Below are 114,008 nucleotides of genomic sequence, written 5' to 3'. Positions count from 1 at the left end.
TGATCGCGGATGGTGTCCGCACTGTTCAGCGGCCGGGATCGGGAACCTGAGCATGATCACGCACCGGGAAGGGGCAGGTCGGGATGGGTGATCGGGAACTTGTGCATGATCACGCCGAGGGGGCGGGGCTGCTGGAGCTGGCGGTGGCCATCGCGGAGGAGGCGGGCCAGATGCTCCTCGCCAAGCGCCCCGCCCGTCCCGAGGTCCTGGCGACCAAGTCCAGCCCGACCGACGTCGTGACCGCCCTCGACCGGGCCGCCGAGCAGCTGATCCGCACCCGCATCGCCGAGGCCAGGCCGTACGACGCGATCCTGGGCGAGGAGGGCGGCGCCACGCCCGGCGAGGGAGGCGCCCGCTGGGTGGTCGACCCGATCGACGGCACGGTGAACTTCCTGTACGGCGTGCCCGACTGGGCCGTCAGCATCGCCGTCGAGGTGGACGGCGAGATCGTCGCGGGCGTGGTGAACAACGTCCCGCGCGGCGAGCTGTTCACCGCGTCCAAGGGCGGGGGAGCGTGGCTTGCCGGAGAGCGGCTGCGCTGCAACACCGGGGTTCCGCTCGACCGGGCGCTGGTCGCCACCGGCTTCGGCTACGCGGCGGAACGGCGCCGCGTCCAGGCCGAGGTGCTGTCCCAGGTGCTGCCGAGGGTCCGTGACATCAGGCGCGGCGGCTCCTGCGCGATCGATCTCTGCTCGGTCGCCTCGGGTCGGGTGGACGCCTACTACGAGCGCGGCACCAACTACTGGGACCACGCCGCCGGAGGGCTCATCGCGGCCGAGGCGGGCGCCCGCATCGCGGGTCTGAACGGCAGGCCGCCGAGCGTCGAGATGGCGGTGTGCGCGGCCCCCGGGCTCTTCGAGGATCTCCACGACCTGCTCGTGTCCCTCGACCCCGAACACGACTGATCATGAGCCTCTCGCCGGGGGATCGGCCGCAAACACGACGCGGGGGCCCGCCCTGAGGCGAGCCCCCGCGTCCCTGGTCGTCGTTAACGCTGGATCGGCACGCCGTGATCGTCTGCGAGGCGCCGCAGGTCTTCGATCTCGGCGGTGAGGGTGTCGGCGAGGAAATCGTCCCCGTTCGACGTGGCCTCCTCTAGACCTTTGTAGGCCTGGTCGAGCCGGGTTTCGATCGTGGTCGTGAACTCGCCCATCTCACCTTCTTTCTCAGGGGGCGAAAGCGTCGTGCACAGACCCCGCAGCGGATCCTGGGGAGAGCGCGCCTTCCCCGGCACACGACAATTGGGGTGTAGCCGAGCCCTTACCCATGCGCGGCACAGCCTCAAACCATCGAATTCCTGTGCTCTACCTCACGTAGAGCCAGGGAACCGCTTACCGTGCGCTTACGTCGAATACGGCCACAATGATGGCGTCGTTCCAGCTGAGGAGGATCTTGATGCGGGTGCTTGTGGTGGAGGACGAACGGGTGCTCGCTGACGCGATCGCCACGGGGCTCCGCCGTGAGGCGATGGCCGTGGACGTCGCGTACGACGGCGCGGCCGCGCTGGAGAAGACCGGATACATCGACTACGACGTGATCGTGCTCGACCGCGACCTTCCCAAGGTCCACGGTGACGAGGTGGCCCGGCGGCTCGTCGCGCAGCGGTCGGCGTCGCGGATCATCATGCTGACGGCCGCCGGGGACGTGGACGACAAGGTCGAGGGGCTGGAGCTGGGTGCCGACGACTACCTCGCCAAGCCGTTCGTCTTCATGGAGCTGATCGCCCGGGTGCGCGCCCTCGGCAGGCGCTCCGCTCCTCCGCTGCCGCCCGTGCTGGAGCGCGCCGGGATCCGTTTGGACCCGGGCAAGCGCCTGGTCACCAGGGACAGCAAGGAGATCGCGCTGACCAAGAAGGAGTTCGCCGTCCTGGAGGAGCTGATGCGCGCCGAGGGCGCCGTCGTCAGCCAGGAGGACCTGCTCGACAAGGCGTGGGACGAGCACATCGACCCGTTCACCAACGTCGTACGAGTGACCATGATGACGCTCCGCAAGAAGCTCGGTGAGCCGCAGGCCATCGAGACCGTCCCCGGAGTGGGATACCGGCTGTGATCGGGCGGGGCGATCTTTCCGATGACGTCCCGGGAGGTGAGAGGTCATGACCCCACCGCGTGAGCCCGGCACCGGGCCCGGAAACAAGACGGGGGACAAGGCGGGGGACAAGGCGGGGGACAGGCGGCCGACGGGGGACAGGGCGGCGAGCCCGCAAATCCTCCCCCCGGCCGGTGACGCCGAGGCGGGATGGCGTGCCGAGCCCCTTAGCGGCGGCCCGATAGCGCGCATGTCGTCCCCGATGGGCACGGGCCCGTACCGGAGCCAGGTAGCGCGCCCGCCCAGCGGCCCGCCTGCCTGGGACGGCCCGCCGCCCTTGAACGCCCAGCCGGTCAAGCCCACTCTGATCGATGAGATCAAGGCTCTCCAGGGGCGCGTGAGCATCCGCTGGCGGCTGACGCTCACCTACGGCGCCTTGTTCTTCGTCGCCGGAGCCCTGCTCCTCTTCGTGATGTACACGCTGGTGGGTCTGTCGATCAGCGCGGCATGGCCGGACATCGGTGTGCCCCAGGACGCGCCCGCTGGGGCTGCCGAGTGGGTCCAGGGCTGGTGGACCCAGGCGCAGAACGAGGCCATCCAGTCCGCGCGTGCCCACCTGCTCACCAGATCGCTCATGGCGCTGCTGGGGGTGGGCATTCTCGCGCTCATTCTTGGATACGTCGTGGCGGACAGGGCGTTGCGGCCGATCAAGACGATGACGGCGACGGCGCGGAAGCTGTCGGAGACCTCGCTGGCCCACGAGCGGATCGACCTGACCGGGCCCGACGACGAGCTCAAGGAGCTCGCGGACACCTTCGACGCGATGCTGACCCGGCTCAACACGGCGTTCGACGCGCAGAGACGGTTCGTGGACAACGCCTCACACGAGCTCAGGACCCCGCTCGCGATCAACCGGACCGTCCTGGAGGTCGCCCTCTCCGACCCCGAGGCGTCCGAAGACCTCAAGGTGCTCGGCCGCACCCTCCTGGGCACCACCGCCCGCAACGAGCGGCTGATCGAGGGGCTGCTGCTCCTGGCCCGCAGCGAGCGGGCGCTGTCGGTCCGCAAGCCCGTGGACGTCCAGGAGGTGGCCAGGACGGCCGTCGAGCAACTGGCGCCGTTCGCGGCCGAGGAGAACGTCACGGTCGAATACGACCTGCACCCCGCTCCCACGACAGGTGATCCGGTTCTCCTGGAACGTTGCGTGTCGAACCTGGTGGAGAACGGCATCAAGCACAACTCTGGCCCCTCAGGAAAAGTCTGGGTCCGAACGGGAATTGTGGACGGGGGTGCCGTTGTTCAGGTCGCGAACACGGGACCGCACGTTCCCGCGTATGAGGTGGAGAGCCTGTTCGAGCCGTTCCGGAGACTGAACGCCGACCGGGTCCAATCCGCCAAAGGCGCGGGGCTGGGCTTGTCCATCGTGCGCGCGATCATTCGGGCGCACGGCGGATCGGTCGCCGCCGTCCCCCGTGACGGCGGAGGGCTCGTGATGACGGTACGTCTCTCGGGGACCGGGGCCACCTCCGGAATGCCGCAGTCGGCGCGCTGATGGAGCGAGCGCGCCGTACATGTGGTTGGATGTGCCGTCGAAACGCGGTGGGTCATACCGTCGATACTGTGGTTTTCGCCATATTTGGCTAACCGGAGCCTTGTACGGCATACCCCCCGCGTGTCGGGAGGTTCAGTGTTCGTCGAAGCGGGGTACCGATTGCAAAATCTCCCGGATCCCGCGGGCACAACACCGGCCTTCCGAGCGTTGAATACGCGCGACACGGCGCAGACAGATAGATGAGGGGGATGGAGTACGCAAATGGCTACCGACTACGACAGCCCGCGCAAGACTGACGATGACCTGAATGAGGACAGTCTTCAGGAACTCCAGGCACGGCGCAGCGACAAGTCGTCGGGCAGCATCGACATCGACGAGACGGACCTTGCCGAGTCGCTTGAGCTGCCAGGGGCTGACCTGTCGAACGAGGAGCTCTCTCTTCGGGTGATTCCTCGGCAGGCCGACGAGTTCACCTGCTCGCGTTGCTTCCTGGTGCACCACCGCAGCCAGCTGGCCTCCGAGAAGAACGGCCAGCAGGTCTGCCGCGAGTGCGCGGCCTAGGAGACTCTTAGGAGGGTCCGTGACTTCCGAAGCGGATCGATCACACGAAGAGGTTGCCGACCTCGTCGGTAAACTCGTGGCCCCTGAGGAGACGGACGGGGCCGAGCGGCGTCGCCTGCTCGGCCGCCTCAGCAGGGCGCTCACGCAATCCGCCAGGAAGGCCGGCAAGTCAGGCACAGGCCGCGGCCGGTGGCTCGCCGACGTGTTCATGAGCATCGCGCCGCGCTTACCCATCAGGGACTACGCGACCCTTCAGGAACACCACTACGGGCTCACCGGAGAGCAGCTCGCCGACGATCTCGTCCGTACGGCGACCAAGGCCACCATGGCCGTCGGCGCGGTCGGGGGAGCGCTCGCCGCCGCCGAGTTCGCCGCTCCGCCCCTCCTCCTGTCCGCCCCCGCCCAGCTCGTGGCCGAGACGCTCGTCGTCGCCGCCATCGAGGTGAAGCTCCTCGCCGAGCTGCACGAGGTGTACGGCGTGCAGATCCCCGGCAACGGGTCGCAGCGCGCCGCGGCCTACACCGCCGCCTGGTCCAGGCAACGTGGCATCAACCCCCTCGCCCCGGGATCGGCCACCCTCGCCCTCGGCGCCGCGGCGAAGACCGCGCTGCGAAACCGCCTGATGCGGACGCTGGGGAGGCATCTCACCACGCTCGGCCCCTTCCTCACCGGCGCGGTCGCCGGTGGCGCGCTCAACAGGCTGGCCACCAAGAGGCTCGCGGAAGCCGTACGGGCCGATCTGCGCCGCCAGCGCGCCCTGCCTGAGTCGCCCCCACGTCCGCTTGAGGGACCCACACGCCCCTGAGTCGCCCGTACGCCCGCTCGATCACCGTCGGGATCTCGCCCTGCCGCCTGGTATGGAAATGTCACCGATTGGTCTAAACCTCTTCGCCACCCGCCGTGAGCTGGGTGAGATCATTCTCACACCCCTTTTCAGGAATTGTGCACGTCATTACGGGTATGGGCGATCGCACTGGCCTTTCGTATGGTGGGCTCAGGCGACCCTGGAGGGGCTTCATGCGTGGCACCAGCTCGTTTCTGATCGTCGCTAACCGGCTTCCGGTGGACCGGGTGGGCGAGAATGAGTGGCGTCGCAGCCCTGGCGGACTGGTCACCGCCATCGCGCCCGTCATGCAGCGGCGTCACGGAGCCTGGCTCGGCTGGACGGGAGCGGCGGGAGAGGAGCTCAAGCCGTTCGAGGACGACGGCATGCACCTGATCCCGGTGCCGCTCTCGGCCCTTGAGATGGAGCTCTACTACGAGGGGTTCTCCAACGCCACCCTGTGGCCGCTCTACCACGACGTCGTCGCGACTCCGGTCTACTCCCGCGTGCTGTGGGACGCCTACCGGGCCGTGAACGACCGGTTCGCCCGCGCCGCCGCCGACGCCGCCGCGCCGGGCGCGGTGGTGTGGGTGCAGGACTACCAGCTCCAGCTCGTGCCCGCCATGCTGCGCAAGCTCCGGCCCGACCTGAAGATCGGGTTCTTCCTGCACATCCCCTTCCCGCCCGTGGAGCTGTTCTGGCAGCTCCCGTGGCGCAACGAGATCATCGAGGGGCTGCTCGGCGCCGACCTCGTCGGGTTCCAGCGGCCGGGCGGCGCCTCGAACTTCATCCGGCTCTGCCGCCGCCTGCTTGGTCTGCAGAACTACCGCAACGAGATCCTGGTCGACGGCCGCACCGTACGCGCCGAGGCGTTCCCGATCTCGGTCGACTTCGGCGAGCTGGACCAGCTCGTCCGCGAGCCGAGGATCCTGGCCAGGGCCAAGGAGATCCGGGCCGAGCTCGGCGACCCGGAGCACGTGCTGCTCGGCGTCGACCGGCTCGACTACACCAAGGGGATCGGCCAGCGGCTCAAGGCGTTCGGCGAGCTGCTCGGCGACGGCGCGATCAAGCCGGGCGAGGCGGCGTTCGTGCAGGTCGCCACGCCCACCCGGGAGCGCGTCGCGGAGTACATCCGGCTGCGCAACGACATCGAGCTCAAGGTGGGCCGGATCAACGGCGAGCACGGCATGCTCGGCCGGCAGCCGATCAGCTACCTCCACCAGTCGTACACCAAGGACGAGCTGGCGGCGCTCTACTGCGCGGCGGACGTCATGGTCGTCACGCCGCTGCGTGACGGCATGAACCTGGTGGCCAAGGAGTACGTCGCGTGCCGGCACGACCTGCGTGGCGCGCTCGTGCTCAGCGAGTTCGCCGGGGCCGCCGACGAGCTCCGGCAGGCATTCCTGGTCAATCCGTACGACATCGACGGCATGAAGAGGGCGATGCTGGCGGCGATGCGGGCGACCCCGCACGAGCTGTCACGCAGGATGCGCTCGCTCAGGCGGCGGGTCGCCACCCACGACGTCGACAAGTGGGCCAGCGACTTCCTTACCGCCCTGGAGTCCAGATAGATCCCCACACCTGGGAGCGAATCGGGCCGTTCCCGGGCATGCCGGGCGTTCCCGGCATGCCAGACGGGTCGGTCCAGCCATAGGGGGCTCTAGGTCGTGATGTCCTTGGCCGCGTCCTTCCAGGACCGCCACTTCTTCGCGGCGGCACGGGTGGTCACGATCCGGGTGATCTCCATGCCCAACCCCATCACGACGGCATAGGCGATCGCCTCGCCGAGGCCGATCTCCAGCGAGTCGGCACTCGCCGGGGGCTTCTTGCCGGTGGCCTTCTCCCAGGCGAAGGAGAGCACCTTGCGCGAGGCGAACCCCACGGCGAGGCCCACGAGGCCGCCCACGATCCGCCACTGCATGTCCGGCTTCTCGGGCACGCCCAATTCACGCCGCGCATCCCGCGTGATATCCGCCATGATTCCTCCTCGATAACGACCTTAGTGTCTCCCCGCCGCGGTGTTGCGCACGCCATAACATTGGGAGGCATGACCGAACAGCGACCGCGCCTTTCCGCCATGCCCGAGAAACCGGCTCTCGACGGCCTGGAGACGGTATGGGCAGCCCGCTGGGAAGCCGACGGGACCTACCGGTTCGACCGGTCCCGGAGCAGGGACGAGGTCTACTCGATCGACACCCCGCCGCCGACCGTGTCCGGCTCTCTTCACGTCGGACACGTCTTCTCCTACACGCACACGGACACGGTCGCCCGCTTCCAGCGCATGCGCGGGCGCGAGGTCTTCTACCCGATGGGTTGGGACGATAACGGCCTGCCCACCGAGCGTCGCGTGCAGAACCACTTCGGCGTGCGCTGCGACCCGTCGATGCCGTACGACCCGTCGTTCGAGCCGCCGGGAAAGCCCGATCCCAAGCGGCAGGTGCCGATCTCCCGCAGGAACTTCATCGAGCTGTGCGAGCGGCTGACGGCCGAGGACGAGAAGGCGTTCGAGGAGCTGTGGCGCCGCCTCGGCCTGTCCGTCGACTGGTCGATGACCTACGCCACGATCGACGCCGGCTCCCGGGCCGCCTCGCAGCGCGCCTTCCTGCGCAACCTCGCCCGCGGCGAGGCATACGTCTCCGAGGCGCCGACGCTCTGGGACGTGACGTTCCGTACGGCGGTCGCCCAGGCCGAGCTGGAGGACCGGGAGTGGCCCGGGGCCTTCCACCGCATCGGCTTCGACCTGTCGCAGGCCCAGCGGGACCAGGGGTTCGGCGACCGGGTGTGGATCGAGACCACCCGGCCCGAGCTGATCCCGGCCTGCGTGGCGCTGGTGGCCCACCCGGACGACGAGCGCTATCGGCCGCTGTTCGGCACGACGGTCCACACGCCGATCTTCGGGGTCGAGGTCCCCGTCGTGGGACATCACCTCGCCGAGCCGGGCAAGGGCTCTGGCATCGCCATGATCTGCACCTTCGGCGACATCACCGACGTCACCTGGTGGCGCGAGCTCGACCTCCCCACCCGGCCCGTCATCGGCTGGGACGGCCGCCTCCTTCCCGAGTCTCCCCACGGCGTGGCGGCCGAGCCGTACAAGGAGCTGGCGGGGAAGACCGTGCACAGCGCGCGGGAGCGCGTCGTGGAGATGCTGCGGGAGTCGGGCCATCTGGACGGCGAGCCGCGGAAGATCCAGCGGCCGGTGAAGTTCTACGAGAAGGGCGACCGGCCACTCGAGATCGTCACCACCCGGCAGTGGTACGTCCGCAACGGCGGCCGTGACGCGGGGCTGCGCCGGGACCTGCTCGATCGCGGCCGGGAGCTGACCTGGCACCCGCCGCACATGCGGGTCCGCTACGACAACTGGGTCGAGGGCCTCGCGGGCGACTGGCTGATCTCCCGCCAGCGGTTCTTCGGCGTGCCGATCCCGGTCTGGTACCCGCTCGACTCCGGGGGCGAGCCGATCTACGAGGCCCCGATCACGCCGCCGGAGTCGGCCCTTCCGGTCGACCCGTCCAGCGACGTGCCGCCCGGATTCACCGCCGACATGCGCGGCAAGCCGCTGGGCTTCGTCGCCGACCCGGACGTGATGGACACCTGGGCGACGTCGTCCCTCACGCCGCAGATCGCCGGAGGCTGGGAGCGCGACGACGACCTGTTCCGCCGGGTCTTCCCGATGGATCTGCGGCCCCAGGCGCACGAGATCATCCGCACCTGGCTGTTCTCGACGGTCGTCCGGTCGCACCTGGAGCACGGCGGGCTGCCCTGGAAGCACGCCGCGATCTCGGGCTGGATCCTCGACCCGGACCGCAAGAAGATGTCGAAGTCTAAGGGCAACGTGGTCACCCCCATGGGCCTGCTCGAAGAGTACGGCTCGGACGCGGTCCGCTACTGGGCGGCCGGCGGGCGGCCCGGCACCGACACCGCCTTCGACACGGGCCAGATCAAGATCGGCCGCCGCCTGGCCATCAAGATCTTGAATGCCTCCAAGTTCGTGCTCGGCTTCGAGTCCACCGGCTCGGCGGACGTCAGCGAGCCGGTCGACCTGTCGATGCTGGCGGCCCTCCGGGCCGTTGTGGCGGAGGCCACGGAGGCGTTCGAGGCCTACGACTACGCGCGGGCGCTGGAGCGGACCGAGCGGTTCTTCTGGGAGTTCTGCGACGACTACCTGGAGCTGGTGAAGGCCAGGGCCTACACCGGGGACGCCTCGGCCGTCGCGGCCCTGCGCCGGGCGCTCGACGTGCTGCTCCGCCTCTTCGCGCCGTTCCTGCCCTTCGTGACCGAGGAGGTCTGGTCGTGGTGGCGGCCGGGCTCGGTGCACCGAGCTTCCTGGCCGTCGGCGGACGGGGTGGGCTCGGCGGGCGATCCGGCGGTGCTGGAGGCCGTGGCCGAGGTGCTCCGCATGGTCCGCCGGGCGAAGTCGGAGGCCCGCGTGTCCATGCGGGCGGAGGTCTCCCGCCTGGTCGTCTCCGGCCACCGGGCCGATCTCGTACGGCACGCCCAGGACGACCTGTGCGCGGCCGGCAACGTGGAGGAGTTCGTCCTCGACGCCGCCGGCGCGGACTCCGCCGACGTCCCGCTCACGGCGGTCACCACGCTGTCTTCCCGGCTGTCTGACTGAGCCAAGTACAGGGCCGGGTAAAACCCGTGCGCGTTCGGCCTAGGAACGTGACAGGCTGGACACGTGATCTCGCACAACAAGCGTGACAGCGAGGGTGTGCCCCAGGTTCTGGTCACCCTGGCCGCATGGAGCTGGCGGGTGCTGCTGCTCGGCGCGATGATCTATGTCTTCTCGTCGATAGTCGCCCGGCTCAGCTTCGTCGTCGTGCCGGTGGCCGTCGCCTTCCTGCTCACCGCGCTGCTGTTGCCGTTGACCAGGCGGCTCCGCAGGGCGGGGCTGCGGCCCATATACGCCACCTGGCTCACCATGCTGCTCGGCCTGGCGGTCATCGTCGGCATCGGCTTCCTGATCGGTGTGCGCGCCAACGAGGAGTTCCCGCGGCTGGTCGAGCAGATCCGGCTCACCGCCCGCAACGCCCAGGACTGGCTGCTCCACGGGCCGCTCCACATCAAGGAGGCCCAGCTGGCCGGCATGGTCGACCAGCTGAGCCAGCAGATCAACCAGCAGCGCAGCCAGCTCACGCAGACGTTGCTCACCGGGGCCACGGCGGTCGTCGAGGTGCTGGCCTCCATCGTCCTGCTGCTGTTCGTCACGTTCTTCCTGCTCAAGGACGGCGAACGCATCTGGGCGTGGTTCCTGCGCGCCTTCGGGGGCGCCGCGCCGCGCGTGGACCGCGCCGGGCGGGCGGCCTGGGTGACGATCTCCCACTACGTCCACGGGACCGTGGTCGTCGCGGCGATCCACGGGGTCGTCATCGGCATCGTCCTGGCCGGAATGCGGGTGCCCCTGTGGGCGCCCTTGGCGGTGCTGGTGTTCTTCGCCAGCTTCATCCCGATCGTCGGCATCTTTTTCGCGGGCACCATCGCGACTCTCGTGACCTTCGGGTCGCAGGGCTGGGTGTACGCGCTGATCTTCGTCGGAGTGCTCGTCGTCGAGCAGCAACTGGAGAACCACGTCCTGCAGCCGCTCATCGTCGGCCGGGCCCTGGCGTTCCATCCCTTGGCGATCATCCTGGCCCTCGCCGTGGGCGGCGTGCTGGGCGGGATCACAGGGGCCGCGGTGGCGGTGCCGGTGGTCGCGGTGATCTACCGGGCGCTGCCCGAGCTCCGCCGGGACCAGCCCGCGCTCCCGCCAGCCGGCGAGGCCGGCGCCGAAGCAGCCGAGGGAGCAGAGAAAGCCGAAGCGGCCGAGACAGCCGCGCGGGCCCCCGCCAGCGTCACCGCGCCCGAGCCCCGGCCGGGGGAGGGGCGGCTCTTGCCCGGTCCCGCGGCTCCGGAACCGCGCCCGGCCGGTAACCCGGGAGAGGCCGTGTCTCCGCAGCGCAAGGGGTAGGGTCTTGCCTCATGAGCGTTGAGGTGCTGATCCACCGGCTCGACAGCGAGCTGCCGCTGCCGTCGTACGCCCATCCCGGTGACGCGGGCGCGGACCTGTACGCGTCGGAGGACGTGGAGTTGCTGCCCGGAGAGCGGGCCGTGGTCGGCACCGGAGTCGCCATCGCGCTTCCCGACGGCTACGCCGCGTTCGTGCATCCCCGTTCGGGACTGGCCGCGAGGTTCGGCGTGACCCTGGTGAACGCGCCGGGCACCGTCGACGCCGGCTACCGCGGCGAGATCAAGGTCACAGTGATCAACACCGACGGCAAGGACGCGGTCCGGCTCAAGCGCGGCGACCGCATCGCCCAGCTGGTCATCCAGCGGGTGGAGAAGGCGGCTTTCTACGAGGTGGACCGGCTGCCTGGCTCGATCCGGGGCGCCAACGGCTTCGGGTCTACCGGCAGCTGAGACAGACAGAAGAGGGTGAAAGACGTGTTCCGACGCCGGCGACGCGCGGAGGAGGAGACGGCACCGGTCGTCGCGGAGGAGGGGCCCTCCGCTCCCACGCGCACAACAGGCCCCTGGGACGTCCAGGAGAGCTATCCGGAGGCCGAGAGGGTCGATCTGGGCGGTCTTCACCTGCCCATCGGCCCGGGCTTCGAGGTGCAGCTCAGCCTGGCGGGTGAGCACATCGACGGCGCCGTCGTCCTCGTGGACGAGAGCGCCCTGCAGGTGCACGCGTTCGCCGCGCCCAAGCGCAGCGGCATCTGGGACGAGGTCCGCGCCGAGCTCGCCCGTGAGGTGACCGCCGCGGGTGGCACGGTCCAGGAGCAGGAGGGGCCGTTCGGCGTCGAGCTGGCGGCCAAGGTCCCGAGCCAGGGCCAGTCCGGATCCGCGGGCCCGCAGCCCGTCCGCTACATCGGGATCGACGGGCCCCGCTGGTTCCTGCGGGCGGTCATCAGCGGCCGCGCGGCCATCGACGCCGCCGCCGCCGAGACCCTGGAGAGCGTCGTGCGCGGCGTCGTGGTGGTCAGGGGCGACGAGCCGATGGCGCCCAAGGAGCCGATCCAGCTCCGGCTTCCGGCCGAGGCGCGGCAGGCGATGGAGCAGCAGGCGGCCCAGCAGGAGGAGTTCAAGCCCTTCGAGCGCGGTCCGGAGATCACCGAAACCCGTTGACGGGAAAGTGCTGTTGACGATCTCCGGTGCAACCCCTGCCCATTTGCGTCCTTCAGGCATGGCGTGCGCTCAAGTAGGCTGCGGAGAGACCGTCCTCTACCCTTGGGAAGTCATGCCGAGGGAACCTCGGGACTGTGAGCGAGGAAGCTGGTGACCGACCGATGAGCACGCCGGAGCCTGCCAAACGCGGCGGACTGCGGGGCTTCTTTCAGCGGCTGACCTCAAGCCAGGCCGAGCTGGAGGCCGCCGAGCTTCGCGAGGATCTCGGACGCGAGGGCGCCACGCCCATCGCCTCGTGCGGGATGCGGCAGCGGTTCTGCGTGGCGGGCACGCTTCGCACCGTGACGCTGCGGCCCCGTGGCGGCGCGCCCGCGCTCGAAGCCGAGCTGTACGACGGGTCGGACGTGATCGACCTGGTCTGGCTGGGCCGCCGGAAGATCGTCGGCATCGAGCCCGGCCGTGTCGTGCGGGCAGAAGGCTTGGTGAGCTTCCAGGACGGCCGTAAGGTCATGTTCAATCCCCGCTACGAGCTTCGCCCGGCGGGTGGCCCTTGATCTCCCAGGAGACCGAATGAGCACAGCGGACATGACGGCCGCGCCCGCGGCGGCGCACGCAACCGTGGAGGCGGCCGTTCGTGCCCAGCTGTCCAAGGCGCTGGGCGGCAAACGGGGGATCGTCGAGGCGGCGGTCCCCACGATCGTCTTCACCGGCATGTGGGTCGCGACCAGCGAGCTCAAGCTCTCGCTGATCGTCAGCATCGCCGCCGCGGTGGCCCTCCTGCTCGTACGGCTCGCGCAGCGGTCCACGCCGCAGTTCGTGCTGAACAGCCTCGTCGGCATCGGCATCGGCGCCTTCTTCGCCGCGCGCACCGGTGACGCGAAGGACGTCTTCCTGCCGGGCATCCTCTACAACGGCGCCTACGCCGCCGGGATGCTGCTGTCGATCATCGTCCGCTGGCCGATCGTGGGGTTCCTCATCGGCTCGGTGACCGGCGATCCGACGGCCTGGCACAACGACTCCGGCCTGGTCCGGCTCTGCTCGCGGCTGACGTGGCTGCTGATGCTGCCGTGCCTGATCCGCGTGGTGGTGCAGCTGCCGTTCTACTGGGCGGGACAGGTGACCGCGCTCGGAATCGCCAAGATCGCCCTCGGCTGGCCGCTCCAGGTGGCCGGCCTGGCCGCGATGGTCTGGGTCCTCGCCCGCGGCCGGACGCCGCTCCAGCCCGCCGCCTGAACTTCAGCCCGACTGAATCTTCCCGGTACGGCTGCCGCCCGCGGGCGGCAGCCGTACCGGCGTGAAGGGGTCGGCGTGACGGGTTCAGTGCGAGGAGAGCAGGTGGGCCAGCTCGTGCTCGACCTCCTGGTTGGCGACGAACAGCAGCTCGTCACCGGCCTCCAGTGGGTCGTCGGCCGAGGGGACCAGCACCCGGCCCTCGCGCAGGATCGCGACCAGGGCGGCGTCCACCGGCCAGGGGACCGACCCGGCCCGCTGGCCGACCACGGGGGCGTCCTCGGCCAGGGTCAGCTCGACCAGGTTGGCCTGGCCCTGCCGGAAGGTCATCAGCCGCACGAGGTCGCCCACGCTGACCGCCTCCTCGACCAGTGCCGACAGCAGGCGCGGCGTCGACACGGCGACGTCGACCCCCCAGGACTCGTTGAACAGCCACTCGTTCTTGGGGTGGTTGGTCCGGGCGACCACGCGCGGCACGCCGTACTCCGTCTTGGCGAGCAGCGAGACGACCAGGTTGACCTTGTCGTCGCCGGTGGCGGCGATGACGACCTGGCAGCCGTTCAGCCCGGCCTCGTCGAGCGAGGAGATCTCGCAGGCGTCGGCGAGCAGCCACTCGGCCCTCGGGACGCTGTCGATCTTGATGGCGCGCGGGTCGATGTCGATGAGGAGGACCTCGTGGCCGTTCTCCAGGAGCTCGGCGGCGATGGAACGGCCGACGGCGCCCGCGCCGGCGATGGTGACGCGCATCAGTGCTCCTCGTCGGACGGCGGGCTTGACAGCACCTTGTTGATCCGGTCCATGTCGTTCTCGGCCGCGACCAGATGGATGATGTCGCCCTCCTGGATCACGGTGTCGTCCTTGGGCACCAGGGCCTCGCCCATCCGGTTGATGAAGGCGAGGCGGGCGCTCGCGGCTTCCTCGACGGCCTTGGCCCGGATGCCGATCCAGCCCTGGTTGAAGGCCACCTCCGCCAGGATCACCGTCCCGGTCGGGTCGCGCCAGAACGGCTCGGCCCCCTCGGGGAGCACCCGGCGCAGGATCTGGTCGGCGGTCCACCGTACGGTGGCGACCGTGGGAATGCCGAGCCGCTGGTAGACCTCGGCCCGGCGGGGGTCGTATATGCGGGCGACGACGTTGTCCACGCCGAACATCTCGCGCGCCACCCGGGCGGAGATGATGTTGGAGTTGTCGCCGCTGCTGACGGCGACGAAGGCGGCGGCCGATCCGATGCCCGCCTCCTCCAGGACGTCGCGGTCGAAGCCGATCCCGGTCACCCGCCGTCCGCGGAATCCGGCGCGGAGGCGGCGGAACGCCTGCGGATCCCGGTCGATGATGGCGACCGAGTGTCCGTTGTCCTCCAAAATATGGGCTAGGGTCGAGCCGACCCGCCCACATCCCATGATCACAATATGCATGCTTCCCCGCCGTGGGTTGGTGGCGGACTCCTATTCCAGACAGTATGTCGCGCTTGGTCCGGGACCGCGTCAGCCGGGCGTGGCGCAGAAGGACTAGGCTCAACAGACGTGTCCAAGGTGACGGATCTTGTCAAGCGGCTTCTCGTGGGGCGCGCTCTCCGCAGCACGCAGCTCCACGACCAGTTGCTGCCCAAACGCGTGGCTCTGCCGGTCTTCGCCAGCGACGCGCTGTCGTCCGTCGCTTACGCGCCGCAGGAGATTCTGGTCATCCTGTCGCTGGCCGGGGCCACCTTCTACAGCTACAGCCCCTGGGTCGCGGCGGCGGTCGTCCTCGTCATGCTGGTCGTCGTCGCGTCCTACCGGCAGAACGTGCACGCCTACCCCAGCGGCGGCGGCGACTACGAGGTCGCGACCACCAACTTAGGGCCGAACGCCGGGCTGACCGTCGCGAGCGCGCTGCTCGTCGACTACGTGCTGACCGTCGCGGTCTCGGTGGCCAACGGCGCCGACTACGTGGGCGCCACCATCCCCTTCGTCGCCGAGCACCGGCCACTGGTGGCGATCGGGATCGTCGTCCTGCTCACCGTCATGAACCTGCGCGGCATCCGCGAGTCCGGCGCGGCGTTCGCCGTGCCCACCTATGCCTTCATGGCGGCGGTGATCCTCATGATCCTTTGGGGCATGTTCCGGCTTCTCGTGCTGGGCGAGCCCCTGCGCGCCCCCACGGCCGACTACACGATCGTCACCGAGAAGACCGACCTGGCCGGGTTCGCGCTGGCGTTCCTCGTCCTGCGCGCGTTCTCGTCCGGGTGCGCCGCTCTGACCGGCGTCGAGGCGATCAGCAACGGCGTCCCGGCCTTCCGTAAGCCCAAGAGCCGCAACGCCGCGACGACACTGCTCATGATGGGCGTCATCGCCGTCACGATGTTCAGCGGGATCATCTTCCTCGGCCTGAAGTCCGGGGTGAGGGTGACCGACCCGGCCAACGTCGCCAGGGACATCCTGATCAACGGCCATCCCGCCGGTCCGGGCTACTACCAGCAGCCGATCATCGCCCAGGTCGCCTCGGCCGTCTTCGGGGACGGCTCCATCCCGTTCGTCGTGATCGCCGCCGTCACCGCGCTGATCCTGTTCCTCGCCGCGAACACCGCGTTCAACGGCTTCCCGGTGCTCGGCTCGATCCTCGCCCAGGACCGGTACCTGCCGCGCCAGCTCCACACCCGGGGCGACCGCCTGGCGTTCAGCAACGGCATCGTCATCCTCGCCGCCGGGGCCGGCCTCCTGATCTGGGCGTTCAACGCCGACGTGAGCAAGCTGCTCAACCTCTACATCGTCGGCGTGTTCGTCTCCTTCACGCTGAGCCAGACCGGCATGGTCCTGCACTGGACCCGCCACCTGAAGACCGAGACCGACCCCAAGGTCCGCTTCCGGATGATGCGCTCCCGGATCATCAACGGCTTCGGCGGCATCATGACCGGTCTCGTCCTCGTCGTCGTCCTTCTCACCAAGTTCAGCCACGGCGCGTACATCGTCTGCATCGCCATCCCCGTGCTGTTCCTGATGATGAAGGGCATCCGGCACCACTACGACCGGGTGGCCGACGAACTGGCCGCGCCCGAGGAGGGCGAGATCGACGAGTCGCTGCTGCCCGCGCGCAACCACGCCATCGTGCTCGTCTCCAAGATTCACAAGCCCACGCTGCGCGCCCTGGCGTACGCCAAGGCGACCCGGCCCTCGACCCTGGAGGCGGTTACGGTCAGCGTGGACGCCGACGAGGCGGCCAAGCTCCATGAGGAGTGGGACCGCCGGGGCATCCCGGTGCCGTTGAAGATCCTCGACTCGCCCTACCGCGAGATCACCGGGCCGATCCTGGACTACGTGAAGTCGCTGCGCCGCCGGTCGCCGCGCGACGTGGTGACGGTCTATATCCCGGAATACGTCGTGGGCCGCTGGTGGGAGCACCTGCTGCACAATCAGAGCGCGCTGCGGCTCAAGGGCCGGCTGCTGTTCAAGCCCGGCGTCATGGTGACGAGCGTGCCGTGGCAGCTCGCCTCGTCGGACCGCCTGAAGGGCCGCCGCGAGCCGGTGGCGCCAGGCGCGTCCCGCCGCCCCTATCAGCAGCCCGCGGCCAAGGACGACCAGGTCAAGGCATGATTGACCCAGCGAGAGCCCGGAAGGGAAGGGGGCGGTCGTGCCGATTGAGCTGACCGTGGGAGGCGTCGCCAACGGCGGCTGGTGCGTGGCCAGGCACGAGGGCCGCGTCGTGTTCGTACGGCACGCGCTGCCGGGGGAACGGGTCCTCGCCGAGATCACCGAGGAGACCGCGCGCTTCCTGCGGGCGGACGCCGTGGAGATCCTGGAGCCCTCGCCCGACCGGGTCACCCCGCCGTGCCCGTTCAGCGGCCCAGGCCGGTGCGGTGGCTGCGACTGGCAGCACGCCTCGCTGGACGCCCAGCGGCGGCTGAAGGCCGACGTCGTCGCCGAGCAACTCCAACGGCTGGCGGGGATCGACTGGAAGGTCCTCGTGGAGGAGGTGCCGGGCGCTCCGGACGGCCTCGGCTGGCGGACCCGGGTGCGGTTCGCCGCCGACCGGGACGGCTCCGCCGGTCTGCGCCGCCACCGCTCCCACGCCATCGAGCACATCGGCCACTGCCCGATCGCCCATCCCGCCGTCGAGGAGATCGGCGTCGAGGCGCTGGCATGGCGTGGCGCCGCCTCCGTCGAGGCGGTCGCGTCATCCGGCGGCGACCGGGCGGTCATCATCGAGCCCCGGCCCCACCGGGCGGTAGCCGTACCGGACGTGGACGCGTCGGTCCTGCTCGACGAGGGCAAGCGGGGGACCCGGGCGCTCAGCGGTCAGGCGTCGCTCGTGGAGCGGGTCGGCGGCCGGGACTTCCGGGTGACCGCGAGCGGGTTCTGGCAGGTCCATCCGGGCGCGGCGGCCACGCTGCTCGACGCGGTGCTCGACTTCGGGCAGCCGGAGGAGAGCGAGTGGGCGCTCGACCTCTACTGCGGCGCGGGGCTGTTCGCCGCCGGGCTCGCCGAGGCCGTGGGCCCCGACGGGGCCGTGCTGGGGATCGAATCCGAACCGCAGGCCGTACAGGACGCGCGGTGGAACCTGCGCGACCTGCCGCAGGCGAGAGTCGAGCGGGGGAGGGTCGAGGAGGCGCTCGATCGCCTGGAGATCGAGCGGGCCGACCTGGTCGTCGCCGACCCGCCCAGAGCGGGCCTTGGCCGCCCGGTCGTCGACCGCGTGGCCACGCTGGACGCGCCTCGCATCGTCTACGTGTCCTGCGACCCGGCCACGATGGCCCGCGACATCGCCTGGTTTGCCCCGTACGGCTACCGCCTCGCCGGTTTGCGGGCTTTTGATCAATATCCGATGACGCACCATGTCGAGTGCGTGGCGCTGCTGGTCAAGGAGCCGATCTGAAATCCCGCATGAGGTCCCGCATCTGAGGTCCCGCATGAGGTCCCGCATTTGAGGTCGGGGCCACACGGTGACAATTGAGCTGTGGACCTACGCCACTTGGAGTATTTCGTGGCGGTCGCGGAGGAGCTGAACTTCACCAAGGCGGCCCGTCGGCTTCATGTGGTGCAGTCGGCGGTGTCGGCGGCGATCCGGTCGCTTGAGCGGGAGCTGGGGGTGACGCTGTTCGAGCGCAGCGCCCAGCGGGTGGCGTTGTCGGATGCGGGGGCGGCGCTGCTGCCCGAGGCCCGTGGCCTTCTGGAGGCGGCCCGAGCCGTTCGCCAGTCGGTCCAGGGGGTTGACCGCCAACTGGGCGGGACGGTCAGTATCGGCATGCTGCCCGCCATCTCGATCGTGGACCTCCCCGAGTTGCTCGGGCGCTTCCACGCGCAACATCCCGAGGTGATCGTGCGCCTTCGCATCCCCGGCACCGGCTCCGCCGGGCTGGCGGAGGCAGTGGCCTCCGGGGACCTCGATGTCGCGATCCTGGCGGTGTCCGGCCGGCTGCCCGCGACCCTCGCCGCACGCCGGCTCGCCGACCCTCCGCTGGTGCCGGTGACGCGCTCGGACCATCCGCTCGCCGGTCGGAAAAGCGTGGGGCTGGCCCGGCTGGCGGAGGAGGATTTCATCGACTTCCCACCGGGTTACAGCAACCGGGCCATCGTGGACCGCGCCTTCGTCGCGGCGGGACTGGATCGTCGTATCACCCTCGAGGTCCCTGACCTCACCACCTGCTGCGCCCTCATACGGCAGGGCCTCGGCGTCGCCTTCCTCCCGGAGTTCGCTGTCGTCGATGAACCCGGCTTGTCCATGGTGAACCTGGCGGACGCGACCCTCATCTGGCCGCTGGTCTTGGCGACCTCGGCCACCCGGCGGCCGAGTGCGGCAGTCCGCGCACTGCTCGACCTCATCGACGGCTACGTGCTCGTGCCGGTCACCGGCGCTTGAGCAGTGAATTCGTAGGAATGGGTAGGGTGATCGAACATGAGCCTGATCTGGGAGCAAGTGGTGATCGACGCGGCCGATCCCGTGGCGCTGGGCGAGTGGTGGGCCAAGGCGCTCGGCTGGGTGGTCGTCAACGACGCCGACGACGAGTACGAGATCCGAATCGCCCCCGACGTTCTGCCCGGACTGATCTTCGTGCCCGTGCCTGAGGGCAAGACAGTGAAGAACCGCCTCCATCTCGACTTCCGTCCGAAGGACCAGCAGGCGGAGGTCGATCGGCTCCTCGCCCTCGGAGCCCGCCCGGCCGACGTGGGCCAAGACGACCAGCCGTGGGTTGTCCTGACCGACCCGGAAGGCAACGAGTTCTGCGTCCTGAGCGCCCGCAGCTGACCTTCGCCCGCCCCGTATGCCCGACCCGGTGTCCGAGGGACGTGTCGGCGTGCGTTGAAGGGTGTGCATTGGAGGGCGTCGGGGCCAGGCGGTGACAATTGGGCTGTGGACCTACGCCACTTGGAGTATTTCGTGGCGGTCGCGGAGGAGCTGAACTTCACCAAGGCGGCCCGTCGGCTTCATGTGGTGCAGTCGGCGGTGTCGGCGGCGATCCGGTCGCTTGAGCGGGAGCTGGGGGTGACGCTCTTTGAGCGCAGCGCCCAGCGGGTGGCGTTGTCGGATGCGGGGGCGGCGCTGCTGCCCGAGGCCCGTGGCCTTCTGGAGGCGGCCCGAGCCGTTCGCCAGTCGGTCCAGGGGGTTGACCGCCAACTGGGCGGGACGGTCAGTATCGGCATGCTGCCCGCCATGCCGATCGTGGACCTCCCCGCGCTGCTCGGGCGCTTCCACCGAGAGCATCCCGAGGTCACCGTACGTCTGCGCATGACCGGCACCGGCTCCAGTGGCCTGGCGGAGGCGGTGGCCTCCGGCGAGGTGGATATCGCGATCCTCGCAATGCCCGCCCGCCCGCCATCGGCCCTTGCCGCGCACCGGCTCGCCGACGCACGACTGGTGCTGGTGATGCACCCCGATCACCCGCTCGCCGGCGAGCAGAGCGTGGCCCTCGCCCGGTTGGCCCAGGAGAACTTCGTCGACTTCCCACCGGGTTACAGCACCCGCGCCATGGTGGACCGCGTTTTCGCCGCAGCAGGCTTGGAGCGCCGTATCCCTCTGGAGGTCCCTGACCTCACCACCTGCTGCGCGTTCGTCCGGGAGGGGCTTGGCATCGCCGTCGTCCCCGAGTTCGCCGTCGTCAACGAACCTGGCCTGTCCATCGTGTACCTGGCGGATACGGTCCTCATCTGGCCGCTGGTCTTGGCGACCTCCGCCGCCCGGCGGCCGAGCGCGGCCGTCCGGGCACTCCTCGACCTGGTCGACAGCTACCTGCTCGTGCCAGTTTCCCCGGCGCTTTCGTCGGATGGCCCTTCGTAGTCGTGCGGGTCGCGAGCCGCTGGCGATGGCGTTCCAGCGTCACCCGGGGCTGGCGTGGCGGTAGCTGTCGACCCGGCTCTCTGACCTGGCAACCGGGTGGTCCCATCCCCGTGGCAGAAAACCGGTCCGAACGGTCCCATGAAGGTGGCAGGCGACACTCACCCACCTCGGCAGAAAAGGCCGCTACGCCGGGAGGTTCCGAACCTGAACCGAAGAGCGCCGCGATGCATGGGACGGGGCGCCATCTCGGGAAGGGGAGCGTCGCTTGACTGCGCCGTTGCCTTGAGCTGCTTGCAGCGCGGTGCCGTATGTGTGAGTGCCGCCCGCCCGCACGTTCGGGAACCGGGGAGTCCGCGGCGGCGCTGCCCGTAGGCGATGAGAGTTGCTTGCGGCGGTGCCTCGTGGGTGAAGGCCGCCTGCCCGCGCCGTCTCGGGACGGGAGTGCGTAACGCCGTGACGTATGGGCGGATGCCGCGTCGGAGCGGCGACGAGAAGCCTCTGAGGCAGGGCTGCGCGCTGGCGACCTGAGTTGCGTCCGCAGAGGCATTAGGGCGGGCAGGGCGGAGTCAGGAGATGGGAGACGCGGTGAGGAGTTGGATCACGGCGTCGGGCGGTCGGGCCCCCCGGACTGAGAGCCAGGCGAGGTCGGTCTTCAACCGGAAGCCGACCAGGCGCTGAGCCTCGGCCACGGTCAGGTCCTCCGGGTTCATGATCACCGGAGTCAGGGCCATCCGCTGCCAGCCTGGCTGGCCGGCTAGGCCGAGGGTCTCCCCGACCTGGCCGTGCGCCGACTTGGCTGCGGCGAGCAGACGGCGCATGTTGTCGGGGGAGCCTGGCACGAACGATACGAGCACGTTGACCGTGTCGATCTCGGCTCCCGCTGCGCGGGTGGCCCGCAGCATGTCGGTGTCGGCGGGCGCCAGGCCGTACTCGGTGGCGGGAAGGGTGAAGGTGACCTCCAGCGGGCGGCCCCTGTCCCGGGCCTCCCGCTGGAGTTGCGCGATGGCCGCCGCGCGGCGCCCGGTGGCAGCCGTGTCGGCGGAGTCGCGGACCTCGAAGTCGATCCCGGCCGGGTCGAAGGCGCCGATCACCCGCCGGTAGGACGACATCAGGCGGGTCTGGCTCGTGCACGTGGACGACAGTTCTGGGCCTGTCGGCCCGCCGAACGAGAGTCCGGCGTCCCCGCCCTGGGCCCGGAGACGGCCGAGCCGATTGGCGACCGGGTTGCGGCCCTGCTCCATCACGCCGCCCCATTTCGGCGTGCAGCCGTCCGGGCCCGCGGTGAGGTGGCCAATGGTGTACCAGTGGACGCCGGTGCGCCGGGCGCTCGTGGACAGATCGAACTGAGGATTGCCCATGGCGTCGACGAACCCCATGTAGCCCGTGGGGCGGCTCGTCCGCACGCGCTCGGGTGACCCGAAGCGGCCCGCCGGGGGCTCGGCGGAGGCGTTTGCCGTGGATGTGGCAGCGGATGTGGCTGTGACTGCGGTCGGGGGTCTGGCCGCGGCGGACTGACGGGCGGCCGAGCCGGTGGAGGGCCTCGCCGTACGGACCGCGACCACGGGGTGGGCGGCCACCAGGGACTCGGCGGGCTCGGGCCCGGCGGGGGAGCCCCAGTCGGCGCGAATCGTGGCCGGAAGCAGCCAGAGGGCGACGCCGGTGCCCGTGACAAGCGTCAGAGCGCCCAGCAGCACGAGGGATCGGGGCGGGGTTCCCGCTTCGCGGGCGTGCCGTGCCGATTCCACCGTTCACCACCCTCCGCTATCTTGCGACTACGTTGCGCACACGAGGCTTGAACTTTAGCAATCGTCCGCGACGGCAGAGGCGATAATGGCCAGATGAAGTTAAGGATCTTCACGGAACCGCAGCAGGGCTCGACGTACGACGACCTGCTCGCGGTGGCCCAGGCGACCGAGCGACTCGGGTTCGACGCGTTCTTCCGCTCCGACCACTACATGCGGATCGGGGCGGGCGACCCGGGTCCGGGTTCGAGTGACGCGTGGGTGACGCTGGCCGGCCTCGCGCGGGAGACCTCGCGCATCCGCCTCGGGACGCTGGTGACCCCCGCGACCTTCCGGCTCCCCGGACCGCTCGCGATCAGCGTGGCGGGCGTCGACCAGATGAGCGGCGGGCGGGTCGAGCTCGGCCTGGGCACCGGCTGGTTCGACGACGAGCACCTGGCGTACGGCATCCCGTTCCCGCCGGTCGGCGAGCGGTTCGAGCGCCTTGAGGAGCAGTTGGAGATCGTGACCGGCCTCTGGGCGGCGACCGAACCGTTCTCGTTCGAGGGCAGGCACTACCGCCTGGTGGATTCCCCGGCGCTGCCCAAGCCGGTGCAGCGGCCCCGCCCGCCCATCATCATGGGCGGCACCGGCGCGAAGCGGACGCCCAGGCTCGTCGCCCGGTTCGCGGACGAGTACAACGTCCCGTTCCGCGGCCTGGAGGACACCGGGACCGCCTACGACCGGGTGCGGGAGGCCTGCGGGGAGGCGGGACGCGGCTCGATCGTGCTGTCGGCCGCCCAGACGGTCTGCGTGGGAAGGGACGACGCGGAGATCGCCAGGCGTGCTGAGGCCATCGGGCAGGACCCGGCGCTGCTGCGGCCGGCCAGCCTCACGGGAACCCCCGCGGAGGTCGTGGACAAGATCGGCAAGTTCGCCGAGCTCGGCGCCGAGCGGATCTACCTCCAGGTGCTCGACCTCGCCGACCTCGACCACCTGGAGCTGATCGCGGCCGAGGTCCTGCCGCACGTCTGAGCGCCCCGAAAACGCGCGGCGGGCTCGTCCGCTCCGGCCGCTTATTTCGCTGGCGGGCAAATTAGGCGTCCGTCACACTTTCGGGGTGCTCCTCACCATTTCGACCACCGTCCGGCCTGCCACGGACCTCGGCTTCCTCCTGCACAAGCATCCCGACCGGGTGCGGGAGTTCGGCCAGTCGTTCGGCACTGCCACGGTCTTCTATCCGGAGGCTGGGGAGGACCGGTGCACGGCCGCCCTGCTGCTGGAGGTCGATCCGGTCCGGCTCGTGCGCTCGCGCGGGAAGTCGTCCCCCGACTTCTCGCTCGGGCAGTACGTCAACGACCGGCCGTACGCCGCGTCCTCGCTGCTCGCGGTGACCCTCGCTGACGTGTTCCGTACGGCACGGGCCGGGCGGTGCGTCTCCCGGCAGGAGCTCGCCGACCGTCCGATTCCGCTGGAGCTCTGCCTGCCCGCTCTGCCGTGCCGGGGTGGCGCCGACCTCGCGCACCGGCTGTTCGAGCCCCTCGGCTGGCAGGTGGAGGCGTCAGCCGTACCCCTCGATGAGGCGTTCCCCGAGTGGGGAGACTCCCGCTATGTACGGCTGACGCTGCGGGGAGAGGTGCGGCTGGCCGACGCGCTCAACCACCTCTACGTGCTGCTGCCGGTGCTGGACGACGCCAAGCACTACTGGGTCGCCGATGACGAGGTCGACAAGCTCATCCGCGCGGGGGAGGGCTGGCTGGCCGCCCACCCGGAGAAGCCGCTGATCGCCCGCCGCTACCTCGGCCGCCGATGGGCACTGGCCCGTACGGCTTTCGCCCGCCTGGCCGAGGTGGGGGACGACGTCGAGGAGGCCCTGGAGCCGCCCGTCGAGGAAGAGCCGCTGGAGCCGCCGGCGGGCGAGAAGCCCGTGGACCCGCCCGCCGACGCCGACGCCGACGTAGCCGCGGAGCCGATCGGGGGCGACGCGGCCGATCATCAGTCGATGGGGGACGACGCTGCGGCCGCCGAGGACGAGCGGAGGGTTCCGCTGAACGTCCTGCGCCGCGAGGCGGTCGTGTCGATCCTGGAGGAGATCGGCGCCCGCACCGTGATCGACCTCGGGTGCGGCTCGGGGCAACTGGTGTCCGCGCTGTTGAACGGGCCCGCGTTGGCCAAGGTCACAGGAGTGGACGTGTCGGCGCACGCGCTCGCTCTGGCGGCGCGCAGGCTCAAGCTCGACCGGATGCCGGAGGCCAAGCGGGCACGGTTGGAGCTGTTCCAGGGGTCACTGACCTACACCGATGCCCGGTTCGCCGGATATGACGCCGCCGTGCTGATGGAGGTCATCGAGCACGTCGACGCGCCGAGGTTGCCCGCGCTGGAGCGGGTGGTGTTCGGCGTGGCCAGGCCGGCCCACGTGATCGTCACTACGCCCAACGTGGAACACAACGTCAGGTACGAGTTCCTGGCGCCGGAGGAGGGCGGCCCAGCGGGGCGACGGCACCCGGACCACCGGTTCGAGTGGACTCGGGCCGAGTTCGCGGAGTGGGCCGCGGGGGTCGGCGAGACGTACGGATACGAGGTGGGCTTCCGGCCGGTGGGCGAGAACGACCCCGAGGTCGGCCCGCCGACCCAGATGGCCGTATTCACCCTCCATGGCGCGCGCAGTGCGTGATCATGCACAGGTTCCGGAGCTGGGCGATGACCGGAGCCTTCGTGGCGCGTGATCATGCACGGGTTCCCACGTACGGCCCTCTGCCTGCGGAGACTCTCTTCGTGATCTGGCAGTGGGCACCTAAGTGCATGATCACGAGTGACGTCTTTCGAGGTGAACGGGGATGGCGGGGAGGGTGTGCATGATCACCAAATCGATGTGGGCAGGTAGCGGGTCATCTGGAGGAACTTGTGCATGATCACGCGGGGCGGGCGGTGGCGGTGAGCGTGCCGGAGATGTCGCTCGTGGTGCTCGTCGGCATCTCCGGCAGCGGGAAGTCGACCTTCGCCGCGAAGCACTTCCTGCCGACCCAAGTCATCTCCTCGGACTTCTGCCGGGGTCTGGTGTCCGACGACGAGACCGACCAGGCCGCCACGCCGGACGCCTTCGACCTGCTCCACCACATCGTCGCCACCCGGCTCCGGCGCGGCCTGCTCACGGTCGTGGACGCCACCAACGTCCAGTGGGAGGCCCGTAAGAAGCTGATCGAGCTGGCCCGGAGCCATGACGTGCTGGCCGACGCGATCGTGCTCGACGTGCCCGAGGAGGTGGCGATCGCCCGAAACGCCGCCAGGCCGGACCGGCCCTTCGGCGCGCACGTCATCACGCGCCAGCGCAAGGACCTGCGGCGCTCCCTCGGCAAGATCAGCAAGGACGGTTTCCGCCGGGTCCACGTGCTGCGCGGCGACGACATCGCCAACGCCCTCATCACGTACGAGAAGGCCTGGACGGACCGGACCGAGCTCACCGGGCCCTTCGACATCATCGGCGACGTCCACGGGTGCCGATCCGAGCTGGAGACCCTGCTGCGCGAACTCGGCTGGGAGGTGACGCCCACGGGGGCGGTCCATCCCGAGGGCCGGACGGCGGTGTTCGTCGGCGACCTCGTCGACCGCGGCCCCGACACACCGGGCGTGCTCCGGCTGGTCATGGGGATGGTCGCGGCCGGCACCGCGCTGTGCGTCTCCGGCAACCACGAGCAGAAGCTCGTCCGGGCGCTCGACGGCCGCAAGGTCAGGGTCGCCCACGGCCTCGAGCGGTCGCTGGAGCAACTCGCCGCCGAGCCGGAGGAGTTCCGGACCGCCGCGAGGGCGTTCATGGACGGCCTCATCAGCCACTACCGGCTCGACGGCGGCAGGCTCGTCGTCGCCCACGCGGGGCTCAAGGAGGCATACCACGGGCGGGCGTCCGGCCGGGTCCGGGCCTTCGCCTTGTACGGCGACACCACGGGCGAGACCGACGAGTACGGTCTGCCGGTCAGGTACCCGTGGGCCAACGAGTACCGGGGCCGCGCCATGGTCGTCTACGGCCACACGCCGATTCCCGAGCCGGAGTGGGTCAACAACACGATCTGCCTGGACACCGGAGTGGTCTTCGGGGGGAGGCTGACCGCGCTCCGCTACCCCGAGCGCCGGCTCGTCTCCGTCCCGGCGGAGAAGGTGTGGTACGAGCCGGTCCGGCCGCTCACCTCTTCGGCGGCCCGGGATCCCGGCGTCCTCGACATCGGCGACGTGGACGGCACCCGATACGTCGAGACGAGGTACGGCGGACGCATCAAGATCGCAGAGGAGAACTCGCGAGCGGCTTTGGAGATCATGAGCCGGTTCGCCGTGGACCCCCGCTGGCTGGTCTACCTCCCGCCGACGATGGCCCCGCCGGAGACGTCCTCGCTCGACGGCTACCTGGAGCACCCGGCCGAGGCGTTCGAAGAGTTCGCCAGGGCCGGGGTGTCCCGGGTCGTGTGCGAGGAGAAGCACATGGGCTCGCGGGCGATAGCCGTACTGGCCAGGACTCCCGAGGCGGCGGCCAGGAGGTTCGGGGTCACGGACGGCTCGGCGGGGACCGTCTACACGCGCACCGGGCGCCCCTTCTTCGACGACCTCACCGCGGAACTGGTCGACCGGCTACGCGACGCGGTGAGCCCGCTCTGGGACGAGCTGCGATCGGACTGGGTGGTGCTCGACTGCGAGCTGCTGCCCTGGTCGGCGAAGGCGGAGGGGCTGATCCGCGACCAGTACGCCTCGGTGGGGGCGGCGGCCGGGGCGGCGCTGCCCGAGGTGATCCGGGCGCTGGAGACGGCGGCCGGGCGCGGCCTGGATGTAGGCGGTCAGCTGGTCCACGCCCGACGCCGTGCGGACAATGCTGCCCGCTTCCGCGACGCCTATGCGCGGTACTGCTGGCCGGTTTCCGGTCTCGACGGCGTACGGCTCGCGCCGTTCCAGATCCTCGCCTGCGAGGGCCGCGCGACGGCCGTGGAGGAGCCGCACGCGTGGCACCTGGACCTGCTCGGCCGCCTGGAGTCGGACATTGTCCCTCAAACCAGGCACGTCTTCGTCTCCCTCGACTCGGAGGAGGAGCGGGCCGCGGCCGTGGAGTGGTGGTCGGCCCTGACGGCGGAGGGAGGCGAGGGCATGGTCGTCAAGCCCGCCGACCCGCCGCACTCGGGAGACTCCGTACCCCTGGGTGATCCGATGGCGGCAGGGACGCCAGGGGCGAGGAGAAACCGGGTGCAGCCCGGGATCAAGGTGCGCGGGCGGGAGTACCTGAGGATCATCTACGGCCCTGACTACACCGAATCCCTCGACGTGCTGCGGCGGCGGTTCCCCGGCAAGAAACGCTCTCTGGCGCTGCGGGAGCATGCTCTGGGCCTCGAGGCGCTCACGCGGCTGGCCGAGGGAGACCCGCTCTGGCGGATCCACGAGGCGGTCTTCGCCGTCCTCGCGCTGGAGTCCGAGCCCGTGGACCCCCGGCTGTGAGCCCTTATCCCATCTCCTCCACGGCGCGGCCCTTCGTCTCGCGGATGAACGCGACGACGAAAGCGCCGGAGAGGACGGCGAAGCAGGCGTAGGCCGGTGCCCCGCCCCGAGTGACGCGACGGGGCGAGGGCGGACAAGGGGGCATTAGCATCTGGCCATGAATCCGACCAGGGCCGACCTCGAGGCGGCCAGAGGCGCGACGATCGACGACGTGCTCGGCCCCGGCCTCGACGTGCTGTTCTGCGGGATCAACCCCGGCCTCTACTCCGCGGCCACCGGCCACCATTTCGCCCGGCCCGGCAACCGGTTCTGGCCCGCGCTGCACCTGTCGGGCTTCGTGCCCCGCAGGCTCGCGCCGGGCGAACAGCACCTGCTCCCGTCGTACGGCCTCGGCATCACCAACATCGTCCCCCGGGCGACCGCGCGGGCCGACGAGCTGTCTGCGGAGGAGATCCGCGCGGGCGGTGTACGGCTGGCGCGGCTCGTCGAGGAGACGGGGCCCCGGACGCTGGCCGTAGCGGGGGTGTCGGCCTACCGGGTCGCCTTCGGCCGCCCACGGGCCAAGATCGGCCCACAGGACGACATGATCGGCGACGTGGCCCTGTGGGTCCTCCCCAACCCCAGCGGCCTCAACGCCTCATACCAGCTCGACCGGCTCGCGGAGGACTTCGCCTCGCTGCGCCGGGCGATCGAGTCGTTACCGTGCCGCCGGCGATGACCCCGTGGCGCGGTAGAGATCGCGCAGGAGGGCCGCTCAGGTGGAGATCCGGCTGATCTCCGGCGGCGGGAGCGGGGCGACATCCCGCTCGTAGTAGCCGATCATCCCTTCCGCCCTGGCGTACAGGTCGGCCAGGACGCGGACGCAGGGCTCGATGACGCGTGGGTCGGTGATCCGCCGCCCTCCGATGTGAGCGCCGATCTGGTCGTAGAGGATTTCGTACATCAGGTCGGGGCCGAGGATGAGCAGTTCGGGAAGCGGGGCCGCCCGCTCCAGATGTCGTACGGCGGGCGCGTGCAGCGCCCGCGCCCGCTCGCCCGCGCGGGTGCGCGCCGCCAGGAGGACGATCTCCCACTGCATGTACGGCGTGAGCGGCGTGTCGACGATTCGCAGGCGCCGGAGCTCGACATGGGGCGGCAGGTCGTCGGCGAACCGCATCTCCTCGATCAGGGCGAGGGCGCGGTTCCAGTCGCCCTCCATCATCGCGGCCCAGCTCGGCACGTCCGGCTCGTGGAAGTGCTGGGCGCGTTCCAGCTTCCACACCACGCCTTCCACGCGCTGGAAGCGCTCGTAGAATTCCGTTCGGTAATCTTCCGCGGCCAGGGTCTCTCCCGCGGCCTGCCTGACGTGTTCGATCGCCTCTCCGGGCATGAGGGCCTCCTCCGGCGCACGCCGAAATCGTTGGTCGGACCCGCACGTCAAAGGTCCAGCCCGGATCGTGGAACCTCGCGCGCCTTCGTCTTTCGCGAACGTCGTGCTGTCAGTTCCCAGTTGAGTTACTGCACACCGTCGTCTCCGTCGTGTCCAGCCTTCTGATCAGGATCTTCACCGTGGCCGGTCGTTCGGCCTCGTCCTGCGCCTCGAGCTCCGCTTCGGCTGGGTCCATCTCACCCTCCGTTGTCGGATGCGTTGTGGCCCCGTCATGGGCCCCGTTCTCCGCACGGCCGCACGCGTTCCCCCCGAGGGCGACAGGTCGATGGTTGGCCGCCGCCGATCTCCGGTCAAGACCCAAATCCCGTACGGCCAGGCAGAAGGTGCTCCGGTGGCCGGAGCGGGGCCACCTCGCGGTCGAAGAACGGCAGCAGGTCCTCCGCCTCGCCGTACAGGGAGATCACCGCGGCGCGGCAGGGGGTGACGACGCGGGCGTCGGTGATCCGGCGGGCGCCCGAGGCGGCGCCGACCTCGTCGTAGCAGACCTGGTACATCAGGTCGGGGCCGAATATCACGAGCTCGGGGAGCGTCGTCATCTGCTCCAGGCGCGCGACGGCGGACGCCGGGAGCACCCTGATGGCCTCCCCGGCCGACACGCGGATCGCGAAGACGTGTGCTTCCCACTGGAGGTAGGGAGTGAGGGGCAGCTCCACGACACGCAGGCGCAGGAACCTCGGAAGCCCGCGGTACATCTCGGTCAGCGGGCCGCGCATCTCCTCGATGAGCGCGAGCGAGCGGGGCCAGTCACCCTCGGCGGCCGCCCGCCAGCTCGCCACGTCGGACTCGTGGAAGTGCTGCGCCCGCTCAAGCTTCCAGACCTCCTCCTCGGCGCCGCCGTAGACCTCGTCGAACTCGGCCTGGTAGTCGGCCAGCGGCAGAACCGTCCCCTCGGCCCGCCATACGTGATCGAAGACGTCGGCCCGCATCACGGCTTCTCCTCGGTGATCCGGTCAGTGATCCGGCCCGTGCCGGTGAGCTTGCCGCTGTGTCCGCCGGCGAAGACTCCGGTGAGCGTCTTCGCCGCCGTCTTCTTCACGGTCCGGGCGGCCTGGCGTGCCCGCGGCCCGTGGCGGCGCCACCACGCTCCGGCCCACAGGAGCTGGAAGGCGCCGACGACCGCCACGACCACGACCGCGTCCATCGCCGCGAACGGATCGACCGGACCGGACCGGCCGGCCACCAGACCGGTCAGCACGTCCGTCGCGTGGGCGAGCAGGCCGGCCGCGGCCGGATACGTGACCGTCGCCGCCACGGCCAGGCACACCCCCGTCCCGGCGACGAGCAGCGCCGTGTAGGCCCGCACCCAGCGGCCCTCCCCCCGCGGCAGCCGCGCCAGCGGATCCTCGGACGGGTGCAGGAGAGCCCGCTTGCCGATGTGCCCCGCATACGCCAGGGCGTCGCCGTACAGGTCGTGGCAACGGGTGAGGTCCTGCAGGACGAAGTAGAGGTCGGTACGCATGAACACGAGGAGCTGCGTGGACAGCATGGTCAGCGTCGTCAGCGCGACGACCGACAGCGCGGGACGCGGCCCGAGGAGCACGCCCAGCACCACGCAGGCCGCGCACAGACCGGCATCGAGAGCCATGCCGGCGAGGTAGACCGTCAGCCGCACGCGGCGCTCGGCCAGCCAGATGCCCGACACCTCCGTCTGGGCCGTCAGGAACTGCAGGCGCGTCCCGAGCGTGATGCGTCCCGGCACTCCGGCGGCGCGCGCCGTGCAGAGATGCGCCAGCTCATGCAGGAAGATCAGCGACCACCCCGCCCAGACCTGTGTGAGCAGCACGGGCGTGCCTCGCTCACTCCAGAGCAGCTCCCGCCATCCCGGCACGGCGCCCGGCCGCAGGACGGCGGCGACGATCCCGGTCACGACCACGGCGCCGACGACGACGTGCAGCACCGGGCTCAGCGTCCACCGGACGTGCGCCGGCCGCAGCCACGGAAAGGTCGGCGGCGGGGGAGCGGCGGCCCAAAGGGGCCGTCCGTCCAGCGCGGCCACCAGGCCCGCCCCGGCGAGGCCCTCGACGAAGCCGTCCACGTCCAGGCGTGTCCCCGTCTCCTCGCGGAGACGTCGCTCGGCCTCCTGGACCGTCGCGCCCTCCTGGAGGAGCCGGACGACCCGCATTCCCTCGTACGGCACGGCCACGAAGTCGCCGGTGCTCCTCCGGCCGACGATCCACTCCTCGCGATCCCGCCGGAACTCGAGCTCGTGCAACTCGACCCGGATGAGCGTCATGGAGAACCTCCCGCCTCCCGCCGGCCGAGACCCGAGCAGCGGGATCAGGCCGAAGTGGATCGCGTTGATCAGCGCGAGCCCGGGTGAGCGGTCGCGTCCACGCGGGAAGGCCCACTCACCCGGCCCGGGCCGTCGGTGTCAGGCGGAGTTCCCCTGGCTGAAGGCCGTCGTCTCGATCTTGTCGAGCCTGCGGATCACGATTTCGGCGGGGGAGTCCGGCTCGTCAGCGCGCTCGGGGAGCGCTGTGTCTTGCTCGGGTGGGTTCATCGAACACCTTCCGCCGGTCGGCTGGGTCGGACCTCGCGCGAGAAAACAGGCCGATCATCATGCGGCTGACTTGACCGGTCAAGGCCCAAAATCGCTGAACCGCTCCTCCTGGGGCCGTGCACCGCCGGGGCCCCCGCAGACCGGGCATTCCGGACGGGGCGGATGGCGGACCCAGACGTGATGGTCGGGGGCGATGAGGTTGAGCCCGGCGACCGTTCCCGTGGCCGGTTCCGGCACTCCGGTGATCAGGGAGATCACCGCGTGGGCGACCAGATGGCCGGAGATGCCGGCCGAGGTGGCGACCACGCCGGGTCCTCCCAGGTCCACGGGCAGGCCGGGCCGGCGGCGGCGCGCCTCCCCCTCGGAGAGGCACTCGTAGCAGGCTCCCTGTCCGCGGGCGAACGTCCCCACGGTGACCAGTGGGCCGTTGTAGCCGCCGCCGACCCACGGGACGCCGGCGGCGGCGCAGGCCCGGTTCGCCCAGATCCGGATGCCCTGCCCGCGCGGCTCGTCGGCGCACAGCGCGAGCACGTCGCAGCCCTCCAGGAGGGCGGCCAGCTCGGCCTCGCTCCTGATCATGCGACGCTCGCCGGTGACCTCGATCTCGCTGTTCACGCGCCGCAACGCGGCCACCGCGGTCTCGACCTTCGGGCCGCCGATGTCGGCCTCGGTGTAGAGCACCTGGCGGTTGAGGTTCGACAGCTCCACCACGTCCGCGTCGACGCAGTGCAGGCGGCCCACGCCGGACGCCGCCAGCGCCCAGGCGGCATGGCTGCCGGTGCCGCCGAGGCCGATCACCACGACGCGGGCCCGCTTGAGCCGGAGCTGCGCCTCCCAGCAATGGGCGCGCGGCGTCAGATCGACCTGGTGGAAGAAGGCCTGGCTCCTGCCGTACCTTTCCCGCTCGGGCTCGCTCAGCTCCTCGGGGACCTGGGCCGACGCGTCCTCCACATGGCCCGAGGCGATCAGCGCGCGCACGATGTCCCGCGCCTCGGCCACCGAGACGCCGGGAAGGGAGCGGCACATGACCTCGGCGATGTCGTCGGGCGTGCGCGTGCCGTCCATGAGCGTCAGCGCCGCCCACGCGCCGCCCAGCGGGTCGGTGATCTCGGTGGCCAGTCCGTAGATCTCGCCTCCGATCCGCACCGTGCCGTCCTCGAACCTGAACGGCTCGTGCTTCTGCTTGACCCGTGGCAACTGCACCTGTCCCGGTCCCCTCGCGAAACGGCCGGCGGGACGGGGATTCCGTCCCGCCGTCTGCTCGTAGTCACGCGTTCAGAACCGTGGCCGCGCCGGTCGAGAGTAAGTGCCGGGCTGCGGACCGTGACCGGTTCCGCACGACACATCTCATCTGTCGCCGCGTTGTTCAAGACCCAATTCCGCGGCGATGGTGGTGGTGCCACCCGCCACGCCGGCGACCGTGCCCGTGGCGGTGGCGGACCAGGCCCACCAGGGCCATGATCAGCGCGCCGAAGAACAGCAGCTTGACCGCGGCGAACAGCGGCCAGGCCGCGCCGGAAACGAGGGCGGCGACCACCAGCGCCGCCAGGACGAGCGGCACCACCCGGGGCCCGCCCCCGCGAGCACGGCGCCGGTAGGCCCGCCGACGCGACTCGGCCACGCTCCACCCGGCTGGGGGCCCGCTCCGCATCGCCAGATCACCCCGGCCCCCGGGCCACTGCCACTCACCGGGCCCGTACGCCATGCCGTACGGAGCTCCGGACAGCCCCGGGCCGCCGAACGGGCGCCCGGAGGCGTGCGCTCCCGGAAAGCCGTACGCCTGGGGCAGGTCGTGCGGGCCGTACGCCTCGGGCAGGTCGGCCGTGACCCGTCGCAGGTCGCCGGCGGTGCGTGCGGAGAAGACCGCGTCGAGGCGGTCGTCGAGCTCGTCACGGGTGATCCGGCCCTGCGCGAACGCGTCATGCAGGACCCGGGTCACCTCGTCACGCTCTTGGTCGCCGATCCGCAGATCGTCCCGGGAGACCATGTCCGTCACTCCTCGTCCCCTACTCTTCGGAGGGGTCGCCGTCGGCGAGAATCTGGTAGAGCTTCCGCCGGGTCTCGGTCAGCACCTGCTTGGCCTGCTTGATCTGGCCGTCGGTGCCGGCCTGCGCGATCTGGAACAGCGCGGACGCCGCCTGGCGGGACAGGGCGAACAGCTCGTGGACGTTGTCCCCGATGTCGGGCGTCATGTCCTCCCACGGCGCGCGGACCTCGTCCGGGTGCTCCGCGACGTACGCCCGGCCGGCCTCGGTGAGCTGGAAGGTCTTGCGGCCGTCCATCTCCTCGGCACGGACCAGGCCCTCGTCGGTGAGCTGCTGCAGGGCGGGGTAGACCGCGCCGGGGCTCGGCTTCCACCCTCCCTCGCTGCGCGCCGCGATCTCCTGAATGATCTGGTAGCCGTTGCGCGGCTCCTCGGCCAGCAGCGCGAGGATGGCGGCGCGGACGTCGCCGCGCTTGGCCTTGCGGCCCATCCGGAAGCCCCGGCCTCCGAAGGGGAAGCCTCCCGGACCGAACGGCCCGCCGGGCCCGAAGCCGCCTCCGCCCGGGCCGCCCCATGGGCCGCGCCCCCGAGGGCCGCCCCTGTGCCGGCGGTCGTGCGGCCCCTCTTGCTGGCCGTGGATGCCGTGGTGGTCCCCGTGGCCGTGGTGGTCGTGTCCTTCATCCGAGTGGTGCTGCCACATCGCGGCCCCCTTGAGAAAGCTGGCGTGCAGTGCTCGCCGCATCTGGCGGCGGATGTCGGCGGGAGGGCGCCTGTCTGAGGAGAAGCCCCAGGGTCCTCCCATGGCGTAGATCGTCATGTCATCCCCCTTGCTGAACGTTCTTGATGGCTCAAAGATATATCGAGAACATTCTAATAACAAGCCCGCCGACGAGAGTGACACACATCACGTGAAACTTTTCCGAGGCGGGAACATGGCCCGAGACCTCCGCGTTATCACCAGCGAGACGGGAGCGTTCTGCTCTGAGAGGGCTGGGGGGTGCTCTCGGAGCGGAACGGTCCCGTCTTTTGCGTTCCCGGCTCCCGGGGTCCCAGCGACACGCCGCATGGTTCGAGCATTTTGTCGGTGCTTTGCCGTACAGTCTCCGGCGTGATCTTGTCATGATGGGGCATTCGCACGCTCTCAGCGGGGCCGCGGTGTGGCTCGCGGTCACGCCGGCCCTGATGGCCCTCCCGGGGATCCTGGAGCACCCGGAGCTCGCGACCGTGACCGGGACCGTGCTGACCCCGCCCGAGCTGGTCGCGGGGGCGGTCGTCTGCGCCGGCGCCGCCATGCTGCCCGATCTCGACCATCCGAGCGCCACCATCGCGCAGGCCTTCGGCCCGGCGACATGGCTGCTCAGCAGGGGCGTCAACTTCGTCAGCGGCGGGCACAGGCACGCCACCCACTCACTGCTGTTCGCGGTGTTCGCGGGCGTCGGCGCCCATCTGCTGGCCCAGCGTTACCCGGTCGGGCGCGACATCATGATCGTCTTGATGATCGGGCTGGCGCTGCGCGCCGTCGGGATCGGGGTGCCGGGACACACGATCACCTCCGCGCTGGTCAACGTGGCGCTGACCGCCGGCCTGTTCGTCACCTTCCACATGATGGGCGTGACCTACTCCTGGCTCGGGTTCGCCATAGGTGTCGGCTGCCTGGTGCACGTCATCGGCGACTGCCTGACCGAGCGCGGCTGCCCGGTGCTGTGGCCGATCAAGGGGCGGTGGCTGCTGCCGTTCGACATCGGGATCAAGACGGGGAAGACGTTCGAGAAGAAGATCCTCGGGCCCGTCTTGTCGGTCGCCGTGCTCGCCTTACTGTGCCTGCGGCTCATGCCCGCCTGAGCGGCGGGGGCCGGACCCGGACGGTGCGGGTCTGGACGACGGTACGGGTTCGGCGTCGGTCCGGCGTCGGTCCGGCGTCGGTCCGGCGTCGGTCCGGTGTGGACTCCGGGCGCGGAAACGCCGGCCCGAAAGCATGAACGCGGAAAAATCCGCCTTTTCCTGGTCGGGATGTGCCACGCCGGAGGCGTACTCATCAGTAACTTGATGTCGAGATAACCATCGGGATATCTTGATGTCGAGACATCCGCCGACTTAGGTCAGCCTAACTGCCTTGAGTGTTCCGAAGGTGCGGCAGGATGCATACGCGAACTTTTGACAAGCCCGGAAAGTTGGGGAGGCGAACTTCGTGTCCGCGAACAGCTTCGGCAGCCGTGACACGCTGCGCGTCGGTGAGGCGTCGTACGAGATCTACCGGCTGGACGCCGTCGAGGGGTCCGCGCGCCTCCCGTACAGCTTGAAGATCCTGCTGGAGAACCTGCTCCGCACCGAGGACGGCGCGAACATCACCGCCGACCACATCCGCGCGGTCGGCGACTGGGACCCGAACGCGGCGCCGAGCGTGGAGATCCAGTTCACCCCGGCGCGCGTGATCATGCAGGACTTCACCGGCGTGCCCTGCGTCGTCGACCTCGCCACCATGCGCGAGGCGGTCCGCGACCTCGGCGGCGACCCCGCCAGGATCAACCCGCTCGCCCCCGCCGAGATGGTCATCGACCACTCCGTCATCGTCGACTACTTCGGCCACCCGGACTCCTTCGCCCGCAACGTCGAGAGGGAGTACGAGCGCAACCGCGAGCGGTACCAGTTCCTGCGCTGGGGCCAGACGGCGTTCGACGAGTTCAAGGTCGTCCCGCCGGGCACCGGCATCGTGCACCAGGTCAACATCGAGCACCTGGCCCGCGTGGTGATGACCCGCGAGGGGAAGGCGTACCCCGACACCTGCGTCGGGACCGACTCGCACACCACCATGGAGAACGGCATCGGCGTCCTCGGCTGGGGCGTCGGCGGCATCGAGGCCGAGGCCGCGATGCTCGGCCAGCCGATCTCCATGCTGATTCCGCGTGTGGTCGGCTTCAGGCTGACCGGGAAGCTGCCCGCCGGCGCGACGGCCACCGACCTCGTGCTCACGATCACCGAGATGCTGCGCAAGCACGGCGTCGTCGGGAAGTTCGTCGAGTTCTACGGCGAGGGCGTGTCCAGCGTGCCGCTGGCCAACCGCGCCACGATCGGCAACATGAGCCCCGAGTTCGGCTCGACCTGCGCCATCTTCCCGATCGACGGGCAGACGATCGACTACCTCACGCTCACCGGCCGCCCGGCGGAGCAGGTCGCGCTCGTCGAGGCGTACGCCAAGGAGCAGGGCCTCTGGCTCGACCCGTCGGCGCCCGAGCCGGTCTTCTCCGAGTACATCGAGCTCGACCTGGCCACGGTCGTCCCGTCGATCGCCGGTCCGAAGCGGCCGCAGGACCGCATCGCGCTCGCCGACGCCAAGCAGGCCTGGCGCGCGGCCGTCCGCGACTACACTCCGGGCGACAGCATCCAGGGCCCGGCCGACGAGGCGTCCGCCGAGTCGTTCCCCGCGTCCGACTCCCCGGCGATCTCGCACAGCGGCAACGGCGACGTCCCGCACGCCGCCCATCTGAACGGCCGCCGGCCGCACAGGCCGACCCCGGTCACGCTGGCGGACGGCACGTCGTTCGAGATCGACCACGGCGTCGTGACGATCGCCGCGATCACCTCGTGCACCAACACCTCGAACCCGTACGTGATGCTCGGCGCGGCCCTGCTCGCCAAGAACGCCGTGGACAAGGGCCTGACCCGCAAGCCGTGGGTCAAGACCTCGCTCGCTCCGGGATCGCAGGTCGTCACCGGCTACTTCGAGCGTTCCGGGCTCACGCCCTACCTCGACAAGCTCGGCTTCAACCTGGTCGGCTACGGCTGCACGACCTGCATCGGCAACTCCGGCCCGCTGGAGCCGGAGATCTCCGAGGCCATCCAGTCCGCCGACCTCGCGGTGACCGCGGTGCTGTCCGGCAACCGCAACTTCGAGGGCCGGATCAACCCGGACGTCAAGATGAACTACCTCGCCTCGCCGCCGCTCGTCGTGGCCTACGCGCTGGCCGGGACGATGGACATCGACCTCAACAACGAGCCGCTCGGCACGGGCGCCGACGGGCAGCCGGTGTTCCTCAAGGACATCTGGCCCTCGCCGGAGGAGGTCGCCTCGGTGGTCGCCGACTCGATCGGCCAGGACATGTTCCTGCGGGACTACGCCGACGTGTTCAAGGGCGACGAGAACTGGCAGTCGCTGCCGATCCCGACCGGCAACACCTTCGAGTGGGACCCCGCCTCGACCTACGTGCGCAAGGCGCCGTACTTCGACGGGATGCCCGCCACGCCGGAGCCGGTGTCGGACATCTCCGGCGCCCGGGTGCTGGCCCTGCTCGGCGACTCGGTCACGACCGACCACATCTCGCCCGCCGGTTCGATCAAGCCGGACTCCCCGGCCGGTCGCTACCTGCGCGAGAACGGCGTCGAGGTCAAGGACTTCAACTCCTACGGCTCCCGCCGGGGCAACCACGAGGTCATGATCCGCGGCACCTTCGCCAACATCCGGCTGAAGAACCTGCTGCTCGACGGCGTGGAGGGCGGGTTCACCCGGGACTTCACCGAGGGCGGGGAGCAGTCGTTCATCTACGACGCGTCGCAGAACTACCAGGCGGCCGGCATCCCGCTCGTCGTCCTGGCGGGCAAGGAGTACGGCTCGGGGTCGTCCCGTGACTGGGCCGCCAAGGGCACCGCGCTGCTCGGCGTCCGCGCCGTCATCGCCGAGTCCTACGAGCGCATCCACCGGTCGAACCTGATCGGCATGGGCGTGCTGCCGCTCCAGTTCCCCGAGGGGCAGACGGCGGCCTCGCTGGGCCTCACCGGCGAGGAGACCTTCGACATCATCGGGATCGAGGAGCTCAACAAGGGCACGACGCCCGCCACCGTGACCGTGCGGGCCGGTGACGTCGAGTTCCAGGCCGTCGTCCGGATCGACACCCCGGGAGAGGCCGACTACTACCGCCACGGCGGCATCATGCAGTACGTCCTGCGCTCCCTGCTCGCCAAGAGCTGACGCCCGAAGCCCTAAGCCGCTCCGGGACCCTCCGTCCCCGGGGCGGCTTTGGCGCTCCTACGGCCGCAGCAGACGGTTGAAAACCACGTTCATCCGGTCGAGCAACGCGTCATCGACGTGGCCGATCCGGCGCTGCAGCCGCCGGACGGAGATGCTTCCCAGCTGCTCCATCATGGCCCAACTGGGCTTGTCCAGGCCTGTGCCGCTCGCGCTCACCTCGACGTGATAAGGCCAGTCGCGTCGTGTGGTGGTGAGGGGCGCCGCGAACAGGAGGCCGAGCGGGACGCTGTTGACGGCTGCGCCGCTCATCACCACGGCGGGGCGGATGCCGCCCTGCTCGCGGCCGACTGAGCCGGTGAAGTCAGTCAGCCAAATGTCTCCGCGGGTGATTCTCATCGTGCTCCTGAGGGGTGAGATAGGAGGAGAAGTCCTCCGGTTCGAGGCCGTCTCCGGTGGCGTTGTCGAAGATCGCCGTCTCGGCCAGGTAGTCGGCCCAGGCCTCCGGGTCTGCCTGAGTCCGAGCTACAGCCGCCGCGCACTCCTCGACGAACTTCTTGTGCTCGTAGTCCGCGACGGCGTCGTCGATCACTGCGGTCATGGGCCTGCCTTCCTGCTTGGCGATTTCCGCGATCTTGTCGCGAGTAACGGTGCTGACCCGGATCGTCGTGTGCTTCGGCTCGTGCTTCGGCTCGGTGCTCATACAGGCGAAGCTACATTCGGGTCTACAAGTCGGTCTATGGCCATGTCGTCATCTGGAAGTTTAGGGACGTTCGATTACTCTCGCAACAACTTTCCGTTACTGTCGGTGATTGTCTGGCTTTCTCGCTCCAGAGGCCGCGGCGGATAACCGGTTGCGGTGCGGGGATGGCGGGCCGTTAGGGTCTGCGGCCATGACCCATGACGCGTTGTCGCTGCTCATAGCGGGATTGGCCGTCTTCACCGGGGCGGTGGTGCAGGGTGGGGTGGGGTTCGGGCTCGGGCTGGTCGCCTCGCCCCTGCTCACGCTGCTCGACCCCACCGTCATGCCCGGCGCCGTGCAGGTCGTCAACGCGACGCTCCCGTTGTTCACGCTGGCGGCCGAATGGCGCCGGGTGGACTGGCGCGGCCTCGGCTTCGCCGTACTGGGCAGGGTGCCGGGCAGCGTCATCGGCGGGTTCGTCGTGGTCTACGTGAGCACGCGTGTGCTGGGCGTGCTCATCGGCGTCATGGTCGTGATCGCGGTCGTGCTGACCGCCAGGGCGGTGTCGCTGCCGCGGAACGGCCGCACCCTCACGGCTGCCGGGTTCATCTCCGGGATCACCGGTACAGCGACGGGCATCGGTGGGCCGCCCATGGGTCTCGTCTACCAGAGCGCCAAGGGCCCGCAGATCCGGGCCACCCTGGCGATGTTCTTCTTCCTGAGCGCCGTGCAGTCGCTCGGCATCCTGGCCTTCGTCGGGAAACTGCCCGTCAGGACCCTCGGGACCGGGGCGGCGCTGATCCCCTTCGTGATCCTCGGGTACGCCGTCTCCGGTCCGGTGCGCCGCTACCTCGACGGCGGCCGGGTCCGCGCCGCCGTGCTGGGTATCGCCGCTCTGTCCGCGTGCGTGCTCATCGGCCAGAGCCTCGCCCGTTGAGGGAAAGACCCATTGAGCCGTCGTTTCGTCATTGTTACTGCGGACAACAAACGTTACCTTCCTGTGTCTATCACCACCATGACTTCTGGCTTACGTTGTCTCAAACAACATTCCCTGGAGCGGTGATGGCCGTGACCCGGCTCTGCCGTACCGGACGGCCACGTCACCCGCGATCGCATGCCGGCTTCTGAGATCGCGACGAGCTCGGCCGTGCTTCCCTCACAGACCCCCAGCCAGAGAAAGGACCCACGCCAAATGCGCAAGGGGATCCTCAGCATCGGTGCCGCCGCCGCGGCGCTTTCCTTCGGTCTCACCGCCTGCGGGGGCGAGAGCGGTGACACCTCCGCTCAGAGCAGCGGCGCGCCGTCGTCCGCGGCCGGCGCCAAGGTCGGCAAGATCGGCGTCATCCTCCCGGACAGCAAGTCGTCGGCCCGGTGGGAGACCGCTGACCGGAAGTACCTCAAGGAGGCCTTCGACGCGGCCGGCGTGCAGTCGGACATCCAGAACGCCCAGGGCGACAAGACCGCCTTCCAGACCATCGCCGACCAGATGATCACGAACGGCGCGACCGTGCTGGTGATCGTGAACCTGGACAGCGGCACCGGCAAGGCCGTCCTGGACAAGGCCAAGTCGCAGGGCGTCGCGACGATCGACTACGACCGCCTGACGCTGGGCGGCAGCGCCTCCTACTACGTGTCGTTCGACAACACCAAGGTCGGCACGCTGCAGGGCGAGGGCCTGGCCAAGTGCCTGACCGACAACAAGGCCGACAAGCCGATCATCGCCGAGCTGAACGGCTCGCCGACCGACAACAACGCCACGCTGTTCAAGAACGGCTACGACGGCGTGCTCAAGCCGAAGTACGACTCCGGCGAGTACAAGAAGGGCCCGGACCAGTCGGTCCCGGACTGGGACAACGCCCAGGCCGGCACGATCTTCGAGCAGATGCTGACCCAGGAGCCGAAGATCGGTGGCGTGCTCGCCGCGAACGACGGCCTCGGCAACGCCGCCATCGCCGTGCTGAAGAAGCAGAAGCTCAACGGCAAGGTCCCGGTCACCGGCCAGGACGCCACCGTGCAGGGCCTGCAGAACATCCTCGCCGGCGACCAGTGCATGACGGTCTACAAGGCGATCAAGAAGGAGGCCGACGCCACGTCGCAGCTCGCCATCGCCCTGGCCAAGGGTGAGAAGCCGGCGGCGACCGCGACGGTCAAGGACACCCAGAGCGGCCGGGACGTGCCCGCGGTCCTGCTCGACCCGCAGCCCATCTACTTCGACAACGTGAAGGATGTCGTGGCCGACGGGTTCGTCTCCAAGGACGAGCTGTGCACCGGCGAGTTCGCCGACAAGTGCGCCAAGGCCGGCGTCAGCTAAGCCCCCTTCCCCTACGGGCCGGTACGGCGCGGCAAGCCGTACCGGCCCCTTCATCAACGCCCCTTCATCAACGGAGTAGCCCATCGTGTCCCAGGGACCGGTCCTGGAACTGCGCGGCATCGACAAGAGCTTCGGTCCCGTGCAGGTCCTTCACGACGTCGCCTTCTCGGTGTACCCCGGAGAGGTGACAGCACTGGTCGGCGACAACGGCGCCGGCAAGTCCACGCTCGTCAAGTGCATCGGCGGGATCTACCCGATCGACGCCGGCGAGTACTTCTTCGACGGCGAGAAGGTCCAGGTGAGCGGGCCGAGGGACGCGGCGGCGCTGGGCGTCGAGATCGTCTATCAGGACCTCGCGCTCTGCGACAACCTCGACATCGTGCAGAACATGTTCCTCGGACGGGAGCGCACAAGCGGCCTGGTCCTGGACGAGGCCACGATGGAGGAGATGGCGGCCAAGACGCTGGCCGGCCTGTCGGTCCGGACGGTGAAGTCGCTCCGCCAGCAGGTCTCCAGCCTCTCCGGCGGCCAGCGGCAGACCGTGGCGATCGCCAAGGCCGTCCTGTGGAACAGCAAGGTCGTCATCCTCGACGAGCCGACGGCCGCGCTCGGCGTCGCGCAGACCGCCCAGGTGCTCGAGCTCGTCCGCCGGCTGGCCGACAACGGCCTCGCCGTGGTACTCATCTCGCACAACATGAACGACGTCTTCGCCGTGTCCGACCGGATCGCGGCCCTCTATCTCGGGCGGATGGCCGCCCAGGTCAGGACCTCCGACGTGACTCACTCGCAGGTCGTGGAACTCATCACCTCCGGGCGCAGCGGGGAGCTCGGCCTCAGGAACGGCAACGGAGCGGCATCATGACGACGGAAACGCTCCCGGAGCGGAGCACCTCCGGCTCCGCGATCGGCGTCCACGTGAAGGGCTACGTCGAGCGGGTGCGGGGCGGCGAGCTCGGGGCCCTCCCCGCGGTCTTCGGCCTCGTCGTGCTGTGCGTGGTCTTCTCGGTCCTGCGCCCGGCCTTCCTGTCGCCGGTGAACTTCGCGAACCTGTTCACGCAGGGCGCCGCGGTCACCGTCATCGCGATGGGCCTCATCTTCGTGCTGCTGCTGGGCGAGATCGACCTGTCGGCGGGCTTCGCCAGCGGCGTCTGCGCGGCGGTGCTCGCGGTCCTCCTCACCAACGAGGGCTGGCCCTGGTACGCCGCGGTCGGGGCCTCCATGCTGACCGGCGCCATCATCGGCACGGTCCTCGGCACGCTGGTCGCCAAGCTCGGGATCCCGTCGTTCGTCGTCACGCTGGCGGCGTTTCTCGCCTTCCAGGGCGTCCTGCTGCTCCTGGTCAAGGGCGGAACGAACATCTCGATCCGCGACGAGACGATCCTGGCCGTCGCGAACAGCAACGTGCCGCCGGTGGTCAGCTGGGTCGCGGTGATCGTGGGTGTGGCCGCCTACGCCGTCATCCAGCTGGTGAAGGCCCGCCGCCGCAGCGGCCGCGGCCTCGTCGCCGACCCGCTCATCCTGATCGTCTTCCGCGTGGCGGCGCTCGCGGTGATCGCGGGCGTAGCGGTCTACGTGCTCAACCTGGAGCGCAGCCGCAACGAGCTGATCGTGTCGCTCAAGGGCGTGCCGATCGTGGTCCCGGTGATCGTCGTCCTGCTGCTCGTGTGGACGTTCGTCCTCCACCGCACGCCGTACGGCCGGCACGTGTACGCGGTGGGCGGCAACGCCGAGGCGTCGCGCCGGGCCGGCATCAACGTCGACGGGATCCGCATCTCCGCGTTCGTGATCTGCTCCTTCATGGCGTCGATCGGCGGCATCATCGCCGCGTCCCGCGCGAACTCGGTCGACCCCAACACCGGCGGCAGCGACGTGCTGCTGTTCGCCGTGGGCGCGGCCGTCATCGGCGGCACCAGTTTGTTCGGCGGCAAGGGACGCGCGCTCGACGCCGTGCTCGGCGGCGCGGTCGTGGCCGTCATCCAGAACGGCATGGGCCTGATGGGCTACAGCGCGGGCGTGAAGTATGTCGTCACCGGTTCGGTGCTGCTGCTGGCCGCGGGCGTGGACGCCCTGTCCAGGAAGCGGGCGGCCGCGACCGGAAGACGATGATCTCCCACATCACAGTAGGGTGATCCCCGACCCCTGACCCCCTAGGAAAGCCGAGGCTGGCTCCATGATGCGCGCAGGTCCCTCACAGGAGGAGATCCGCAAGCACAACCTCGGCACCCTGCTCCGCCACGTCCACCTGGGAGGGCCCACCTCCCGGGCGGAGCTGACCACCCTCATGGGGCTGAACCGCAGCACCATCATGGCGCTGACCGCCGACCTGACGGCCGCGGGCCTCGTCAGGGAGGAGCTCCCCAGGGACACCGGGCGGGCGGGTCGCCCGTCCCTGGTGGTGCGGCCCGAGTCCGCCCGGGTCTACGTCCTCGCCTTCGACGTGGGCGTGGACCGGGTGGCCGCCGCGCGCATCGGCCTCGGCGGCGTGATCCTCGACCGCCGCGAGGCCGTACGGCAGCGCGGGCCGTTCGACATGGCCGGGGTCGTCGGCATGCTGGCCGGGTTCGCCCGGCAGATGCACCGCAAGACCCGGGCCGACACGGTGTGCGTGGGGGCGGCGGCGGCGTTCTGCGGCGCGGTGCGCAAATCGGACGGCGTCGTCAGGATCGGGCCCAACATCGGCCTGGAAGAGGGGCCCTTCGGCGACGAGCTGTCCAGGAAGCTCGCGCTCGGCCTGCCCGTCGCGGTCGGTAACGACGCCAACCTGGGCGCCCTCGCGGAGCACACGCGGGGGATCGGCATGGGCTGCCGCGACCTCATCTACCTGCACGGAGACGTCGGCATCGGCGGCGGCATCGTGGTGAACGGCCAACTGCTCGGCGGGTTCGCCGGATACGGCGGCGAGGTCGGCCACATGGTGGTCAACCCCGGCGGGCGGCCCTGCGGCTGCGGGTCGCGCGGCTGCCTGGAGGCCGAGGTGGGGGAGCGGGCCCTGATGGAGCACGCGGGCCGGTACGGCGAGGCCATCGGAAGGGACGGCGTGCGGGCCGTCGTGGACGCCGCCGACCGGGGCGACGTGGTGACCCAGGAGGCCCTTCAGCGCGTCGGCGACTGGCTCGGCCTGGGCGTCGCCAACCTGGTCAACGTCTTCAACCCCGAGATGGTCATCTTCGGCGGCATGCTGAGAGAGCTGTACCTGGGGTCGGCCGCCCAGGTGCGCAGCCGGATCAACACCGTGACGCTCGCCGCGTCACGGGAGCGCCTCCGGCTGCGCACGTCCGTGCTAGGAGACGACGCGACCCTGATGGGGGCCGCCGAGCTGGCCTTCGCCCAGGTGCTCGCCGACCCCCTGGAGGTCCTGGCGCGTCTCGCGCCCTGAACGCCGGGCTGAGACGTCAGGCGACCTTGGACGCCGGGGCGGTGAAGGTGTCGCACACGCTTGGGCCGTTGCCGTTCCAGCCGCGCTTGAGCCAGTAGACGATGCTCTTGCGCGTGCCGTGCCACTTGTCGCCGTACTTGTAGTCGAGCAGGTCGTCCCAGTCGAACTGGTCGCGGCCGAGGGAGTGCCAGATGCTGCCGATGAACGCGCCGGAGAAGCACTCGGCCTGGAGCTCGACCCGCCGGTTCAGGGAGTAGAACTTGGCCGTGCCGAAGTGGGGCGCCAGCTTATCCGTGGCTCGGAGGATGCCGACGCGGTCCTGGACGTAGTGTCCGTACTCGTGGGCGATCACCTGGAACAGCTCGAACTCCGACGGGTCGGCGAGCTGCTGCTTGTAGATGAGGATCCACATCGTCTTGTCGGCCTGGCAGTAGATCCCCGCGGCGTACGGCGCCGGGTACTTGCCGCAGCCCGTCTTGACGGCGCTGGTGATGAAGCGGACCTTCGGCTTGGCGAACGACAGCCCGGCCTGCCGGAACTCCTCCGCCCAGGAGAGGTTGAGGCAGTCGAGCAGGTGGTCCAGATAGATCTTGTAGGACTCGACGTCGTCCGGGCGGCGGTCCAGCTCCTTGCACTCGGTGAAGTCGAACTGGCCGGTCTTGTAAATGGGGTTCCGGGTGAGCGCGGCCTTGCCCGTCGGAACCGGCGTGGCCGCCCGAGCGGAGGTCGCCCCGGAGACCTCGGAGGCGGTGGTGGCGCCCGAGGCGGCAGCCGTACCGGACAGGGAAAGGACGGTGGCGGCCGCGGCGATCGCGACGGCGATCGGGCGGAACCTGGTGCGGATCATGAGTAAGCGTCCCCAACGCAAAGAGAGTCAGGCAGGAAGCGTGGCAAACGTGACGAAATATCCGGACACAGCGCGATATGGCATGACATCGGTCTCGGCACGAGATCACGAGCGTAGGGGAGAAGTGAGCTGTGGGTAAAGCGGAATCAAAGGGAATCCAAGGGGGGTACGTCAAGGTTCAGTGCAGCCCATGGAAGGACGCGCCTCGCCGCGAACTAGACTCGATCTGTTCAACGGCGAGCGGGAAGGGATGACCTCGGTGGGGATTCTGGAGACGATAAGGGACCCGCTCGATGTGAAGAACCTGGCGGCCGGGCAACTGCCGCGCCTCGCCGCCGAGATCCGCGACCTGCTGATCACCTCCGTCGCCAGGGCCGGCGGCCACCTCGGCCCCAACCTCGGCGTCGTCGAGCTGACCATCGCCCTGCACCGCGTCTTCGACTCCCCACGGGACCGCATCCTCTTCGACACCGGCCACCAGGCGTACGTGCACAAGATGCTGACCGGCCGCGCGGGCGACTTCGGCACGCTCCGGCAGGAGGGCGGGCTGTCCGGCTACCCCAGCCAGGCGGAGTCCGAGCACGACGTCATCGAGAACTCGCACGCCTCGACCGCGCTGTCCTACGCGGACGGCCTGGCCAAGGCCTTCCGGCTCCGCCAGGAGTCCGACCGCACGGTCGTGGCCGTGATCGGCGACGGCGCGCTGACGGGCGGCATGGCCTGGGAGGCGCTGAACAACATCGCGGGGCACAAGGACCTGCCGCTGATCGTCGTGGTGAACGACAACGGCCGCTCCTACTCCCCGACGATCGGCGGTCTCGCGTCGCACCTGTCGTCGCTGCGGATGACCCAGGGCTACGAGCACGCGCTGGAGCTCGTCAAGAACAACCTCGGCAGGGTGCCGGTCGTCGGCGGGCCCCTCTACGAGACCCTGCACGGCGTCAAGAAGGGGCTCAAGGACATCTTCTCGCCGCAGGTCATGTTCGAGGACCTGGGGCTGAAGTACGTCGGTCCGATCGACGGCCACGACGAGGAGGCCGTGGAGGCGGCGCTGCGCCGCGCCAGGGCGTTCCGCGGGCCGGTCATCGTGCACGTGCTCACCCGCAAGGGCAACGGCTACTCGCACGCGGAGAACCACGACGAGGACTGCTTCCACAGCCCCCAGCCGTTCGACGTCGAGACCGGCGAGGAGCGCCCCAGGCCGCACAGCTGGACCAACGTGTTCAGCGAGGAGATGGTCAAGATCGGCGCGGAGCGGCAGGACGTGGTCGCGATCACCGCGGCGATGCTCCACCCGACGGGGCTGGCCGCGTTCGCGGACGCCTACCCGGACCGGATCTACGACGTGGGCATCGCCGAGCAGCACGCGCTGACGAGCGCGGCCGGGCTGGCGCTCGGCGGCCTGCACCCGGTCGTGGCCGTCTACGCGACCTTTCTCAACCGCGCTTTCGACCAGCTCCTGATGGACGTCGCCCTGCACCGGCTGCCCGTCACGGTGGTGCTCGACCGGGCCGGCGTCACGGGCGACGACGGGGCCAGCCACAACGGCATGTGGGACCTGTCGATCCTCCAGGTGGTCCCCGGCCTGTCCATCGCCGTCCCGCGCGACGCCGTACGGCTCCGCGAACTGCTGGCCGAGTCGCTCGGCGTCGAGGGCGGCCCGTCGGTGGTCCGCTTCCCCAAGGGCGCGGTGCCCAAGGAGATCGAGGCCGTCGGGAAGCTCGGCGAGATGGACGTGCTGCGCGCGGGCGACCCGGACGTGCTGCGCGCGGGCGACCCGGACGTGCTGCTGGTCGCGGTGGGCCCGATGGCGGAGATCTGCATGGAGGCGGCGACCCTGCTCGACGCCCAGGGCATCTCCGCCACCGTGGTGGACCCGCGCTGGGTCAAGCCGCTGGACGAGGCCCTGGTGCTGGCCGCCTCCGCCCACAAGCTCGTCGTGGTGGTGGAGGACAACGGCAGGGTCGGCGGTGTCGGCGACGCCGTGGCGCGCCTGCTGCGCGACGCCGACGTGGACGTGCCGGTGCGGACCTACGGCATCCCGCAGCGGTTCCTCGACCCCGCCAAGCGGGCGAAGATCCTCGCGGACATCGGCCTCACCGGGCAGGACCTCGCCCGGGAGATCACCGAGGCGGTCGCCAAGCGGTCGCCCGTGCTGGAGGGCCACCCCGCCCGCCAGGTCTAGCGCCTGCTCGGTAACTGTCCGGGCAACTACTCTGTCAACCGCGAGTAAGGATCGCTTTTCCGGGAAGTCTGCAGGTCATCGGCGTGATGAGGAGCCTGCGGATGAGCGTTTTCCGGACAAAGTCCGTTGAGCAGTCAATAGCAGACGCCGAGGGCGGCGAGCATCGCCTCAAACGAAGCCTGACCGCCCTCGACCTGACCGTCTTCGGCATCGGCGTCATCGTCGGCACGGGCATCTTCGTGCTGACCGGCGTGGCGGCGCGCGACACGGCGGGGCCGGCCGTGGCGCTCTCCTTCGTGGTCGCCGCCGTCGCCTGCGGCCTGGCGGCCCTCTGCTATGCCGAGTTCGCCGCCGCCGTCCCAGTGGCGGGATCGGCCTACACGTTCGCGTACGCCACGATCGGCGAGTTCCCCGCGTGGATCATAGGGTGGGACCTCATGCTGGAGCTCGCGCTCGGAGCGGCCGTGGTGGCGTCGGGGTGGTCGGGCTACTTCGCCTCACTGCTGAAGAACTTCGGCGTCTACCTGCCGGAGTCGATCGCCGGTGACAAGGCGGTCTTCAACGTGCCGGCCGCGCTGATCGTGCTGCTGCTGACGGCCGTCCTGGTGGCCGGGATCAAGCTGTCGGCCCGGTTCAACGCGACGATGGTGGCGATCAAGGTCGCGGTCGTGCTGCTCGTCATCGTCGCCGGGCTGTTCTTCGTGAAGGGCGCCAACTACCAGCCGTTCATCCCGCCGTCCCACGAGATCGTGGGCAAGAGCGGGCTCGGCGCGCCGCTCATCCAGGTGCTGTTCGGGGTGAAGCCCGTCGTCTACGGCGTCTTCGGGATCTTCACCGGCGCCGCGCTCGTCTTCTTCGCCTACATCGGGTTCGACGTGGTGGCGACGGCGGCCGAGGAGACCCGCCGCCCGCAGCGCGACCTCCCGATCGGCATCATCGCCTCACTCGTCATCTGCACGATCCTCTACGTCGCGGTCTCGCTCGTCGTCGTGGGTATGCAGCACTACAGTCAGCTCAGCGTCTCGGCCCCGCTCGCCGACGCCTTCCGCGCCGTGGGGCAGCCGTGGCTGGCGACGCTGATCAGCTTCGGCGGAATCGCGGGTCTGACCACGGTCGTCATGATCCTCATGCTCGGCCAGAGCCGGGTGCTGTTCGCGATGTGCCGGGACAACCTGCTGCCGCGCCGGCTGGCCCGCGTCCACCCCCGGTTCCGCACGCCGTACGTCATCACGATCATCATCGGAGTCGTCACCGCGCTGCTGGCGGCTCTCATCCCGCTCAGCGCGATCGCGGAGCTCGTCAACATCGGCACGCTCTTCGCGTTCGTCATCGTCTCGATCGCGGTCGTCCTGCTGCGGAGGACCCGTCCCGATCTGCCGCGGTCGTTCCGCACGCCGTGGGTTCCGGTGCTGCCGATCCTGTCGGTGCTCGCCTGTGTCTATTTGATGCTCAACCTGCCGGTGGAGACGTGGCTCCGGTTCCTCATCTGGATGATCGTCGGCACCGGCGTCTACTTCGCGTACGGCCACCGCCGCAGCCGGGTCTCGGTCAGCGGGGAGCGGCCATCACTCCTTGAAACATGAGCACGGCCCCGGCCGCGGTCAGCAGGACTCCGGCGGCGCCCAGCAGGATCCGGTAGCCCCCCGGCGTGAGGCGGTGCCGTCCCGCCCCGATCGCCCAGGCCAGCACCACCTTGGATCCGCACAGGACGAGGTAGAAGCCGAAGACGAAGGCGAGCGCCGACGCGGGGACCCTGCCCCACGCGGCGGTGAAGACGGGCGCGCCGACCGCGATCCAGAACAGCCAGGGATGCGGGTTGAGGAGGTTGACCACGACCCCGTGCAGCACCGCCCTCCGCGCGGACGGCTCGACGGCCCCGGGCTCGGGCGGCTTCGCCGTACGGGCCTCGCGGATCGTGGAGACGCCGAGGTAGACGACGTAGAGGCCGCCCACGACCGACAGGACCCGCACCATCAGGCCGGGCAGCGCGCCGACGGCCGTGATCGACAGCAGCACGACCGGGAGGTCCGACAGCAGCGGCACGCAGGCCAGGCGCAGCCCGGCCCGGAAGCCCCCGCGCAGGCTGGCGGTGATCACCAGGCTCAGCAGGGCCCCCGGCGTCACCCCGGCGCCCAGCCCGAGGCTGAGCCCGAGCAGCAACTCGCGCACGCCGCCGCCCTCCCGATATCCCTTTCGAGATGTTCACGTGAGGCTATCGAGAGGGCGGCGGCGCGTCTAACCCGCTATGCGGGAACCGAGGCGACCCCCGGCGGCAGGAACCGGCCGCCGGTGACCTCCTCGGAGATGCCGGTCCGGTCGAGGTACGGCGTGACGCCGCCGGTGTGGAACGGCCAGCCCGCCCCGAGGATCATGCACAGGTCGATATCCTCGGGAGCGGCCACCACGCCCTCGTCGAGCATGAGCCGGATCTCCTGGGCCAGCGCCCGGAGCGCGCGGAGCCGCACGTCCTCGGCGGACGAGGGGTGGGAGCCGCCCTCGAACAGCGCCCGCACCTCGGGATCGATCTGGAAGTCCGCGCCGTAGACGCCGGGCTTGCCCGCCGCGACGAGCCTGGCCAGGTTCTCCGAGACGCCGTAGCGGTCGGGGAAGGCCGCGTGCATGGTCTCCGCCACGTGCAGCGCGACGGCGGGGCCGACGAGCTGGAGCAGCGTGAACGGCGTCATCGGCAGGCCGAGGCCGTCCAGCGCGTGGTCGGCCACCTCCAGCGGGGTGCCCTCGTCGGCGGCCGCGGTGACCTCGCCCATGAAGCGGGTCAGCAGCCGGTTGACGACGAACGCGGGGGCGTCCTTCACCAGGACGGACGACTTCTTCAGCGACTTGCCGACGGCGAAGGCCGTGGCGAGCGTCGCGTCGTCGGTCGCCGCGCCCCGGACGATCTCCAACAGCGGCAGCACGGCGACCGGGTTGAAGAAGTGGAAGCCCACCACCCGCTCCGGATGCCGCAGCTCGGACGCCATCTCGGTGATCGACAGCGAGGAGGTGTTGGTGGCCAGCACGCACGTCTCGGAGACGACCTCCTCGACCTCGGCGAAGACCCGCTGCTTGACCTTCAGGTCCTCGAAGACGGCCTCGATGACGAAATCGGCGTCCGCGAACGCGTCCTTCGTCAGCGAGCCGGTCACCAGGGCCTTGAGCCGGTTGGCCTGGTCGCCGGAGATCCGTCCCTTGCCCAGCAGCTTGTCCACCTCGGCGTGCACGTAGCCGACGCCCTTGTCCAGGCGGGCCTGGTCGAGGTCGGTCAGCACGACCGGCACCTCCAGCCGGCGCGCGAACAGCAGCGCGAGCTGCGAGGCCATCAGCCCGGCGCCCACGACGCCGACCTTGGTGACCTTGCGGGCCAGCGACTTGTCCGGCGCGCCCGCGGGCCGCTTGGCCCGGCGCTGCACGAGGTCGAACGCGTACAGCCCGGCGCGCAGTTCGTCGCTCATCAGCAGGTCGGCGAGCGCCTCGTCCTCGGCCGCGAAACCCTCGTCCCGCGACGCGGTGCGGGCCAGCGCCACCAGGTCGAGCGCACGGTAGGGCGCGGGGGAGGCGCCGCGGAGCTTCAGGTCGACCAGCGTCCGCGCCTGCTCGATCACCGGGGTCCAGTCGTCCTCGGTGTGCGGCCGCCGCTCCACGGCCACGTCGCCGCGAAGGATCTCGGCGGCCCAGCGGAGCGACTCCTCCAGGAAGTCGGCCGGCTGGAACATCGCGTCGGCGATCCCGAGCGCGAACGCGTCGCGCCCCTTGATCATCCGGTTCTGGGACAGCGGGTTCTCGATGATCAGCTTGATGGCCTTCTCGGGGCCGATCAGGCGGGGGAGGAGCTGCGTGCCGCCCCAGCCGGGGACGAGGCCGAGGAAGCACTCCGGGAGCGCGATGGCCGGGACGCCGGAGGACACGGTGCGATACGTGCAGTGCAGCGCGATCTCCAGGCCGCCGCCCATCGCCGCGCCGTTGACGAAGGCGAACGACGGGACGGCGAGCTCGCCCAGGCGGCGGAAGACGTGGTGTCCCAGCGCCCCGATGGCCTTGGCCTCCTCATGCGAGCTCACGGTCGCGGCGCCCTTGAGGTCGGCGCCGACCGCGAAGATGAACGGCTTGCCGACGACTCCGACGGCCGCGACGTCGCTCCGGGCGGCGATGCCGTCGAGGGCCTCGTTCAGCGCGAGCAGGCCGTGCGGGCCGAACGTGTTGGGCTTGGTGTGGTCGAACCCGTTGTCCAGGGTGATCAGCGCCATGGTGCCCGCGCCGTACGGCAGCTCGACGTCGCGGACGAGCGCCTTCGTGACGACCTCGCCGGCGGTCTTCTCGCTGAGGAGGGACTTCCAGTTCTCGACGTTGCTCATGCCGGATTCCCTCCGATGTTCTCCCAGATGACCGTGCCGCCCATGCCCATGCCGACGCACATCGTGGTGATGCCGTACCGGACGTCGGGCCGCTCGGCGAACTCGCGGGCGAGCTGGGTCATCAGCCGGACGCCCGACGACGCCAGCGGATGGCCGAACGCGATCGCGCCGCCGTACGGGTTCACGCGGGGGTCGTCGTCGGCGATGCCGAAGTGCTCCAGGAAGGCCAGCACCTGTACGGCGAAGGCCTCGTTGATCTCGAAGAGGCCGATGTCACCGATGGACAGCCCGGCGAGGCGCAGCGCCCGCTCGGTCGACGGGATCGGGCCGACGCCCATGACCTCGGGGTCCACGCCGGCGAAGGCGTAGGAGACCAGCCGCATGCGCGGGGTCAGCCCGAGCTCCTCGGCGACCTCCTCGGCGGCCACGATGCAGCCCGTCGCGCCGTCGTTGATGCCGGACGCGTTGCCCGCCGTGACCCTGCCGTGCGCGCGGAAGGGGGTCTTCAGGCTCCGCAGGCCCTCCAGGCTGGTGCCGGGCCGGGGAGCCTCGTCGGCCGTGGCCAGCCCCCAGCCCTCGGCCGCCTTGCGGGTCGCCATCGGCACCAGGTCATGCTGGATCCTGCCGTCGGCGTACGCCTTGGCCACCTTCTCCTGCGAGGCCACGGCGTAGGCGTCGGCGCGGTCCTTGGTGATGGACGGGTAGCGGTCGTGCAGGTTCTCCGCGGTCATGCCCATGATCAGGGCCGAGCCGTCCACGAGCTGCTCGGACAGGAACCGCGGGTTGGGGTCGACGCCCTCGCCCATCGGGTGGCGGCCCATGTGCTCGACGCCGCCGGCGATGGCCACGTCGTATGCTCCGAAGGAGATGCCGCCCGCCACCGTCGTGACGGCGGTCATCGCCCCGGCGCACATGCGGTCGATGGCGTAGCCGGGGACCGACTTCGGCAGCCCGGCCAGCACCGCGGCCGACCGGCCGATGGTGAGACCCTGGTCGCCGATCTGGGTGGTGGCCGCGATGGCGACCTCGTCCACCCGCTCGGGCGGGAGGTTGGGGTTGCGCCGCATCAGCTCGCGGATGACGCGGACAACCAGGTCGTCGGCACGCGTCTCGGCGTACAGGCCCTTGGGGCCCGACTTGCCGAAAGGCGTCCGAACGCCGTCGACGAAGACGACTTCACGGGACGCAGGCACGGGGTTGGCTCCTACTTGTCGGTAGCTTCACTCCACATGCTACTGGCCGGTAACCGTTGTCGGGGTCAGGGGTGCGGCCATGGAAGCATGGCCTCGTGACAGCGGTGCTTTGGCATACTGGAAACCGCTTTCCACTGGAGGTTGCGTGGTCACTCTGGAAGACGTCGCGCGGCACGCGGGGGTGTCGCTCGCGACGGCGTCGCGCGTGCTCAACGGCAGCTCCCGCAACGTGGGGCGGGCGATGCGCGAGCGGGTCGAGAAGTCGGCCGCCGTGCTCGGCTACCGGACCAACGTGGCGGCCCAGACGCTGGCCCGCGGCGCGAGCAACGTCATCGGGCTGGTCGTCCACGACCTCGTCGACCCCTACTTCGCCGCGCTCGCCGACGGCGCGATGCGGGCGGCCGAGGCGCACGGCCACATGGTGATGGTCGGCACCACCCACCGCGATCCCGAGCGGGAGATCGCCTACGTCTCCACCCTGAACGCCCAGCGCGTCCGCGCGGTGCTGATCTCGGGCTCCCGGGTCACCGACCCGGACGTGACCTCCCGGCTGCGGGCGGAGCTGGACCGCTACCGCGAGTCCGGCGGCCGCGTCGCCTGCGTCGGTCAGGACCTGCTCGGCGTCGGCACGATCGCGCCGGCCAACCGCGAGGGGGCGGCCGAGCTGGCCCGCGCGCTGGCCGCTCTGGGGCACACCAGGTTCGCCGTGCTGGCCGGGCCGCCTCATCTCATCACGGCCGCCGACCGCTCCGCCGGGTTCGCGGAGGCGCTCGCCGGGCTCGGCCTCCCCGAGCCGCAGGTGATCCACGGCCCCTTCGACCGGGACGGCGGCTACGAGGCGGTCCAGGAGGTCACCGGGGCGACCTGCGTCTTCGCGGTCAACGACGTGATGGCGGTCGGCGCGCTCGCCGCCCTCAGGAGCCGGGGTGTGCGGGTGCCGGACGACATCTCGGTGGCCGGGTTCGACGACATAAAGCCCCTGCGCGACCTCACCCCGAGCCTCACGACGGTGCGGCTGCCGCTCACGGAGATGGGCGCCCAGGCGGTCGAGCTGGCCCTCTCGGGCGAGGAGGGCGGCGAGCCGCGCCTGGTCCACGTCGAGTGCGAGGTCGTTCTCCGCGAGAGCGTCCGGCCCCTGGTCTGAGCGCCGGGAAGCCTCAAGGGGCTTCCGGCCGCCTCAGACCAGGGGACGTCGCGTCCGATCAGAGGGTCCGATCAGAGGGTCCGATGAGGGGTCCGATCAGAGCGGCTGGACGAGCGCGGCGAAGCGGGTCTTCATCGTCGCCATGACCTCGTCGGGGTCGGCGGCCCAGACGTCGGCGTTGAAGATCTCGACCTCGATGTCCCCCGTGTACCCGGCGGCCGTCACGGCCTCGGTCAGCGGCCCGAAGTCGATCACGCCGTCGCCCATCATGCCGCGGCCCAGCAGGACGTCGGCGGGCAGCGGGCTCAGGAAGTCGCACACCTGGTAGGACGCGATCCGCCCCTCCCGCCCCGCCCGCTCGATCTGCTCGAACACCTGCGGATCCCACCACACGTGGAAGGTGTCCACGACGACCCCGACCGTCTCCGGCGCGTACGGCGCGGCGAGGTCGAGCGCCTGGCCCAGGGTGGACAGGACGGCCCGGTCGGCGCAGTACATCGGGTGCAGCGGCTCCAGGCCCAGCCGGACGCCCCGCTCGGCGGCGTAGGGGGCCAGCACGGCCAGGGCGTCGGCGACCCTCCTCCGGGCCTCCGGCAGGTCGCGGGAGATCTCCCCGAGCGGCTCGCCCGGCACGACGCCGGGCAGCCCTCCGACGACCATGACCAGGCACGCCGCGCCGAGCGCGGCCGCCTCGTCGATCGCCCGCCGGTTGTCCTCCTCGTAGGAGTCCCCGGTGAGGAAGCCGCCCCGGCAGAGTGACGAGACCCGCAGCCCCGCGTCGCGGACCAGTGTGATGGACTCATCGAGCCCCTGCTCGGCGACGTTCTGCCGCCACAGCCCGATGGCCCCGACGCCGTGCCGTACGCACCCGTCCACGGCCTCCTTGACCGACCACCGCCTGGTGGTCCACTGGTTCAGCGAAACCCGATTCCTATCCCTGCCCAACCCCATCCCTCTCCTCTCACTGGGTGTGATCATGCACGGCCTCCCGGACATGGTCCCGACCTGCCCCCACATCCGGCGTGATCATGCACGGATTCCCTGACACGCCGCCTGACGTGGGGGTATGCGATTCGTGATCATGCGCGCGTTGTTGAGTGCATGATCACCGTTGGCGTCCCTGCAGATGAAAGCCCCGGGCGGGAACTCGTGCATGATCACGTTCAAGGTGAGCTGCCCCACCAGGAACTCGTGCATGATCACGCGGGTAGGCCGTGGGTGGTGAGGAGGGCCTTCATCCGGTGGACGGCCAGCTCGGGGTCGGGAAGCAGGCCCGCCTGGTCGGCCAGGCGGAAGACCTCGGCCAGGTGGGTGATCGAGCGCGCCGACTGGGCGCCGTTGACCATGACGAACCCGTCCTGGTGACCGGCGAGCCACGCGAGGAAGACGATGCCCGTCTTGTAGTGGTACGTCGGGGTTTCGAAGATCTTCCGGGACAGCGGCACCGTCGGGCCGAAGATCTCGTCGTAGGCCGTCAGGTGCCGCGCCCGGGTGGGCTCGTCGCCGGCCCACTCCGCCTCGTCGAGGGCCTGGAGCGCGGCCGCCGCCGCCGGGGCGATCGCGTCGAAGATGCCCAGCAGCGCGTGCGAGCCCGACTTGATCAGCGACGGGTAGTTGAAGTCGTCCCCGGTGTACAGCCGGACGCCCTCGGGGAGCGCCGCGCGGAGCCGCACCTCGTGGTCCTCGTCCAGCAGCGACACCTTGACGCCCTCCACCATGGGCGCGTGGTCGCGGATGAGCGCGAGGAACGACTCGGTGGCCGCCTCCACGTCGCGTGACCCCCAGTATCCGGCGAGCTGGGGGTCGAACATCTCGCCCAGCCAGTGCAGGATCACCGGCCGGTCGGCCTGCCCGAGCAGCTTGCCGTACACCGCGTGGTAGTCGTCCGGGCCCCTCGCGACGCGGGCGAGCTGGCGGCTGGCCATGAGGATCACCCCGGCCTCGGCCGTCCGCACGGTCTCGACCTGCTCGGTGTACGCGGCGATGATCTCGTCGAGGGTCCCGGCGTCCGGCGCGTGGTCGGTGCCCGCGCCGCAGGCCACCAGCTCCGCCGGGTCGCCGAGGGAGCGGGCCTCGGCGGCGCTGCGCCGGATCAGCTCCCGCGTGGCGGCCCAGTCGAGGCCCATGTTCCGCTGGGCCGTGTCCATGGCGTCCGCGACGCGCAGGCCGTACGACCACAGGTGCCGCCGGAAGCGCAGCGTGGCGTCCCAGTCGACGTCGGCGGGCAGGCCGGGGCAGTTCTCGCCGTGGACGCCGGCGACCACGTGGGCCGCCGCGTAGACCACGCGCGAGGACGGCGCGCCGGCCGGCCGCGCCCAGGTGACGGGCTCACGCAGCCGGTACGGCTCGGGCGCCCCCGGCAGCGAGATCTCGATGGGGACGCCGGTCACAGCGCCTCCACCGGGAGGCGGCGCCCCTCGGCGTGGGAGCGCAGGCCCAGCTCGGCGATCCGCACGTTGCGGGCGCCCGCGGCGAACGTGTGCGGGAAGGGGGCGTCCTCCAGGACGTGGCGGATGAACATCTCCCACTGGAGCTTGAAGGCGTTCTCGAACTCCACATTGTCGGGCACCTCCTGCCACTGGTCGCGGAACGACTCGGTGACCGGGATGTCCGGGTTCCAGATCGGCCTCGGCGTGCTGCCGCGATGCTGGATCCGGCAGTTGCGCAGGCCGGCGACGGCGCTGCCGTGCGTGCCGTCCACCTGGAACTCCACCAGCTCGTCACGGTTCACGCGGACCGTCCAGGAGGAGTTGATCTGCGCCACGGCGCCGCCCTCGAGCTCGAAGACGCCGTAGGCCGCGTCGTCGGCGGTCGCCTTGTAGACCTGGCCGCGCTCGTCCCAGCGCTCGGGGATGTGGGTCGTGACGTGTGCGTACACCGACTCGATCCGGCCGAAGAGGTTCTCCAGGACGTATCCCCAGTGCGGGAACATGTCGAGCACGATGCCGCCGCCGTCCTCGGTCCGGTAGTTCCACGACGGGCGCTGCGCCGGCTGCCAGTCGCCCTCGAACACCCAGTAGCCGAACTCCCCGCGCACCGACAGGATCCGGCCGAAGAACCCGCCGTCGATGAGGCGCTTCAGCTTGAGCAGCCCCGGCAGGAACAGCTTGTCCTGCACGACGCCGTTCTTCACCCCGGCCTCCGCGGCGGCGTCGGCCAGCCGTACGGCGTCGGCGACCGTCTCCGCGGTCGGCTTCTCCGTGTAGACGTGCTTGCCCAGGGCGATGGCCTTGAGGGTCGCCGCGACCCGGGCTTGGGTCACCTGGGCGTCGAAGTAGATCGTGTTCGCCGGGTCCGCCAGGGCGTCGTCCAGGTCGGTGGTGTAGTCGGAGATGCCGTGCCTGTCGGCGACGTCGCCGATCCTGCGGAGATCCCGGCCGACGAGGAGGGGCCTGAGGCTGACGCGACTGCCGTCGGAGAGCGTCACCCCGCCCTGCTCGTTGATGGCCAGAACGGAACGGACGAGGTGCTGGCGATACCCCATCCGGCCGGTGACGCCGTTCATCACGACGCCGACAACGCGGTCGCTCATCCGGAGCACTCCTCATCGCTATATGGAAAGCGCTTTCCCGAAAGGATAGCCATGCCGCGATCGCCATGACAAGGCAGGAGGAGGTCAGACCTCGCCCTTGATCTCCAGCCGTTCGAGCGCCCTGGCCATCGGGTGCGCGGTCAGCGCGATCTGCCACTCCCGCGCCCCGAGCTCGCGCAGCCGTACGGCTATCGCCTCCTCCGAGAGATCGGCGGGCGGCTCCCAGGTGAGCCTCCGGACCGCGTCGGGCTGGAGCAGGTTCTCCGTCGGCATGCGGTGCTCGTCGGCGAGGGCGGCCACCACCGCCCGCGCGGCGGCGAGCCGTTTCGCGGCGACGGGGTCGCGGTCGGCCCACCGGTTGGCCGGGGGCGGGCCGTCGCCGGGGCCGACCGGCTGCGGCAGCTCCGCGTCGGGCATGCTCCGCGCCCGCGTCACCGCGGCGAGCCATTCCCGCAGGTGGCGGCGGGCGCTGCGGCCGGTGAACGGCGCGATGTCGGTGAGCGCCTTGGTGGTGCGCGGCTGGTCCAAAGCGGCCTGCACGATCGCCGAGTCGGGCAGCACCCGGCCCGGCGCCAGGTCGGCGGCCTGGGCGATCTCGTCGCGCAGCGTCCACAGCTCCCGCACGACGGCGAGGCCGCGCAGCGTCCGGACGCGGTGGATGCCCGAGGTGCGCCGCCACGGGTCGCTCCTCGGCGGCGCGGTCGGGGCCGCCAGGATCGCGGTGAACTCCTCCAGTGCCCACTCCAGCTTGCCGGTGGTCTCCAGCTCCGCGTGGAGGACGTCGCGGAGCTCGATCAGCACCTCCACGTCGAGCGCGGCGTAGCGCAGCCAGGCCTCGGGCAGCGGCCGGGTCGACCAGTCGGCGGCCGAGTGGCCCTTCTCCAGCCGGAGCCCGAGGACGACCTCCACCATCGTCCCGAGCCCGACCCGCTCATAGCCGAGAAGCCGCCCCGCCAGCTCGGTGTCGAACAGCCGCCGGGGCCGGAAGCCCAGCTCGGCGAGGCACGGCAGGTCCTGGGTCGCCGCGTGGAGGACGATCTCGGCGGTCCCCAGGGCGTCGTTCAGGGCGGTGAGGTCGCGGCAGGGCACCGGGTCGATGAGCGCGCTCCCCGCTCCCGCGCGGCGGAGCTGCACCAGGTAGGCGCGCCCGCTGTAGCGGTAGCCGGAGGCGCGCTCGGCGTCGACCGCGACCGGCCCGGCCCCCCGGGCGAAGGCCTGCACGGCAGCCGCCAGCGCTGCCGGGTCCTCGATGACGGGCGGAATTCCTTCGCGTGGCTCCAACAGGGGCTGGACTTCAGGTTCGGTCACTTGTCAAGGGACTTTCGGATCTTCACGGCGAGCCGGGCGCGGATGCAGCGCCGCGACGTCGGGGGGCAGGGGCGGGATGCCCGCCGCGATGCACATCAGGTCGCACCAGGCGGCGACGTGCGGCGACAGGTCCTCGTCCAGCGGAGACCAGGACGCCCGCAGCTCCAGCTCGGTGGTGACGGGATCCTCGGCCTTGTTGCCGAAGCCCTCCGACACCGCCCGGGTGACCGTGCCGCCGGCGGCGGCGTACGTGGCGCCGTGCGCGTCGAGCGCCTCGGTGAGCCAGCTCCAGGCGACCGGTCCGAGCAGCGGGTCGGAGGTGATCTCCGGCTCCATGTCGGCGCGGACGTAGGCGACCAGGCGGAACGGCCCCTCCCAGCCCCGCTGGCCGTCCGGGTCGAACAGCATGATCAGGCGGCCGACGGCGAGCTCGTCGTCGTCGCGGTAGACAGAGGCTCCGACCGCCCCGGAATAGGGCGCGAGCCGCTGGGGCGCCGGGATGTCCTCCAGCTCGATCTCCGGCCTGACCTCGGCAGGGCGCAACGTCTCCAGCGCGCGCCGGAAGGCGGCGGGAGGCGCCGGCGGTTCACCGAGGGTCATGACCGAAGAGTAGGTCGGATTCGGCATAGCGCGAAGCAGGGGGGTGGCTGTGGGGGGCATAAGTAGTCGTCAAGCCGTAACCATCGCAAGGACCATCGCAATTAGCGGGGCGCTCGAATGAACGCGCCCGCCGACCGTGAACACCGGTTCCGGACGCCCGCCGTGGCCGGCCATGCCGCGCGGCTGCCCGAACAAGCGTTCGGAGTCGCGGGCGGCACAGTGCTCAGTGCGGCGTTCGGGGGAACTCCACATCGAAGTCATCGCTCCGGGCCTCTCGTCGGATCCACGGTCGTGTCGGTCGCTCGGGACTGATCCGACGTTGGCACGTCCCGCCGACATTTCCCCGCAACGCACTCGGCGTGTCTCGAAAGTGGTATTGGAATGGATGCCGGATGGCCGCATAACGAACACTTTGCCGAGTTGTGAAATGACTCACACGACGGGGTGGGAATCACCATACCGATCATTGACACCATCCGTGCCGCACGACACGGGCGGCGTGGCGCGCCCTCTCCCCGTCGTCCGTCCCGATGGCCGCCGAGAGCGGCGGGTTGGGGGACCGGCCGGTGTGCTGACGTGGGACGCTTGGAGGGTGAATCCCCAGCTGGCCGACTCCGCCTTTCTCCGCGCCTGCCGGCGCGAGCCTGTCCCGCACACGCCCGTCTGGTACATGCGCCAGGCCGGCCGGTCGCTGCCCGAGTACCGCAGGGTGCGCGAGGGCATCCCCATGCTCACCGCCTGCGCCACGCCGGACCTCGTGGTGGAGGTCACCATGCAGCCGGTCCGCCGGTACGGCACGGACGCGGCGATCTTCTTCAGCGACATCGTCGTCCCGCTGAAGGCCATCGGGGTCGACCTGGACATCAAGCCGGGCGTAGGGCCGGTCGTGGGGTCGCCGATCCGGGACCACGCCGCCGTCGCCGCCCTGCGCCCCCTTGAGCCGGTCGACGTGCCGTACGTCACGGAGGCCGTGCAGGCGCTCGTCAAGGAGCTCGACGGGATCCCGCTCATCGGCTTCGCGGGCGGCCCCTTCACGCTGGCGTCGTACCTCATCGAGGGCGGCCCCTCGAAGAACCACGACCGCACCAAGGCCATGATGTACGGCGAGCCCGACCTGTGGCACGAGCTCATGGAGCGGCTGACCGCCATCACCCTGGCCTTCCTCCGCGTGCAGGCCACCGCGGGCGCGTCGGCCGTCCAGCTCTTCGACTCCTGGGTCGGCGCGGTCGCCCCCGCCGACTACCGGACCTACGTGCTGCCGCACACCAGCGCGATCTTCGCCGGCCTGGCGGACCTCGGCGTGCCGCGCATCCACTTCGGGGTCGGAACGGGCGAGTTGCTCGGCGTCATGGGAGAGGCCGGGGCCGACGTGGTCGGCGTCGACTGGCGCGTGCCGCTCGACGAGGCGGCGCTGCGGGTGGGGGCGGCCAAGGCCCTCCAGGGCAACCTCGACCCCGCGATCCTGCTCGCCCCCTGGGAGGTCGTCGACGAGCGGGCCCGCGACGTCGTGGAGCGCGGCCGGGTGGCGGAGGGCCACGTGTTCAACCTCGGACACGGCGTGCTCCCGTCCACCGACCCGGACCAGCTCGCCCGGCTCACCGACCTCGTCCACGAGATCTCGGTCCGCTGAACCTCGGTCCCCTGAGCGGCTGAGCGGTCACCGCTCAGCGCGGCCCGGCGCGCGGCGTCTGGTCGGCGCGCGGCGCGGCCGGCTGCCGCGGCAGCGCGTTGATCTGCGGTCACCGCTCAGCCGGGCGGCGCCTTTGAGGTTCCGGGCCCGCCCGCCTACTCCTGCTCCTGCTCGTGCTCGCGCTGCCCGGGCGTGGGGGAGCCGGGCTCCCGCCCCGGCGAGTGGGCCACCCCCGCGTGAGCCGGCTCCGCCGTACGGGATTCGAGGCCGGGTGACGGCGGGACGGGGGCCGGCGCGGGGGACGCTCCCGCCGTACGGCGAGGCCTTCCGCGGCGCAGCACCAGCACGACGACCAGCCAGACGACGGCGACTATCAGGAGCCAGGGGAGCAGTGCGCCGAGCACGGTCAGCGCGACCTCGGTCGATCTCACCAGGGCCTTCCACCCGCCCTTGAGACCGGAGACGAAGCCCGACTCCTTCTCCTTCGGCTTGGCGGGCGCGGGCGCCGGACCGGTGAGGGTGAGGGTGACGGTCGCCATGCCGGTCTGCGCGGCGAGAGTCTTCTGCCTGGCCTGGAGCGCCTCCAGGTCGGCCTCGCGGCTGGAGATCTCCCGCTCGATCTCCAGGATCTCGCCGATCTTGTTCGCCTTGGAGAGCAGCGTGCGGAACTGGTCGAGCGTGGACTTGGCCGACCGCACCCGGCTGTCCACGTCGGCCACCTCCTCGGTGACGTCCTGCGCGCCCTGGTGCAGCGACTCGCGCTTGCCGAGGTCGCGGCCGAGCTGTGCCAGGACCTCCTGGTAGCGGGCCGGCGGGATCTTGAAGGTGATGACCGCCTCGTCGCGCCGGGAGTAGGAGTCGCTCTTCTCCTCCGCGACGTAGCCCCCGGCGGCTGTCACGAGTTGCTTGGCCTTGTCCGCCGCGGCCGCCACGTCCGTGGCCCGGACCGTCAGCTCGGCCGTGTAGACGATCGACCGATCGACCGGCTCCATCTTCAGCGGGGCCTGGTCACGCGTGGTGTCCGCCCCCGCCCGCGCGTCCTCGGCCAGGGCCGGCTCCCGCTTGGCGTAGGACCCCTCCGCGGCCCCGTCTGCGCCCCCCGCCGTGGGCGCCACGGGAGCGGCCGCGCTCCGGGCCGTCCCGCCACTGTCGGCCACGCTGCTGAGGGACTCGCCGCTGCCGCACCCGGAAATCATGAACGCCGCCGCGGCCAGGGCCGCCATTCCGTACCGGAATCGTGTCATGCCCTTAAGACGGCGCGCCGGGGACGCCGGTTTGGCGGCGGCCGTCACGATGACGTCACGGGTCCGTCGCGGTCGTGCGGCGCCGCCGGACGCGCGGGCGGAGTCTGTGGCGCGTGTGCCGGCAGAGGTACGGCGGGTGTGCCGGCAGAGGTGCAGGCGGGCGGTGCCGATGTGGTGCCGGTGTGGCGCAGGTGTGGTGCCGGTGCGTCGCGCAACACGTCCACGGCGGTGAGAGGCCCGGCGCTCGGGGCCGGTAGCTTTTGCGTATGGACGGGACTCCTGGTCGTCATGTGGTGGTCGTGGGGGCCGGCATCGCCGGTGTGACCGCCGCCTTCCACCTCAGCCGCGGCGACGCTCGCCTGAGGATCACCGTGCTCGACGGCGCCCCGCGGATCGGCGGCAAGCTGCACGCCTCCGAGGTCGCCGGCGTCGAGGTCGACGCGGGCGCCGAGGCCATGCTGGCGCGGCGGCCCGAGGGCAAGGAGCTGGCGCGGCTGGCCGGGCTGGGCGACACGCTGGTGGATCCGGGCACGACCCAGGCCGCGATCCTGTCCAGGGGCTCGCTCCGCGGCCTGCCCAAGGGGCAGGTCATGGGCGTCCCCTCGGACCTGCTCGCGCTCGCGAGGTCGGGGATCCTGTCACCGGGCGGCCTCGCCCGGGTGCCGCTCGACGAGATCCTGCCGCCGACGCTCGTGACCACGGACGTGTCGGTGGCGGCCTACATCCGCGCCCGGATGGGCGGCGAGGTCGTGGACCGGATGATCGAGCCGCTGCTGGGCGGGGTCTACGCGGGCCGTTCCGACATGCTCTCCCTCGAGGCCACCATGCCGCGGGTCGCCGCCGCCGCGCGCACCGAGCGGTCGCTGCTGCGGGCCGCCAGGACGATCGTCGAGGAGGCGCCCAAGGACGCCGGGCCGGTCTTCACGACCCTGAGGAACGGCCTGGGCGGCCTGCCACAGGCTGTGGCGAAGGCCTCGGGCGCGGAGGTCCGCACCGGCGTGATGGCCCGCGAGCTCGCCCGTACGGCCGACGGCTGGCGGCTGGTCACCGGCCCGACCCGGGATGAGGAGGTCATCGAGGCCGACGCCGTCGTCCTCGCGGTCCCGGCCGCCGCCGCGTCGCGGCTGCTGGCGCGCGAGGTGCCGAAGGCGGCGGCCGAGCTGGCCCGGATCGAGTACGCCAGCATGGCCATCGTCACGCTGGCCTACCCCAAGTCGGCCTTCCCCGAGCCCCCGTCCGGCAGCGGCTACCTGGTCCCGCCCGTCGAGGGCAGACCGGTGAAGGCCGTGACCTTCAGCACCACCAAGTGGCCGCACCTCGCCGAGGCCGACCGCAACCTCGTCATCCTCCGGTGCTCGCTCGGCCGCCTCGGGGAGGAGGCCGTGCTCCAGCGCGACGACGCGGAGCTGGTGGCTCTGGCGATGAACGAGATGGCCGAGATCATGGGGGTGCGGGGGCTGCCGATCGACACCCGTGTCACGCGGTGGGGCGGGTCGCTCCCGCAGTACGACGTGGGCCACCTCGACCGCGTGGCCCGCGTCCGCGCCGCGATAGCCGTACAGCCGGGCCTTGCCGTGTGCGGTGCGGCCTACGACGGGCTCGGCATCCCGGCGTGCGCGGCCACGGCCCGTACGGCCGCCGCCCGCGTCCTGGAGCATCTGAAGTCCCGGACGCCGGCCGGGGCGGGAGAGGAAGCGGACCGGTGACGCGGCAGAATGGCGGTATGACGGACGGCACCCCGCGGCCCAAGGCGCGTGATCTGAACCAGGTAATCCGCTACACGATGTGGTCGGTCTTCCGGCTGCGCGACCACCTCCCCCCCAACCGCGACGGCCTCGCCGAGGAGCTCGACGAGCTGCTGGCGCAGTCGGCGGGCAAGGACGTGGTGACCCGGGGCTGCTACGACGTCTCGGGGTTCCGCGCCGATGCGGACTTCATGTTCTGGTGGCACGCACCGTCGGCGGAGGACCTGCAGGAGGTCTACACGCGGTTCCGCCGCACCGCGCTCGGCCGCGCGAGCGAGCCGGTCTGGTCGGCCATGGCGCTGCACCGGCCCGCCGAGTTCAACAAGTCGCACATCCCGGCCTTCCTCGCCGAGGAGGAGCCGAGGGGCTTCGTGTGCGTCTACCCGTTCGTACGGTCCCTGGAGTGGTACCTGCTGGACGACTCCGAGCGCAGGGCGATGCTGGCCGAGCACGGCAAGATGGCCCGCGACTACCCCGACGTGCGGGCCAACACGGTCGCCTGCTTCGCGCTCAACGACTTCGAGTGGATGCTGGCGTTCGAGGCCGACGAGCTGCACCGCATCGTTGACCTCATGCGCCACCTCCGGGGGGCCGAGGCGAGGCGGCACACCCGGATCGAGATCCCGTTCTACACGGGGACCCGCAAGCCCGTCACCGAGCTCATCGCCGCCCTTCCCTGACGGCGACTCCGGCCCCCGCCCGCCGCCAGGCCCTACCAGGCATGAAAGGGGGAGCGCCCGTGGAAGAGCACGTCTGGTTTCCGGCCGGTGCCCGTCCCTTGAGTGAAGGCGCCACGGTCCGCCTGCTCGACGGTCGCCGATGCCGGACCAAGGAGTCTCTGTTCGACCATTGGGCCGAGCGGCTGGCGTTCCCGAGCTACTTCGGCGGGAACTGGGATGCGTTCGAGGAATGCCTGACCGACTTCCTGCACGCGGGCGTCCCGGGAGCGGGGTCAGGAGCGGGACTGGTTCTTCGCGTCGAGCACGCCGGTGACCTGCTGATCGAAGGATCCGACGACGATTTGAGGGTTCTCGCCGACATCCTCCGGACCGTTGTCGCCGAATACCGCCGGCCTGGCCGGCCGGACGCCGTCGTCGAGCTGACCGACGACGAGGCCCGGATCGTGGCCCTGAGGCGGCAGCTGGAAAGCAGGGGCTCCGGCGGCGTCACCGGGTGAGACCCCCGAGGGTCTGTCCACGACCTACCCGCCGGCGGAGGCTCCGCAGGCCATCGCGCATTTCGCGGGCGGCACACTGGGCAAGGTCGGCATCGCGGTGTAAAGCGGCCCGGGCGTGGGCGGGAACACGTTCGTAATAATCTCCACGAGCCTCTACCACGGGTGGCCCTTCTCGCCCACGTCACCGTCGCCTCGGGTTCCCGGAATGCGGTCGGATGACCGTACGGGGCCGGGGCGTCGTCCTGCAGCGCGGTCCCTCCCGGTAGCCGGACGAAAGGAACGGAATGCGGCGTACGCGAAGCGTCCTCGCGCGGAATCTCGCTCTCGTGCTGAGCCTCGCGACGGCCCTCGTCGTTGCCCTCGTCGTTGCCCTCGTCATGGGGACGCTCGCCGGGCCGGCGTCCGCGAGCCTTTCCCGGAACGACCCGCGGACGACGGCCACGCCCGCCACCGTCTCCGTGGCGATCATCCGGAGCGACGGCCGCGATGACGCGATCCGGGCGTACGGCTGGGCGGCCGCCCTCGGATTTCCGAGGTACCGGCATGTGTGGGCGGTGGGACACGGCTACTGGAACTCCGGTGGCGCGTTCCGGAACCGTGAAGGGCTGCTCCCCTCGGGAGGGGGTCACGATCGCCCGTCTTACTACGAGTACGACATGCACAGCCGCCCGCGGAACACCCACAGGGACGCCTACCGGATCGTGGTCGATCTCAACCACCGCGACTGGGCCGGGAACTTCACCACCTGGTACACCACCGACCATTACGGGACCTTCCGCCGGCTGTACTGAGAAGGGCGGGGCCGATGTCCCGGCGGCCGGGGATTCAGCGCGAGCGCGGCGTCCAGCGGATCGCCCTCCCGATGGCGCCGGCCGCCGCCACGAGCGCGCAGGCCAGCCCGAACACCGCCCAGGCCATGACGGTCCGCGGCGTCACGGCACCCTCCTCAGATCGCGACCGGCCCCTGTTGAGCCCCTATTGGCTCATGGCGGCCATCCCGGGAGCACGGGAGAATTCCCCCCTCTGACGGGACATCGATGAGGAAGCTTGCGCGAAATGTCGGAAACGGTCGTCTGATCGCCATGTCTTTGCCATACTGTGACGGGATCTCCGCGTTCGAGTGAGGCATGGTGTCGACTGGTCTGGCACGTTCCAGGGGGCGCCGCCGGAAAAGGCGGGCCAGGGCACGAGTGGTTGAGGTTTCTCTGGGGGTCGCGGCCTTCACGGCGGGGGCGCTCGTGGTCGCCGGTCAGGTGACCCATCCGGGCTCCTCGGCCCCGGCGGGTACGGCTTTCGCGCCCGTGCCGTCGAGCAGCCCGGCGGGCGAGCTGACCGTGGCCAGCGTGGACACCGGAGAGAAGACGGAGAAGGCCGCGAAGAAGGCATCGGGCCCGTCGAAGTACACCGACAAGAAGGCGGTCGCCTACTTCCGCGGCAAGTGGAAGGACGGGCCGGCCGCCAAGGTGCGGGACATCCGGACGACGGGCCGATACCTGCGGATCTACACGAGCCTGCCGGAGGACGCGGGCAACTCCAAGTCCGCCATCACGCTGTGCAGGCGCGGGCTGGAGTACCTGTCCGAGCAGGGGGAGCCGAACCCCGTGGTCTTCGTCCAGGCCGAGTTCGGCGAGAACGGGAACCCGGTGCTCGCGAACATCCTCGGCCCGGACGACACCGACTGCCGGGTCAGCGCGCCCAAGCCGAAGTGATCACTCCCGGGAGCCCGTCCTACTCGGCGGGCTCCAGGGTCAGGGAGACGGAGTTGATGCAGTAGCGGTCGTCGGTGGGGGTGGGGTAGCCCTCACCATGGAAGACGTGCCCGAGGTGCGAGTCGCACCGGGCGCAGCGGACCTCCACCCGCCGCATGCCGAGCGAGTCGTCCTCCAGGAGCGTGACGGCCTCCGACTTCGACGGCTCGAAGAACGACGGCCATCCGCAGTGCGAGTCGAACTTGGTGTCCGAGCGGAACAGCTCGGCGCCGCAGGCGCGACAGGAGTAGACGCCCACCGTCTTGGTGTCGACGTACTCGCCGCTGAAGGGACGCTCGGTTCCCGCCTGCCGGAGGACGCGGAACTCCTCGGGCGACAGTTGCGCCCGCCACTCGGCGTCGCTCTTGATGACCTTGTCCATGGTTCACCAGCCTAAGCGTGGCGGCCCCTCTCGGGGATTACGTACTGAGAACCACATGGACCCGGGGGATCTTCCCGCAAGAGTTCTTTCGGGCGAAGCATCCTTTCGCCCTTCTTTTGGCGTCTTCACTGATGAGGGGGCTGATCGTCCTCCCTGAGGGGGAAGGCAGCCCGTCCCGCCGTCATGGCGGCGACGCGCCCTACCCGTGCTGGGCGCCGCCGGGCGGCAAGAGGATGCCGCCCCACGGGTGGCCCGTTGTGGTCCGTCCCGTCGCGATCGCAGCGAGCGCGTCACGCGCGCCGCGCGTTCCGCGACCCGAGCTCTACGCCACAAAAGCGGGAGAGCTCGCGGGAGCTCCCGGTCCGGCCGCCGTTGGCAGCCCGGGACGGACCCCCTCTTCCCGGGTAGTGTCCGAACCATGGCTTCGCCGTACATCGAACTCGACGTCAACGGGCGCACCGTCAAGGTCACCAACCCGGACAAGATCTACTTCCCCGCCATCGGGGCCGCCAAGCGCGACCTGGTGGAGTACTACGTGAGCGTCGGGGAGGGCGCGCTCCACGCCGTCAGGGACCGGCCGACCTACCTCAAACGGCACCCGGACGGCGTCGAGTCGGAGGCGATCTACCAGAAGCGGATGCCCAAGCACCCCGACTGGATCGAGACCGTCACCGTGACGTTCCCCAGCGGGCGCTCGGCCGACGCCTTCTGTCCGACGGAGGTCGCCGCGCTCGCCTGGTGCGCCAACCTCGGCACGATCGACTTCCACCCCTGGCCCGCGCGCCGGCCCGACCTCGACCACCCCGACGAGCTGCGCATCGACATCGACCCGCAGCCGGGCACCGGGTTCGACGAGGCCAGGAAGGTGGCCTTCGCCGCCCGGGAGGTGCTCGCCGAGCTGGGCATGGAGGGCTTCCCGAAGACCTCAGGCAACCGCGGCATCCACGTCAACATCCGCATCGCGCCCCGCTGGACCTTCACCGAGGTGCGGTACGCCGCGATCGCCTTCGCCCGTGAGGTGGAGCGGCGCCTGCCCGATCTCGCGACGACGGCCTGGTGGAAGGAGGAGCGGGGCGAGAAGGTCTTCATCGACTACAACCAGAACGCCAGGGACCGCACGGTCGTCGCCGCCTACTCGGTCCGCGCCCGGCCGGAGGCCACCGTCTCCGCGCCGGTGACCTGGGACGAGCTCGCCGGTTGCGACCCCCGCGACTTCGACATCAGGACCATGCCGGAGCGGTTCGCCAAGCTGGGCGACGTCCACCAGGCGATCGACGACCAGGCGTTCTCCATCGACACGCTGCTGGAGTGGTACGCGGCGGACGGCCGGGGCGACATGCCCTACCCGCCGAACTACCCCAAGATGCCCGGCGAGCCCAAGCGCGTCCAGCCGTCCAAGGCCCGGGAGTAAGCGGCCGGTTCGCTACCTCCTCCCACTTCACCGTCCGTCATCGTCCAACGGCAGCGGGGCCCAGGGTGAATGGAACCGTTACGCGGCCTGCCGTGCTTCCCCCGTGCTTGCCCGCGCTGCCGTTTCGTCGGGCCGGTGTGCCACTGTAGAGGGCGTGCGCCGCATACATCCCGACGTCCAGGACGAACCCGCCCTCGTCGCCGCCTACGCCTCACCGCGCGAGGAGTGGCTGCGGCTCAACATGGTGACCAGCGCCGACGGCGCGGCGTGGCTCAAGGGGCTGTCCGGCGGCCTTTCCAGCAAGGCGGACAAGCGGATCTTCGGCGTCCTGCGCGGCCTCGCGGACGTGGTGGTCGCCGGCGCGGCCACCGTCCGCACCGAGGGGTACGGCCCGGCCCGCCCGCGCGAGTCCTGGCTCGCCATGCGGGCGGGGCGGACGCCCGCGCCGCCGATCGCCGTCATCACCCGGCGGCTCGACCTCGACCTCGCGAGTCCGCTGTTCACCGAGGCCGAGCCGTACGCGCGGACGATCGTCATCACGACGGAGTCGGCGCCGAAGGACCGGCGCGAGGAGGCGGCCAGGAACGCCAAGGTCATCATCGCGGGGGACGACCGGGTCGACATGGCGACAGCCGTGCGGGAGCTGCGCGAACGCGGGCTGGGCAGGATCCTGTGCGAGGGCGGCCCGCGGATCAACGCCCAGCTCGCCGCCGCCGGGCTGGTCGACGAGCTCTGCCTAACGATCAGCCCGCAACTCGTCGGCGGCGACGCCGCCCGCATCCTGAACGGCGTGGCGTCGCCGAGCCCGATGGTCCTCGCACAGGTCCTCGAAGAGGAAGGCTTCCTCTTCTGCAGATATGTCAGAGAGGTGGGCGATGAACCTTCCGCTTGATGCCCTCCCGGCCGACCGGATGAACCTGCCGGTCCAGCCGCCCGTCGCGCCTATGCTCGCCAAGGCGGTCAAAGGCATGCCGCCCCAGGACGGCACGCTGTACTACGAGCCCAAGTGGGACGGCTTCCGCTGCATCGTGTTCCGCGACGGCGACGAGGTCTACCTGGGCAGCCGCAACGAGCGGCCGTTCACGCGCTACTTCCCCGAGCTGGTGGAGGCGGTCAAGAACGAGCTGCCGCCGCGGTGCGTCGTGGACGGCGAGATCGTCGTCATCGGCGGGCAGTCGCTCAACTTCGACGTCCTCCAGCAGCGCATCCACCCGGCGGCCTCGCGGGTGAAGCTGCTCTCCGAGCAGACCCCCGCGTCCTTCGTGGCCTTCGACCTGCTCGCGCTCGGGGACGAGGACCTGATGGAGGCACCGTTCTCCGAGCGGCGGGCGCGCCTGGAGGAGATCGTCGTCAAGGCGGGCGGCTCCGTCCGGCTCACGCCCGTCACCCAGGACGAGCGGCAGGCGGCCGAATGGTTCGACATGTTCGAGGGCGCCGGGCTCGACGGGATCATCGTCAAGCCGGGGGAACTTCCGTACACGCCGGACAAGCGGGTGATGTTCAAGGTCAAGCACGAGCGGACGGCCGACTGCGTCGTCGCGGGCTACCGCGAGCACAAGACCGGCCCGATCGTGGGCTCGCTGCTGCTCGGGCTGTACTCGGACGACGGCCGGCTGCACCACGTGGGCGTGGCCGCGTCGTTCCCGATGAAGCGCCGGGAGGAGCTCGTGGAGGAGCTCGCGCCGTACCGGATGGAGGACCTGAGCGAGCACCCCTGGGGCTCGTGGGCCGAGTTCGCGGCGGGCGGGTCGGACGGCCAGCGCCTGCCGGGGGCGGTGTCGCGGTGGAACGCCAAGAAGGACCTGTCGTTCATCCCGCTCCGGCCCGAGCGGGTCATCGAGGTAGCCTACGACCACATGGAGGGCGACCGGTTCCGGCACACCGCCCAGTTCCGGCGCTGGCGGCCGGACCGCACCCCGGAGTCCTGCACCTACGAGCAGCTCGAAAGGCCCGTCGTCTTCGAGATCGACGACATCCTGCGGCGATAGGTGCGGATGGCCTCGCGGGCCGAGCAAGCGTACGCTTGGTCCCCGTAACGGTCTCGTTCCGTACGGCTGACGCGGGAGTGCAGGCATGTCCGAAGGCATCACCGGCAGCATCGCGGAGTCGCGTGAAGAGTTCCGCAATCTCATCGGCGGCGAGCTGGTGGCCGCCGCGGACGGGCGCACGCTCGACTCGGTCAACCCGGCGACCGGCGAGGTGTGGGCCCGCGTCCCGGCGAGCGGCGCTCCCGACGCCGACGCGGCGGTGCTCGCCGCCCGAGAGGCCCTCCCGGGATGGGCGGGGATGCCCGCCCTCGGCCGCGGCCACTTCCTGCGCGCGGTGGCCGACGTCTTCACCCGGCACGCGGAGGAGCTGGCTCGGATCGAGACCCGTGACAACGGGCGGATCATCCGCGACACCCTGAGGAGGGACCTCCCGGGGATGACCTATCTGTGGCAGATCGCCGCGGGCGAGGTCATCGACGCCGTCAAGGGGGAGAGCGTCATCCTCGGCCCCGACTCGTGGGGCTTCACCCGGCGGGAGCCGTACGGCGTGGTGCTGGGGATCATCCCGTGGAACTCGCCGATCTCGACGTTCTCCGCCAAGGCGGCGTACGCGCTGGCGGCGGGGAACACGGTAATCATCAAGCCGGCCGAGCAGGCGTCCGCGTCCGTGCTGCGGCTGGGCGAATTGCTGGCCGGTGTGCTGCCGCCGGGCGTCCTCAACATCGTCAGCGGCCTCGGCGAGGAGGTGGGCGACGCGCTCGTGCGGCACCGCGGCGTCAACAAGATCAGCCTCACCGGCTCGACCCAGACAGGCCAGGTCATCACCCGGGCCTCGGCGGACGCGCTCAAGCCGCTGACGTTCGAGCTCGGCGGCAAGTCGCCCAACATCGTCTTTCCGGACGCCGACCTGGACGCCGCCGCGCAGGGCGTCACGGTCAACTCGATCTTCACCGGCAACGCGGGACAGGTCTGCGTCGCCGGATCTCGCATCCTGATCCACCGCTCGGTCTGGGACGAGATGATCGGCCGGATCACCGCCATCGCCGGCGGCATGACGCTCGCCGACCCGCTCGACATGGCCACCACGATGGGCCCGATCGTCTCGGAGGGACAGTTCGAGCGGGTCACCGGCTACCTGGAGATCGCCGAGAAGGAGGGCGCCGAGCGGGTCTTCGGCGGCCGGTCGGGGGCCGAGGTCGTGCCCTCGATGCCCGGCGGCTACTGGGTCGAGCCGACGCTCCTCACGACGGCCGACAACTCGCTGCGCGTCTGCCAGGAGGAGATCTTCGGGCCGGTAGCCGTGGCCCTGCCGTTCGAGACCGACGACGAGGCGCTCGCCATCGCCAACGACTCGCCGTACGGCCTGGCCGCCGGGCTGTGGACCCGCGACCTGGGGCGGGCGCAGCGGTTCGTCCGCGACCTGCAGAGCGGCACGGTGTGGGTGAACACCTTCCGCCAGATGCCTCCCGGGCTGCCCTTCGGGGGCGTGAAGGACAGCGGCTACGGCCACGACGCCGTCCTGGCCTACACACGCGAGAAGGCGGCCATCATCCAAACCTGAACCCCGGCGTGATCATGCACAGGTTCACGGCGTGCCTGGTCCCCGGCAGCGTGATCATGCACGGATTCCCGGCGACCCTCCCAGGCTGCGCATATTCGTACGTGATCATGCGCGGACGATTCACGTGCATGATCACGTGCGGTTGTCGCGCAGGTCACGGTGCCGACCTGGGAACCTGTGCATGATCACACCCCAGGAGGCGGGGTGATCACACCACAGGGGGCGGGGTGGAGTCGCAGCGGAGGATCTGGAGGGACCGGTCGGTCACCGAGACCTTGGCGCCCGCCGTCCACGTGTCCTCGGAGTACGGATCGTCGCGCGGCCCCTCGTCGGCCGTGTCGAGGACGAGCCGCCAGCTCGGCCCGAACTCCGGCCCGGGGAGGGTGAACGCCAGGTTCTCGTGGTGGGCGTTGATCAGTAGCAGGAACGAGTCGTCCGTGATCTTCTCCCCGCGCTGGCCGGGCTCGCTGATGGCGTCGCCGTTCACGAAGACCGCGAGCGACTTGGCGTAGCCCGCGTGCCAGTCGGCGTCGCCCATCTCCTGGCCCGACGGGGTCAGCCAGACGATGTCGCGGGTGCCGTCCTGGATCTTGCGGCCGTGGAAGAACCGGCGCCTGCGGAACACCGGGTGCTCGCGCCGCAGGGCGGCCAGCGTCCGGACGAAATCCAGCAGTTCGCCCTCCTGCCTGACCACCGACCAGTCGACCCAGGAGACGTCGTTGTCCTGGCAGTAGGCGTTGTTGTTGCCGTGCTGGGTCCGGCCGAACTCGTCTCCGGCGAGCATCATCGGGACGCCCTGGGAGACGAAGAGGGTGGCGAGGAAGTTGCGGCGCTGCCGCCTGCGGAGCCGTACGATGCCGGGATCCTCGACGGGCCCTTCGGCGCCGCAGTTCCACGACCGGTTGTCGTCGCTGCCGTCGCGGTTGCCCTCGCCGTTGGCCTCGTTGTGCTTGCGGTTGTAGGACACGAGGTCGGTGAGCGTGAAGCCGTCGTGGCAGGTGACGAAGTTGATGGACGCCACCGGCCGGCGGCCGCTCGTGGCGTAGAGGTCGCTCGACCCGGTCAGCCGCGAGGCGAACTCGGGCATGGTCCGGGAGCTGCCCCGCCAGAAGTCCCGCACCGCGTCGCGGTATTTCCCGTTCCACTCCGTCCACAATGGCGGGAAATTTCCGACCTGGTAGCCGCCGGGGCCGACGTCCCACGGCTCGGCGATCAGCTTGACCTGAGAGATGATCGGGTCCTGCTGGATGAGGTCGAAGAACGCGCTCAACCGGTCCACGTCGTGCAGCTCCCGGGCCAGCGCCGCGGCGAGGTCGAAGCGGAACCCGTCAACGTGCATGTCGAGGACCCAGTAGCGCAGCGAGTCCATGATGAGCTGCAGCGCGTGCGGCGAGCGGACGTTGAGCGAGTTGCCGCAGCCGGTGTAGTCGAGGTAGTAGCGCCTGTCCTCGTCGTGCAGGCGGTAGTAGGCGACGTTGTCGAGCCCCCGGAAGCCGAGGGTCGGTCCCATGTGGTCGCCCTCGGCGGTGTGGTTGTAGACGACGTCGAGGATCACCTCGATCCCCGCCTCGTGCAGCGCCCGGACCATCGCCTTGAACTCCTGGACCTGCTCGCCGCGCTGCCCCGCGCTGGAGTACGCGTTGTGCGGCGCCAGGTAGGCGATCGTGTTGTAGCCCCAGTAGTTCGTCAGGCCCCGGGCCACCATGGCGTGCTCGGGCACGAACTGGTGGACCGGCATGAGCTCGACCGCCGTCACGCCGATCGACTGGAGGTGCTCGATCACCGCGGGATGGGCGAGGCCCGCGTAGGTGCCGCGCTGCTCCTCGGGCACCTGCGGATGCCGCATGGTCAGGCCGCGTACGTGCGCCTCGTAGATCACGGTCTCGTGGTACGGCGTGCGCGGCGGGCGGTCGTTGCCCCACTCGAAGAAGGGGTTGACCACCACGTTCTTCGGCATGTAGGCCGCCGAGTCACCGGTGTTGAGCTGCCCGGGATCGGCGAAATGGTAGGAGAACAGCGACTCGTTCCACCGCACCGAGCCCTCGATCGCCTTGCCGTACGGGTCGAGGAGCAGCTTGGAGGGGTTGCAGCGGTGCCCGTGCTCGGGCTTGAACGGCCCGTGGACGCGGAAGCCGTACCGCTGGCCGGGCATGATCCCCGGCAGGTAGCCGTGCCAGACGAAACCGTCGACCTCCGGCAGGTCGACGCGGGTCTCCCCGCCGTCGTCGTCGAAAAGGCACAGCTCGACCCGCTCGGCCACCTCCGAGAACACCGAGAAACTGGTGCCCACGCCATCCCAGGTAGCGCCGAGCGGGTACGGCTCTCCAGGCCAAACTTCACGCATGTAACCTCATTCTCCTCTCCCGCGGCCAATCGCGCACCAAGGAAGATTCGCCCGTAACGGGCGGGAGAAGTGAGAGCCCCCGACCGGAACGATGGGACTGGTCCGGACGGGGGCCTTGGTGGTCGGTCAGCCGACGAGCTCGGCGTTCAGCGTGATGGTGGTGCCGGCCAGGGCCTTGCTGACCGGGCAGTTGGCCTTGGCCGTCTGGGCCGCCTGCTGGAAGTCCTCGGCGGAGATGCCGGGCACCTGGGCGCGGACCGACAGGACGATCCCGGTGATGCCCTCACCGGGCTGGAAGGTCACGTCGGCCTTGGTCTCGACGGACTGCGGCGGCGTCCCGGCCTGGGCCAGGCCGTGCGACAGCGCCATCGAGAAGCACGACGAGTGAGCCGCGGCGATGAGCTCCTCCGGGCTCGTCTTGCCGTTCGCCTGCTCGGCTCGCGAAGGCCAGGAGACGTCGAAGGTGCCGACGCCGGAGCTGTTCAGCGAGACGGTGCCGGAGCCGTCGAGGAGCGCGCCCTTCCACTGGGTCGTCGCGGTACGGGTGGTCGCCATGGCGATGTCCCTTCAGTCGTGAGTCTTATCCATCAGTGACCTTAACGCCGCCGCCGCACCGGACGGGAAACCGGCGCCCCGCTCCACCGCCGTGATCATGCACGGGTTCCCGTGCATGCCTCGCGACCTGCCTACTCCCATGCCGTGATCATGCGCACTTTCCCGAACATCCCCGCCTGCCTGCGGCTTCGCCGTACGTGATCATGCACTGGGCGGCGCGATCACGATGCCGTACGCGCCTGGTGAGCGCGGTGCTCGGCCCGGACCAGGTCCTCCACGGCGGCCTTGAGTTCGAGGAACTCGGGGGTGCGCTTCATCTCCAGCGACCGCGGCTCCGGCAGGTTCACCGCGATGTCCTGGCTTATCCGGCCGGGGTCGCTGGACAGCACGAGCACCCGCTGCCCGAGGAACACGGCCTCCTCGACGTCGTGGGTCACCATGACGATCGTGGAGCGGTGGGCCGGGTCCGCGGGCGCGTGCGGCGCCTCCCCAGCCGCCAGAGGGGCCGTCAGCGGGGCCGTCAGCGGGTCTGTGCCGACGTCCTGCCACACCTGCCGGATGAACAGCTGCATGTCCTCCTTCGTCTGCACGTCCAGCGCCCCGAACGGCTCGTCGAGCAGCAGGACGCGGGGGGAGCAGGCGAGCGCCCGGGCGATCGACACCCGCTGCTGCTGCCCGCCGGAGAGGCGGCCGGGGAGCACCGTCGCGAGGTGCCCGAGGCCGACCTCGTCCAGCAGCCACCGGACGCGCTCCTGGCGCCGCCCGCGCGGCACGCCCAGCGCCTCCAGGCCGAACGCCACGTTGTGCGCCACGTCCCGCCACGGGAACAGGGAGGCGGTCTGGAAGACCATGCCGCGGTCCGGACCCGGCCCGGCGACCTCGTGGCCGTCCAGCAGCACCCGCCCGGCCGTAGGGCGGGAGAGGCCGGCGATGAGGCACAGCAGGGTCGACTTACCCGATCCGCTCGCCCCGACGACGCAGACGAACTCGCCCGGGGCGACCGCCAGGTCGACGTCCTGGAGCACCGGCCTGCCCGCCGTGAACTCCTTGGTCAGCCCCTCGATCCGGAGCCCGGCCGTGGGAATCGAGGACGTCATTGCGTCCACCGCCCGACGCGCGAGCGGAGCAGGCGCAGCGTGATGTCGATAGTGAGCCCGATCAGTCCGATGACGACGAGGATCGCGAAGATCCGGTCGGTCTGCAGGAACCGCTGCGCCCGGGTGATCCGGTAGCCGAGGCCCGACGTGGCCGCGACCAGTTCGGCGACCACCACGAAGTTCCACGCGGCGGCCGCGTTGACCCGCATGGCGTCGATGATCCCGGGCAGCGCGTACGGCAGGACCACCCGCGAGGCCACCCTGAGACGCGACGCCCCGAGCGTCGCCGACACCTCCAGCAGCCGGTAGGGCACCTGCCGCACGGCGTCGGCGGTCATCAGCGTGTTGAAGAACACCACGCCGAGGACGAGCAGCGCGATCTTGGACGGCTCGCCGATGCCCAGCCAGATGATCAACAGGGGGATGAACGCCGAGGCCGGCAGGTAGCGCAGGATACCGATGACGGGTTCGAACAGCGGCTGGGCCCAGCCCAGGGTCCCCATGGCGAACCCCACGGGCACCGAGATGAGCACGGCCAGGCCGAAGCCGGCGCCGATCCGGCCCAGGCTCGCCAGCAGGTCGGACGGCAGGTCGCCGCTCTGCGCCATGGTCACGCCGGCCGTCCAGACCGCCGAGGGTGACGGCAGGAACGTGGGGTCGACCACGCCGCCCGCGCTCAGCGCCCACCATGCGGCCAGCGGACCCAGGATCGACAGCGCCCGCAGGAGCCAGGCCGTACGCGGGGACACCGAGGTGGTGAGGAGCCTGACGCGGGCCGGGGGCGGCGGAGGGGCCGCCGGGCGGCCGTCAGGTGGCGCGATCGTGTTCTCCGATACCGATTGCATGATCATCATCCACGCGACGCCTGGTGGGAGGGCATGACCGGGAATCCGTGCATGATCACGACCGGGGGAGGGGCAGGTGAGGACGGGTCCCCGGGAACCCGTGCATGATCACGGCGGAGGGGGGTCATGGCTGGACTCCCTGGACGAACTGGGGGGCGATGAGGCCGTCCAGGGGCGGTGCGGAGTCCACCAGCTTCGTGGAGACCAGGAAGTCGGAGATCCGTTTGGCCTGGTTCGCCAGGTCCCCGCCGAAGGCCTGACGGTTCTGCTCCAGCGAGAAGACCGTCGTGCCCTTGTCGTACGACTCGTAGTCGGGAACGCCCACCCCGTCCCGCTTCGCCATGATTTCCATGGCCTTCGGCCGGTTCGCGGCGATCCACGCGGTCGTGTCGAACCAGGTCTTCACCAGGGCCTGTACGGCTTTCGCGTCCCGGCTGATCAGGTCGCGGGTGACCACCAGGTGGTCGGGGATGGCCCCGGGGAAGTCGGTCGAGGTGGCGATGGCCCGGCTGCCCTTCAGCTTAAGGGCGGTGGTGGTGAACGGCGCGAACACGCCCACGGCGTCGACCTGGCCCGAGACGAAGGCCGCCGCGGCCGCGTCGGTCGCCAGCGGCTGGAACTTGACGTCGGCCTCGGTCAGCCCCGCCTTCTCCAGCGCCAGCAGGAGCAGGTAGTGGTCCACCGTCCCCTGCTCCGCCGCGACCGTCTTGCCCTTCAGGTCGGCGAGCGAGGAGATCCCGGGGCGGGCGATGATCTGGTCGTTGCCGGTCGAGTTGTCGTTGACCAGCACGATGCTCTGCTTCGCGCCACCGGCGACCGACGCGAGCGTGTCGTTCAACGTCTGGCTGTTGGCGTCGATCTTCCCGGTGGCCAGCGCGTTCAGCGAGTCGGTGTAGCTGTCGAAGTACTTCAGCTCGACGTCCACGCCGTTCTTCTTGAACAGGCCCTCCTCCTCGGCGACCTGCCAGGGGAGCCAGCCGGGCCAGGCGCTGAAGCCGAGCGTGATCCTCGTCCCGCCGCCGGCGGATCCCGTGCCGGCCTGCTCGGGCGAGGCGCAGGCGGTGACGACGGAGATCAGCAGGACGACGGAGACGGCGGCGTGCCAGACAGTGGGCGGTAAACGGCGTGACATCACGCCACCCCCTTCTTCTTGGGGAGGTGACCCGCGCGGACGAGGCACCCGAGGGTGTCGCAGATCACACGGGTGGCGATGAGCGAGGTGATCTCCGCGTTGTCGTACGGCGGGGAGCACTCGACGACCTCGATCCCGGCGAGCGGCCGGGCGTCGGCGATGAGCTGGATGAACTTGAGGACCTCGCGGGGGAGGAACCCGCCGGGCTCGGGCCAGCCGGTGCCCGGAACGAAGGCGGCGTCGAGGCAGTCCACGTCGAACGACAGCCAGACGGCCTCGGCGCCGTCCCAGGCGACCTCCAGGGCCCGCTCGGCGGCGGCCTCGATGCCCATCTCGACGCAGTCGGTGACCGTCATGATGGTGGTGCCGCGCTCCCGGCCGACCTTCACGCCGGGACGCGGGGCCTGCCAGCCGCCGATACCGATCTGGACGAGGTTCTTGGCCGGCACGTTCGGGATGTCCGTGGCGTGGAACCACGGCGTCGTGTGCATCCGCTCGTCGAGGTCCGTCTCCTGGGTGTCGACGTGCCGATCGAAGTGAATGATGCCGACATTTCCGGAAACGTGCTCGGCGATGCCCCGGACAGTCGGGTAGCCGATGGAGTGGTCCCCGCCCAGGACCACGGGGAAGGCGCCGCTCTCGAAGACGTGCGAGACGCCCTTGCTGATCTGGTCGAACGTCTTCTCGATGTTCGCCGGGATCGTGAAGATGTCGCCCAGGTCGCAGATGGTGATGGACTCCCGGAGGTCCACGCCCAGCTCGAAGCTGTACGGGCCATAGAGAGCGGAGATCTTGCGGATGCCCTGCGGCCCGAACCGGGTCCCCGAGCGGTAGGTCGTGCCGCCGTCGAAGGGCGCGCCGAGCACGGCGACGTCGTACTCCCCGCAGCGCCGCACGTCCTCGACGTACGGAGCCTTGAGGAAGGTGTTGATCCCCGCGAAGTGCGGCAGCTCGCCCCGCGAGAACGTCGGGATCGTCCGATCGACGATCGAGTCGGCTCCCTGCAGGCCCAGCTCCAGGCCGCGCTCGATCTCACGCTGGTGCATGGTGGTGGGCAGCTCGGCCTCACGCTCGACGGCGTATCTCGCCTCGGGACCGTAGTTGTGGTGAAGGTGTCCCACGGGCACTCCTCAATGGGGAAGCCTCATGCGCAGAGGCAATGACTTGCCTCCCGGGCTTTTGTCCCGCCGTGGAACGGCTCACGCGAGCCGCCTGCACCTCTTGGACCAGCCGAACGGAACCCTAGGTGCGCCCCACCGTCGGCCGGTGGGTCCCCTTCATGACACCGGCGCTCTGTTTCCGCTCGATTAACGGCATGTAGCCGTCCCGTGACCCCTGCGCATGACCCCTACAGGGCCCGCTCGATGACGGCGTCCAGGTCCAGGCCGCCGGGCAGGGTGCCGAACGACCGGCCCCAGTCGCCGGAGAGGCGGGAGGCGCAGAACGCGTCGGACACGGCCGGGGGCGCGTGCCGTACGAGCAGGGACGCCTGGAGGACGACGGCCATCTCCTCGGCGACGCGGCGGGCGTCGGCCTCACCGGCGGAGGCGACGGTCTTGAGCACCCGCTCGGACGCCTCGCTCACACGGGGGTCGCCGGCCAGCGCCACCTCGGCGAAGAACGCCTCCAGCGCCTCGGGCTCCCGCGCGAGGGCCCGCATCAGGTCGAGCGCGGCCACGTTGCCCGAGCCCTCCCAGATGCCGTTCAGCGGCGACTCCCGGAACAGCCGCGGCATCTGCGACTCCTCGACGTACCCGTTGCCGCCCAGGCACTCCAGCGACTCGGCCGCGTGGACGGGGGCACGCTTGCACACCCAGTACTTCGAGGCCGCGAGAGCCGTACGGCGGAACAGGCCCTCGGCGGCGTCGCCGCGCACCGCCCGGTCGGTCGCCCCGGCCAGGCGCAGCATCAGCGTGGTCGCCGCCTCGGACTCCAGCGCCAGATCGGCCAGCACGTTCCGCATCAGCGGCTGCTCGATCAGCTTCTTGCCGAAGGCCTTGCGGTGCCGGGCGTGGTGGAGCGCCTGGACCAGGCCGTGCCGCATGCCGGCGGCGGAGCCGATCACGCAGTCGAGCCGGGTCATGTTGACCATCTCGATGATCGTCCGCACGCCCCGCCCCTCCTCGCCGACGAGGTACGCCACGGCGCCGTCGTACTCCACCTCGGCGGAGGCGTTCGACCGGTTGCCCAGCTTCTCCTTGAGCCGGACCAGCCGCATCGCGTTGCGGGAGCCGTCCGGCAGCACGCGGGGCAGCAGGAAGCACGACAGGCCGCCGGGGGCCTGGGCCAGCACGAGGAACACGTCGCACATGGGGGCGGAGTTGAACCACTTGTGCCCGGTCAGGGCGAAGCTCCCGTCGGCGAGCGGCTCCGCCCTGGTGGTGTTGGCGCGGACGTCTGAGCCGCCCTGCTTCTCGGTCATCGCCATCCCCGCGAGCACCCCGCGCTTGTCGTGGGCGGGCCTGAGCCCGAAGTCATAGGTCCGCGAGGCGAGGAGCGGCTCCCACTCCGACCTGAGCGCCGGGGAATGCCGGAGGGCGGCCACGGCGGCGTACGTCATCGAGATCGGGCATCCGTGCCCGGCCTCGACCTGGGACCAGGTGAAGAACTTGGCCGCCCGCGCCACATGGGCGCCGGGCCGGGCGGAGGTCCACGGCGAGGCGTGCAGGCCGCACTCGACCGCGACGGCCATCAGCTCGTGCCAGGCCGGGTGGAACTCGACCTCGTCGATCCGGTGGCCGTAACGGTCGTGCGTCCGCAGCACCGGCGGGTGGTCGTTGGCGAGCCGCCCCCACTCCTGCGCCTTCGCCGATCCGGCCAGCAGGCCCAGCTGGTGGAGCTCTCCCGTGGCCCAGTCCGCGCCCTCCCGGGCCATCCCGTCGAGCAGCGCGCGGTCACCTGAGACGTCGTGCCCGATCAGCGGGGGTACCTGGTTGATCACGTCGTGGGTCACTGAGGGCCTCCTGGCTGATTGTCGTAATTCATCTCAACATCTTTGGCGAAGAAAGAAACGGCCGGGTCGCCGGGCGAAGCTCCAAAGAAGGCGCGGCGGCCCGAGAAGGAGGCCCGGCGGCCCAAGACGAGGGCTGAACACGGCGGCCCAAGACGGGGGCTGAACGCGGCGGCCCAAGACGGCGTGCCCGAGACGGCCCTTGGCGGGAATTTCATGATCGGTTTCGCGGCGCCGGTCTTCGACCGGGGGGCCGGCGTCGCGTCTTCGGCCGGGCGGCCGGCGTCACCCGGCGGGGGGTCACGCCCCGGAGATCTCCAGGCCGAGCTCCCGGGCGGCCTCCAAGGCCAGATCGCGGGCGTAGTCCTGGTCGTGTCCCGCCTCGCACAGGACGCGGTGGACACCGTCGATCGCCCGCCGGTCGCCGCGCGCCGCGAGGCCCTGGGCGGCCTCGGCGACCGTCGTGAGGTCGCTGTCGGCCAGCCGTTCGGCGAGCGCGTCACGGATCGGCGGCGTGTCGGCCGCCAGGCTGGCGAGCCCCATCGTGGCCCAGTCGCGCACTTCGGCGTCGGGACTCTCGCTCAGCCGGATCAGCGTGGCCAGCCCCTCGTCGTGATCGGGAGGCAGGACCGCGGCCAGCGCCATCGGATCGTTGACGGTCGGTGTCCGCCCCGGCCGGTTCACGATGTCCAGCACCTCGGCCAGGGCACGCTGGTCGGCGTGATGGCCGAGCGCGTGCAGGATCGACTCGACGACCTCTGGATCGCACTCCTGCGCCGCCATGTCCCTGAGGAGCGGCAGGCTGCGCTCGCGGTAGGGCCTCCTGTCGGCGTCGTAGCCGAAATCGGCCAGCACGTCCACGCCGAACTCGCGCTCCAGCGGATCGTCGCTGTCGCACAGGCGGGCCGCCGCCTCGAACGTCTCGTCGTCGTGGCGCCGCTGCAGGGCGTGCACGGCCGCCCACCAGGTCTCGTCGTCCTCGTCCAGGTCCCGGTACGGCAGGGCGCGCCTGAGCAGCTCCTGGGCGGACGGGCGGATTCCCATCGCGACCTCCAGAGAGGTGGCGATGGCCGCATGGCCGTACTGCCGGGTGATCCCGTAGCCGCCGCCGTCGGCGTTCCTGGCCTCCACGGTGACGCGCTGGGTGCCGTCGGAGGCGTGCGTCTTGGCCGTGATGATCGTGTGGTCGGCGGTCGCCTGGGTGGTGACCTCCTCGCGGATGGCGGTCTCCAGATCGACGGCGGCCCAGCGGGTGGCGATCTCCAGGGCGGTCGCGCCGCCGGAGCCGGGCAGGGCCGGATCCGCGCCGTGGTCCAGCAGGGACCACACGAGCCCGTACGCCCCGAACCGCGCCGCCAGGGTCAAAGGGGTGTCGCCGTCGTCGTTGGCGAGGTCGGGACCGGCCTCGGAGTCGAGCAGGATGTCGGCGGACGCCAGGTTTCCGTTGGACGCCGCCCACAGGAGCGCCGTCCAGCCCCCGTCCTCCCTGACATCCGGGTCGGCGCCGCCGTCGAGCAGCGCCTGGACGGTCTCCGCGTGATCCCAGGAGGCGGCCGCGCAGAGCGGGAGCCCCTCGCACTCGCCGCCGCTCACGTGGTCCGGGTCGGCGCCGTGATCGAGGAGCAGCCGCACGATCTCGTGCGCGCCGTCCACGGCCGCCAGATAGAGCGGGGTGGTGCCCTGGACGGGGTTCAGGACCCGGTTGACGACGGGGTCCAGCAGGGTGTCCGGGGGGAGCATCGCCGCCACCCGGGACACGTCCCCGTGCGCGATCGCGTCCAGAAGCTCCTTGCGGGTCACCTCTCCATGCTCACACAGGCGGTCGATTCCTTCCCAAGGAGGATTGGGCGGGCCCGCCCGGCGGGATAGCGTGTAGGGCGTGAATGATCCGGGCGGAATGCGTGCTTCCGACGCCGAGCGGGAGTCCGTGGTGGAGAGGCTCCGTGAAGCCTCTGTCGAGGGGCGGCTCACCCTCGCGGAGTTGACGGAGCGCACCGAGGCGGCCTACCTCGCCCAGACCCACGCCGAGCTCGCGCAGATCACCGCCGATCTGCCCGGCGGCGCTCCGGCCGCCGCCCCGCCGCCCCTCGCCCCTCAGCCCATGGCTCCGGCGACGCGCGGCGGGGTCCGCAAGTGGATCGTCGCGATCATGGGTGACGCCAAGCGCAACGGGAAGTGGCGGATCGACGAGGAGATCGGCGCGGTCTGCGTCATGGGCGACGTGACGCTCGACCTCCGGCAGGCCGAGGTCCGGACGAACCAGGTGGACATCGTGGCCACCTGCGTCATGGGCGACATCAAGATCATCGTCCCGGACGGCGTCGACGTCGAGCTGACCGGCATGGCGATCATGGGGGACAAGAAGGTCCAGGTCGTCGAGGCCCCGTCCGGGCGCAACGCCCCCGTCGTCAGGGTCAGGGCGTACGTCGTCATGGGCGACGTGAAGGTCATCGGCGACTCGCGGGCGGAGCCGATCAAGCGCGCCTGGTTCGCGTGGAGCGAGTGGTGGCTGGACCGCCGCAAGGAGATGCGCCACGGTCTCCCCGGCTACGACCACCAGCAGTTGCGCCACGACATCCGGCAGGCCGTACAGGACGGCCGCGAGGCCCGCCGGGAGATGATGCGCGAGGGCCGCGAGGCCCAGCGCCAGTTCACGCGGGAGTCGCACCAGGCGGAGCGCGAGATCCGGCGCGAGGCACGCCAGACCGAGCGGGAGATCCGGCGCCAGGCCCGCGACCCCCGCCGCGACTTCGGTGATCACGCCTGACCCCCCTGCACCAAGGACATCGTCATTCACAAGCCCAACGGGCAGGACGTGCTGTCCTCGGAGTGTGAGGGCGCCCCCGTCGACGATCCGTTCGCCGGGGAGTCGCCGAGTCCGAGCGCGACCCTCTATGTGCCGCCGGACGGCGGCGACCCCTTCGCAGAGTGACCGTTCAGGCCGTCGCCACGTCGGGCGAGCGGTGTACGGCCTGCGCGTACCGTTCGAGCAGGATCGTGACGAGTTCGGGCGCCGGGCCGAGGACTCCGGCCACCACGTCGGCTCCGGCCTTCAGGCCGTCGCGCTCGACCTTGTCGGCGAAGTGACCGGGCGCCAGCAGGTAGGGCGCGACGACCACATGGGAGGCCCCGGCGTGCCTGAGCCGTACGACCTCGTCCGCGGGGGAGGGGGCGGCGGCGGAGGCGTACGCGGCGGTCACCGACCACCAGGGGCGTGACCGCGCCCATTGCCGCGCCATGCGGGCGATGACGGCGTTGGCCCGGCGGTCGCTCGAACCGGCGGAGACCAGGACCACGGCGGTGTCCGGCGCGCCGATCGTGACCCCGGCGTCGGCGAGGCGGCGTTCGAGGGCCGTGACGAGCAGCGGGTGCGGCCCCAGGGTCTCGCCCCGGTGGACGCGGAGCCTGGGGTTGCGGACGGACGCCTCGCGGAGCGCGCCGGGGATGTCCACGCGGCTGTGGTAGGCCGCCGTGAGCAGCAGGGGAAGGACGACGGCCTCGTCCAGCCCGGACAGGGCACGGGCGAGGGTGGGCGGGGCGTGGTCCAGGTAAGCCGTCCGGACGTCGAGATCCGGGCGTGCCAGCCGTACGGCACGCAGGAGCTCCTCCACCGTCGCGGCGGCGCGCGGGTCGCGGGACCCGTGCGCCACCGCGATGAGCGGCGGGCTGTCAGCGGTACGGCTCTGCATGGTCACGGATGGGCTTCTGCCTGGTCGTCGGATACGGGTGGGAACTTGGGCATGATCACGGCGAAGGGAGGGGCAGGTCGGCGGCCGTTCCCGGGAACCCGTGCATGATCACGCTGAGATTAGAGGTGGATGCCGCACTCGATCTTGCCGAGGCCGGACCAGCGGCCGCTCCTCGGGTCCTCGCCGGGGGCCACCTGGCGGGTGCAGGGAGCGCAGCCGATCGACGGGTAGTTGTCGTAGTGCAACGGGTTGATCAGCACCCCGTTGTCCGCGATGTAGTTGTCGGCCTCCTCCTGGGTCCACCGTGCGATCGGGTTCACCTTGACCATCTGGCGCTTGGCGTCCCACTCCACGACCTTGGTGTTCGTCCTGGTCGGGGACTCGTCGCGGCGGATTCCGGAGATCCAGGCGAGGTACGGCTCGAGCGCCCGGTTGAGCGGCTCGACCTTGCGCAGGTAGCAGCACAGGTCGGGGTTGCGGCCGAACAGGCGGGGGCCGAGGTCGCGCTCCTGCTCGGCGACCGTCCTGGACGGAGTGATGTTGATGACGTTGACGTCATAGACCTGCTGGACGGCGTCGCGGGTGCCGATGGTCTCGGCGAAGTGGTAGCCGGTGTCGATGAACAGCACGTCGACGCCCGGCTTCACCCGGCTGACCAGGTCGATCAGCAGCGCGTCGCTCATCGAGGAGGTGAGACAGAGGCGGTCGCCGAACGTGGCCGCCGCCCAGCGGATGATCTCGCGGGCGGGCGCGTCCTCCAGGAACTCCGCCGCGGACTCGACGATGCTCTGCAGGTCGAGCGTCGCCCGCTGCCGATCCAGATTGGCCTCTATCTCCACCAGGGTCATTGCTACTCCTCACACGTCAATCAACGGATCATGAATTAAGTGGTTCAGGAACGGACGCCGAGGCCGAGGAACTTCACCCGGAAGGCGCGGGCGCAGGAGCGGCAGTACCATCCGTGGCTCTCCTCCTCGGTGACATAGGGCTCCAGGTCTTCCTCGCCGCAGTAGGGGCAGTAGAACGGCGCGGCGCGTTCAGACATCTCGGCTCGCCTGGAGGGCCGGCTTCACTTGAGATCCGCCTCGTCGGCGCGCTGGACCCACTCGCTGAACGTCTCGCCCTCGTTCTTCTGCTTCTCGAAGTTGCGGACGACCCGCTCCACGTAGTCCGGTAGCTCCTCGGCGGTGGCCTTCAGCCCCCGGACCTTGCGGCCGAAGGTCGGGTTCAGCCCGATCGAGCCGCCGAGGTGGATCTGGAAGCCCTCGACCTGCTCGCCCTTGTCGTTGACCACGAGCTGGCCCTTGAGCCCGATGTCGGCGACCTGGATGCGGGCGCAGGAGTTCGGGCAGCCGTTGACGTTGATGGTCAGCGGGTCGGTGAAGCCGGGGAGCCGCTTCTCCAGCTCGTCGATCAGATTGGACGCGGTGGCCTTGGTCTCGACGATCGCCAGCTTGCAGAACTCGATGCCGGTGCAGGCCATCGTCTGGCGGCGGAACGTCGAGGGGTTGACCCGCAGGTCGGCCGCCTCCAGCTCCCTGACGATCGAGTCGACCTGGTCGGGCGCGACGTCGAGGACGACCATCTTCTGCTCGACGGTGGTCCGCACCCGGGTGGAGCCGTGGCGCTCGGCGATGTCGGCGATCTCGTGCAGCTTGTCGCCGTCGACCCGGCCCACCTTGGGCGCGAAGCCGACGTAGAAGTTGCCGTCCTTCTGCGGGTAGACGCCGACGTGGTCGCGCCGGCCGCCCCGCGGCTGCGCCGGAGCCGGGCCGTCGGGCAGCGCGTACTCCAGGTATTCGGTCTCGAGCACCTGGCGGAACTTCTCCGCGCCCCAGTCGCTGACCAGGAACTTGATCCGGGCCCGGTGGCGCAGGCGGCGGTAGCCGTAGTCGCGGAAGACCCCGCAGATCCCCGCCCACACCTCGTGGACCTGGTCGGGCCGGACGAAGGCGCCCAGCCGCTTGCCGAACATCGGGTTGGTCGACAGGCCGCCGCCCACCCAGACGTCGAAGCCCTGCTCGCCCCGCTCGCTGACGACGCCGACGAAGGCCACGTCGTTGATCTCGTGGACGGTGCAGTGCGCCGGGCAGCCGCTGACCGCCGACTTGAACTTGCGCGGCAGGTTCGAGAACGCCTTGTCGCCGATGTACCGCTCGGTGATGTCGTGGATCTGCGGGGTGCCGTCGATCACCTCGTCGGCGTCGATCCCGGCCAGGGGGCAGCCGAGCACGACGCGCGGGGTGTCGCCGCAGGCCTCCATGGTGGACAGGCCGACCGCCTCCAGTCGCTCCCAGATGTCGGGGACGGCCTCCACCTCGATCCAGTGGAGCTGGATGTTCTGCCGGTCGGTGATGTCGGCGGTGCCCCTGGCGTACTCGTTGGAGATGTCGGCGATCACCCGGAGCTGCTCCAGGCTGAGCTGGCCGCCGTCGATGCGCACGCGGAGCATGAAATAGCGGTCGTCGAGCTCCTCGGGCTCCAGGATGGCGGTCTTGCCGCCGTCGATCCCGGGCTTGCGCTGGGTGTACAGCCCGAGCCAGCGGAACCGGCCGCGCAGGTCGGCCGGGTCGATCGAGTCGAAACCGCGCTTGGAGTAGACGTCGACGATCCGCTGACGGACGTTGAGCCCGTCGTCGTTCTTCTTGTTCTCCTCGTTCTTGTTCAGTGGCTCACGGTAACCGAGAGCCCACTGACCTTCGCCGCGCGGGCGCTTGTGGTGGCGATTCGCCGGGCGGGCCGGGGTGCTCATGGGCACGTCCTTTTCCGAGGATCGGTCTTCTGAGGATCGGTCTACGGCTCGGGACGCGCTGCGCAGGCGGCCTCCCACCTCTTCGCCGAGTGTGGGGGCAAAGAAAAAGACGCCTGTCACGCGCCCGATCTCAACAGCGGAGGGCGGCGATCAGCTGGCGTCGATACAGATGGCACTGCGGACACGCAGAAGGTCGACGTGGCGTCGCACGACGAGCAATGGGTCCGCTGGCATGTCCCAAACGATACCCCGGAGAACCTGGATGTCCAAGTTCGCGTCCAGGATTCGGGACTGTAATCGGCCGTTCACGCTTTCCGCGGACCTGACCCGTGGCGGCTACCCCTGGCGGACCCAGTTCTCCGGCGGCTCGGGGCGGCGTCCCTCCGGCGGCTCCTGGTGCTGGCAGTCGCACCACGAGCCCCCGCGGCAGTCCTCGTGCCTGCGGTCTTTGCATGCTTCGCAGATCATGTACCTATTGTTCTCCTTCGGTTACGCTGGCGTGAGCCGTACGTCACCGGGAGATGTCATGGGCGTTACCATGTCCGAACTGATCGCCGACCTCCGGGCCGAGACGGCTGAGCTCACCGCCATGATCGAATCCCTCGACCCGGCCGGCTGGGAGCTGCCGACCCCCGCCGAGGGCTGGGCCGTACGAGACCAGATCAGCCACCTGGCCTGGTTCGACGACGCCGCGACCGGCGCCGCGGCCGATCCGGGGGGCTTCCGCGCCGCCCGTGACGCCCTGCTCGCCCGAGGCGACGGCGCGGTCCACGAACTTGTCCTCGCCTCCCGCGGCCTCACCCCGCGACAGGTCCTCGAGTGGTTCGGCGCCGCCCGCGCCCGCATGACCGAGGCGCTGGCGGGGCTGGACGCGAAGGACCGGCTGCCGTGGTACGGGCCGGACATGTCGGCCGCGTCGTTCGTCACGGCCCGCCTGATGGAGACGTGGGCGCACGGGCAGGACATCGCGGACGCGCTCGGCATCGTCCGGGTGCCGACCGTCCGGCTCCGCCACGTGGCGACCCTCGGAGTGCGGGCCATGCCGTACGGCTTCGCGATGCGCGGCCTGCCGATCCCGGCCGGCCCGGTGCGCGTCGAGCTGACTCTGCCCGGCGGGACCGTGTGGGCCGCGGGGCCGATCGGCGTGCCCGACGTCGTGCGCGGCCCGGCCCTCGACTTCTGCCTGCTCGTCACCCAGCGCTGCCACCGGGACGACACCGCCCTGGAGGTGACCGGGGAGACGGCGGACGCCTGGATGGAGGTCGCCCAGGCGTTCGCGGGCCCTCCGGGGAAGGGCCGCGCTCCCGGCCACGCCCCGGCCCTCGCCGGATAGGCGTTCCGGCCGCTCGTTCACCGTGCTCCTTTTACGCGTGCCCGCCCCTATTCTGGGCGTCATACGACGGCGGCTTCTGGGCGTCATATGACGGCGGCGAGGATCCGGCGGAGTCCGGCGCGGACGCGGTCCGGCCGGATCCGTACTATCCGGCCCGCCAGCGGGTAGTTCTCCAATCCTGACAATTCGGTGTTTGTGTCGTGATCGCGTTCTGCGCAGACACCTTGACTGTGCGAATACGGTTGGGTGCCATGACGTCCACGGACGCTTCGACGCGCAGGCGGAGGCATGACTCGCGCCGCGGGATGGCGCGCGCCCGGGCCCGGATGAGCGCGGTGCAGCAGACGAGCGCGTGGGAGCTGGTCAAGGCCACCACTCTGGCGGGCGTCAACTACCGGGTGACGGGGCTCGCCGGCGAGGCGGCCTTCTTCGCCCTGCTGTCGCTGCCGCCGTTCGTGCTGGGGCTTCTCGGCGTCATGGGCCACCTGAGCGGCCTCCTGGGCCAGAACAACGTCCTCGAGATCAAGCAGTGGGTCCTCGACCAGTCGGAGCTGCTGTTCACCGGCAACACGGTGGACAGGGTCGTCAAGCCGCTGCTCAACGACGTCCTGAACGGCGGGCAGGCCTCGCTCATCTCCGTCGGCTTCCTGCTGTCGCTGTGGTCGGGGTCGCGGGCGCTGTTCGTCTACGTGGACCTGATCTCCATCGCGTACGGCCTGGGGGAGACGCGGGGGATCATCCGCACCCGGGTCATGTCGTTCGCGCTGTACGTCGCGGCGCTCGTGATCGGCCTCGTCGTGATGCCGATCCTGGTGATCGGGCCGACCCTGCTCTCCAACGCGCTGTCCCGGTACGGCGTGCTCGTCGCGGTCTTCTACTGGCCCGTGGTGATCCTGGGGTCGGTGCTGATGCTGACGCTGCTCTACCACGTGAGCGTGCCGCACCGGACCCGCTGGTGGCGCGAGACCCCCGGAGCCGTGCTCGCGCTCATCATCTGGATCCTGTGCGCCGCCGTTCTCCGCGAGGTCCTGGCCGCCTGGTTCACGCCCCTGTCCATCTACGGCTCGCTCGCCGCGCCCATCGCCGTGCTGCTGTGGCTCTACATCACCGCGCTGGCCGTGCTCATCGGCGCGACCCTGAACGCCGAGGTCGACCGCCTCTGGCCGCTGAACGGCACGGCACGTCCCCGTTCCTGATCCCTATTTCCCGATCGGCCGGGACGGCTCCCGGGGAAGCCTCCGATAAAGTGGGGTGGTCGCGACTGGCGCTGGCGTGCCCATGGGCGCGTCGCTAGGTGGGGCACCACCGGGGAGCGAACTCGCGGAGGCCGTGCGCCTGGGTCGCCGCCGAAGTCGACGTGGACAAGGAAGGCGCCAATGGCCGAGAACTCGCTGAACGTCGTCGATCCCGAGATCGCCGAGCTCATCAGGGCGGAGGAGCGGCGGCAGGCCGACACCGTCAAGCTGATCGCCTCGGAGAACTACGTCTCCCGCGCCGTGCTCGAGGCGACCGGGACCGTGCTCACCAACAAGTACTCCGAGGGCTACCCCGGCAAGCGCTACTACGAGGGCCAGCAGGTCATCGACCAGATCGAGACCCTCGCCGTCGAGCGGGCCAAGACGGTGTTCGGGGTGAACCACGCCAACGTCCAGCCGTACTCGGGCTCGCCCGCCAACCTCGCGATCTACATGGCGTTCCTCAACCCGGGGGACACCGTGCTCGGGATGGGCCTGCCGTTCGGCGGCCACCTCACCCACGGCTGGTCCGTCTCGGCCACCGGCAAGTGGTTCAACGCGGTCCGGTACGGCGTGCGCAAGGACACCGGCCGCATCGACATGGACGAGGTCCGCGCGCTGGCGCTGGAGCACCGGCCCAAGCTGATCTTCTGCGGCGGCACGGCGATCCCGCGCACGATCGACTTCCCGGCGTTCGCCGAGGTCGCCCGCGAGGTCGGGGCCGTGCTGGCGGCCGACATCGCCCACATCGCCGGCCTCGTCGCCGGCGGGGCCCACCCGTCGCCGGTCGGTCACGCCGACGTGATCTCCACCACCACGCACAAGACGCTGCGCGGCCCGCGTGGCGCGATGCTGATGGCCACCTCGGACGAGCACGCGACGGCCCTGAACAAGGCCGTCTTCCCCGGCCTCCAGGGCGGCCCGCACAACCACACGACCGCCGCCATCGCCGTGGCCCTGCACGAGGCGGCCCAGCCGGACTTCAAGGCGTACGCCGCGCAGGTCGTGAAGAACGCCCAGGCCCTCGCCGAGGAGCTGGCCGGCCGCGGCTTCGACCTGGTCTCCGGGGGCACGGACAACCACCTGATCCTGATGGACCTGACCCCCAAGGGGGTCGGCGGCAAGCCCGCCGCGCAGGCCCTCGACCGGGCCGGGCTGGAGACCAACTACAACACCGTGCCGTTCGACCCGCGCAAGCCGTTCGACCCGTCCGGGATCCGGATCGGCACCCCGTCGGTCACGTCGCGCGGGATGGGCGAGGCCGAGATGCGGCAGATCGGCGCCTGGATCGACGAGGTCGTCACCGCCGTGGCCAAGGGCGACGCCGAGGACGTCATCACGCGGGTCCACCACGAGGTCAGCGAGCTCACCGCCAAGTTCCCCGCGCCCGGCCTCTCATAAGAAGCATCGTGGGTGATCACGCCCCCATCCCAGCGTGATCACCCCAGCCCCGCGTGATCATGCACCCTTTCCCGCGTTGTGCCCGGACCCTGGCCCAACACCGGACGTGATCATGCATCCTTTCCCGGATGTGGCGGTGACCTGAGCCGATGCCATTCGTGATCATGCGGAAGCGGCGTTGGAGCGCGCGCATGATCACGAGCGGCGTTTCGGCTGCTGAGGGGACAGCCGGGGAAGGTCTGCATGATCACGATGGAGAAAGTTGCCGCTCGGGGCGCGCGGGCGGGAGGGCGTGCATGATCACGCCGGGACAAATGGGTTGCGGGGGTGAGGGTGGCGTGCGCTACTGTTCGAGCGTCGCCGCTTGAGGAGGCGGCCACGGAATCCGGGAGGTGACGACTATGCGGGTCTTTCTGACGACCATGCCGTCCGTCAACTCCCGGGTGTCCGCCTAGACCGCGCTGAGGCACCCGGTTTCCGAAGGGTGTCTCACCGCAATGTCTTTCGATCTTTCCCTTCTCGGCTGGCAGCATTTCCTGGGCGGCCGGGACCTCGACGCCGAGCTTCCGACCGGCACCGTCCCCGCCCGCGTGGCCCGGGTCGACCGGGGCGCCGCGGAGGTCATCGCGGCCGACGGCCAGCACCAGGCCCGGTACGGCTCCCGCATCCGCCGGGCCTCCGCCGCCGACCCGGTCGCCCTGCCCTGTGTGGGCGACTGGGTGGCGCTGACCTGGCTGCCCGAGGGCCGCTACGAGCTCCACGAGGTCCTTCCCCGGCGAACCGCGTTCGTCCGGGGAGGGGTCAGCCGCCATTCCACGGGCGGCCTGTCCGGCGACGGGCAGGGTCAGGTCCTGGCGGCCAACGTCGACATCGTCTTCGTGGCCGAGCCGTCCACGACCGACACCGCTGGGGGGCTCCGGGGGGAGGTCCCCCCGGGAAGACACGGCGCGGATCTCGGCAGGATCGAGCGCCTGGTGGCGCTGGCCTGGGAGAGCGGCGGTCAGCCGGTCGTGCTCGTCACCAAGGCCGACCTGTTCGTCCAGGGCCTCGACGACCTGCTCGCCGACGTGGCGTCCGCCGCGCCGGGGGTGGACGTCCATCCGGTCTGCTCGCTCACCGGCGAGGGCGTGGACCTGGTCCGCGGCTACCTGGGCGGCGCGAAGACCGCCGTGGTGCTCGGCCCGTCAGGCGCCGGGAAGTCCACTCTGGTCAACGCGCTCGCCGGGGACGGTGTGATGGAGACCCAGCAGGTCAGGGCGGCCGACGGACGGGGCAGGCACACGACCGTCCACCGGGAGCTCATTCCGCTGCCGGGTGGCGGGCTCATCATCGACACCCCCGGAATCCGCCGGGTCGGCCTGTACGAGATGAGCGACGGAGTCGACCTGGTCTTCTCCGACATCGAGGAGCTCGCCGAGGGCTGCCGGTTCTCCGACTGCGCTCATGGGGACGAGCCCGGCTGTGCCGTACAGGCCGCGATCGGGTCGGGCGAGCTGCCGGAGCGGCGGCTGGAGAGCTGGAACAAACTCCAGCGCGAGGCCGCCTGGATGGCCCGCCGCACCGACGCCCGCCTCCGCAGCGAGGAGACCCGCAAGTGGAAGATCATCCACAAGCAGATGCGGGGTAGATCTCGCCCGTAAGGATCCCCGGCGGCTTATGCCGGGTATGACGATTTTGTGAAACCGAGGCGGGTCCGGCTGCCGTTCATCGACAGAACGCAGGCGGGAACACTGCTCGCCGAGGTCCTGTACGGCATGCGGCCGAGGGACCCGGTGGTGCTGGCGTTGCCGCGCGGCGGTGTGGCGGTGGCCGTGCCCGTCTCGGAGAGGCTTGACGCGCCGCTCGACGTGCTGGTCACGAGGAAGATCGGCTGTCCGGGCCAGCCGGAGCTCGGCGTGGGGGCGATCGCCGAGGGCGGCGAGCCGGTGTTCGACCACGGCCTGCTGGACAAGCTCGGCCTGGAGCCGGACGACCTCGCGCCGACGGTCGAGCGCGAGCGGCGGGAGCTGGCCAGGCGGGTGAAGGTCTACCGGGGGGATCGGCCGCTGCCGGAGCTCACCGGCCGGAACGTGATCGTCGTGGACGACGGCCTGGCGACGGGGGGCACCGCGAGGGCGGCGCTGAGAGCCGTGCGGGCACGGCAGGAGGGAAGCGGCACGGTGACGCTGGCGGTGCCGGTGGCCGCGGCCGACACCGTCGAGGCACTCAGGCGTGAGGCCGCCGACATGGTCGTCCTGGCGACGCCGTGGGGTTTCCGGGCGGTCGGGCAGTGGTACGAACTGTTCGATCAGCTCACCGACGAGGACGTCCTCGACCTGCTCGCCGGGAGAGCCAGGGGACCCTGACAGAGGGCCAGGGGACCCTGACAGAGGGCCAGGGGCCATGACAAAGGGCCAGGGGGCCACGACCAGAAGGGTGTCCCGCTGCCATGATCGGCATGCGGAACACCCTACGGTCTGCTGAAACGTGCCGGGGAAAGGGGGGAAGCCAGCTCAGGCGACTGCGCTGATGCCGGCGCTCGCCGCGCGGCGCATGCGGCGACGACGCTCGGAGGCCCGCTCGTCCTCGTTCAGGCCGCCCCAGGTCCCGTACTTCTCGGGCCGGGAAAGGGCGTAGTCGAGGCACTCGGCCCGCACTGGACACTGAGCGCAGATGGCCTTGGCCTTGCGCTCCCGGATGTCGCGCTCCGGCTGACGCTCACCGTCAGGACCGAAGAACAGCACAAGGTCCTCTCCCCGGCACGCGGCATCATCCTGCCAACCCCAGCTGGGGCGCGGGCGGGCGAGCTGCCGACGTACCTGAGACATGAGAAACCACCTTTGGTGAGAGGTATTTCAGTGTTTGTGCCGCTTTGGACGCTTGTGGCATCCCTCGATCCAACGCCGGGATCGGCCGTGGTGTTCCCGGCTCCAGAGGAGCCCTTCAGGTCAAAGCCGGGGTGAGCTGCCTCAACTCGGCCAACCTGTAGGTCGAGATCTCTTCGGCACAGGTCGTACCACACGGTGCCGTGAACACCGCGGGTTCTACCACTACCCGAAATCGCGACGTTCCACGCTGTGACGTGCATCGCACAACGCACACCGTGGTGTCGCTTTCCGACCGGGAGGATTCCACGGCCACCCCGCCGACCGAGAGCTCGCCGGTGTGGGACCGGACGAAATGCTCGGCGGCTTGCAGTGGCTCAGGGATACCCGCGCGTCCCCGGAAACGGTCGAGGACGACCTCGCCGTGCCGGTACGCGTTTGCCGCCGCGATCGCAGCAGCCTGAGACATGCTGCCGTAGTAAAGCCCGTGTGGCAAGCATACGAGGTTAGCGGCGTATCGATCGCCGCCGACATGTGTGGTTTCCCACACCTCGCCGGGAAGGTTCTCACCGAGGAACCGGGCCAGCGGAAGGCCGAGGCGGGCGCAGCACGCGTTGCGCTTGCCGTGCGTGCACACCAGAAACATCGGCTCGTTCACCAGTATGCAGGACGCCGGAACCACTCCGTGCATCACCGAGGCCAGGTCAAGATCGTCCGGACGTTCGAAGAAGCCCTCGGCCAGCCATGGCTCGTCGCCGGTCGAGGAGGCCACGAAGACGTGCAGTGGCCCCCCGTGGTCCCGGCGGTGACCGGGGCGGCGGATCAGCTGGGGCCGGATCCCGAGCGAGGTCGCGCGGTCGATCAGCGCGTGCACCTCGTCCGGCAGCCGGGACTGGTCGAGGTAGGCCGCCCATGGGCCGGAGTGCTCGATGAGCAGCCAGAACCGCGCGCCGACCGTCGCGCTCGCGAGGATCGGCGCCTCCCCGGTGTGGCAGGCGGCGAGATGGTCACAGCCGTTGGCCATTCGGTCCCGCCTCCTCGCGTAATTAGGTAAGACTTACCTTATCCAATGGCGTCAAGCGGCGCGCGATCAGGCCCCCGCCAAAGCTTCACGGCGCCGCCAGGGCCGCCTCGGCGGCGGGGAGCGCGGCCGCGCGGTCCTCGGGGACGAGGCCGATCCTCGTCCGCCGGTCGAGCAAATCCCCGGCGTCCAGCGCGCCCTCGTGGCGGACGGCCCACACCAGCTCCGCCCGGGTGACGCCCAGCGCCACCGGCTCCGCCAGCGCCGGATCCTCCCGCATCAGGTCCTGTACGGCCTCAGCCTCCCCGCCGTAGCGCTCCACCAGCCGGCGGGGCGCGTTCACGGCACTCGTCGTGGCTCCCACGAGGGGGAGCCGTGCCGTACGGCTGGGGCGGGCGTGCGGGCAGGCCGCGTCGACGGCGTCCTCGGCCATCCGGCGGTAGGTCGTGAGCTTGCCGCCGACGACTGTCACGACACCGCCCGACCGGAGGACCGCGTGCCTGCGGGAGACGTCGGCGGTCCGCCCGCCCCCGGCGTCGATCAGGGGCCGCAGCCCGGCGAAGGCCCCGGCCACCTCGTCCCGTCGCACCGGCTCGGCCAGCACCGAGCCGAGCACGTCGAGGAGGAACGCCACGTCGGCTTCCGGCGCCTCCGGCACGTCCGGCACGGCCCCTTCCAGGGGCTCGTCGGTGAGGCCCACGTAGATCCGCCCGTCGGCCTGCGGCAGGACGAGCGCGAAGCGGTTCCGCTCGCCGGGGATCGGCACGTGCATCCCCGCCCGCGGCCCGCCGAGGGCGCCCGGCCGGAGCACGAGATGGGTGCCGCGGGACGGCCGGAGCCGCACCGAGGGGACGAGCTGCCCGGCCCACACCCCCGTCGCGTTGACGACCGCCCGCGCCCTGATGCCGAACTCGGCCCCGGTCAGCTCGTCGCGCACCTGGGCCCCGTCTCCGGACAGGGTGAGCGCCCGGCACCTGGTGAGGATCCTGGCTCCATGGGCGGCCGCCGTGCGGGCGACGGCCACCACGAGCCGGGCGTCGTCCACGACCCGCCCGTCCCACGACAGCAGCGCGCCGCGCAGGCCGTACCGGCGGAGGGACGGCACCAGGGCGAGCGCGCGCTCCGGGGTGACGCGGGACGGGCCGGGGAGGGCGGGGCGCGGTGTTCCGGCGCCGGCGCGCAGCGCGTCGCCCAGCCGGTAGCCGGCCATTACCGTCGCCGCCTGCGCGGGCGTCACGGCGGACGTTAGGGGCAGCAGGTACGGCTGGGCGCTGACCAGGTGGGGAGCGGTGCGGCGGAGCAGGATGCCGCGCTCGGCGGCGCTCTCGTGGGCCACGCCGACCTGCCCCTTGGCGAGGTAGCGCAGGCCCCCGTGGATCAGCTTGGAGCTCCACCGGGACGTCCCGAAGGCGAGATCGTGGGCGTCGACGGCGGCGACGGACAGGCCCCGGGAGGCCGCGTCGAGGGCCGCTCCCGCGCCCGTCGCGCCCAGGCCGACGACGAGCACGTCCACCACGACGTCGCGAACCTCGTGAAGCTCGCGGGCGCGGCGCCCGGCGTTCAGAGAAGAGTTCATGCCGTTTCCAGAATCGCCCATTACTCTTGAGTAACCTACCTGGAGGCGTGCTGGCCGTGGAGACTCCGACGACCCCCGTGGAACCGATGCTATGGTCGGGCTGGGGGGACCCCGCGAAGGCCGCCGAGCTGCCCGAGCCGGTGCGCAGGCTGCTCGGCGAGGTGCTCGGCATCCGGGAGCCGGCGGCTCCCGCCGCGACGTTCGGGGAGGTGCGGCTCCCCGCCCCGGCGCTGTCCCCACTGGTGCTGACCTCGCTGGGCGCGATCGTGGGCGGCGACCACCTGCGCTTCGACGACGACGCGCGGATCCGCCACACGCGCGGCAAGTCCACGCCCGACCTGCTGCTGATGCGGGCGGGGAACGGCTCCGACGCGCCGGACGCGGTCGTGCTCCCCGGCACGCACGGCGAGGTGGCCGAGGTGCTGCGGCTGTGCGCCGAGCACCGGGTGGCCGTCGTGCCGTTCGGCGGCGGCACGTCCGTGGTCGGCGGCCTCGTCGCGTCCCGCACCGGCTTCGCCGGGGTGGTGGCCCTCGACCTGGCCCGGCTGAACAGGCTCGTCTCGGTGGATCCCGAATCGATGGTCGCGGAGCTGGAGCCGGGCCTGCGCGGTCCCCAGGCCGAGCACCTGCTGGCCGGGCACGGGATGACGCTCGGCCATTTCCCCCAGTCCTACGAGTACGCGACGCTCGGCGGGTTCGCGGCGGCCCGGTCGAGCGGGCAGGCGTCGGCCGGATACGGCCGCTTCGACGACCTGGTCGTCGGCCTCACCGCCGCGACGCCGCGCGGCACGCTCGACCTCGGCCGGGCCCCGAAGTCGGCCGCCGGGCCCGACCTGCGCCAGGTGATCCTCGGGTCGGAGGGCGCCTTCGGGGTGATCACCTCGCTCCGGCTGCGCGTCCGCCGCGCTCCCGAGCTGCGGGTCTACGAGGGCTGGCGCTTCGGGGCCTTCCCCGCCGGGGTGGCCGCGCTGCGGCGGCTCGCGCAGGAGGGGCCGCTGCCGACCGTCCTGCGGCTGTCGGACGAGGCCGAGACCATGGTGGGCCTGGCCAAGCCGAGCGATCTCGGCTCGCTGTCGTCGGACTCCGGCTGCCTGGTCGTGGCGGGCTACGAGGGCACGCCCGGCGACGTGTCGTACCGGCGGGAGCGGACCGCCGCCACGCTGGCCGAGATGGGTGGCGTCTACCTCGGCCCCGAGCCGGGGGAGAAGTGGGCGCACGGCCGCTACGCCGCGCCGTACCTGCGCGACTCGCTGCTCGCCGCCGGGGCGACCGTGGAGACGCTGGAGACGGCCTGCTTCTGGTCCGGCGTGCCGCGACTCTACGACGCCGTGCGGAGGGCGCTCGCCGCCTCCCTCGGCTCGCCGCTCGTGATGTGCCACGTCTCCCACGTGTACGGCACGGGCGCGTCGCTCTACTTCACCGTGGTGACCGCGCAGACGGACGATCCGCTGGGCCAGTGGGCCGGGGCCAAGCGGGCGGCCGGCGAGGCGATCGTGCAGTCAGGAGGCACGATCTCGCACCACCACGGGGTCGGCCGCGATCACCGGCAGGCGTACGCGCTGGAGATCGGCGAGCTGGGGGCCGAGATCCTGCGCGGGATCAAGGAGCGCCTCGACCCGGCGGGCATCCTCAACCCGGGCGTCCTGATCCCGTAGACCCTGACAGACAGAGGGGGCTGATCCCGCGGACAACCGTGTGCTGATCCCATAAAACCGTCAAGATTGTTCCATGGTGGATGGCGTGGTGGATGTCGGCGCGGCGGCGGCGCGCGGGAAGCAGGTGTCGTCCAGGGTCTCCGAGGAGGGGGCCGGGTGGAACTGCCAGGAGATCGGCACGTTCGCCGCGCTGCGGCCGAACACGAACAGCTTCACCTGGCTCAACCCGAAGACGCTCTGGCGGTCGCGCAACGAGATCCTCTCCGGGCTCTTCGGCGACCCCTCGGCGCAGGTGCGCCGCAGGTGGGTGGCCGCGCAGCGCGAGCGGGGCGTCGATCCCGACTTCCGGATCAGGCGCGAGATGGGGGAGGAGTACTCGTTCCTCGTCCTCGGCGACACCGGGGAGGGCGACGCCTCCCAGTACGCCGTGATCCCCGGGCTGCTCAAGCTGGGCTCGGGCACGTCGTTCGCGGTCGTCGCCAGTGACCTGATCTACCCGACGGGGTCGGGCAACGAGTACTGCGACAAGTTCTTCCGGCCCTACAAGGACTACCGGGCGCCGATCTACGCCGTTCCCGGAAACCACGACTGGTACGACGGGCTCGGCGGCTTCATGCGGGTCTTCTGCGACGCGCGGCCCCTCAAGGTCGAGCGGCAGGGGTTCCGGCTCTCGCCGGGCGGGCTGCGCGGCCTGCTCTGGAAGAAGCCGGACCCCGTCGACGAGGCCGCACTGGCGGAGGCCCAGAAGATGCGGCCCGCGCCCGAGCAGAGGGCCGTGCAGCCCGCGCCGTACTGGGTGCTCGACCTCGGCAGGCTGCTGCTCGTCGGCATCGACACCGGGATCAGGGGCGACATCGACCGCGAGCAGGGGGAGTGGCTGCGCCGCGTCTCGGCGGACCCCCGGCCCAAGATCCTCATCACCGGGAAGCCGATCTACGTCCGCAACGACTACCACCCCTGCGCGATCGAGGGCGGCGGCACGGTGGATGAGATCGTCCGCGACCCGGCCAGCCACTACGTGGCCGCCATCGGCGGCGACGTCCACAACTACCAGCGCTTCCCCGTGCGGGTGGACGGCCGGACGATCCAGTACATCGTCTCCGGCGGCGGCGGAGCGTTCATGCACGCCACGCACACGATCCCCAGGGTGGACGTGGGCGGCGTGCACGAGGACGAGTTCAAGTGCTACCCGCTGCGCGGCGACTCGCTGTCGTTCTACAGCCTGCTGTACAGCAGGCGGCTGCGGATGCGCTGGCTCTACATCACCCCCGAGCAGGGGCTCGCGCTGATGTCCCGGCAGATCGGCAACAGACCGCCGAGGCCCACGCCCGGCGCGGCGATCACCGCGCGGATGCGGTGGGCCGCCCGCCTGCTCGGCGGCTGGCCGATGCCGTTCCACCTGCCGGTCGGCCGTGTCTTCCACCGGTACATCTCCGAGCTGTCCGACTGGGACACCCCGCCGTTCTTCAAGAGCTTCCTGCACGTGTCGGTCACCGGGGACCGGCTGAAGATCCGCTGCTTCGCCGCCACCGGCTGCCTGCCGCAGGAGATCGAACCCCCGCTGGAGGACGAGGTCGAGATCCCCCTCTGACCGGGCCCTCTGACCGGCCCTCTGACCGGGCCCTCTTGACGGGAATTGTCGGTCTCGCCTGGCACCCTGGAGGCGTGCACGTGGTGGTGGCGGCCGACCCGGACGGCGGCGGGACGATCCGTCCCGTCGGCGGCGCCCCCGCACGGGCCGCCGACCTGGCGGCAGCCGTACGGGACCTGGAGGCACTGGCGGCCCAGGCGCCGCCCCGGTGGGTGTGGGCGGACGCGCGGCGCGCCTACCCGCCGCTCCTCGACCGAGGGGTACGGCTCTCGCGCTGCCACGACCTCGCGCTGACCGAAGGGCTCCTGCTGGCCGCGGAGGGCCGCTACGGCGAGCCGAGACAGGCGCGGGCGGCCTACGCCCGGCTCCACGGCCTTCCCGTGCCCGAGGACGCCCACGAGCCGCCTGAGGGGGCTCAGGCCACGCTCTTCGAGCCGGTCACCGGGGCTTGGTGGGGCGGCGCCTCGGGCGGCGTGGGGGCAGGACCTTCGGGCGGCGTGGGGGCGGCGGCGCGGCCCGGCGGGGCGGGATCGGACGGGCCCGAGGTGGCCGAGGCCGACCTCGTCACCGAGGTGTTCGAGGACCAGCGGCGGCGGATCGCCCGGACGGCCGATCCGGGGCGGTTCCGGCTGCTCGTGGCCGCCGAGTCGGCGGGGGCGCTCATCGCGGCGGAGATGGCCCACGACGGCATGCCGTGGCGCGAGGACGTCCACGACGCGCTGCTCACCGAGATGCTCGGGCCGCGCCCGGCTCACGGCATGCGGCCCGTCAAGCTCCAGGCCCTGGCCGACGAGGTCGCCGCGGCCTTCGGCCAGCCGATGAACCCCGACTCCCCGCAGCAGATCGTCAAGGCGTTCAAGAGCGCCGGCATCTCGATCCCGTCCACCAGATCCCATGTGCTGAAGCAGGTCGAGCATCCCGCGGTCGGCCCGCTGCTCGCCTACAAGGAGCTGGCCCGCCTCTACAGCTTCCACGGCTGGGTCTGGGCCGACCAATGGGTCAAGGGCGACCGGTTCCGGCCTGAGTACGTCGTGGGAGGCGTCGTCAGCGGCCGGTGGGCCACCAGCGGCGGAGGAGCGCTGCAGATCCCCAAGGTCATGCGCCGGGCGGTGGTGGCCGACGACGGCTGGACGCTGGTCGTGGCCGACGCCGCCCAACTGGAGCCCCGCGTCCTGGCGGCGATGGCGGGGGACGGCGGCCTCGCGAGGGCGGCCGGGGAGATCGACCTCTACGCCGCGCTGGCCCAGTCGTTCGGCGGGTCCCGCGACTCGGCGAAGATCGCCATGCTGTCCGCGATGTACGGCGGGACCAGCGGCGACGCGCCCAAGCTGCTGGCCGTCATGCGGCAGCGGTTCCCCCAGGCGTACGCCTTCGTGGAGGACGCGGCGCGGGCGGGGGAGGAGGGGCGGCTGGTCAGGTCGTGGCTCGGCCGGACGTGCCCGCCGCCGTCGGCCCGGTGGCGCGAGCTCGTGTCGGGCCCCGAGGGCGGCGGCGCGGCCCGCAACCGGGGCCGGTTCACCCGCAACTTCGTCGTCCAGGCGACGGCCGCGGAGTGGGCGCTGACGCTCATGGCCGTGCTGCGGGGCCTGTTACCCGGCCGGGCCCGGCTCGTGTTCTTCCAGCACGACGAGGTCATGGTGCACTGCCCGCTTGAGCTCGCCCCCGAGGTCCAGGCCGCGGTCGGACGGGCGGCGGAGGAGGCCACCCGGCTCCTGTTCGGCCAGACCGGCGTCCGCTTCCCGATGGAGGCCGTCCCGGTCACCTGCTACGCCGACGCCAAATGACGCCCGCCCCCGACCAACCCTCGGCGTGATCACGCACGTGTTCCCGCTCGCACCGTGCTACCTGCGGCTTTGCCGGGCGTGATCATGCACTGTGAGGACGCGTCCGTCGGAGGGACGCTGCATGATCACGAAGAGGGGAGGTGCTGGTCAGACCGAGTGTGGAGGAATCCGTGCATGATCGCGTTTCGGGAAACCGCACGTCCGGGAGTTTCCCGGGAAGCCCTGCATGATCACGGCGACGGGATGGGCATGGCGACGGAGACCAGGCCTTCGGCTTCTACGCGGGGGTGAAGGTGCTCCAGAGGGCCTGCCGTACGGGCGCGGCGGACTCGTTCCAGTCGTAGTCGGGCGAGCTGAACGTGATGGCGTAGGCCTGCCCCTTGGCCTCCAGGTAGCGGGTCACCGTGTGGACGGTCACCTTGCTGGAGTTCGTGTAGGTGTACTCCCAGTCGGCCGCGGGCCAGCGGTAGTTCGCCTCGCCGAGCTGGACCTGGGTGTAGTCGGGATAGTCCTTGATGTTCAGGTTCTGCTCGGCGGCCTGGAGCGCGGACAGGCTGCCGTCCGGGATCTTCTGGACCTTGATGCTCTGCGCGCTGTCCTTCGGCCCGGACAACGTCACGGCGTCGCCCTGGGCCGTCGCCGTCCACTCCTTGGGCACGGCGACCGACACTCCGCCCTGGCTGACGCTCTTGAAGCCCTTGGGCACCTCGACCGCCGTCTGCGGCTGCTGGAACGGCGACTGCGTCCTGGGAAGCGAGACCGCCGGCTGCCGGGCGGTGCTCTGGTCGTCGTCCGGCCCGCTGGGCAGCACGACGAGCAGGACCGTCACGACGACGCCGATGACCGCGACCGCCGCCACCGCCATGAGCACCACGGAGCGGGATCCGCGCTCCTCGACCGGCGCGGCCTCCTCCTTGCGCCGGCGGCCGCCCGTGCGCGTGCCCCCTGTGCGCGTTCCTCCCGTTTCCGTGCTTCCTGCCCCTGTGCGCCCCGTCCCCGCACCCGCGGAGGAGAGGCTCCGGGTGGGGCCGTTCGACGCGTGGCCGCCGGAGCCGTCCCTGGCCGGCTCACGGGGGAGGTCCCTGGCGAGATCGCCGGGAAGGTCGCTGGGCGACGGCGTGGGCCAGATCGCCTCCCGTGACCGCTCGGGCGCGTAGCTGGACCCCGAGGGGCCCGAGTGGGAGGTCAGCGGGTCGAACGCGGGGAGGGCGTGCGGCCCCGACACGTTCATCCCCGACCTGTCGGCCTGCGGCCCCGGTAGGCCTGCCACCTGTGGCCCGGTCAGGTGGGGCCCCGGCACGTGCGGCTCGGTCAGGTTCCCGTGCGGCCCGGACGCGTTCAGCGAGTGGCCGCGGAAGGGGTCCGACAGCTGCTCCGGCGTGTACGGCACGCGGACGGGGCCCGACGGCGTCTCGATGATGCGCGACGGCAGCGGCCCGGACGGCAGGTCGAAGGGCGGCAGCAGCCGCACGGGCGTGGAGTCCTGCGGAGTCGGCATCGACGCCTGAGCGGGGCCACGGCCGGGCAGGCCCGTGCCGTTGCTGTGCAGCACCCGCTCCAGCATGTCGGCCACCTGGGCGGCCGGGATCCGGTCGGCGGGGTTCTTGCGGAGCAGGCCCTCGATCACCGGGAGGAGGGCGCCGGCCCGCTGCGGCCGGTTCGGCTCCTGCGTCAGCACCGCGCCGAGGACGGCCACCGCGTCCGGCCCCTCGTACGGCGGCCGGCCCTCGACGGCGGCGTACAGCGTGGCCCCGAACGACCACAGGTCGGCGGCGTGTGTGATCGGGCGGCCCTGGAGGCGCTCCGGCGGGATGTACGCCGGGGAGCCCATGAGCAGGCCCGTCTGGGTGATGTTGACGTCGCCCTCGATCGCGGCGATGCCGAAGTCGGTCAGCACCACGCGGTCCGCGGTGAGCAGCACGTTGCCCGGCTTCACGTCCCGGTGGAGGATGCCGGCGGCGTGCGCGTGGCGGAGCGCGTCCAGCACCCGGATGCCGATTTCGGCGGCCTGGACCACGGGGAGCGGCCCGCTCTGCCGTACGGCCTGCTCAAGGGACCAGGCGCGGACCAGTTCCATGACGATCCACGGGCGACCGTCCTCCTCGACGACGTCGTGGACGGTCACGATGCCCGGGTGGGAGAGCCTGGCGGCCGAGCGCGCCTCGCGGAGCATGCGGCGGTGGGCGACCTGGGTGCCCGCGTGGTCGAGGCCGAACGGAAGGAGCAGCTCCTTGACCGCCACGTCGCGGTCGAGCAGCACGTCGTGGGCGTGCCAGACCATGCCCATGCCGCCTCGGCCGACCGGCGAGAGCAGGCGGTAGCGCCGGCCCACGAGACGTCCCTGCCCTTCGGGCGTTCCCCCCGGCGGGACGCTTCCCGGGGGCCTCTGACCCTCTGGCATAGGGGGGACCATACCGAGCAGGCGATCGGTCGTCATAGGAAGGTCCCCAATTCACGCTAGATTCGCACGATCCCCCGACTGGATCCTGCCAATTCCACTGATATGTGAGGCTGGCCACCGATATTAGGGTCAAAAGCGGTTCAAAGGGAATTCAAGCGTCGGCCAATGCCTCCAGGGCGGCGGTGAACGCCTCGGCCGGCGGGCTCACCAACCCGGCCCCGACCTGCCCGGTTCCGGCCACGCGGCCGGCGATGCCGGTGTTCACTACCGGCAGCACGCCGGTCCGCGCGACCAGCGTGACGTCGATTCCCACCGGCGTGCCGCGGAAGCCGAGCCCGGGGATCTGGTACGCCGGGTGCTCGGCCAGGGTGATCTCGTACATCGACGTGGTGGCGGCGACCGCGTCGGACACGTCGCCGCCGACGAACCGCACGATCGCGGGGGCCGCCGCCATCGCGAAGCCGCCCAGGCCGGACGTCTCGGTGATGGTCGAGTCGCCGATGTCGGGATTGGCGTCGTCAGGCCCGTACGCGCCGAGGTAGAGCCCGTCCGGCACCCCGGCCGGCCCCGTGAACCACCTATTCCCGAGCCCGGATACCTGGATTCCGAAATCGGTGCCGTTGCGGGCCATCGCAACGACGAGACTCGACCCGGGAACGTTCCGCGCGGCGTCCGCGCTGACTTTCGCGGCCGCCATTCCCGCGTTCAGGAAGAAATGATCATTTCCATTGACGAAACGCAGCACCTCGGCCGCGCGCTCCGGCGCGGCGTCCACGATGGCCGGGGCGATCTCGCGGACCAGCAGCGAGGTGGCCGCCCGGTTCCGGTTGTGGAGCTCGTCGCCCATCTGCAGCGCCTGGGCGATGAGCGACCGGAGGTCCAGCGGTCCGCTCCGCTCCAGCGCCGCCTGGAGCACCGGCCCCAGCACCTCGCCCATCCAGCGGAGCCGGTCGATCACCTCGGGTCCGTACGCGCCGTAGCGCAGGACCTTGCCGAGGCCCTCGTTGAGCGAGCAGTAGGCCGTGCCGCCGTGCTCGGCGTCGACGACCTCCAGCATCCACATCGACGGGCTGACCACCCCGGCCATCGGACCGACCGTGCGGTGGTGGTGGCAGGGGTCGAGCGTGATTCCGCCGGATGAGAGCCTGCGCTCGGCCTCCTCCGGGGACGCGGCCAGGCCCTCGAACAGCATCGCGCCGATGAGCGCCCCCCGCATCGGGCCGGAGGCCCGTTCCCAGGTGATGGGCGGCCCGGCGTGGAAGAACGTGCCGGGCTCCAGCCCCAGGACATCACGGGCCGGCCGTACGCCGACAAGATGGGGGCGGGCGGACAGCAGCCGGCCCACGGCGACCTCGTTGGCGCGCTCCCGGCGCGGGTCCGCGAGCAGCCTGGCGAGCACCTTGGCCAGCGCGGGGGCGGTGCCGGGAAGCGGCGGCCGCCAATCGACGCGGGCCTGCGGCACGGCCTGCGCGTCCAGCGCCTCGCTGAGGACCGACGCCCCCACCGTGATCACACGCGGCTCGCCGTTCAGCATCGACAGCGTCATCGAGCACCCCCCCTTAGGTTTGTGATCATGCACATGTTCCCCGCTCTCCGGCATGACCACGGCAGACACGGTTCGTGATCATGCGCACATTCCCCGCGCTCCGGCGCGACCTGGGCGAACGCGTCTCGTGATCATGCGCCCGCGAGGAGGCGGGCGTGGCGGGCGGCCGCCGCGTTGGACGTGAACACCGCGGCTCCCGTCGCGTTCAGCCGGGCGGCCTGATCCCGCAGCCCCTGCGGGTCGCCGTCCGTGCCCACGAGCGCGACCACCACGGCGACGCCCCTCGCGCGGGCGTCCCCCACCGCGGGCGCCAGCCAGGCGGACGGGTCCGGATCGGCCCCGTGGCCGAGCACGACGTCGAGCAGGACGACGCCCGAGCCGACGGCGGCGAGCGCCTCCAGGCGCAGCGCCGGGTCGATCATCGGATGCGCCCGCCCCCGCGTGTACTCGTCGTCGCCGAAGTCGGTGAACTCCCCGGACACGTCGCCGCCGGCGAGGGCGATCAGCTCGGCCTCGGTGCAGAGCGTGCCCCCCGAGTACAGCCCGTGAAGCACGCCTCCCCCGGACCGCGCCGCGCCCGCCTGCCCGGCGCCGTCGGCCTGCTCGGCACCGGACCGCTCGGTGCCCGGTTGGTCAGTGCCCGGTTGCCGCCTGCCGCCGGACTGCTCGGCGGGCCATGACGGCCAGCCGGGGATCTGCCTGCCGAGCGCGCCGAGCACCTTCTCGGCCGCCGTCGTCAGGTCGTCCTGCCCCGGCCCGAGCAGCGCCGCGATGAGGGGCTTCGACAGGCCGAGCTCCCGCACGGCCGCGGCCACTTCGGGGGCGGGCGGCTTGGAGATCAGCACGATCAGCTCGGTGGCCGGGTCGGCGTCGAGCGCCCGCAGCGCCTGAACGGCCGATCGGCCGCCCACCTCGGCGGACAGGTCCCTGCCGCCGACACCGAGCACGTGGCTGACGCCGACTCCGGCGAGGTCGAGCAGGCTCGTCACCTGCTGCGCGCCGGTGCCCGAGGCGGCCACGACCCCGACGGGACCGGGCCGCAGCACGTTCGCGAAGCCAAGGCCCGCGCCGCCGATCACCGCGGTCCCGCAGTCCGGGCCCATCACCAGCACGCCCTTCTCCCGGGCGCGCTCCTTGAGCAGGATCTCCTGCTCGACCGGCACGTTGTCACTGAAGATCATGACGGAGAGCCCGGCCTCCACGGCGTCGGCCGCCTCGACGAAGGCGTGCTCACCGGGAACGCTCACGAGCGCCACCGTCGCGTCCCACGACCGGGCCGCCGAGCGTGTGGTGCGGGGGAGCGCCGCGCCGGCTCCCGCGCCACCGCCGCCGGACGCCTTCGCCGCGAGTTGCCGCTCCAGCTCGGCCGCCGCCGCCGCGAGCTCCTCCTCCGACGAGGCTCTGATCGCGACGAGCAGGTCGCCCGCCGTCGCCGCCGGTACGGCGAAGCCGACGTCGCGGGCCAGTTCGACGTTGAGCTCGGTGGCCATCGCGACGATGGCGACGGTGACCCCGGCCCGGCCGGTGAGGGACCGGCTCACGCGCATCAGGCTCACCGAGTCGTGGTAGACCCCGGCGCGCACCTCGACCAGATCGTTCACGAGCGCTCCCCATGAGACAGGACGGCACTGTGCGAAAGCAGGGCACTTTGGGAAAGTACGGCCGAAAGGCCGATGTGGACGCCCCAGGCCATGTCGGCGCCCGAGGTGTGGCCGAGGCGGAGCAGCCGGTGCGCGGCGGGCTCCAGGGGCTGATGGCCGGCCACGCCGCGCAGGACCCCGAGCACCTCCTGGCTGGCCTCCCCCCGGGCGGCGCAGTGGAGCAGCGTGGCCGAGATCGGCGTCGTGCGGGTGCGCGCGTCGTAGGTCACGGTGGCGGCCAGCCAGTCGGCCAGCCATACGGCCCTGGGGACGCCCGCGGCGAGTCCGAGGTGCCGCAGCGCGACCAGCAGGCCGGCCAGCATGTCGTCGCCGCTCGGCGTCAGCCCCGGGCCCAGCCCGATCAGCCGCTCTGCCGCCGTGACGCTGTCGATGAGCGAGCCCGCCCGGCAGCCGTCCGCGAGCAGCCCGGGGGCTCCGGCGGGATCGAGCCCCGGCCGTCTCGGCGACGCGGCGCGGATCTCCTCCAGAAGCGTGAGCGCCTGCGTCAGCCGTACGGGATCGGTGGGGCCGAGCCGCGGGGCCGGGTCCCACCAGCGGCGGACCTGGATGCCGAGGTGCTCTCGATGCCCGCCTATCTCTATGGACCCGTCGCCGACCCAGCCGTCGTCGCCGGCGGAGAAGCCGTCGAGGGGCTCGCTCAGCACGACCGCGTTCGGCAGCCGGGTCGCCTTACCCGTGACGACGGCGATGACGTGCGGCTCGGTCTCGCTCCTGACCTCCAGGTAGACGGCGAGCGGGAAGGCCGCCAGCACGCGGGCCGGGCGGCGCGGGGACTCCAGGGCCGGGCGCAGCGCGACGCTGGCCGCTCCGCTCGCGTAGACGGGATTCCCCGTGAACCGGGACGCGGTCGCGGTCGCCCGCCGTGCTCTCGGGCGCGTGCCAACAGTCACCGAACCTCCCGACACCTCCCCGGCAAGCAGGGTCGCTGCCGACGCTAGAGCGCCGTTGGCACGGTCCGTACGGAGAAAGATGCCAACAGTCGGCCAAATGCTTGGCTCTTCCTGCCAGTCAGTTTGATCCTGCACAATCTGCGGGAGAAGCACGACTCTCGGAGCGCACGATGACGACGGACCCCGCCCCCCCGGCGATGCGGCTGGCCAGCACTGGAACAATCCTCCACGGCGTGTCGGTGGGCGAGGTGCTCGGGGTCTCCACTCTCGCGGACGCGCGGCTGATCGCCGGCAAGAGCGGCCTCGACCGCATCGTCCAGCGGCTCAACGTCATGGAGGTGCCCGACATCCTCGCCTGGGTGAAGCCGCACGAGTTGCTGCTCACCACGGGCTACCCGCTGCGCAACACGCCCCAGTCGCTGGACCGGCTCGTGGCGGACCTCGACGAGCGCGGGCTGGCCGCCCTGGCGATCAAGCTGGGCCGCTACCTCGACGAGCTGCCGGGCGAGATGGTCGAGCAGGCCGACCGGCTCGGCTTCCCGCTGATCCTGCTGCCCAACGACGTGGGGTTCGACGACATCCTCAACCAGGTCCTCACCGACATCCTCAACCGGCAGGCCGCGATCCTCGCGCGGGCGGAGGAGGCCCACCGCGCCCTGGTCCAGATCGTCCTCGCCGGGGGAGGCATGCGCGAGGTGACGGCCGAGGTGGCCGGGCTGCTCCACGTGGCCGTCGGCGCGGTGGACGCCTCCGGCCAGCTCCTCGCCACGGCCGGGGAGGCCGAGCAGGTCGCGACGCTGCGTCAGGCCGGCGTCGCTGCCGCCGGGGCCGAGGGCCACCACGCGGCCGTGCCCGTCGTCGCGGGCGGCCACCACCACGGCAGGATCGTGGCGTACAGCGCGGCCGGCACGCTCACGCCGAGCGACATCGGCATCCTGGAGCGCGCGGCGACCGTGGCGGCGCTCGTGATCACCAAGCAGGAGGCCGTCAACGCGGTCGAGAGCAAATATCGCGCCGACTTCCTGAGAGACGTGCTGACCGGCCGGGGCGGCGGCCGGGTCGTCGAGCGCGCCAAGGCGTTCGGGTGGGACCTGGAACGCCCGGTGAGCGTGCTCGTGGCGGAGATCGACCCCGACGCCGAGGAGCGCTCCACCCATGACCGCCTGCTCGCGGCCTGGCAGGCGGCCGTCCGCAGGTACGACCCGCGCGGCGCCGTGGCGGGCTTCTCACACGAGGTGGTCGCCATCGTCGGCGCGGCCGTCGACGCCACCAGGCTCGCGCGGGACGCCCTGTCCGCGATCTCCGACGGCACCTTCTCCACCGGGCTCAGCCGGGTCGCCCCGGGGGCCGACGCCCTCCCCGGCGCGTACGGCCAGGCGCTCAAGGCCGCCAGGGTGGGCCGCCAGCTGCACGGCTCGGGGGCGGTCGCCCACTTCGACGAGCTGGGCGTCTACCGGCTGCTCTCGCTGGTGAACGACACCGACGAGCTGCACGCCTTCGTGCGGGAGACGCTCGGCTCGCTGGCGGGAGACGACGACACGGAGAACGCCGACCTGCGCCGGACGCTCCAGGTGCTGCTGGAGACCAACCTCAACGTCGCCGAGACGGCGCGCAGGCTGCACTTCCACTACAACACGCTGCGCTACCGGATCGGGAAGCTGGAGCGGCTGCTCGGTAACTTCACAGAGGACGCCCATCTGCGGCTGAACCTCACCCTGGCGCTCCACGTGCTCCGCATGCGCGGCATCTGAACCTAAGCTGGCGGCGTGAAAGAGACGTTCGAGCTGAATAGCGACTACATCCCCCTCTGCGACCTGCTGAAGTACTGCTACGTCACGGAGAGCGGAGGCGCGGCCAAGCACTTCATCGCCGAGGGAAACGTCCGGGTGGACGGCGAGGTGGAGCTGCGCAAGGCGTGCAAGATCCGGGCCGGGCAGGTCGTCAGCGGCGACGGCTTCGAGATCCGCGTGGTGTGACGCCGGGACCCCCGCCGCTTTGGCAGATCATGCCCATGTCTGGCGGGGACGGCGGTCCTACAGTGCCCCAAACGGCCGACGGCTTCGGGGCGGCCACCGGCCCACGGTCCGTTAGCTGAAGGGGCTCACATGGCTCTCAGATGGACACCGCACGGCGACGGAAAGGCCCTGGCACCGGGCGCCGTCGTCAAGCCGGACGAGCGGCTGAGCTGGCCGCGCATGGTCGGATTCGGCGCCCAGCACGTCATCGCGATGTTCGGCGCGACCTTCGTGTTCCCGATCGTGATGGGGCTCGATCCGAACGTCGCCGTGATGATGTCCGGCGTCGCCACGATCCTGTTCCTGCTGATCGTCCAGGGCAGGATCCCGAGCTATCTGGGCACGTCCGCGTCGTTCGTCGGCGGGGTCGTCGCGATCCGCGCGGCGGAGGGCGACAGCGCCACGGTCACCGGCGCGATCCTGGTCGCCGGCCTCGTCCTCGCCGCGGTCGGCGTCGCGATCCACTTCCTCGGCGTCGGGGTCATCCACCGGATCTTCCCGCCGGTCGTGACGGGCGCGGTCGTCATGCTGATCGGCTTCGGCCTGGCCTACGTCGTCGCTCAGTTCTACTGGCCCAAGGACCAGTGGGTCGCGCTGGCCACGATGATCGCCACCGCCGTCTTCCTCGTGCTCTTCAAGGGCTTCCTCGGCCGGATCGGCATCCTCCTCGGCCTGGTCTTCGGCTTCGCGCTGTCCTGGATCCTGGACCTGACGGCAGGGAAGATCACGGCGCCCACCGCCACCGGCGAGGTCACCTCGCACTTCCGGATGAACTTCGACAACGTGGCCAAGGCCGACTGGATCGGCCTGCCGCACTTCCACGCCCCGAGCTTCCAGGTGTCGGCGATCGTGCTGGTGCTGCCCGCCGTCATCGCGCTGATCGCGGAGAACGTGGGCCACGTCAAGGCCGTCGGCTCGATGACCGCCACCGACGTGGACCCGTACATGGGCCGGGCGATCATCGGTGACGGCGTCGGCACCGCCGTCGCGAGCGCGGTCGGCGGCTCCCCGACGACCACCTACGCCGAGAACATCGGCGTCATGGCCGCCACCCGCGTCTACTCGACGGCCGCCTACTACATCGCCGCCGTCATCGCGATCCTCTTCGGCCTCATCCCCAAGTTCGGCGCGCTCGTGTCGGCCACGCCGGACGGCGTGCTCGGCGGCGTCACGGTCATCCTCTACGGCATGATCGGCCTGCTCGGCGCGAAGATCTGGATCGAGAACCGGGTCGACTTCTCCGACCCGGTCAACATGGTCCCGATCGGCGCGGGCATCATCCTCGCGGTCGGGCCGGTGACCCACCAGATCACCGGCGATTTCTCGCTCGCGGGCATCGCGCTCGGCACCATCGTGGTACTTGGTGGGTATCACCTGCTCCGCGCCGTGGCGGGCAGGCCCGTGAAGGAGGTCTCCGGTGGCGAGATCGGATTCGAGCGAGATGCGAGCGGCTGACCGCCGGGCGGCGGCCCCAGGCCGGACCGGGGCGCCGCGCTGGTGAAACCACCCCCGTTCGACTACCACGGCCCCGCGAGCCTCGGCGAGACCCTCCAGGTCCTCGCCGAGGTGGGGCCGCACGGCAAGGTGCTGGCCGGCGGCCAGAGCCTGATCCCCCTGCTCAACATGCGCCTGGCCGCGCCGGCCCACCTCGTGGACATCAACCGCGTCGCGGAGCTGGACACGATCGCGGCCGGGCCGGGCGGGGTGCGCGTGGGCGCCCTGGCCCGGCACGCCGCCGTCGAGCGCTCGGCCGCGGCGAGAGCCGTACAGCCGCTCCTGGGTCAGGCGCTGCGGCTGGTCGCCCACCCGGTGATCCGCAACCGCGGGACCGTGGTGGGCAGCCTCGTCCACGCCGACCCGTCGGCCGAGTTGCCCGCGGTCCTCGCCCTCCTCGGAGGTTCCGTACGGCTCGCGCGCCTCGGCGGCGAGCGGGAGGTGGGGGCGGCGGAGTTCTTCACCGGTCCGCTGGAGTCGGACCTCGCGCCGGGCGAGCTGGCGGTCTCGGCGTTCTTCCCCGCGCTGCCCGAGCGGTCCGGCACGGCGTTCTGCGAGGTGGCCCGGCGGCACGGCGACTACGCGATGGCCGGCGTGGCCGCCGCCGTGACGCTCGACGAGGACTTCCGGATCGCCGCGGCCCGGGTGGCCTGCGTCAGCGTCGGGCCGGTCCCCGTGGTGGTCGACGTGACCGAAGTGTGCGGCCCCCGCCCGGCTGCGTCGGCCGACTGGGACGCGGTCGCGAGAGCCGTACAGGATCGGATCGACCCTGAGGAGGACATCCACGCGACGGCCACCTACCGGCGGCACCTGACCGGCGTCCTCGTGACCCGGGCACTGAGGAGCGCCGCGGACGAGGCCGGGCAGGGGGCACTGTGAATCACACTGTGAATCATGCGATTACGCTGGTCGTGAACGGGGTCGTGCGGGAGGCGTCCGTGCCGGCGCGGCGGCTCCTGTCCGACTGCCTGCGCCACGACCTCGGCCTGACCGGCACGCACGTCGGCTGCGAGCACGGCGTCTGCGGCGCGTGCACGGTGCTGCTCGACGGGGAGCCGGTCCGGTCGTGCCTGACGTTCGCGGTGACGGTGGACGGCCGCGAGATCACCACGGTCGAGGGGCTCGCGACCGGCGGGGAGCTCTCGCCGGTCCAGCGGGCCTTCGCCGAGTGCCACGGCCTCCAGTGCGGCTTCTGCACCCCCGGCTTCCTGTGCA

The 114,008-nt window shown here is 70.9% G+C and carries 101 protein-coding genes and 1 riboswitch (1 of these 102 cut by a window edge); of the genes, 55 read left to right on the top strand and 46 right to left on the bottom strand.

Translation table 11 applies throughout. The annotated features are described in order from the left end of the window. Positions 1 to 83 precede the first annotated feature (83 nt). Positions 84 to 905 (top strand): inositol monophosphatase family protein, encoded by an 822-nt coding sequence (locus ABH927_RS10160; RefSeq protein WP_370020171.1) that lies wholly within the window; start codon positions 84 to 86, stop codon positions 903 to 905. Positions 906 to 988: 83 nt separating this feature from the next. Here ABH927_RS10160 and ABH927_RS10155 read toward each other — a convergent pair whose 3' ends face one another. Continuing rightward, entirely contained in the window at positions 989 to 1,153 is a 165-nt protein-coding gene (locus ABH927_RS10155) for a hypothetical protein (RefSeq protein WP_261582160.1), read from the bottom strand. Between the two features lie 242 nt (positions 1,154 to 1,395). Between ABH927_RS10155 and ABH927_RS10150 the strand changes: the two genes are divergently transcribed. From ABH927_RS10150 to ABH927_RS10130, 5 genes are all read left to right on the top strand, one after another. Continuing rightward, a complete protein-coding gene (locus ABH927_RS10150) occupies positions 1,396 to 2,049 on the top strand; it encodes a response regulator transcription factor (RefSeq protein WP_370020170.1) in 654 nt (217 codons plus the stop codon). Between the two features lie 46 nt (positions 2,050 to 2,095). After that, on the top strand, positions 2,096 to 3,580 hold the full coding sequence (locus ABH927_RS10145; protein ID WP_370020168.1) for a sensor histidine kinase: 1,485 nt from the start codon (positions 2,096 to 2,098) through the stop codon (positions 3,578 to 3,580). 261 nt (positions 3,581 to 3,841) lie between these two features. Beyond that, positions 3,842 to 4,141 carry a DUF4193 domain-containing protein gene (locus ABH927_RS10140; protein WP_030505490.1) on the top strand — a complete coding sequence of 100 codons (300 nt, stop codon included), beginning with the start codon at positions 3,842 to 3,844 and terminating at the stop codon, positions 4,139 to 4,141. Positions 4,142 to 4,160: 19 nt separating this feature from the next. Continuing rightward, positions 4,161 to 4,946, top strand: coding sequence for a hypothetical protein (locus ABH927_RS10135; RefSeq protein ID WP_370020165.1), 786 nt, complete (start codon positions 4,161 to 4,163; stop codon positions 4,944 to 4,946). A 212-nt stretch (positions 4,947 to 5,158) separates the two neighbouring features. Continuing rightward, entirely contained in the window at positions 5,159 to 6,535 is a 1,377-nt protein-coding gene (locus ABH927_RS10130; RefSeq protein ID WP_370020163.1) for a trehalose-6-phosphate synthase, read from the top strand. 89 nt (positions 6,536 to 6,624) lie between these two features. Here ABH927_RS10130 and ABH927_RS10125 read toward each other — a convergent pair whose 3' ends face one another. Then, complete coding sequence (locus ABH927_RS10125) at positions 6,625 to 6,942, bottom strand: DUF4235 domain-containing protein (protein WP_370020162.1); 318 nt, start codon at positions 6,940 to 6,942, stop codon at positions 6,625 to 6,627. Between the two features lie 69 nt (positions 6,943 to 7,011). Between ABH927_RS10125 and valS the strand changes: the two genes are divergently transcribed. The 6 genes from valS to ABH927_RS10095 all read left to right on the top strand — a co-directional run bounded on the left by valS (position 7,012) and on the right by ABH927_RS10095 (position 13,301). Next, the gene (gene valS, locus ABH927_RS10120) at positions 7,012 to 9,579 is read left to right on the top strand and encodes a valine--tRNA ligase (RefSeq protein ID WP_370020160.1); all 2,568 of its coding nucleotides are present in this window, start codon (positions 7,012 to 7,014) and stop codon (positions 9,577 to 9,579) included. 63 nt (positions 9,580 to 9,642) lie between these two features. Further along, positions 9,643 to 10,911: an AI-2E family transporter gene (locus ABH927_RS10115; protein WP_370020158.1), complete on the top strand. Its 1,269-nt coding sequence runs from the start codon at positions 9,643 to 9,645 to the stop codon at positions 10,909 to 10,911. A gap of 11 nt (positions 10,912 to 10,922) precedes the next feature. After that, the gene (dut, locus tag ABH927_RS10110) at positions 10,923 to 11,360 is read left to right on the top strand and encodes a dUTP diphosphatase (protein ID WP_370020156.1); all 438 of its coding nucleotides are present in this window, start codon (positions 10,923 to 10,925) and stop codon (positions 11,358 to 11,360) included. A gap of 24 nt (positions 11,361 to 11,384) precedes the next feature. After that, entirely contained in the window at positions 11,385 to 12,068 is a 684-nt protein-coding gene (locus tag ABH927_RS10105; RefSeq protein ID WP_370020154.1) for a DUF3710 domain-containing protein, read from the top strand. 161 nt (positions 12,069 to 12,229) lie between these two features. Further along, on the top strand, positions 12,230 to 12,622 hold the full coding sequence (locus tag ABH927_RS10100; protein WP_370020153.1) for an OB-fold nucleic acid binding domain-containing protein: 393 nt from the start codon (positions 12,230 to 12,232) through the stop codon (positions 12,620 to 12,622). Between the two features lie 16 nt (positions 12,623 to 12,638). Further along, a complete protein-coding gene (locus ABH927_RS10095) occupies positions 12,639 to 13,301 on the top strand; it encodes a DUF3159 domain-containing protein (protein WP_370020151.1) in 663 nt (220 codons plus the stop codon). Positions 13,302 to 13,385: 84 nt separating this feature from the next. Here the strand turns inward: ABH927_RS10095 and ABH927_RS10090 are convergent, their stop codons facing one another. Together ABH927_RS10090 and ABH927_RS10085 are read right to left on the bottom strand one after the other, a co-directional pair. Further along, complete coding sequence (locus tag ABH927_RS10090; protein WP_370020149.1) at positions 13,386 to 14,045, bottom strand: TrkA family potassium uptake protein; 660 nt, start codon at positions 14,043 to 14,045, stop codon at positions 13,386 to 13,388. Continuing rightward, complete coding sequence (locus tag ABH927_RS10085; RefSeq protein WP_370020147.1) at positions 14,045 to 14,713, bottom strand: NAD-binding protein; 669 nt, start codon at positions 14,711 to 14,713, stop codon at positions 14,045 to 14,047. Before ABH927_RS10085 ends, ABH927_RS10090 begins: the two co-directional genes overlap by 1 nt. Positions 14,714 to 14,821: 108 nt before the next feature. On the opposite strand from ABH927_RS10085, the gene ABH927_RS10080 reads away from it, so the two are divergent. The 5 genes from ABH927_RS10080 to ABH927_RS10060 all read left to right on the top strand — a co-directional run bounded on the left by ABH927_RS10080 (position 14,822) and on the right by ABH927_RS10060 (position 20,546). Continuing rightward, positions 14,822 to 16,867 carry an APC family permease gene (locus ABH927_RS10080; RefSeq protein WP_370020146.1) on the top strand — a complete coding sequence of 682 codons (2,046 nt, stop codon included), beginning with the start codon at positions 14,822 to 14,824 and terminating at the stop codon, positions 16,865 to 16,867. 37 nt (positions 16,868 to 16,904) lie between these two features. Continuing rightward, a complete protein-coding gene (locus ABH927_RS10075) occupies positions 16,905 to 18,146 on the top strand; it encodes a class I SAM-dependent RNA methyltransferase (RefSeq protein ID WP_370020144.1) in 1,242 nt (413 codons plus the stop codon). 81 nt (positions 18,147 to 18,227) lie between these two features. Further along, positions 18,228 to 19,130, top strand: a complete 903-nt coding sequence (locus ABH927_RS10070) for a LysR family transcriptional regulator (RefSeq protein ID WP_370020143.1) — start codon at positions 18,228 to 18,230, stop codon at positions 19,128 to 19,130. A 36-nt stretch (positions 19,131 to 19,166) separates the two neighbouring features. Next, a complete protein-coding gene (locus ABH927_RS10065; protein WP_370020141.1) occupies positions 19,167 to 19,517 on the top strand; it encodes a VOC family protein in 351 nt (116 codons plus the stop codon). Positions 19,518 to 19,622: 105 nt separating this feature from the next. Further along, positions 19,623 to 20,546 (top strand): LysR family transcriptional regulator, encoded by a 924-nt coding sequence (locus ABH927_RS10060; RefSeq protein WP_370020140.1) that lies wholly within the window; start codon positions 19,623 to 19,625, stop codon positions 20,544 to 20,546. A gap of 566 nt (positions 20,547 to 21,112) precedes the next feature. On the opposite strand, the gene ABH927_RS10055 is transcribed toward ABH927_RS10060, so the two are convergent. Then, on the bottom strand, positions 21,113 to 22,291 hold the full coding sequence (locus ABH927_RS10055; protein ID WP_370020138.1) for a hypothetical protein: 1,179 nt from the start codon (positions 22,289 to 22,291) through the stop codon (positions 21,113 to 21,115). A 93-nt stretch (positions 22,292 to 22,384) separates the two neighbouring features. On the opposite strand from ABH927_RS10055, the gene ABH927_RS10050 reads away from it, so the two are divergent. The 4 genes from ABH927_RS10050 to mug all read left to right on the top strand — a co-directional run bounded on the left by ABH927_RS10050 (position 22,385) and on the right by mug (position 28,454). Further along, on the top strand, positions 22,385 to 23,302 hold the full coding sequence (locus tag ABH927_RS10050; RefSeq protein WP_370020136.1) for an LLM class F420-dependent oxidoreductase: 918 nt from the start codon (positions 22,385 to 22,387) through the stop codon (positions 23,300 to 23,302). Positions 23,303 to 23,387: 85 nt separating this feature from the next. Continuing rightward, positions 23,388 to 24,941: a 3' terminal RNA ribose 2'-O-methyltransferase Hen1 gene (locus ABH927_RS10045; protein ID WP_370020134.1), complete on the top strand. Its 1,554-nt coding sequence runs from the start codon at positions 23,388 to 23,390 to the stop codon at positions 24,939 to 24,941. Between the two features lie 275 nt (positions 24,942 to 25,216). Further along, positions 25,217 to 27,736: a polynucleotide kinase-phosphatase gene (locus ABH927_RS10040; RefSeq protein ID WP_370020241.1), complete on the top strand. Its 2,520-nt coding sequence runs from the start codon at positions 25,217 to 25,219 to the stop codon at positions 27,734 to 27,736. Positions 27,737 to 27,893: 157 nt separating this feature from the next. Continuing rightward, complete coding sequence (gene mug, locus ABH927_RS10035) at positions 27,894 to 28,454, top strand: G/U mismatch-specific DNA glycosylase (RefSeq protein WP_370020133.1); 561 nt, start codon at positions 27,894 to 27,896, stop codon at positions 28,452 to 28,454. Positions 28,455 to 28,490: 36 nt separating this feature from the next. Here mug and ABH927_RS10030 read toward each other — a convergent pair whose 3' ends face one another. The 8 genes from ABH927_RS10030 to ABH927_RS09995 form a co-directional block, all read right to left on the bottom strand. Next, positions 28,491 to 29,105 carry a DUF6879 family protein gene (locus ABH927_RS10030; RefSeq protein ID WP_370020131.1) on the bottom strand — a complete coding sequence of 205 codons (615 nt, stop codon included), beginning with the start codon at positions 29,103 to 29,105 and terminating at the stop codon, positions 28,491 to 28,493. A 109-nt stretch (positions 29,106 to 29,214) separates the two neighbouring features. After that, on the bottom strand, positions 29,215 to 29,340 hold the full coding sequence (locus ABH927_RS10025; protein ID WP_370020129.1) for a hypothetical protein: 126 nt from the start codon (positions 29,338 to 29,340) through the stop codon (positions 29,215 to 29,217). 115 nt (positions 29,341 to 29,455) lie between these two features. After that, positions 29,456 to 30,091, bottom strand: a complete 636-nt coding sequence (locus ABH927_RS10020) for a DUF6879 family protein (RefSeq protein WP_370020127.1) — start codon at positions 30,089 to 30,091, stop codon at positions 29,456 to 29,458. Continuing rightward, positions 30,091 to 31,398, bottom strand: coding sequence for a hypothetical protein (locus ABH927_RS10015; protein ID WP_370020125.1), 1,308 nt, complete (start codon positions 31,396 to 31,398; stop codon positions 30,091 to 30,093). The genes ABH927_RS10020 and ABH927_RS10015 overlap by 1 nt, the downstream gene beginning before the upstream one ends. A gap of 138 nt (positions 31,399 to 31,536) precedes the next feature. After that, a complete protein-coding gene (locus ABH927_RS10010; RefSeq protein WP_370020123.1) occupies positions 31,537 to 31,665 on the bottom strand; it encodes a hypothetical protein in 129 nt (42 codons plus the stop codon). A gap of 78 nt (positions 31,666 to 31,743) precedes the next feature. Continuing rightward, a complete protein-coding gene (locus ABH927_RS10005; RefSeq protein ID WP_370020121.1) occupies positions 31,744 to 32,868 on the bottom strand; it encodes a ThiF family adenylyltransferase in 1,125 nt (374 codons plus the stop codon). Positions 32,869 to 33,031: 163 nt separating this feature from the next. Further along, complete coding sequence (locus tag ABH927_RS10000; RefSeq protein ID WP_370020119.1) at positions 33,032 to 33,652, bottom strand: DUF1707 domain-containing protein; 621 nt, start codon at positions 33,650 to 33,652, stop codon at positions 33,032 to 33,034. 19 nt (positions 33,653 to 33,671) lie between these two features. Beyond that, positions 33,672 to 34,466, bottom strand: a complete 795-nt coding sequence (locus ABH927_RS09995; RefSeq protein ID WP_370020117.1) for a PadR family transcriptional regulator — start codon at positions 34,464 to 34,466, stop codon at positions 33,672 to 33,674. Between the two features lie 302 nt (positions 34,467 to 34,768). Between ABH927_RS09995 and ABH927_RS09990 the strand changes: the two genes are divergently transcribed. After that, entirely contained in the window at positions 34,769 to 35,491 is a 723-nt protein-coding gene (locus tag ABH927_RS09990; RefSeq protein WP_370020115.1) for a metal-dependent hydrolase, read from the top strand. Between the two features lie 346 nt (positions 35,492 to 35,837). After that, positions 35,838 to 38,612 carry an aconitate hydratase gene (locus ABH927_RS09985; RefSeq protein WP_370020114.1) on the top strand — a complete coding sequence of 925 codons (2,775 nt, stop codon included), beginning with the start codon at positions 35,838 to 35,840 and terminating at the stop codon, positions 38,610 to 38,612. 57 nt (positions 38,613 to 38,669) lie between these two features. On the opposite strand, the gene ABH927_RS09980 is transcribed toward ABH927_RS09985, so the two are convergent. Continuing rightward, positions 38,670 to 39,008, bottom strand: coding sequence for a type II toxin-antitoxin system PemK/MazF family toxin (locus ABH927_RS09980; protein ID WP_370020112.1), 339 nt, complete (start codon positions 39,006 to 39,008; stop codon positions 38,670 to 38,672). After that, positions 38,974 to 39,312, bottom strand: coding sequence for a hypothetical protein (locus ABH927_RS09975; protein ID WP_370020110.1), 339 nt, complete (start codon positions 39,310 to 39,312; stop codon positions 38,974 to 38,976). The genes ABH927_RS09980 and ABH927_RS09975 overlap by 35 nt, the downstream gene beginning before the upstream one ends. 190 nt (positions 39,313 to 39,502) lie before the next feature. Between ABH927_RS09975 and ABH927_RS09970 the strand changes: the two genes are divergently transcribed. The 5 genes from ABH927_RS09970 to ABH927_RS09950 all read left to right on the top strand — a co-directional run bounded on the left by ABH927_RS09970 (position 39,503) and on the right by ABH927_RS09950 (position 44,978). Next, positions 39,503 to 40,228 (top strand): sulfite exporter TauE/SafE family protein, encoded by a 726-nt coding sequence (locus ABH927_RS09970; protein WP_370020108.1) that lies wholly within the window; start codon positions 39,503 to 39,505, stop codon positions 40,226 to 40,228. A 255-nt stretch (positions 40,229 to 40,483) separates the two neighbouring features. Beyond that, positions 40,484 to 41,602: a substrate-binding domain-containing protein gene (locus tag ABH927_RS09965; RefSeq protein WP_370020106.1), complete on the top strand. Its 1,119-nt coding sequence runs from the start codon at positions 40,484 to 40,486 to the stop codon at positions 41,600 to 41,602. 85 nt (positions 41,603 to 41,687) lie between these two features. Then, entirely contained in the window at positions 41,688 to 42,464 is a 777-nt protein-coding gene (locus tag ABH927_RS09960) for an ATP-binding cassette domain-containing protein (protein WP_370020104.1), read from the top strand. Then, the gene (locus tag ABH927_RS09955; RefSeq protein ID WP_370020102.1) at positions 42,461 to 43,708 is read left to right on the top strand and encodes a sugar ABC transporter permease; all 1,248 of its coding nucleotides are present in this window, start codon (positions 42,461 to 42,463) and stop codon (positions 43,706 to 43,708) included. The genes ABH927_RS09960 and ABH927_RS09955 overlap by 4 nt, the downstream gene beginning before the upstream one ends. Before the next feature lie 67 nt (positions 43,709 to 43,775). Further along, a complete protein-coding gene (locus ABH927_RS09950; RefSeq protein ID WP_370020239.1) occupies positions 43,776 to 44,978 on the top strand; it encodes an ROK family protein in 1,203 nt (400 codons plus the stop codon). Positions 44,979 to 44,994: 16 nt separating this feature from the next. Here ABH927_RS09950 and ABH927_RS09945 read toward each other — a convergent pair whose 3' ends face one another. Then, positions 44,995 to 45,825: a neutral zinc metallopeptidase gene (locus ABH927_RS09945; RefSeq protein ID WP_370020100.1), complete on the bottom strand. Its 831-nt coding sequence runs from the start codon at positions 45,823 to 45,825 to the stop codon at positions 44,995 to 44,997. 259 nt (positions 45,826 to 46,084) lie between these two features. Between ABH927_RS09945 and dxs the strand changes: the two genes are divergently transcribed. Together dxs and ABH927_RS09935 are read left to right on the top strand one after the other, a co-directional pair. Then, positions 46,085 to 48,010, top strand: coding sequence for a 1-deoxy-D-xylulose-5-phosphate synthase (dxs, locus tag ABH927_RS09940; protein WP_370020238.1), 1,926 nt, complete (start codon positions 46,085 to 46,087; stop codon positions 48,008 to 48,010). A gap of 101 nt (positions 48,011 to 48,111) precedes the next feature. Beyond that, on the top strand, positions 48,112 to 49,593 hold the full coding sequence (locus ABH927_RS09935) for an amino acid permease (protein WP_370020098.1): 1,482 nt from the start codon (positions 48,112 to 48,114) through the stop codon (positions 49,591 to 49,593). Here the strand turns inward: ABH927_RS09935 and ABH927_RS09930 are convergent. The 3 genes from ABH927_RS09930 to ABH927_RS09920 all read right to left on the bottom strand — a co-directional run bounded on the left by ABH927_RS09930 (position 49,559) and on the right by ABH927_RS09920 (position 53,552). Then, positions 49,559 to 50,179: a LysE family translocator gene (locus ABH927_RS09930; protein WP_370020096.1), complete on the bottom strand. Its 621-nt coding sequence runs from the start codon at positions 50,177 to 50,179 to the stop codon at positions 49,559 to 49,561. The genes ABH927_RS09935 and ABH927_RS09930 overlap by 35 nt on opposite strands. A gap of 74 nt (positions 50,180 to 50,253) precedes the next feature. After that, complete coding sequence (locus ABH927_RS09925) at positions 50,254 to 52,359, bottom strand: 3-hydroxyacyl-CoA dehydrogenase NAD-binding domain-containing protein (protein ID WP_370020094.1); 2,106 nt, start codon at positions 52,357 to 52,359, stop codon at positions 50,254 to 50,256. Continuing rightward, positions 52,356 to 53,552: an acetyl-CoA C-acyltransferase gene (locus ABH927_RS09920; RefSeq protein WP_370020092.1), complete on the bottom strand. Its 1,197-nt coding sequence runs from the start codon at positions 53,550 to 53,552 to the stop codon at positions 52,356 to 52,358. Before ABH927_RS09920 ends, ABH927_RS09925 begins: the two co-directional genes overlap by 4 nt. A gap of 145 nt (positions 53,553 to 53,697) precedes the next feature. Between ABH927_RS09920 and ABH927_RS09915 the strand changes: the two genes are divergently transcribed. Then, positions 53,698 to 54,696 (top strand): LacI family DNA-binding transcriptional regulator, encoded by a 999-nt coding sequence (locus ABH927_RS09915; RefSeq protein ID WP_370020090.1) that lies wholly within the window; start codon positions 53,698 to 53,700, stop codon positions 54,694 to 54,696. Positions 54,697 to 54,792: 96 nt separating this feature from the next. Here the strand turns inward: ABH927_RS09915 and ABH927_RS09910 are convergent, their stop codons facing one another. The 5 genes from ABH927_RS09910 to ABH927_RS09890 all read right to left on the bottom strand — a co-directional run bounded on the left by ABH927_RS09910 (position 54,793) and on the right by ABH927_RS09890 (position 60,136). Further along, complete coding sequence (locus tag ABH927_RS09910) at positions 54,793 to 55,674, bottom strand: sugar phosphate isomerase/epimerase family protein (RefSeq protein WP_370020089.1); 882 nt, start codon at positions 55,672 to 55,674, stop codon at positions 54,793 to 54,795. Positions 55,675 to 55,895: 221 nt separating this feature from the next. After that, positions 55,896 to 57,086, bottom strand: a complete 1,191-nt coding sequence (locus ABH927_RS09905; RefSeq protein WP_370020087.1) for a dihydrodipicolinate synthase family protein — start codon at positions 57,084 to 57,086, stop codon at positions 55,896 to 55,898. Beyond that, positions 57,083 to 58,228 carry a Gfo/Idh/MocA family protein gene (locus ABH927_RS09900; protein WP_370020086.1) on the bottom strand — a complete coding sequence of 382 codons (1,146 nt, stop codon included), beginning with the start codon at positions 58,226 to 58,228 and terminating at the stop codon, positions 57,083 to 57,085. The genes ABH927_RS09905 and ABH927_RS09900 overlap by 4 nt, the downstream gene beginning before the upstream one ends. An 84-nt stretch (positions 58,229 to 58,312) precedes the next feature. Next, positions 58,313 to 59,536 carry an HRDC domain-containing protein gene (locus ABH927_RS09895; RefSeq protein WP_370020084.1) on the bottom strand — a complete coding sequence of 408 codons (1,224 nt, stop codon included), beginning with the start codon at positions 59,534 to 59,536 and terminating at the stop codon, positions 58,313 to 58,315. A 3-nt stretch (positions 59,537 to 59,539) separates the two neighbouring features. Beyond that, positions 59,540 to 60,136, bottom strand: a complete 597-nt coding sequence (locus ABH927_RS09890; protein ID WP_370020082.1) for a DUF3000 domain-containing protein — start codon at positions 60,134 to 60,136, stop codon at positions 59,540 to 59,542. Positions 60,137 to 60,728: 592 nt separating this feature from the next. On the opposite strand from ABH927_RS09890, the gene hemE reads away from it, so the two are divergent. Further along, complete coding sequence (gene hemE, locus ABH927_RS09885; RefSeq protein ID WP_370020080.1) at positions 60,729 to 61,766, top strand: uroporphyrinogen decarboxylase; 1,038 nt, start codon at positions 60,729 to 60,731, stop codon at positions 61,764 to 61,766. A gap of 155 nt (positions 61,767 to 61,921) precedes the next feature. Here the strand turns inward: hemE and ABH927_RS09880 are convergent, their stop codons facing one another. Further along, the gene (locus ABH927_RS09880; RefSeq protein WP_370020079.1) at positions 61,922 to 63,010 is read right to left on the bottom strand and encodes a DUF4349 domain-containing protein; all 1,089 of its coding nucleotides are present in this window, start codon (positions 63,008 to 63,010) and stop codon (positions 61,922 to 61,924) included. Positions 63,011 to 63,276: 266 nt separating this feature from the next. On the opposite strand from ABH927_RS09880, the gene hemG reads away from it, so the two are divergent. The 5 genes from hemG to ABH927_RS09855 all read left to right on the top strand — a co-directional run bounded on the left by hemG (position 63,277) and on the right by ABH927_RS09855 (position 67,641). Continuing rightward, on the top strand, positions 63,277 to 64,716 hold the full coding sequence (gene hemG, locus ABH927_RS09875; RefSeq protein ID WP_370020077.1) for a protoporphyrinogen oxidase: 1,440 nt from the start codon (positions 63,277 to 63,279) through the stop codon (positions 64,714 to 64,716). Between the two features lie 17 nt (positions 64,717 to 64,733). Further along, positions 64,734 to 65,435, top strand: a complete 702-nt coding sequence (gene hemQ, locus ABH927_RS09870; protein ID WP_370020075.1) for a hydrogen peroxide-dependent heme synthase — start codon at positions 64,734 to 64,736, stop codon at positions 65,433 to 65,435. A gap of 59 nt (positions 65,436 to 65,494) precedes the next feature. Continuing rightward, positions 65,495 to 65,932 carry a barstar family protein gene (locus tag ABH927_RS09865; RefSeq protein WP_370020074.1) on the top strand — a complete coding sequence of 146 codons (438 nt, stop codon included), beginning with the start codon at positions 65,495 to 65,497 and terminating at the stop codon, positions 65,930 to 65,932. A gap of 284 nt (positions 65,933 to 66,216) precedes the next feature. Then, positions 66,217 to 66,723, top strand: a complete 507-nt coding sequence (locus tag ABH927_RS09860; protein ID WP_370020072.1) for a ribonuclease domain-containing protein — start codon at positions 66,217 to 66,219, stop codon at positions 66,721 to 66,723. Between the two features lie 399 nt (positions 66,724 to 67,122). Then, positions 67,123 to 67,641, top strand: coding sequence for a hypothetical protein (locus ABH927_RS09855; RefSeq protein WP_370020070.1), 519 nt, complete (start codon positions 67,123 to 67,125; stop codon positions 67,639 to 67,641). Between the two features lie 19 nt (positions 67,642 to 67,660). Here ABH927_RS09855 and msrB read toward each other — a convergent pair whose 3' ends face one another. Further along, positions 67,661 to 68,062, bottom strand: coding sequence for a peptide-methionine (R)-S-oxide reductase MsrB (msrB, locus tag ABH927_RS09850; RefSeq protein WP_370020068.1), 402 nt, complete (start codon positions 68,060 to 68,062; stop codon positions 67,661 to 67,663). Positions 68,063 to 68,480: 418 nt separating this feature from the next. Between msrB and ligD the strand changes: the two genes are divergently transcribed. The 4 genes from ligD (at position 68,481) to ABH927_RS09830 (ending at position 73,022) form a co-directional block, all read left to right on the top strand. Next, the gene (gene ligD, locus ABH927_RS09845; RefSeq protein WP_370020066.1) at positions 68,481 to 69,473 is read left to right on the top strand and encodes a non-homologous end-joining DNA ligase; all 993 of its coding nucleotides are present in this window, start codon (positions 68,481 to 68,483) and stop codon (positions 69,471 to 69,473) included. A gap of 154 nt (positions 69,474 to 69,627) precedes the next feature. Further along, entirely contained in the window at positions 69,628 to 70,365 is a 738-nt protein-coding gene (locus ABH927_RS09840; protein ID WP_370020065.1) for a pyrimidine reductase family protein, read from the top strand. Positions 70,366 to 70,384: 19 nt separating this feature from the next. Next, positions 70,385 to 71,461 carry an ATP-dependent DNA ligase gene (locus ABH927_RS09835; protein ID WP_370020236.1) on the top strand — a complete coding sequence of 359 codons (1,077 nt, stop codon included), beginning with the start codon at positions 70,385 to 70,387 and terminating at the stop codon, positions 71,459 to 71,461. Positions 71,462 to 71,546: 85 nt separating this feature from the next. Next, positions 71,547 to 73,022, top strand: coding sequence for an aldehyde dehydrogenase (locus ABH927_RS09830; protein ID WP_370020063.1), 1,476 nt, complete (start codon positions 71,547 to 71,549; stop codon positions 73,020 to 73,022). Between the two features lie 208 nt (positions 73,023 to 73,230). On the opposite strand, the gene glgX is transcribed toward ABH927_RS09830, so the two are convergent. The 8 genes from glgX to ABH927_RS09790 form a co-directional block, all read right to left on the bottom strand. Beyond that, positions 73,231 to 75,366 carry a glycogen debranching protein GlgX gene (gene glgX / locus ABH927_RS09825; RefSeq protein ID WP_370020062.1) on the bottom strand — a complete coding sequence of 712 codons (2,136 nt, stop codon included), beginning with the start codon at positions 75,364 to 75,366 and terminating at the stop codon, positions 73,231 to 73,233. A gap of 126 nt (positions 75,367 to 75,492) precedes the next feature. Beyond that, positions 75,493 to 75,921 (bottom strand): OsmC family protein, encoded by a 429-nt coding sequence (locus ABH927_RS09820; protein WP_370020061.1) that lies wholly within the window; start codon positions 75,919 to 75,921, stop codon positions 75,493 to 75,495. Between the two features lie 221 nt (positions 75,922 to 76,142). Beyond that, positions 76,143 to 77,018 carry an ABC transporter ATP-binding protein gene (locus tag ABH927_RS09815; protein ID WP_370020059.1) on the bottom strand — a complete coding sequence of 292 codons (876 nt, stop codon included), beginning with the start codon at positions 77,016 to 77,018 and terminating at the stop codon, positions 76,143 to 76,145. After that, complete coding sequence (locus tag ABH927_RS09810; RefSeq protein ID WP_370020058.1) at positions 77,015 to 77,863, bottom strand: ABC transporter permease; 849 nt, start codon at positions 77,861 to 77,863, stop codon at positions 77,015 to 77,017. Before ABH927_RS09810 ends, ABH927_RS09815 begins: the two co-directional genes overlap by 4 nt. A gap of 124 nt (positions 77,864 to 77,987) precedes the next feature. Next, positions 77,988 to 78,995 carry an ABC transporter substrate-binding protein gene (locus tag ABH927_RS09805; RefSeq protein ID WP_370020057.1) on the bottom strand — a complete coding sequence of 336 codons (1,008 nt, stop codon included), beginning with the start codon at positions 78,993 to 78,995 and terminating at the stop codon, positions 77,988 to 77,990. Beyond that, entirely contained in the window at positions 78,995 to 80,116 is a 1,122-nt protein-coding gene (locus tag ABH927_RS09800) for an agmatinase family protein (RefSeq protein ID WP_370020055.1), read from the bottom strand. The genes ABH927_RS09805 and ABH927_RS09800 overlap by 1 nt, the downstream gene beginning before the upstream one ends. A gap of 45 nt (positions 80,117 to 80,161) precedes the next feature. Further along, positions 80,162 to 80,252: riboswitch (guanidine-I (ykkC/yxkD leader) on the bottom strand. 91 nt (positions 80,253 to 80,343) lie between these two features. Continuing rightward, a complete protein-coding gene (locus tag ABH927_RS09795) occupies positions 80,344 to 81,948 on the bottom strand; it encodes an isovaleryl-CoA dehydrogenase (RefSeq protein WP_370020053.1) in 1,605 nt (534 codons plus the stop codon). Positions 81,949 to 82,245: 297 nt separating this feature from the next. Further along, positions 82,246 to 83,745 (bottom strand): ankyrin repeat domain-containing protein, encoded by a 1,500-nt coding sequence (locus ABH927_RS09790; RefSeq protein WP_370020051.1) that lies wholly within the window; start codon positions 83,743 to 83,745, stop codon positions 82,246 to 82,248. Positions 83,746 to 83,824: 79 nt separating this feature from the next. Here ABH927_RS09790 and ABH927_RS09785 point away from each other — a divergent pair, with 79 nt between their 5' ends. Continuing rightward, the gene (locus tag ABH927_RS09785) at positions 83,825 to 84,712 is read left to right on the top strand and encodes a DUF1707 domain-containing protein (protein WP_370020050.1); all 888 of its coding nucleotides are present in this window, start codon (positions 83,825 to 83,827) and stop codon (positions 84,710 to 84,712) included. Between the two features lie 169 nt (positions 84,713 to 84,881). On the opposite strand, the gene ABH927_RS09780 is transcribed toward ABH927_RS09785, so the two are convergent. From ABH927_RS09780 to ABH927_RS09760, 5 genes are all read right to left on the bottom strand, one after another. Next, a complete protein-coding gene (locus tag ABH927_RS09780; protein WP_370020234.1) occupies positions 84,882 to 85,634 on the bottom strand; it encodes a sirohydrochlorin chelatase in 753 nt (250 codons plus the stop codon). A gap of 119 nt (positions 85,635 to 85,753) precedes the next feature. After that, positions 85,754 to 86,482: a phosphoadenylyl-sulfate reductase gene (locus tag ABH927_RS09775; RefSeq protein WP_370020049.1), complete on the bottom strand. Its 729-nt coding sequence runs from the start codon at positions 86,480 to 86,482 to the stop codon at positions 85,754 to 85,756. 44 nt (positions 86,483 to 86,526) lie between these two features. Then, positions 86,527 to 86,679, bottom strand: coding sequence for an Insertion element protein (locus ABH927_RS09770; RefSeq protein WP_076434694.1), 153 nt, complete (start codon positions 86,677 to 86,679; stop codon positions 86,527 to 86,529). Positions 86,680 to 86,703: 24 nt separating this feature from the next. Beyond that, on the bottom strand, positions 86,704 to 88,386 hold the full coding sequence (locus tag ABH927_RS09765) for a nitrite/sulfite reductase (protein ID WP_370020046.1): 1,683 nt from the start codon (positions 88,384 to 88,386) through the stop codon (positions 86,704 to 86,706). Between the two features lie 150 nt (positions 88,387 to 88,536). Next, a complete protein-coding gene (locus ABH927_RS09760; protein ID WP_370020233.1) occupies positions 88,537 to 88,620 on the bottom strand; it encodes a putative leader peptide in 84 nt (27 codons plus the stop codon). Between the two features lie 292 nt (positions 88,621 to 88,912). Between ABH927_RS09760 and ABH927_RS09755 the strand changes: the two genes are divergently transcribed. From ABH927_RS09755 to ABH927_RS09735, 5 genes are all read left to right on the top strand, one after another. Continuing rightward, positions 88,913 to 89,719 carry a TIGR03084 family metal-binding protein gene (locus ABH927_RS09755; RefSeq protein WP_370020044.1) on the top strand — a complete coding sequence of 269 codons (807 nt, stop codon included), beginning with the start codon at positions 88,913 to 88,915 and terminating at the stop codon, positions 89,717 to 89,719. Positions 89,720 to 89,970: 251 nt separating this feature from the next. Continuing rightward, entirely contained in the window at positions 89,971 to 90,915 is a 945-nt protein-coding gene (locus ABH927_RS09750; RefSeq protein ID WP_370020042.1) for a YihY/virulence factor BrkB family protein, read from the top strand. Positions 90,916 to 91,095: 180 nt separating this feature from the next. Next, positions 91,096 to 92,355: a serine hydroxymethyltransferase gene (gene glyA / locus ABH927_RS09745; protein WP_370020040.1), complete on the top strand. Its 1,260-nt coding sequence runs from the start codon at positions 91,096 to 91,098 to the stop codon at positions 92,353 to 92,355. A 497-nt stretch (positions 92,356 to 92,852) separates the two neighbouring features. Further along, positions 92,853 to 93,995, top strand: coding sequence for a ribosome small subunit-dependent GTPase A (gene rsgA, locus ABH927_RS09740; protein ID WP_370020038.1), 1,143 nt, complete (start codon positions 92,853 to 92,855; stop codon positions 93,993 to 93,995). A 36-nt stretch (positions 93,996 to 94,031) separates the two neighbouring features. Next, positions 94,032 to 94,700, top strand: a complete 669-nt coding sequence (locus ABH927_RS09735) for a phosphoribosyltransferase (RefSeq protein WP_370020037.1) — start codon at positions 94,032 to 94,034, stop codon at positions 94,698 to 94,700. 147 nt (positions 94,701 to 94,847) lie between these two features. On the opposite strand, the gene ABH927_RS09730 is transcribed toward ABH927_RS09735, so the two are convergent. From ABH927_RS09730 to ABH927_RS09720, 3 genes are all read right to left on the bottom strand, one after another. Further along, on the bottom strand, positions 94,848 to 95,162 hold the full coding sequence (locus tag ABH927_RS09730; RefSeq protein WP_076434697.1) for a WhiB family transcriptional regulator: 315 nt from the start codon (positions 95,160 to 95,162) through the stop codon (positions 94,848 to 94,850). Positions 95,163 to 95,277: 115 nt separating this feature from the next. Continuing rightward, positions 95,278 to 96,183, bottom strand: a complete 906-nt coding sequence (locus ABH927_RS09725) for a sucrase ferredoxin (RefSeq protein WP_370020034.1) — start codon at positions 96,181 to 96,183, stop codon at positions 95,278 to 95,280. 85 nt (positions 96,184 to 96,268) lie between these two features. Continuing rightward, the gene (locus ABH927_RS09720; protein ID WP_370020032.1) at positions 96,269 to 97,756 is read right to left on the bottom strand and encodes a glycerol-3-phosphate dehydrogenase/oxidase; all 1,488 of its coding nucleotides are present in this window, start codon (positions 97,754 to 97,756) and stop codon (positions 96,269 to 96,271) included. An 86-nt stretch (positions 97,757 to 97,842) separates the two neighbouring features. Here ABH927_RS09720 and ABH927_RS09715 point away from each other — a divergent pair, with 86 nt between their 5' ends. The 3 genes from ABH927_RS09715 to ABH927_RS09705 all read left to right on the top strand — a co-directional run bounded on the left by ABH927_RS09715 (position 97,843) and on the right by ABH927_RS09705 (position 102,786). Then, positions 97,843 to 99,411, top strand: coding sequence for an FAD-binding oxidoreductase (locus ABH927_RS09715; RefSeq protein WP_370020231.1), 1,569 nt, complete (start codon positions 97,843 to 97,845; stop codon positions 99,409 to 99,411). Between the two features lie 73 nt (positions 99,412 to 99,484). Then, a complete protein-coding gene (locus tag ABH927_RS09710; RefSeq protein ID WP_370020030.1) occupies positions 99,485 to 101,002 on the top strand; it encodes a metallophosphoesterase in 1,518 nt (505 codons plus the stop codon). 74 nt (positions 101,003 to 101,076) lie between these two features. After that, on the top strand, positions 101,077 to 102,786 hold the full coding sequence (locus ABH927_RS09705; RefSeq protein WP_370020029.1) for a bifunctional 3'-5' exonuclease/DNA polymerase: 1,710 nt from the start codon (positions 101,077 to 101,079) through the stop codon (positions 102,784 to 102,786). A gap of 277 nt (positions 102,787 to 103,063) precedes the next feature. Here ABH927_RS09705 and ABH927_RS09700 read toward each other — a convergent pair whose 3' ends face one another. The 4 genes from ABH927_RS09700 to ABH927_RS09685 all read right to left on the bottom strand — a co-directional run bounded on the left by ABH927_RS09700 (position 103,064) and on the right by ABH927_RS09685 (position 109,284). After that, on the bottom strand, positions 103,064 to 105,118 hold the full coding sequence (locus tag ABH927_RS09700; protein WP_370020027.1) for a protein kinase domain-containing protein: 2,055 nt from the start codon (positions 105,116 to 105,118) through the stop codon (positions 103,064 to 103,066). Between the two features lie 220 nt (positions 105,119 to 105,338). Continuing rightward, positions 105,339 to 106,733, bottom strand: coding sequence for a DUF1116 domain-containing protein (locus ABH927_RS09695; RefSeq protein WP_370020025.1), 1,395 nt, complete (start codon positions 106,731 to 106,733; stop codon positions 105,339 to 105,341). A 131-nt stretch (positions 106,734 to 106,864) separates the two neighbouring features. Continuing rightward, positions 106,865 to 108,334 carry an FdrA family protein gene (locus tag ABH927_RS09690; RefSeq protein WP_370020023.1) on the bottom strand — a complete coding sequence of 490 codons (1,470 nt, stop codon included), beginning with the start codon at positions 108,332 to 108,334 and terminating at the stop codon, positions 106,865 to 106,867. Beyond that, on the bottom strand, positions 108,331 to 109,284 hold the full coding sequence (locus ABH927_RS09685) for a DUF2877 domain-containing protein (RefSeq protein WP_370020021.1): 954 nt from the start codon (positions 109,282 to 109,284) through the stop codon (positions 108,331 to 108,333). Before ABH927_RS09685 ends, ABH927_RS09690 begins: the two co-directional genes overlap by 4 nt. A gap of 170 nt (positions 109,285 to 109,454) precedes the next feature. Between ABH927_RS09685 and ABH927_RS09680 the strand changes: the two genes are divergently transcribed. The 5 genes from ABH927_RS09680 to ABH927_RS09660 all read left to right on the top strand — a co-directional run. Continuing rightward, the gene (locus ABH927_RS09680; RefSeq protein ID WP_370020019.1) at positions 109,455 to 111,035 is read left to right on the top strand and encodes a PucR family transcriptional regulator; all 1,581 of its coding nucleotides are present in this window, start codon (positions 109,455 to 109,457) and stop codon (positions 111,033 to 111,035) included. A gap of 15 nt (positions 111,036 to 111,050) precedes the next feature. Next, complete coding sequence (locus ABH927_RS09675; RefSeq protein ID WP_370020017.1) at positions 111,051 to 111,260, top strand: RNA-binding S4 domain-containing protein; 210 nt, start codon at positions 111,051 to 111,053, stop codon at positions 111,258 to 111,260. Positions 111,261 to 111,389: 129 nt separating this feature from the next. After that, entirely contained in the window at positions 111,390 to 112,754 is a 1,365-nt protein-coding gene (locus ABH927_RS09670) for a uracil-xanthine permease family protein (protein ID WP_370020015.1), read from the top strand. Positions 112,755 to 112,796: 42 nt separating this feature from the next. Continuing rightward, positions 112,797 to 113,672: a xanthine dehydrogenase family protein subunit M gene (locus ABH927_RS09665; protein ID WP_370020014.1), complete on the top strand. Its 876-nt coding sequence runs from the start codon at positions 112,797 to 112,799 to the stop codon at positions 113,670 to 113,672. A gap of 8 nt (positions 113,673 to 113,680) precedes the next feature. After that, positions 113,681 to 114,008: the 5' portion of a (2Fe-2S)-binding protein gene (locus ABH927_RS09660; RefSeq protein WP_370020012.1), read on the top strand. Its footprint extends 152 nt past the window's final position; only the first 328 of its 480 coding nucleotides appear in the window; it begins with the start codon at positions 113,681 to 113,683; its stop codon lies beyond the right edge, outside the window.

The organism is Planotetraspora sp. GP83, from assembly GCF_041262585.1.
GTDB lineage: Bacteria > Actinomycetota > Actinomycetes > Streptosporangiales > Streptosporangiaceae > JAOEGB01.
Note: the sequence above shows the minus strand (reverse complement) of the source record. Positions and strands in the feature narration are given on the sequence as shown.

What these genes read in the sequence shown, in the direction of transcription:
- ABH927_RS10160 (WP_370020171.1), top strand. Translation starts at nt 84, where the DNA reads ATGGGTGATCGGGAACTTGTGCATGATCACGCCGAGGGGGCGGGGCTG.
- ABH927_RS10155 (WP_261582160.1), bottom strand. Translation starts at nt 1,153, where the DNA reads ATGGGCGAGTTCACGACCACGATCGAAACCCGGCTCGACCAGGCCTAC.
- ABH927_RS10150 (WP_370020170.1), top strand. Translation starts at nt 1,396, where the DNA reads ATGCGGGTGCTTGTGGTGGAGGACGAACGGGTGCTCGCTGACGCGATC.
- ABH927_RS10145 (WP_370020168.1), top strand. Translation starts at nt 2,096, where the DNA reads ATGACCCCACCGCGTGAGCCCGGCACCGGGCCCGGAAACAAGACGGGG.
- ABH927_RS10140 (WP_030505490.1), top strand. Translation starts at nt 3,842, where the DNA reads ATGGCTACCGACTACGACAGCCCGCGCAAGACTGACGATGACCTGAAT.
- ABH927_RS10130 (WP_370020163.1), top strand. Translation starts at nt 5,159, where the DNA reads ATGCGTGGCACCAGCTCGTTTCTGATCGTCGCTAACCGGCTTCCGGTG.
- ABH927_RS10125 (WP_370020162.1), bottom strand. Translation starts at nt 6,942, where the DNA reads ATGGCGGATATCACGCGGGATGCGCGGCGTGAATTGGGCGTGCCCGAG.
- valS (WP_370020160.1), top strand. Translation starts at nt 7,012, where the DNA reads ATGACCGAACAGCGACCGCGCCTTTCCGCCATGCCCGAGAAACCGGCT.
- dut (WP_370020156.1), top strand. Translation starts at nt 10,923, where the DNA reads ATGAGCGTTGAGGTGCTGATCCACCGGCTCGACAGCGAGCTGCCGCTG.
- ABH927_RS10100 (WP_370020153.1), top strand. Translation starts at nt 12,230, where the DNA reads ATGAGCACGCCGGAGCCTGCCAAACGCGGCGGACTGCGGGGCTTCTTT.
- ABH927_RS10095 (WP_370020151.1), top strand. Translation starts at nt 12,639, where the DNA reads ATGAGCACAGCGGACATGACGGCCGCGCCCGCGGCGGCGCACGCAACC.
- ABH927_RS10090 (WP_370020149.1), bottom strand. Translation starts at nt 14,045, where the DNA reads ATGCGCGTCACCATCGCCGGCGCGGGCGCCGTCGGCCGTTCCATCGCC.
- ABH927_RS10085 (WP_370020147.1), bottom strand. Translation starts at nt 14,713, where the DNA reads ATGCATATTGTGATCATGGGATGTGGGCGGGTCGGCTCGACCCTAGCC.
- ABH927_RS10065 (WP_370020141.1), top strand. Translation starts at nt 19,167, where the DNA reads ATGAGCCTGATCTGGGAGCAAGTGGTGATCGACGCGGCCGATCCCGTG.
- ABH927_RS10050 (WP_370020136.1), top strand. Translation starts at nt 22,385, where the DNA reads ATGAAGTTAAGGATCTTCACGGAACCGCAGCAGGGCTCGACGTACGAC.
- ABH927_RS10040 (WP_370020241.1), top strand. Translation starts at nt 25,217, where the DNA reads ATGTCGCTCGTGGTGCTCGTCGGCATCTCCGGCAGCGGGAAGTCGACC.
- mug (WP_370020133.1), top strand. Translation starts at nt 27,894, where the DNA reads ATGAATCCGACCAGGGCCGACCTCGAGGCGGCCAGAGGCGCGACGATC.
- ABH927_RS10030 (WP_370020131.1), bottom strand. Translation starts at nt 29,105, where the DNA reads ATGCCCGGAGAGGCGATCGAACACGTCAGGCAGGCCGCGGGAGAGACC.
- ABH927_RS10025 (WP_370020129.1), bottom strand. Translation starts at nt 29,340, where the DNA reads ATGGACCCAGCCGAAGCGGAGCTCGAGGCGCAGGACGAGGCCGAACGA.
- ABH927_RS10020 (WP_370020127.1), bottom strand. Translation starts at nt 30,091, where the DNA reads ATGCGGGCCGACGTCTTCGATCACGTATGGCGGGCCGAGGGGACGGTT.
- ABH927_RS10015 (WP_370020125.1), bottom strand. Translation starts at nt 31,398, where the DNA reads ATGACGCTCATCCGGGTCGAGTTGCACGAGCTCGAGTTCCGGCGGGAT.
- ABH927_RS10010 (WP_370020123.1), bottom strand. Translation starts at nt 31,665, where the DNA reads ATGAACCCACCCGAGCAAGACACAGCGCTCCCCGAGCGCGCTGACGAG.
- ABH927_RS10000 (WP_370020119.1), bottom strand. Translation starts at nt 33,652, where the DNA reads ATGGTCTCCCGGGACGATCTGCGGATCGGCGACCAAGAGCGTGACGAG.
- ABH927_RS09995 (WP_370020117.1), bottom strand. Translation starts at nt 34,466, where the DNA reads ATGACGATCTACGCCATGGGAGGACCCTGGGGCTTCTCCTCAGACAGG.
- ABH927_RS09990 (WP_370020115.1), top strand. Translation starts at nt 34,769, where the DNA reads ATGATGGGGCATTCGCACGCTCTCAGCGGGGCCGCGGTGTGGCTCGCG.
- ABH927_RS09980 (WP_370020112.1), bottom strand. Translation starts at nt 39,008, where the DNA reads ATGAGAATCACCCGCGGAGACATTTGGCTGACTGACTTCACCGGCTCA.
- ABH927_RS09975 (WP_370020110.1), bottom strand. Translation starts at nt 39,312, where the DNA reads ATGAGCACCGAGCCGAAGCACGAGCCGAAGCACACGACGATCCGGGTC.
- ABH927_RS09970 (WP_370020108.1), top strand. Translation starts at nt 39,503, where the DNA reads ATGACCCATGACGCGTTGTCGCTGCTCATAGCGGGATTGGCCGTCTTC.
- ABH927_RS09965 (WP_370020106.1), top strand. Translation starts at nt 40,484, where the DNA reads ATGCGCAAGGGGATCCTCAGCATCGGTGCCGCCGCCGCGGCGCTTTCC.
- ABH927_RS09955 (WP_370020102.1), top strand. Translation starts at nt 42,461, where the DNA reads ATGACGACGGAAACGCTCCCGGAGCGGAGCACCTCCGGCTCCGCGATC.
- ABH927_RS09950 (WP_370020239.1), top strand. Translation starts at nt 43,776, where the DNA reads ATGCGCGCAGGTCCCTCACAGGAGGAGATCCGCAAGCACAACCTCGGC.
- ABH927_RS09945 (WP_370020100.1), bottom strand. Translation starts at nt 45,825, where the DNA reads ATGATCCGCACCAGGTTCCGCCCGATCGCCGTCGCGATCGCCGCGGCC.
- ABH927_RS09935 (WP_370020098.1), top strand. Translation starts at nt 48,112, where the DNA reads ATGAGCGTTTTCCGGACAAAGTCCGTTGAGCAGTCAATAGCAGACGCC.
- ABH927_RS09925 (WP_370020094.1), bottom strand. Translation starts at nt 52,359, where the DNA reads ATGAGCAACGTCGAGAACTGGAAGTCCCTCCTCAGCGAGAAGACCGCC.
- ABH927_RS09910 (WP_370020089.1), bottom strand. Translation starts at nt 55,674, where the DNA reads ATGATCACACCCAGTGAGAGGAGAGGGATGGGGTTGGGCAGGGATAGG.
- ABH927_RS09900 (WP_370020086.1), bottom strand. Translation starts at nt 58,228, where the DNA reads ATGAGCGACCGCGTTGTCGGCGTCGTGATGAACGGCGTCACCGGCCGG.
- ABH927_RS09890 (WP_370020082.1), bottom strand. Translation starts at nt 60,136, where the DNA reads ATGACCCTCGGTGAACCGCCGGCGCCTCCCGCCGCCTTCCGGCGCGCG.
- ABH927_RS09880 (WP_370020079.1), bottom strand. Translation starts at nt 63,010, where the DNA reads ATGACACGATTCCGGTACGGAATGGCGGCCCTGGCCGCGGCGGCGTTC.
- hemG (WP_370020077.1), top strand. Translation starts at nt 63,277, where the DNA reads ATGGACGGGACTCCTGGTCGTCATGTGGTGGTCGTGGGGGCCGGCATC.
- hemQ (WP_370020075.1), top strand. Translation starts at nt 64,734, where the DNA reads ATGACGGACGGCACCCCGCGGCCCAAGGCGCGTGATCTGAACCAGGTA.
- ABH927_RS09860 (WP_370020072.1), top strand. Translation starts at nt 66,217, where the DNA reads ATGCGGCGTACGCGAAGCGTCCTCGCGCGGAATCTCGCTCTCGTGCTG.
- msrB (WP_370020068.1), bottom strand. Translation starts at nt 68,062, where the DNA reads ATGGACAAGGTCATCAAGAGCGACGCCGAGTGGCGGGCGCAACTGTCG.
- ligD (WP_370020066.1), top strand. Translation starts at nt 68,481, where the DNA reads ATGGCTTCGCCGTACATCGAACTCGACGTCAACGGGCGCACCGTCAAG.
- ABH927_RS09835 (WP_370020236.1), top strand. Translation starts at nt 70,385, where the DNA reads ATGAACCTGCCGGTCCAGCCGCCCGTCGCGCCTATGCTCGCCAAGGCG.
- ABH927_RS09830 (WP_370020063.1), top strand. Translation starts at nt 71,547, where the DNA reads ATGTCCGAAGGCATCACCGGCAGCATCGCGGAGTCGCGTGAAGAGTTC.
- glgX (WP_370020062.1), bottom strand. Translation starts at nt 75,366, where the DNA reads ATGCGTGAAGTTTGGCCTGGAGAGCCGTACCCGCTCGGCGCTACCTGG.
- ABH927_RS09820 (WP_370020061.1), bottom strand. Translation starts at nt 75,921, where the DNA reads ATGGCGACCACCCGTACCGCGACGACCCAGTGGAAGGGCGCGCTCCTC.
- ABH927_RS09815 (WP_370020059.1), bottom strand. Translation starts at nt 77,018, where the DNA reads ATGACGTCCTCGATTCCCACGGCCGGGCTCCGGATCGAGGGGCTGACC.
- ABH927_RS09810 (WP_370020058.1), bottom strand. Translation starts at nt 77,863, where the DNA reads ATGCAATCGGTATCGGAGAACACGATCGCGCCACCTGACGGCCGCCCG.
- ABH927_RS09805 (WP_370020057.1), bottom strand. Translation starts at nt 78,995, where the DNA reads ATGTCACGCCGTTTACCGCCCACTGTCTGGCACGCCGCCGTCTCCGTC.
- ABH927_RS09780 (WP_370020234.1), bottom strand. Translation starts at nt 85,634, where the DNA reads ATGCAGAGCCGTACCGCTGACAGCCCGCCGCTCATCGCGGTGGCGCAC.
- ABH927_RS09775 (WP_370020049.1), bottom strand. Translation starts at nt 86,482, where the DNA reads ATGACCCTGGTGGAGATAGAGGCCAATCTGGATCGGCAGCGGGCGACG.
- ABH927_RS09770 (WP_076434694.1), bottom strand. Translation starts at nt 86,679, where the DNA reads ATGTCTGAACGCGCCGCGCCGTTCTACTGCCCCTACTGCGGCGAGGAA.
- ABH927_RS09765 (WP_370020046.1), bottom strand. Translation starts at nt 88,386, where the DNA reads ATGAGCACCCCGGCCCGCCCGGCGAATCGCCACCACAAGCGCCCGCGC.
- ABH927_RS09760 (WP_370020233.1), bottom strand. Translation starts at nt 88,620, where the DNA reads ATGCCAGCGGACCCATTGCTCGTCGTGCGACGCCACGTCGACCTTCTG.
- ABH927_RS09755 (WP_370020044.1), top strand. Translation starts at nt 88,913, where the DNA reads ATGGGCGTTACCATGTCCGAACTGATCGCCGACCTCCGGGCCGAGACG.
- ABH927_RS09750 (WP_370020042.1), top strand. Translation starts at nt 89,971, where the DNA reads ATGACGTCCACGGACGCTTCGACGCGCAGGCGGAGGCATGACTCGCGC.
- glyA (WP_370020040.1), top strand. Translation starts at nt 91,096, where the DNA reads ATGGCCGAGAACTCGCTGAACGTCGTCGATCCCGAGATCGCCGAGCTC.
- rsgA (WP_370020038.1), top strand. Translation starts at nt 92,853, where the DNA reads ATGTCTTTCGATCTTTCCCTTCTCGGCTGGCAGCATTTCCTGGGCGGC.
- ABH927_RS09730 (WP_076434697.1), bottom strand. Translation starts at nt 95,162, where the DNA reads ATGTCTCAGGTACGTCGGCAGCTCGCCCGCCCGCGCCCCAGCTGGGGT.
- ABH927_RS09725 (WP_370020034.1), bottom strand. Translation starts at nt 96,183, where the DNA reads ATGGCCAACGGCTGTGACCATCTCGCCGCCTGCCACACCGGGGAGGCG.
- ABH927_RS09720 (WP_370020032.1), bottom strand. Translation starts at nt 97,756, where the DNA reads ATGAACTCTTCTCTGAACGCCGGGCGCCGCGCCCGCGAGCTTCACGAG.
- ABH927_RS09715 (WP_370020231.1), top strand. Translation starts at nt 97,843, where the DNA reads ATGCTATGGTCGGGCTGGGGGGACCCCGCGAAGGCCGCCGAGCTGCCC.
- ABH927_RS09710 (WP_370020030.1), top strand. Translation starts at nt 99,485, where the DNA reads ATGGTGGATGGCGTGGTGGATGTCGGCGCGGCGGCGGCGCGCGGGAAG.
- ABH927_RS09695 (WP_370020025.1), bottom strand. Translation starts at nt 106,733, where the DNA reads ATGACGCTGTCGATGCTGAACGGCGAGCCGCGTGTGATCACGGTGGGG.
- ABH927_RS09680 (WP_370020019.1), top strand. Translation starts at nt 109,455, where the DNA reads ATGACGACGGACCCCGCCCCCCCGGCGATGCGGCTGGCCAGCACTGGA.
- ABH927_RS09670 (WP_370020015.1), top strand. Translation starts at nt 111,390, where the DNA reads ATGGCTCTCAGATGGACACCGCACGGCGACGGAAAGGCCCTGGCACCG.